We start from the raw sequence: 115,343 nt of genomic DNA, 5'->3' as shown, positions 1-115,343 counted from the left end.
GCACCTCGCCGTAGAGCGAGACCGACACCTCCTGGCGCACGTCGTCCTGGCGCAGGCCGATCAGCGGGTCCTGCTCGGCGAGCCGGGTGAGCGCGAGGTGCAGGGCGCCCCGGTCGGCGCGGCGGAGCGGGGCGACGACGGTCTCCAGGGTCGGCGGGGCGAAGAAGTGCCCACCGGGGTCGACGCCCGCGCGCGGGACGCCGATCACGTCGCCGATGCGGATGCCGCCGAGCCCCCAGAGCCTGCCGATCTGCCCGGCCCGCACCTCCGCGCGCCGCACGTCCGTGCCCCGCTCGAAGACGCTGATGCCGGTGACCTTGCCCTCGCGGACCGGACCGTCGGCGCCGCCCGCCGCCACGATCTCCACGCGGTCGCGCGTGCGGACCGTGCCCGAGAACACGCGGACGCAGGCGATCTGCTCCCCGGCCGCGCCGCGCTCGACCTTGAACACGGTCCCGGAGACGGGGCCCTGGTCGTCGCCGACGGCGGAGGGCAGCAACTCCCGGATGCCGTCCGTCAGTTCGCGGACGCCCTCGCCGGTCGCCGCCGAGCCGAAGAACACCGGGTGCACCAGCGCGCGGCGGGTCTGCCGGGCCAGTTCGGCGCGCAGACGGTCGTACGAGAGGGGGGCCGCGTCCTCGACGTACGCGGCGAGGACCGTGTCGTCGTGCCCGGCGAGCAGTTCGGTGAGACGGGCGGTGAAGCCGCCGTCGCGGGTGTTCTCCGCGGTGACGCGGGTGTTCTCCGCGGTGAAGGGCACGAAGCGCGCGTCGCGCGTGCCGATGCCGCGGACCGTGCCCATCGGGACGACGTCCGGGGTCAGCCGCTCGGCGATGTGCCGCAGCACGCCCTCGTACCGCGCGCCCCGCCGGTCGGTCTTGTTCACGAAGATCAGCGTGGGGATGCGCAGCCGGCGCAGCGTCCGCAGCAGGACGCGGGTCTGCGCCTGTACGCCCTCCACGGCGGAGACCACGAGCACGGCGCCGTCGAGCACGCTCAGGACCCGCTCCACCTCGGCGATGAAGTCCGGGTGGCCGGGCGTGTCGATGAGATTGACCGTGACGCCGCCGCTGTCGCCGTCGTCGGTGCCGCTCGCGGAGGCGCCGATGACGAAGGAGACGACCGCGGACTTGATGGTGATCCCGCGCTGCCGCTCCAGGGCGAGCGTGTCGGTCCGGGTGGTGCCGTCGTCGACGCGGCCGACCTCGTCGATGACCCCGGCGGCGTGCAGGAGCCGCTCGGTCAGGCTGGTCTTACCGGCGTCGATGTGGGCGAGGATGCCCAGGTTCAGTGTGTGCGGAGCAGATGAATGCACGTACCGTCATGTCCTTTGAAGAGGGGGGAAGTCCTTTCGCGTGGGACATGCACGAACGCCGCATTACCTTCTCCTTCGTCGACTCCGCCGGGCTCTCCCCGGCCCCGCCAGTGGAGCAGTCGGTGATCGGGCGCCGCAAGTGATTAAGACCGCCGAAGCGACCCTGGAGGACGGCACGGCGAAGAAGCCGCTGTGCGCGTACAGGCTGAAGCAGCGGGCGACGCGTGGGGCCGCGGGCCGGGGTGCGGTGGGCCGGGTGAGGTGGGTGCCGCCCGGCCCGGCCCGGTGAGCGCGCCCCTCCGCGATCAGCGGGAACGCCGCTCCGCGTACCGCGCCCAGAGGCCGAGACCCGCCGCGGCGGCCAGCAGCAGCCCGCTCGCGGCGGGCGTCGGCAGGTCGACGAGGGAGGTGCTCGCCGGACGCACCGCGCAGGCCCAGGCGACCGCGCTCACCGCCAGGGCCGCGGACTCCCCGGCGATCCACCGGGCCGCGCGGTCCTCCTTGCCGCGCAGGAGAGCGGCCCCGGTCACCCACACCGTGACCGTCACGAGCCCGGCGACCAGGCCGAGCGAACTCACCGGTGTCCGCTCCTCGCCGTGCACGAGCCACCGGAACAGCAGCAGCCACACGGCGACGCCGAGGAACACGTCGCGCACGCTCCGGCGGATGAGCGGGCGCCGTGGCCGGTCGTCGGCCGGCGTCTCGGCGCCGACCGTCTCCGTCGTCGGCACGGCGGCCACGTCGGTCTGCGCGGTCCGCGTGTCGTCGGAAGTCTCCAGGACCGTCACCGGGCCACCCCCGAAGCAGCCCCTGCCACAGAACCCGCCTCCGCGCCCGCCTCCGCCCCCGGCGACACCGCCGCGATCCGGCGGCGCCGCGCGAGCCACAGCACGAGAGCCGCGTAGCCGCAGAGCATGGCCACGTCGACGGCGACGGCCGGCGCGCCCATGTCCGCGGCCGTCTCCTCGGAGGCCAGCGCACCGGCGATCGCGGCCGAGAGGCCCATCGCCAGCAGGTTGTTGACGACGTGCAGGCCGATCGCGGCCTCCAGCCCGCCCGTACGGACCGTCAGCGCGCCCGCGACCAGGCCGAACACCGTCAGGTCCACGAAGCCCCACGGCGTGCCCCACCCGTGGGCGGCGGCGAACAGCAGGGCCTGGGGCAGGACCGCCACCCACGGCGAGCGGCACCAGGCGCCGACCGCCTGGACCAGCCAGCCCCGGAACACGTACTCCTCCGCCGAGGCCTGGAACGGCACGAGCACGCACACCATCGCGAGACCGAGCAGGAAGTTCGGCAGCCCCGCCCACACCAGCTCGTCCCGCGTGCCGCCGCCCGACGGCTCGGGGAGCAGCAGCATGATGCCCAGCGACGTGGCGACCAGCGGGAGCGCCACCACCAGACACCGCCCGAGCCAGCCCCACCGCAGCCGCCCGGTCACCGACGACACGGTCCCCGCCGGACGGCGCTGGGCCCAGCGCGCGGCCAGCAGCACCAGAGGAGTGAGCAGCGCGAGCGACAGCAGGGCGAGCCCGGTCTCCCCGATGCCGCCCCAGACGCGGAAGCCCTCCTTGTCGACGGGCCGGTTCAGGAACGCGCCCGCGATCTCCCCGCCGGCCATCACCGCGACCGCCGTGACGAGGGTCCCGCCGAGCACCAGAGCGGTCCCCGCCACCGGCCGCCACCAGCGGTGCCGCCCGGTGGCCAGGGCGAGGCGGTGGTAGGGGAGGGGCGGTGCGGTGTACGGGGGCCAGGGGGCGGGCGGGGCGTACGCGTGGGGGTACGCGGGGTACGGGGAGGGGGCCTGGTGGGGCGGCGTGGTCATGCCCACCAGCATTCCGGCGGCGCGGGGCCGAGGCGTCGGCCGTCCGTACGATCACGCTCTCCAACCAGAGATAGACGCGGACCCTCCGGCGGCAGGGACCGGGTGCCCCGGGCGCGGCAGGCGGGAACACGCACCTCCTCCGTATCATCGAGGCCGATATGGAGCGGATACGGAACTGGCTGCTGCCCGTCCTGCTGGCGATCCCGCAGCTCGCCTACTGGCCGGGGCGCGTGCTGCGGGAGGGCGAGCCGGTGGGCACCGCCCACCTCGTGGCGGCCCTCGCGATCGCGGTCGTGGTCACGGCCGGGCTCGGCGTGCGCCGCAGCCGTCCCGTCGCCGCCGCGCTCGCCGTCGAGGCCGGGATGCTCGCCGGGCTCCTCCTGCCCGAGGACGCGACGCTCCTGCACTCGCTGGGCCTGCTGATCGCGCTGTACTCGGTGGCGGTGCGCCGCCCCGGGCGGACGGCCGCCCTGGTCGGCGGGGCTCTGCTCGTCGTCGACACGGTCCGTTCGGTGCTGGTGCTCGACTCGGGTCTGGAGGCGGCCGGCGAGACCGCCGTGAACGGCGTGCTCTATCTGACCGTCGTGGGCCTGGGCCGCAGCCGCCGCCGCTGGCACGCCGGGCGCCGGGCCGCCGCGCGGGACCTGGCGCGGGCCGAGGCCGAACGCGGCCGGGCCGCCATCACCGAGCGCGGGCGCCTCGCCCGCGAGCTGCACGACGTCAGCGCCCACCACCTCACCTCGGTGGTGGTCACCGCGGACAGCGCGCTGCGGCTGGCCGGGCGCCGACCGGAACTGACCGAGCAGGCGCTGCGGTTCGCGGCGGAGACCGGCCGCGAGACCCAGGCGGCCCTGCACCGCCTGGTGGCGATGATGCGGACGTCTGCGGCGGACGAGGAGAGCGCCCTGGCGGAGCGCGTCGACGAACTGGCCGCCGGGTTCGCCCGGCTGGGGCTGCGGCCCGCCGTCGTCGTGGCGCCGGAGCTCGTGGCGCTGACCGGACCGGTGGCCGATGCGGTGTTCGGCATCGTGCGCGAGGCCCTCACGAACGCGCTGCGGTACGCCCCCGGGGCGGCGGTCCGCGTGCGGGTCCGCGTCATGGACGCGGACCCGGGGGCGGACGCGGACCTGGACGGCGCGGTGGAGCTGACGGTCGAGGACGACGGGGCGGCCGCGCGCACCGGGGCGGCCGAAGGCGGCGCGCCCGCGGGGCGGCAGCGGCTCGGCTCCGGGCGCGGCACGGCGGGCATGCGGGAGCGGGCGACCGCGCTCGACGGCACGCTGACGGCGGGGCCGCGCACGGACGGTCCCGGCTGGTGCGTACGGGCACGGCTGCCGCGCACCGGCGTGCTCCCCTCCGCCTCTCCGGCCCTGCGCACGCTGCGCCACCGGGTCGCGCGCCACCCGGCCCTGCGCTCCCTCGACCTGTCCGACGCGGCGATCACGCTGTCCGTCGCGGTGTTCCCGCTCTTCGTCGTCCTCGTCGAGAGCCCCGCCGAGACCGCCCTGGCCTGCGTCCCCGCCCTCGCGCACGGGCTGCCGCTGCTGTGGCGGCGGCGCGCGCCCTGGGCGGTCCTCACCGCGGTCCTCGCCGCGGCCTGGCTCGCCCCGCTCGCTCTCGCCTTCGGGCTCCTTTCGCCGACCGTGGCGCTGAGCCTGGCGGCGACGGGCGGCGTCGCGGAGTGCGTGGCGGTGTACGCGGTGGCGGCGTTCGCGGGGTGGCCGCGCGTCACCTGGCTCGCGATGCCGGCCGGTGCCGCCGGGCTGACGCTGTCCTCGCTCGCCCTCGCCGCGGCCTACGGGATCACGGAGCTGGAGGACGACGGCGGCTTCGGCCTGCTGCTCTTCCTCGCCGTGTTGCTCGGGACGGTCTTCCTGTTCCCGATGGCCGGGGCCTGGGGCCTGGGCGCGGCGGTGGGGACGCGGCGTGAGCGCGTCAGGGCCCGGGAGGACCACGCGCTCACGACGGCGGTCGGGTCGGCGGTGGCGGAGGCGTACGAGGAGCGCCGCCGCATCGCCGTGGAACTGCGGGGCGAGGTGCTCCGGCACGCGGGCGAGGTGGTCGCGCGGGCGGAGGCGGACGACCTCAAGGGCGTCGCGGCGGAGGCGCGGGCGGGCCTGGCCGCGATGCGGGAGCTGCTGGCCGCGCTGAGAGAGGTGACGGGCCCGGGCGACGTACGCGAGCCGCGGCGTCCGCCGGAGGAACGGCACCCGCCCGAGGAACGGCACCGGCAAGAAGCACCGCATCGGCCGCGGGAGCGGCCCCCGCACCCGACGTCCCACAAGAGCCCGAAAGAGGCACCGCCATCAGTACGGACACCGGCACCGGCGCCCACGGCCGCGACCCCGACCCCGGTACCGACCCCGGTACCGATCCCGGCACCGGCACCGGTACTGACTCCGGCACCGAGCCCGGGACCGGCACCGAGCCCGACTCCGGCCCCGGCGCCGATCCCGGCACCGGAGTGATCCGGGTGATGGTCGTCGACGACCAGGCCGTGGTCCGCGCGGGATTCGCGGCGATCGTCGACGCGGAGCCGGATCTCCAGGTGGTGGCCGAGGCGGCGGACGGGGCCCGCGCGGTGCAGCTGGCCTCCGCGCACGCCCCGGACGTCGTCCTGATGGACATCCGCATGCCCGGCATGGACGGCCTGACGGCGACGCGCCTGCTCACCGACCCGGGCGCGCGGGCCCAGGGCACCGTCCCGCGCGTGCTGGTCCTGACCACGTTCGACCAGGACGTCTACGTCCACGACGCCCTGCGCGCCGGGGCCTCCGGGTTCCTCCTCAAGGACGCGCAGCCCGAGGAACTCCTCGCCGGCATCCGCGTGGTGGCCTCCGGCGAGGCCATGCTCGCGCCCACCGTCACGCGCCGGCTCATCGACGCCTTCGCGGACACGGCCCCCGCTCCGGACCCCGCGCTCCTGGAATCCCTCACGCCCCGCGAGCGCGAGGTCCTTGCGCTGGTCGCGGCGGGCCACACGAACGCGGAGATCGGCGCGGCCCTCGGCGTCACCACGGGCACGGTCAAGTCCCATGTCAACGCGCTCCTGAGCAAGCTGGACCTGCGCGACCGCGTCCAGGCCACGATCCTCGCCTACGACCTGGGCCTGGCCCGTCCCCGGGGCACCCGCTAGCCCCGGTCCCGCACCGCGCTCTCGTGCGAGGCCGCCGTCGGCTGCGCGGGCACCCGGGGCTTGGCCCCGTCCGGCTCCCGCGAACGGCGTTCCTTGGCGGCCGGAGCCTGGGCGGGCGCGTGCGCCCCGTCGGCCCGCAGGACGTCGAGCTCCCGCTGGAGGGCGCACGTGCGCCGGTACGACTCGTACAGGTAGCGCACCTTGGTCCGCAGCATCCACGGGTCGACGGGCTTGAGGACCACGTCGGCCACGCCGAGGAGGAAGGCGGCGGCGGCCAGGTCGCGGTTCATGCCGAAGCCGGTCAGAAGCAGGATGGGGATGTGCTGCGTCTGCTCCAGGCGCCGCATGTAGCGCACCACGTCCAGTCCGCCGGAGCCGGGCATGCGGACGTCCAGCAGTACGAGGCCGACGTCGCCGCGGAGGATCTCCTTGAGGGCGTCGTCACCGTTGGTGACGCAGGTCAGCTCGTAGTTGAGGGCGGCCAGCGCGCTCTCCAGCGCGAACAAGGTGTCCTTGTGGTCGTCGACGATGAGGATCTTCGAATCCGGAGGCATGGTCTCAGGTCCTCTCACTCCCTCAACCAGCGTATGTCAGTGCGGAGTTGTGGACGCCCCTCGGGGCCGGAGACCATGGCCAGGACATGTCGAACGGACTCGGGCCGGAAGCCTCTTGCCGGCGGCCCAACTGATCTCGACCGGCTGGCAGGAGAAGGGCGCCTCGCTGACGCCGGTGACCGTGCCGACCGGACGGCGACCGTCGAAATAGGCCAGATTTCCCTCCGTCGTCCGGAGGCGGTGAAGTCGCCCATGGCTCTCTTGTGGTGACCCGGGAACCGTAGGAGAGTGAAGATCGACCTGCGAGAACGCACTTCTTGGTGACGGGGGACCAGATGGTGACCAAGCACGAGCTCAAGGACCTGCCCGAGGACGCGGATCTGCGGCGCGCGGACTCGCTGGCGCGGGAGATCTTCGCCGACGTCGCCAACAAGTGGGCGCTCCTGATCATCGAGGCGCTCGGCGAACGCACCCTGCGCTTCAGCGAACTGCGCGACGAGGTCGAGGGCGTCAGCCACAAGATGCTCACGCAGAACCTGCGCATGCTGGAGCGCAACGGCCTGGTCGACCGCGAGGTCCACCCCACCGTGCCGCCCCGCGTCGAGTACACCCTGACGCCCCCGGGCCGCGGCCTGCGCACGGCGGTCGACGCCCTCTGCGGCTGGACCCAGGAACACCTCGCCCACATCGAGGGCGCGCGCCGCGACTTCGACGCCTGAAGCGCTCGAAGGGGCCCGGCCGGGATGACCGGCCGAGCCCCTTCGGGATGCTCGCTGTGCTCGCCGACCTGCGGAGGTGCACCGTCCGCAGACCGTCGCGAAGAGAGCCTGGATCAGGCCTTCTTCGTCTCCAAGTAATGGGCCGGGTTCGTGACCTGCAGCGATCTCTGCTGTGGGTCGCTGACCTGGCCCTTTGGTGATTGCTAGCGACGGGTCGCGACGGTCTTGATCGGGTGTCTTGCGGACTGCTTGCGGACTGGTCTCGCCTCCAGAGCATGATCCTGCAGCAGCCCCCTCCCAGCGCCGAACGAGGCTGCGGCCACTTGCCGCCGATCGGGAGGGCAGGGCCTACTGCCTCCCAACAAGCACTGCGAGTCTGGGCAAACCGCAGCCGGGCAGACGTGAGTTGCCTATGCTGCTGGACTGGGCAATGGGAGGGCGATGACCACACCGGGGGAGACCAGTCCAGAAGCGACTTCGGTCCAGAACGAGTTCGCGTTGGAGCGGTATCGATATGTCTTGCAGCAGATCCACGCTGTTAACGAGAACACTCACCGCTTTCTCGCCCTGTACCAAACGCTCGCCACTGCACTAGTCAGTGCAGCCCTTGCTGTTTTCGTAGGTTACCGCGAGTGGGGATTGGAACCTGCCACCGCGCGAGGTGGAGTAATTGGGCTATTGGTTCTCGTCACTCTGGTAGCGGCTTTCACGAGTATGTTGATTGTGGTTGGTGCGCTGGCCTGGCTGGACTATCGAAACGAAGAGTGCGATATCACCGAAAAGCATGTTGGTCCTGGCTTCCGCGCACGCCCCCGGCCAGGCAATTTCATGCGTTGGTACGAGACGTACCTACTGCTATTTATCATTGTCTCAATGATCGTTATGTGGATGATCGCAGCCGTATTTCTTCTGCCGGCAATGAGGTGAGTATTTCCTGTGTCCGAGCATGACTACACAAGCACATCTCTGTGGCAGAACGCACTGGCTGTACGCTCAGATGATGACCCGCACCATGAACAACGCGAGAGGCTTCGAGTTTCGTACCTTGGACTCAGGAAGGCGGCTGCGGTGCTTCTCCAGGAGAACGCACGCAGCATGCCGGAATTTACTGTGCACGACATCACGCACGTAGACGCGTTATGGGAGACCGCGGACCTCGTATGTGGGAACGCAGTCACGCTGAATCCTGCGGAAGCCTATGTGTTGGGTTGTTCTTTCGTGCTACACGATGCTGCGATGGGGGAGGCGGCATATGGCACGAGTGTCCCTGAGACGCTAGGGGAACAACGGTGGCGCGATCTTCTGTCGGTGGCCTATTATCAAGAGCAGGGGTGTTGGCCAGAGCAAGATCAACTCGACTCGCCCCCGGCTGAGCTGGTCGCTGCTTGCCGAGCAAGCGCAATCCGTGAATCACATGCCGAGCAGGCGCGCCGGCTAGTCGATCACTCTTGGCAATCTGACACGGGCAACGAAATTCACCTCATTGGGGATGTCTTGCTGAGGGAGGCGTACGGTCCACTGATAGGTGACTTGGCTGCTAGTCACTGGTGGCCAGTGGACCAGCTCGCCGGCCAGTTCCGCCGTGAGGCGAACTCTTGGCCTTGGCAGCCGCGCGACTGGACGATTGATCCGCTCAAACTCTCCTGCATTCTGCGACTTGCAGACGCCACGCAAGTCGACGGGCGTCGCGCGCCGACGCTGCTATTTGCACTGCGTAATCCTCAAGGTGTCCCACGCGAGCATTGGCGGTTTCAAACTCACGTCAGTCGCCCTGACCTGACTGGAGATCGAGTCACCTATACAGCGCTGCGACCGTTTCTTGCCCAGGACGCACCCTCGTGGTGGCTAGCGCTCGACTACCTTCGTGGTATCGACCAGGAACTCAAGGCGGTCGATGCGCTTTTACATGACCTTGGTCGAGATCGGTTCGCAGCTCGGGCTGTCGCGGGAGTCGACTCGCCCGAGCGATTTGCTGAGCATTTTCGCGTGCAGGGTTGGAGGCCCATCGACGCGACCGTCACAGTCTCGGACGTGTCCGCCTTGGTCAGAGGGCTGGGTGGGGAGCAATTGTATGGCGACGAACCCGAAGTCGCCGTACGGGAACTCATTCAGAATGCTCAGGATGCCGTGCTTGCACGCCACGCGCTGCAGCCCGATTTTCCTGACGGCCGCATTGATGTGCTGCTCACCGAGGCTGATGGCTCCTGGTGCCTGGAGGTTCGCGACAACGGCGTCGGTATGGACGAGGAGACTCTGATCCATGGCTTGCTCGACTTTGGCAAGAGCGGATGGAGCTCTCCCAGTCTCCGGAATCGTCTTCCGGGCCTGGCTGGAGGCGGGTTCAAACCCAGCGGCCGGTTTGGCATCGGATTCTTCTCAGTTTTCCTCCTGGGTGACAAGGTCGAATTGACCACCCGACGCTACGACGCCGCAGTAAAGGATGCCCGACGCCTGAGCTTTGACGGGACGTCTCGCCGTCCCCTGCTCACACCCATCAGTTCGGAGGGCTGGGTGCCGGAGGGCACGACGGTTCGTGTATTTCTGAAGAAGAGCCCCAATGACATCCAGGGTGTCTTGTACCGTACTGAGGACGACCGGCTCAGTCAGTTGATTCAGCGCCTGGTGCTCGAAAACGCAATCCCGATTCAAACGCGTGAGCCAGCCGCCCCTGAGGGAAATGTGCTCGAGCCATTTTCCTTGGCTACAGGTTCGCCTGAAGCGGTGTTCGATCGCCTCTATCCGCCTGCTCTCGGAAACCTCCGCCTCGGCGATGAAAAGCAGCGCTTGCTGATGAGAGATGACTTCATCGCACGCGCGACAGAACTGCTCGATGATGAAGGTAGACGGATAGGGCTGGCGACACTCTGGGGAAATTCAGACATCATTGGTCGCAACCGATACGCCGGGATCGTGACGCTCAGTGGATTCTTCGCTGATGGATCGCGTAACTTTGTCGGGTACCTCTGCGGTCAGCCGAATCGTGCTTCACGGGACCGTGTCGCACTGTCCGCGACCCAGGAGCAGGTGAGAAAATGGCTTCGAGCTCAGGAACTCTATCTCCGCGACACGAGTCAGTTCGACGAGGGTTTGCAACTTGAACTGGCAGGGTCCCTCCATCAAGCCTTCAAAGCCCTTCCGGAAGACATGGCTTTTGCGCTGACGTCGCAGGGGCCAATGTGCCTGTCTCGGATCGCTGAATGGGCGGCCCAGCGCGACAGGATATTCTTGGCTTCGGGAGCCCCCTTGAGCTGGCATTCGAGCCCGCCGAGGGCCTATCATATATTCTCGCTTGAATCAGTGGAATTGCCTGATGACTGGGTCCTTATTTGTGAGAGGTGGGCGGGCCCACCGCTGTCAGATGTCTTTCCTTATGGGGGGAATCGTGACGCCGAGTACGAGTTCGCTCGTAACCACGCCACGGTAACTTGGGAAAAGGGATGGTGGCGCATTTCAAGCACGCTCACGGGATCTTTCATGCGCATGCTGTGCACCACCTGGTCCTGCACGCTTGAGTCGCTACTGCATCCAATTGCGCAGCGCGATTGGTCGGACGAGCTTCAACTGGGCGATGGCGGTTTGAGCTCGGTGTCGGGATATTTGCTTGTTCGGCCTCCAACATCAACGACTGCCTGATCGGGCATTGGTGTCGCGGTCGTCACGTTCCTTGGATTTCGATTGCAAGCGCACCTAGAGCCTCCTTCTCTGGTGGATAGATGGCGCGGATGCTGGCGAGCTGAACATCATGGGCGGCTGTCGGATTGACGTTTGCTGGTCCCTCGCCAGTGAGTAGGGCTTCGAAGTCGGAGTACTCAGTAACCCGTTTGACGTGGACCTCGCAGGCTTCGTCGGTGCCTTTGATCCGGAAGCGGATGATGTCGCCGGGGGCCAAGTCTTCGAGGTGCGGGTACTTCACCCGTACCTCGATTGTTTTGGCGCCCGTGGCAACCAGGTCGAAGTACTTGCGGTAGAGGTTGAGTTCGTGGACGCGGGCGGTGGTGTCGGTCATGGGGCGGGAACGCTCCTGGGTGCTGGTGTGGTCATCATGCGGCCGATCGCGGCGGCTGAGTACGAGCGGAAGAAGTGGCGGGGGTCGGACAGCAGAGTCTCGTTCAGGGCGAGCAGACGGTCTGCGTACTCGGGCAACGAGCCGGGCCACTGCCGGGTATCGAGCATCCAGTCGGCCGCACCGTGGGGCAAGGGCGAGTGACCCTCGCGTATCAGGGATTTGGACAGCTTGGCGCCGGTGTCCGTGACGATCTGGGGGCAGAACAGCCGGGCGGGAAGCTGGGCTCGGGTGAGGCCGACGGCTTGGAGGGCTTCGTCGACGAGATGGGAGCCGAAGACCCAGTCACCACCCTTGACCATGACGTGAAGCGCTCCGCGCGGGCCGGCCAGCGCGAGCTCCTTCACGAGGTTGCGGTAGAGGGTGGCGAGATCTAGATACGACCCTGCGGTGGGTGTTACGGCAGTCTCGTAGGGGCCGTGGTGGAGGCACACGGCGGTCACCGTGGCAGCCTCTGGACCGGTGAGGCGCACCCGAGTGCGGTCGGCGTATTTCTCGGCCCACCCGCAGTTGAAGCGGGGGCACGGAACCCGTACGTGAGGCGTACCAGTCGAGGGGGCGAGCCACCAGCGGGCGGCATCGATGCGCGGCAGGACCCGTAACCAGGTGCGGCGGAAGTGCTCGCCGGCCTGCTGCTGGGTGTACGTCTCGATCCGGTACGGGATGCCCAAGCGGCGAGACAGTGCGGTGAACAGCGGCTCGTAGAGCGCGGCAACGAGGTCTGACAGGGCCCGCGCGCCGAGAGCCTGGGCGTACGCACGCTGGTAGCGATGACCGGTCACCGGGTCGTTGGCCAGGTCGTACGGCGCGTTGTCGAGGGCGCTGAATAGGACCTCTGTGACCAGGCCGAAGCGGCTTCGGAGGCGGGCGGCCATGGCGAAGGCGAGGGACTGGACCAGGGAGGTGCCGAGGTGTGGGGCGCCGTTGATCTGGGTGCCGACGACGAGCACGATCCGTTCCGGTGGTTCGGCCAGGATGCGCGGAGTGAGGACGTCCTCGGCGTGGTGGAGGGCGTTGGCGAGCACGGTATTCGGTGAGACGGGGTGCATGGTCACGGCGGATTCCCTTGCGTTGGGGAGCAGTTCATTCGGCCTGGGTGCGGCCGAAGAAGAGCCGTTGCTGGAGCGTGGAGTGGTCGAGGTACGCGTCGATCTCGGCGGGTGAGGCGGCGCGTGAGAGGGCGTCGAGGCCCAGTACGAGGGCGGCCGGGGTGCGCTGCCGAAGCAGCAAGGTCCAGGGCCTGCCTGCGGGTATGCGCTTGCGGTACGCAGTTCCGTCGAAGCGCAGGGCGACGTTGGTCGGGCTGAGCGGGTGCAGGCGTGTCCCGATGTCGGGCGGTGGCGCGGTGGCGGGGCCGAGGCCCAGTGAGGTCGCGACGGCGCGCATGCGCTGCTCGATGATCACGGGTGTCTCGTACGAGCTTCGGGGTGGCTGTGGCACGAGGAGCAGGCAGCACAGGGTGGCGCCGGCCGGATCGGTGTCGATCCAGGTGGCGGTCGCGAGGGAGGCGATCAGGCTGGCGGACAGCGTGGGGTGAGCGGCGCGGGCAGGCGTCAGCATCGCGTCGCCTCCGTGTAGTGAAAGGCAGCCCACACACGTTTGCCAGGGCCTTGGCGGGTGGCCACGCCCCAGTCGTCGGCGATGGCTGCGACGAGGAATAGCCCACGACCGTCGTCGCTGGTGTCCGGCACCTTGTGTCGCTTCGGGATTCCGTCGCCGGCGTCGTGCACTTCCAGCAGCAGGTGGGTGGTGTGGAGCTCCAGGCGTACGAGGATCAGACTTCCGGCAGGGCCGCCGTGCAGCAGGGCGTTGGTCACCAACTCCGAGGCGCACAACCGGATGTCATCGAGGCGTCGGGTCATCGCCCACTGGGTAAGGGCCTCGGCGACGAACTCACGGGCGGCGTGCGCTGCGGGCCTGTGCCGGATGAGAAGTGTCGAGCGGTGCTCGCCGGCACCACCGCCCTCGGCGTCGTCCGGCGAAGGTGTCTCCGGCTTCTCGCGTGCTCTGCTGGCCATGCCAACAGCCAATCGGCATCGCTCGTTTGGGTCGGGAGCCAGCGCGGGGGCCAAGCGGGGGGCCACTATGGGGGCCAGGATCCACATGCTCCGAGGAGATGGGATGGGCGACACGGGTATCGGTGCCCTGCTCCTCCGCCTGCGCAAGGAGCGCGGCTGGACCCAGCAGAAGGTCGCCGACGAGTACAACGCCCGCGAGGGCCGCGCTGCCGTAACCGGCAAGGAGATCGGGCGCTACGAGCGTGAGGCGCGCATCCCGGTCCCCTACACCCGAAAGCACTTGGCTCAAGTCTTAGCGGTCGAGGTGGGTGTCCTCGACCGCGCAGTCGCGCTCACCCAGCGGCGCCGTGGCGATCAGGACGGGGCGGAGGGAGCGGATGGCCTGGCGGCAGTGCCAAGTCCGGCCGAGCGTTCCGTAGCCGCCGCCGTGTCGGCGGACGCCTCGTCGTCGGCCGAGTTCGCCCGGTTCATCACGCAGCGCAACGCCGACGAGCTGGTCGTCGAGCAGCTGGAGGCCGACGTGGCGCGGCTCGCGCGCTCGTACGTCAGCCACCCTCTGCTGGAGCTGTACGTCGAGATCAAGCAGTTGCGGGATGGTGTCTTCGACCTGCTTCGAGGGCGCCAACGGCCACGGCAGACGAGCGACTTGTATGTCTCGGCGTCGCGGCTGTGCGGGCTGTGCGCCCACGTCTGCCTGGATCTGGGGCACTACGAGTCGGCGGCCACCCATGCCCGTACTGCCCGTGCGTGCGCCGAGGCGGCCGGGCATGAGGGAATGCTGGCCTGGGTGCGGGCGGTGGAATCGCTGATCGCCTACTGGGCGGGGAACTACGAGCAGGCGGCCCAGCTCGCCCAAGCGGGGCGCCAGCATCGAGCGGGAGGAAGCATTGGCGCCCGCCTCGCGAGCCTGGAGGCGCGTTCACTGGCGATAGCAGGTGACAAGGCGGGCGCCGCAATCGCCCTTGCGGACGCGGAACGCTCCCGCGAGGGGATGCTCGGCCACGATGACGCTCCAGGAGTCTTCGCCTTCCCAGCCGCCAAGCAGTTCGCGTATGCCGGGACGACTCATCTGGCCATTGGCGGTCGCGGCCATGTGCAGCAGGCCATCGCCAGCGCGGACACGGCGATCCGGCTCTACCGTGGCGCCGAGGCAGATGACCAGTCGGTCGGTGACCTCTTTGCGGCCCACCTCGATCTTGCCCGTGGACACATGCTTCTGGGTGACCTCGATGGCACCGAGGCGATGGCCGGGTTCGTGCTCGAGGCGCCCGTGGAGCGTGTGTCGGCGAGCATTGTTCGGAGGCTCGTTGATCTCTGCCGGGAGCTGAGCGGGCGCCAGTACGGTGGAGCCGCGCAGGTGTCCCAACTGTGCGAGCGCATCCAGCACACAGCCGTCCTCGCGGCATCTCCCGCCGCCCGTCCTCCGGAGCTGCCGACGTGACAGACCTCTCCGCTGCCCACGACGCCGCTGTGACCGACCGCGACCGCCTCGCCGGAAGCGCCTACAACGGTGACCGAGACCTTGCCGCCCGTCAGTCGCTCTATCAATGGCAGACGCCGCGACACGACTTGCCCGGCATTGTCGCCGAGCAGCTGAGCGCCGTCCGCGGGCGGGTCGTTGATGTCGGCTGCGGGAACGGCAAGTTCATCAAGCGGCTGCGCCAGGGCCGATCTGATCTCAAACTGCTCGGCCTGGATATCGCGCCCGGCATCCTCGCCGACGTGCCCGGTGCGGTCGCGGTGGCGGATGTGGCGAGGCTCCCACTGGCCACGGCGAGCGTGGACGCCGCCTTGGCGCTGCACATGCTCTACCACGCCTCCGACATCGCCCAGGCTGTGCGAGAGCTCTCCCGAATCGTCACTGCGGACGGCCTGCTGATCACCTCCACCAACAGCGACCGCGACAAGGCCGAGCTGGACGAGCTGTGGGTCCGCGCGGCCGGCGAAGTCCTCGGCACCGGTCGTGGCCCGGCACGGATCTCGCTCAGCGCCCGGTTCTCCCTGGAGAAGGCGCCGGCCTTGCTCGGAGAGGAGTTCGGCCGAGTCGAGACGGTCGAACTGCCCGGCACCATCACGGTCCGCGATGCCGGACCTGTCGTTGCGCACATGGCCTCGTACCAGGCGTGGGCGGATCAGCATGAAGTGCCTTTCGAGGCCACGATCGAGCGGGCCCGCACCATTCTGGAGCAGCACATCGCCCGGCATGGGGCATTCGAGATCCACTGCCTGGGCGGCATCCTCGTCTGCCGCCGCTAGCGGGGCAGACGAGGATGCGCATGGTGTCCGAGTACGGGTCAGACCGATCCGCGCTCGGGGTGTTGTCAGAAGAGTTTCCGTACCTTGACGGCCTCGACCAGCCGCTTGATCTCCGCCTGGTCGGCATCGGTCATCACGTCGCAGATATCGCCGATGCTGAACGGGCCGGCGCCGGGGACCTGGTCGATGTACTTCGTGATCAGGGCGTCGACCGCCTTCTGCAGCGCGGGGAGTTCACTCACCCAGTCGTTTTCCAGACGTATCTGCGCGGCCGCGGCTTCCCTCTCGGCCTGCGTGGCGCTGGAGAGCAACTCCAGTTCGGCGGCGGTGAACGGGGCCCCGTCACGGTGCTTGTGGCGAACAGTGCCGTAGCGGGAGGCGTCCGAATCGGTGAGGAGGACGACCACGTCGGGGCGAATGGAGGTGTGGGGCATGCAGGGGGTTCCTTCCAGAGTGGGGTTGGGGATGTCAGCGCCGCCGCGCTGGGGGCTGCTGGTGGGGCGGGACGGTGGTCCTGGGGCGGACTGGGGTACCGGTGCGTTGTGTGGTGCTGCGGGTATGGGCTGCGTGGGCGCGCTTGTTCGACTGGGCGGTGATGTGCCAGTTGAGGACCTCGGCGGGGCGTTCGGCGGTGTCGAGCTCTCGCTGGGCGACGACTTCGGCGAGGAGGCGCCGGGCGTTGTGGCCGGCGGATTCCGCGCGGGCGAGGGTGGTGGCCAAGGCGGGCCAGGCGGCGTCGGCCAGGATGCGGTCGGCGTGGTCGGGTGCGGCCTGGCGTACGGCAACCTCGAAGCGTTGGACGGTCTGGGGACGTGGGGCACGCTGGGCGAGGTCCGCCAGGGCGGGCTCGGCGGTTTGGCGGTAGACCTCCTGGAGGTGGCGGAAGGCTTCCTCGGCCGCTGCGGCCTGCTGTTCGTGGCCGCGCTGCTCGTGCCACTTGGCGGCGGCGCGCGCCAAGTGCAGGGCGGCGAAGACGAGGGCGATGGCGAGGCCGCCCGGAACGTTGGCGGCGTAGGTGAGTTCCCTGGCGGCCTGGCGTAGTTCGCCAGCGGCCTCGTGGTCGGCCCGGATCGCGGAGCGGCGTGCACGATTGAACGCTGTTGCCGCTGCTCGTAGTTCGCCCTGGTACGGGCCGGGAGTGGCGCGGGCGAGGTTGTGCAGGGTGTCGGCGAACGCGTCAAGGTGGCCCTGGGCGCTGGCGTCGTCGCCAGAGTCGAGGAGCGTGCGCGCTGTACGCACGGCGGATTCCGTACGGCGCCACGAGTCGGCCGGGTCCGCCACCTGCTGGGGTCGGTCGGCCACATCCTGGGTGGGGAGGCGCTCAGCCAGGCGGTTGTACGACAGGTCGGGCGCGAGCGCGGAGCCGCCGAAGAAGATGGTTTCGCCGGGCGCGGCCAGGCTGTATCCGTCCACCTCGTTGGTCTTGGCGCTGACGCGCGGCCTGACCTGGATGCCCAGAGACGTGAGCACGGCGAAGTAGTCGTCGACGCTGTGTACAGCGGCGGCGACCGCGTACGCGCGCTCGCGCAGCCATTCCCGCGTGGTCTTGTCCTGGCCGAGGCGTTCGGCCTTGGCCCGCTCGGCGCCGGTGGGCGTCTTGGGCGCGGTCAGGTCACCGGACTTGAGCTGGCGCAGACCGAACTCGGCCTCGATCTTGCGGCATTCGCGCTGGGCCCGCCAACCGTCCCGGTTCGAACGCGGGCGGCGGCCGTCGGCGCGGACGGTGGTGGCGAGAATGTGGATGTGGTCGTCCGCGTGCCGTACGGCGATCCACCGGCACGCCTTGTCGTCGCCCTCGGGGGCGATGCCGGTGGCAGCCACGATGCGGCGGGCGACTTCGGCCCACTCGGTGTCGGTCAGGTAGGGGTCGCCGGGTGCGGTGCGTACCGGGCAGTGCCACACGTGCTTAGGTGGCGCCTTGCCGAGTTCGCGGGTGCGCAGGTCGACGTGGTGGTCGAGACGCTGGGCGAGCTGGGTGTAGGTGGCGGTGGGGTCGCGGCCGGGGTCGGGGGCGCCGGCCATGTCCCAGGCAGCCACGATGTGCGGGTCGGTGTGCTCATCCCGACGGCCCTTGCCGAAGAGGTAGTTGATCAGTCCTCGGGTGTCGGATCCGGTGGAGACGTCAGGAACCATGTGCGACGCCTTCCGCCAAGAGCTGGTCGAGTAGCTCGTAACTGGCTTGAGCGGCCTGCTCGATGTGGTCGAGGACGGTCTTGGTGCGCTCGGGTATCGCGCCGGAGTGGATGGCGCCCATGATCTGGTTGAGGTTGGTGCCGTTCCGGTTCAGCGCCTGGGTGTGTGCATCGATGGCCTCTACGAGCGGGCGGATGGGGTCGTCTTCCGGGCTGCCGGCCATGGTGGCCTTGCCGAGGGCGACGGCCAAGGCGGCGTCGCCGACGAACCCGGCGAACTTCTGACGTCGCCGCGCGGCTGCCTCGTCGATGATGCGGACGGCGGTCGGGGTGAAGCGGATCTTCTTCTCTTGGTCGCGGTTCTCGCCTGTGCGCTTGCGGTTCATCCGGGCGGGCAGCGTGGGGGCGTCGGGCTCACGCCACGAGGGCTGCTCAACGGGCAGCGGAGGATGGGCGGGAGGCTCGGGTTGCGAGGCAGCCGTGTCGGCGGGCAGCTCGTCGTGCGCGGCGGGAGCGGCGTTGGGCTGCTCGGCGCTGTAGGCGGCAGACGTGGCGCTGGGCTCGGCCACCCCCTCCTCCGGCTCGGGCGCCCGCTGGCGCCCGGCCTCTTCCTCCGCCACCCCAGGGGCGGGGGCAAGCGCGGACGTAGCCCCTTTAGGGGCTCGAACGCTCCAGCTTGCTGCTGTTCGTCGGGCCGGCCCGAACCATCCCCGACGGCGGTCAGCGGGATGGTGGTCGTCGGTGTCAGTGACATGCATGTGGGCGCTCCAAAGGCATGGGTGGGGTGGTGTCGCGTGCGTCGCATGCGTTGCATGCCTGGTCAGCGCAGGTACGGACGTCCGGGCAGGTACGGAGACGTGCGTCCCGGCGACGGAGTCCGTCCCCGCGCTGACCTGCGCGGGGACGGACGCGACGCAGTGATACGGACTACGACCGGATGGGGTCAGCGAGTCCGCTTGGCCCCGGTGGGACCGCTGGGCGGGCCGACGGGCAGCGCCCCCGTCGGCGCGGCGGGCTGCTTGCCTGGAGCCGGACGCGTGGGCTCAGTGCCGTGTGTCGGCTCGGGTGCGGTGCCCGCCTCGACGAGGTCGGGGCAGTGGCGGGCCCAGGCGTCCAGGAACCGGTTGCGGGCATAAGCCTTGGCCTGCCTGCCCTTGTCGAAGCGGTAGTTGGCCGGGCCGATCCCGAAGTCGCGCAGCAGGTTGCCCAGGTGGTAGGCGTTCAGCCCCTTGGCGCCGTGCTCCGCCCAAGGGGCGTCAGCGTCCTGGATGAGGGCGGCGACCAGGTCCTGGGTGGGCAGGGCGTCGGGGTTGTGTGCCTGGGCGAAGATGCGATGGATGTCGCGCAGCAGCCGTGTCTTGAGGCTGGTCTGCTCGTCCTGGACGGCCTCGTGCCGCGTCATCGCCAGGCAGGAGGCGCGAGCCTCGGCGGGCCAGTGACCGCCGGCCAGATCGGCGACGATCACCAGCGGCTCCCAGGTGTCCGCCGCCCGGTCCTCCACCGGCATCACCGGAACCATCCGGGCAGCGGTGCCACGCAGGGGGCCCAGCCAGGCGTTCAACCGGTCACGTAGCGCGTTGAGTTCCGGTGCCGCGTACCGCGTCCGGAACGGGGCGACCTTCTCACCGGGCTTGCGCTTCTGCATCCGCAGCACGACCGACCGGTCGGTGATGGTGTCCGGCAGGTCACCGATTCCCGCGATCGCGGCCATCGCGAAGGTAGGGAACGGGGTGGGCTTGTGCTCGGGGCCGGAGATTCGCCAGGCAGGCCGGTTGCGCTGATGGCCCGCGTTCAGCAGCCCGCGCAGAATCTCGCTGTCCCCACTGGCCTTGGGGCCGAAGATTGTGTCGGCCTCGTCCACCAGCAGGGTGGGCGGAATCTTGCCGATGGTGCGGAAGATGACCGCCGGCGAGGTGTTCACCGTCATCATCGGGTCGTGGACGGTCTCGTAGAGCACGTCCAGGACACGGGACTTGCCGCAGCCCTTCGTCGGGCTCATCACCGCAAGGCGGGGCGCGTGCTGCAGCACGGTCTGGATGTGGGTGGCCGCCACCCACAGCGTCACCGCGGTCAGCGCCTCGTCACTGGGGAGCACGACGTACTTGGCGATCGCCGCCCGCAGCTCGTCGAGCAGCACGGCCCCGTCACCGGCTGCGACGGGACTGACATCGGCGTGGACTCCAGCACCTGGCCCGTCATCGGGGACCGGCGCATCGTGCTGCACGGTCCCCTTCACCAAGCCGCCCGTCCCCGGTGACAGATGGGGACGGTCATCACCGTCCCCATTACGGTCCCCTGGCGCAACCTCGGAGCGTTGGGGACCGGTCCCCAATCGTGCGCCGGTGACCTGCGCGTTTCCACCGCTTGTGGATACCGGGACCGTGACGTGTGGGGGCTCGGGGACGGGCACCGCGAGGGGACCGTCTCCTGTTCCCGGATCAGCCGAGGGCTGGTCCCCGTTTCCCGGCAAGGCCAGTTGGCCGGGTATGGGGACAGGGGACGGGGTGTCCTGCCGGTCCCCGCGCTGCCAGGGGATGCCCTGACCGGGGACCGCCGCAGCAGGCCAGACGGTAGCGGGGGATGTGTTGGTGGTGTCGGGGGACGTAGAGTCCTCCATAGACGTTCCTCTCCGGGAGAGGCGGGGCGGGCAAGCCCCACCTCTCCCCAGCTCATTTATCAGCGATGGGCGATCAGTTGGGGAATCTCCGGCCCTCGGCGACAGCTCGCCGAGGGCCGTTCCCATGCCGGGGACAGTCGGTCCCTCATGAGGCCAGCCCCCACTCGCTCGACCCCTGCGCCAGCGCCTGCTCGTAGCGCTGCAGCTCGGCCTCGGCGTAGAGCACGCGCTTCCCGATCTTCATGCCGCGCGGCCCCTTCCCCATCTGGCGCCAGTAGCGGACGGTGCTCTCGGCCGTGCGGTAGCGCTCGGCGACCTCGGTGGTGGTGAGGTATCGACCCATGCAGTTTCCCAATCGACTAGGTGGCAAATCAATCTGCATAAGATGTACCTCGCGATCGCCGATTACCCAAATCGGCTAGCACATGTTTCAATTTGGATAGCGATGATGGCGAGAAGGAGGTTCGATGGCAGGCGGCAAGGCAGATGGCGGCGAGGTGCCACTGCTCTACAGCGAAGGGAACGTCGCGGCGCGCGTGGCGCTGGAGCGCGAGGTTCGGGGCTGGAGCACAACCGAGCTGGCGGAGCGGGTGACCAAGGCTGGCGTGAAGCTGAACCAGACCGCGGTCTGGCGCATCGAGAACGGCGAGCCCCGTCGCCGCATCAACCTCGACGAGGCACTCGCCTTCGCCCGGGTCTTCGAGCTCCCCCTCGAAGAGCTCATGTCCCCGCCCCTCGAAGGCATCGACATGGAAGGTCGGCGCCTCGTCCAGGAAACGGTCGAGGCGTTCTACGAGTCCCGCGACGCCCAGGACCGCCTCCACGACGCGGTGGTGGCGACCGCTGAATACATCGAGGCCCACTCGGAGAGCTCACGGGCCATCCACGAACAGTGCCTTCGCCTCACCGGCGAAGAGCGCGATGCCCGCGCCCTCACCGAGTACATCGAGGGTGGCGGCTACTACCACTGACCAGCCCAAAGGAGAACGAACTTGGCCAACATCCAGAAGCGCCCCAACGGTAAGTGGCGGGCCCGCTACCGAGACCTCGACGGCAAGGAGCACGCCCGCCACTTCGAGCGCAAGGTTGACGCCCAGCGGTGGCTCGACGAGGTCACGACCAGCATGGTCACCGGCCTGTACGTCGACCCGCGTGCCGGAAGGATCTCCTTCGAGAAGTACGCGGCGAAGTGGGAAGCCGAGCAGATCGCGGGTGAGGCCGGCACCCGGATCACGGACAACGCGCTGCGGGTGCACCTGACGCCCGCGCTCGGCTCGTACGCGATGGCATCCCTGCGACGGACCCATATCCAGGCCCTCTTCAAGAAGCTCTCCGAGCAACTGGGGCCGGGCAGCGTGCGCAACGTCTACGACGTCCTTGTCCGCGTCATGACGGCCGCCGTCGAGGACAAGGTGATACCTGCGAGCCCCTGCAAGCGGATCACCCTCCCGCCCATACCCGACGAGGAGGTCACTCCGCCCACGGTCGCGCAGGTCGAGGCGATGGCCACCGCCATGCCGCCGTACATTCGCGCGGCGATCATCGCCCTGGCCGGATCAGGCTTGCGCATAGGTGAGTTGCTCGGCCTGAAGGTCTCGGACGTCGACTTCAAGAACGGCGCGATCCGCGTCGAGCGGCAGCGCTTGCAGTCCGGCCTGATCGGTCCACCGAAGACCGGCAAGTCCAGGCGTACGGTGCCGGTCGGCGAGGTCGTCACCGACGCGCTCCTGGCGCACCTCGCCGCACGCCCCTCGAAAGAGTGGCTGTTCACGATGGAGGAGTGCGAGCCCCTCAACTACCGCCGCTGGAAGACCGAGTGGAACTGCGCTCGGAAAGCGCTACAGCAAGCGGAGAACAAGGCGGCCGAGCGCGAGGGCCGCAAGCCCGTCGAACTGCCGCACATGACGACCCACGACCTGCGGCACTTCTTCGCCTCCGCCCTCATCGCCGGCGGGGCAAGCGTCAAGCAGGTCCAGCTCGTTCTCGGCCACGCGTCCGCGGTCATCACCCTTCGGACGTACGCACACCTGTGGCCGGGCGAAGAAGACCGCACCCGGTCCGTCATGGACGCCGTTCTCGGCGGCCTGCGGACCGGGTGCGGACAGGTAGGCGATACGACCCGCGAAACCGCAGGTCAAACGGCCTAGCCAAAGATCAAGCCTTCTTCGTCTCCCAGAAGATCTTGTCGATCTGGGCGATGTAGTCGAGCGCCTTCTGGCCCGTGGCCGGGTCCGTGGACGCCTTCGCGGCCGAGAGGGCCTTGAGGGCGTCGTTCACCAGCTGGTGCAGCTCCGGGTACTTCTCGAAGTGCGGGGGCTTGAAGTAGTCGCTCCAGAGCACCGAGACGTGGTGCTTGGCCAGCTCGGCGCGCTGCTCCTTGATGACCACGGCGCGCGCCTGGAAGTGCGCGTCGTCGTTGGCGGCCATCTTCTCCTGCACGGCCTTGACCGACTCCGCCTCGATGCGGGCCTGGGCCGGGTCGTACACACCGCAGGGCAGGTCGCAGTGGGCGCTGACCTTCACCTTGGGGGCAAACAGGCGGGAAAGCATGGTGCTGTCCTCCTCGTGATCGTCTTCTCAGGTGGGACATTACTCCGTGAGAGACGGGTTTTCGCGAGGGCCCCCATGGGCTTAGGACAAAAGTCCAGGGTCAGACTGGGACTGGTGGAGGATGGAACCGGGGAGGTGCCGGTGATGCCGGAGCTGTCGCAGGAGTCCGAGCACGGAAGGGCCCTCGTGCCGTGGGGCGCGGCGGAGGTGACCGGTCCTTCGATGGTGCCCACGCTGTACCACGGGGACCGGCTGCTGGTGCGGTGGGGAGCGCGGGTGCGCCCGGGTGACGTGGTGGTTCTGCGCCATCCGTTCCAGCAGGACCTGTTGGTCGTCAAGCGGGCCAAGGAGCGCCGCGAGGGCGGCTGGTGGGTGCTCGGCGACAACGCGTTCGCGGGCGGGGACAGTACGGACTACGGCGTCGTTCCCGAGGAACTGGTCCTCGGGAAGGCGAGGTTCCGCTACCGTCCGCCCGCACCCGGCCGCCGCTCGCCGCTGGCGGTGGTGCGCTGGGCGCTGGCCGCGGTGCGTCCGGTGCTCGCCGAGCGCTCCGTCTCCAGGCGCTTGCGGGCGCGGTAGGCGGCGACGTTGGCGCGGGTCGCGCAGCGGTCCGAGCAGTAGCGCCGGGAGCGGTTCGTGGACGTGTCGAGGTAGGCGTTGCGGCACGGCGCCGCCTCGCACAGGCCGAAGCGCTCCACGCCGTGCTCGGTGAGGTGGAAGGCGAGGCCCATCGCGGCGATCGCGGCGTACCCGGCGGTCGCGTTCGACGAGTGGTCCGCCAGATGCATGTGCCACAGCGGCCGGCCGTCCTCGTCCCGGTGGTCGTGGCCCGAGATCTGCGGGCTGACGGGGAACTCCAGGAGCAGCGAGTTCAGCAGGTCGACCGCGAGCGTCTCGTCGCCCTCGTCGGCCGCCTCGAAGACCGCCCTGAGCCGGGCCCGTACCGAACGGAAGCGGGTGAGGTCGGACTCCGTGGCGCGCCGGGCCATCTGCGTGCTCGGCCCGAACAGCTCCCGGATCACCTCCACCGAGGTCAGCCTGTCCTTGTCACGGCCCGGCTCCTCGCTGTTGACCAGGCGTACGGCGAAGTCTGAGTAATGGGCCAGTTCCACTTGTAGTCCTTACGGGAGCGGGCTATCGTCGGGTCGTCGGCCGGTAATGGCCGCTTGCGGTACCAGGGTATTACGGAGTGGAGGGGTTCTGATGACGGAAACGGGGACGGGAGCCAAGACCGGGGACGGGCTCGGCACCGACTGGCGCGCCTGGCAGGAGAGCTGGGACCGGCAGCAGCAGTGGTACCTGCCCGACCGCGAGGAGCGCTTCCGCATCATGCTCGACATGGTCGAGGCCGTGGTCGGAACCGCGCCACGCGTGCTCGATCTGGCGTGCGGTACGGGAAGTATTACGGACCGGCTGCTCCAGAGGTTCCCGGACGCCACCAGCGTCGGCGTCGACCTGGACCCCGCGCTGCTCACGATCGCCGAGGGCACCTTCGCGGGCGACGACCGGGTCACCTTCGTCACCGCCGACCTGAAGGACCCCGACTGGACGGCCGCGCTGCCGCACGACGCGTACGACGCCGTGCTCACCGCCACCGCCCTGCACTGGCTGCACAGCGGTCCGCTCGCCACGCTCTACGGGCAGCTCGCCGGACTCGTCCGCGACGGCGGCGTCTTCATGAACGCCGACCACATGCCCGACCCGGGGACCCCGCGGCTGAACGCCGCGGAGAGCGCGCTGCGTCACCGCCGGATGGACCGGGAGAAGGCCGAGGGCGTCCTGGACTGGAAGGAGTGGTGGCAGCTGGCCGCGCAGGACCCGGTCCTCGCGGGGCCCACGGCCAAGCGGTTCGAGATCTACGGCGACCACGCGGACGGGGACATGCCGTCGGCCGAGTGGCACGCGCTGACCCTGCGGGAGGCGGGTTTCGCCGAGGCGCGCTCTGTGTGGGCCTCGCCCGCGGACGCGGTGGTGCTCGGCCTGAAGTAGGAGTCCCGGCTGCGGGTTCGTCGTGGCTGGTCGCGCAGTTCCCCGCGTCCCTTACGGGGCACGCCGAAAGGCCGGCACGGATCAGGGATCCGTGCCGGCCTTTCGTTCAACCCGGTGGCGTCAAAGGACCTTGGACAAGAACGACTGCGTCCGCTCGTGCCGCGGGTTCGTCAGGACCTCCCGCGGGTTGCCCGACTCGACCACCACGCCGCCGTCCATGAAGACGAGGCTGTCGCCGACCTCGCGTGCGAAGCCCATCTCGTGCGTGACGACGATCATCGTCATGCCGGACTCCGCGAGGTCGCGCATCACGTCGAGCACGTCGCCGACCAGCTCGGGGTCGAGCGCCGAGGTCGGCTCGTCGAAGAGCATCAGCTTCGGGTCCATCGCCAGCGCGCGGGCGATCGCCACGCGCTGCTGCTGGCCGCCGGAGAGCTGCGAGGGGTAGTTGCCCGCCTTGTCGGCGAGGCCCACCCGCTCCAGGAGCTGGCCGGCGCGCTCCCGGGCCTGGGCCTTGGGGATGCCCTTGACCTGGACCGGCGCCTCCATGACGTTTTCAAGCGCCGTCATGTGCGGGAAGAGGTTGAAGCGCTGGAAGACCATGCCGATGTCCCGGCGCTTCAGGGCGACCTCGCTGTCCCTGAGCTCGTAGAGCTTGTCGCCCTTCTGCCGGTAGCCCACCAGGTCGCCGTCGACGTACAGCCGGCCGGCGTTGATCTTCTCCAGGTGGTTGATGCAGCGCAGGAACGTCGACTTGCCGGAGCCGGACGGGCCGATCAGGCAGAACACCTCGCCCTGCTCGACCTGCAGGTCGATGCCCTTGAGGACCTCTACGTTGCCGAAGGACTTGTGGACGCCCTCGGCCTTCACCATGGCGGTCATCAGCGCACGCCTCCCGCTCGGTTGCTCAGGGACAGCAGGTTGGCCTTGATCTTCTGGAAGGGGGTGTCCGGCAGGGTGCGGGACGAGCCGCGCGCGTAGTACCGCTCCAGGTAGTACTGGCCGACGCTGAGGATCGACGTCATGATCAGGTACCAGCAGGCGGCGAGCAGCAGGGCCTCCACCGTCGCGCCCGACGAGGTGCCGATGTCCTGGGCGTACTTGAGGAGTTCGTAGTACTGGACGGCCGCGACCAGCGAGGTCGTCTTCAGCATGTTGATGAACTCGTTGCCGGTCGGCGGCACGACCACGCGCATCGCCTGCGGCAGCACCACGCGGCGCAGCGTCTTGCCGTGGCTCATGCCCAGCGCGTGCGACGCCTCGGTCTGGCCCTCGTCGACCGAGAGCAGACCGGCGCGGCAGATCTCCGCCATGTACGCGGCCTCGTTGAGGCCGAGGCCGAGCAGCGCCGTCAGGAACGGCGTCATGAAGTCCGACCACTCGTCCTTGTAGACGGGGCCGAGGTTCACGTAGTCGAAGACGAAGCCGAGGTTGAACCAGACGAAGAGCTGGACCAGGACCGGCGTGCCGCGGAAGAACCAGATGTAGAACCAGGCGATCGACGAGGTCACCGGGTTCTTCGACAGGCGCATCACGGAGAGGATCACACCGCCGACGACGCCGATGAGCATCGAGAGGAAGGTGAGGACCAGCGTCTCGCGGACGCCCTTGAGGATGCGCTCGTCGAAGAAGTTGTCGGGGATCGCGCCCCAGTTGATGTCGCCCTGCGAGAACGCGTAGACGATCGCGGCGAGGACGCCGATCGCGAGGACCGCGGCGAAGTACCGGCCGACGTGCCGGACCGGGATGGCCTTGATGGCCTCCGCGGGGCGGGCCGTCGGGACGTCGTCCTCGGGGCCCTTCTTGGAGATGTCGGGGGTCACGTGAGTGCCCTTTCAGCGACTAGGAGGGATGCGGTCACTTGCCGCCGTTGACCTTGGCTTCCTTGACCGCGCCGTCCTCGACGCCCCACTTCTTGATGATCTTCTCGTACTCGCCGTTCGCGATGATCGCGTCCAGCGCGGCCTTGATGGCGTCGCGCAGCTCGGGATTCTTCTTGGACACCGCGATGCCGTACGGAGCCGCCTCGACCTGCTCGCCGACCAGCTGGAAGTCCTTGCCGCCGCCCGAGGTCTTCACCGCGTACGCGGCGACCGGGAAGTCGGACGAACCCGCGTCCGCGCCGCCGGAGCGCAGCCGGGTCTGGGCCTGCTGGTCGTTGTCGAACTGCTCGATCGCGATCTTCTTGCCGTCCTTGCACTTCTTCGACTCGGCCTTGGCCAGGTCGTGCGAGACGGTGCCGCGCTGGACGACGATCTTCTTGCCGCAGAGGTCGGCCCAGGTCTTGATGCCCTGGTCGTCGCCCTTCTTGGTGTAGATCGAGACGCCCGCCGTGAAGTAGTCGACGAAGTCGACGCCGGTGCCGACCTTCTTGCCGGTGTCCTCGTCGACGCCCTCCTGGCGGTTCTTGGTGTCGGTCATGGCCGACATGGCGACCTGGTAGCGCTTGGAGCGCAGACCGCCGAGGAGGGTGTCGAAGGTGCCGTTCTCGAACTCGAACTTCACGCCGAGCTGCTTGCCCAGCGCCTCGCCGAGGTCGGGGTCGATGCCGACGGTGTTGCCGGACTTGTCCTTGAACTCCACCGGCGGGTAGGCGATGTCGGAGCCGACCTTGATGACGCCCTTGTCGCGGAACTCCTTGGGCAGCTTGTCGGCGAGCGGCGCGTTGCTGACCGAGTCGCTCTCCTTGTCGTTCGTCTGGTCGCCGCAGCCGGACAGCAGCAGCGAGCCGGCGACCGCGAGCGCGCCGACCGCGGCGATCCGGGACTTCGCGGACTTCGCTGCGGTCTTACGACAAAGGGGGCTTGCGGTCATGGTGGGTCCTCCGGCGGATGAGGGAGTTGCCGATGGGTCGGGCACACACCTTCGGGTGTCGCGACCTCGTGTGATGACGGCATCTTGCCATTCGGACCGTCCGATTCTGGGTGCCGGAGATGTCAAAATCGGATAACGGGAGCGCCTCGAATGCCGACAGCCCGGTACTGGCGGGGCAAAGCGGGGCGTGGGCGAATCGGCGCCAACCGATTGATATCCGTCGAATCTCGCGATGTGGACCTCCGAGGGTCACTATTCGGAGAATTCGGGCATTGTGCGCCGGGGGCTGTCGACGAGGTGTCGAAGGTTGCCGCGGGCTTCTTTTTCTTCGTGGGCGAGTGTCCCGATGTCGGAAATGCCGGTCGAAGAATTCTTGATCGCGTCGAAACGTCCCCGAGTGCGCTGAACCGCCCCTGAGTGCGCTGAACCGTCCTTGTTGGCGCCGAAAGCCTCTTGGTCGCCATGAAGCGCGCTTGATCATGCCGAACTGCCCTTGATCACGGCGAAGCCCCCTTGATCACGGCGAAGTGCTCCCGGTCGCGGCGGACCGTTCCCGGCCGCGCGGTGGCCCGGGACCTTCGGCAGTGGCGTCCTGCAACCAATGTCACTCGCCCGGGCGCACTCCCTTCGGGTAGAAAGAGTGGTTACACCCCTCATCCGGGGCCCAGGGCGCGTGTGCGGCGCGCCCGCGTGTCCGTACCTCCCTCCGCCGACAGGCGGGGAACGGACGCGGTGCCCGCCCACTTCTCAACCGGGAGTGGACACCCTCAACGAATGATTAAGACTTAAGGGGTAAGACAAGTGGCAGCGGAGATCGTCAATCCTCGCAGCGACAGCAGTACGGATCACGAAGGAGCAGACGAGCCCTTCGATCCCGCCTTCGCGCTGCACCGTGGCGGCAAGATGGCCGTGCAGGCCACCGTGCCCGTCCGCGACAAGGACGACCTGTCCCTGGCGTACACGCCCGGCGTCGCGAAAGTGTGCAGCGCGATCGCCGAGCAGCCGGAGCTCGTCCACGACTACACGTGGAAATCCAATGTCGTCGCCGTGGTGACCGACGGGACCGCCGTGCTCGGTCTCGGGGACATCGGCGCCGAGGCCTCCCTCCCGGTCATGGAGGGCAAGGCCATTCTGTTCAAGCAGTTCGGCGGCGTGGACGCGGTGCCGATCGCGCTCGCGACGACGGACGCCGACGAGATCGTCGAGACCGTGGTCCGGCTCGCCCCGTCCTTCGGCGGCGTGAACCTGGAGGACATCTCGGCGCCGCGGTGCTTCGAGATCGAGCGCAAGCTCCAGGAGCGGCTCGACATCCCCGTCTTCCACGACGACCAGCACGGCACGGCCGTGGTGACGCTCGCGGCGCTGCGCAACGCGGCGAAGCTGACCGGGCGCACGCTCGGTGACCTGCGCGCCGTCATCTCCGGCGCCGGCGCGGCCGGGGTCGCCATCGCCAAGTTCCTCCTCGAGGCGGGGCTCGGCGACGTGGCGGTCGCGGACCGCAAGGGCATCGTGAGCCGGGACCGCGACGACCTCACCCCGGTCAAGCGGGAGCTCGCCGAGCTCACCAACAAGGCCGGGCTGAGCGGCTCGCTGGAAGCGGCGCTGGCCGGTGCCGACGTGTTCATCGGCGTCTCCGGCGGCACCGTTCCCGAGCCGGCCGTCGCGTCCATGGCGCCGAACTCCTTCGTGTTCGCCATGGCCAACCCGAACCCCGAGGTCCACCCGGACGTCGCGCACAAGTACGCGGCCGTGGTGGCGACCGGTCGTTCGGACTACCCGAACCAGATCAACAACGTCCTCGCCTTCCCGGGCATCTTCGCGGGCGCGCTCCAGGTGCGGGCCTCCCGCATCACGGAGGGCATGAAGATCGCCGCCGCGGACGCGCTCGCGGACGTCGTCGGGGACGAGCTCTCCGCGGACTACGTGATCCCGTCGCCGTTCGACGAGCGGGTCGCCCCGGCCGTGACGGCCGCGGTGGCCGCCGCCGCCCGCGCGGAGGGCGTCGCGCGCCGCTGACGCCGGTCCCGTGGTGTGTGCCGCGCCCCCTGTCGTGCCTCGTCGGCGCGGCAGGGGGCGCGGCGCGTGTCACAGGCGTACGAGGTTCCGCCGGGGTGCGCCTCGCGCCTAGGGTCGGCTCATGTTCGCTGCCTACGCCGCCCGCATCAACCGTGACCAGCCGCTCGACGGCCTTGAGTTGGGGGAGCGCCCCGCCCCCGAGGCCCGCCCCGGCTGGTCGACCGTGAACGTCAGGGCCGCCTCCCTCAACCACCACGACCTGTGGTCCCTGCGCGGCGTCGGCCTCGCCGAGGACAAGCTGCCGATGATCCTCGGCTGTGACGCCGCCGGGATCGACGAGGACGGGAACGAGGTGGTCCTCCACTCCGTCATCGGGCAGTCCGGGCACGGCGTCGGGCCCCGTGAGGGCCGGTCCATCCTGACCGAGAAGTACCAGGGGACCTTCGCCGAGCGCGTGGCCGTCCCCACCTGGAACGTGCTGCCCAAGCCGAAGGGCCTGTCCTTCGCCGAGGCCGCCTGCCTGCCGACCGCGTGGCTGACCGCGTACCGCATGCTCTTCACCAACGCCGGTGTGCGCCCCGGGGACTCGGTCCTCGTGCAGGGCGCGGGCGGCGGTGTCGCCACGGCCGCGATCGTGCTCGGCAAGGCGGCGGGCCTGCGCGTCTTCGCCACGAGCCGGGACGAGGCCAAGCGGAAGCGGGCGCTGGAGCTGGGCGCCGTCGAGGTGTTCGAGGCGGGCGCGCGGCTGCCGGAGCGGGTGGACGCCGTCATGGAGACGGTCGGCGCGGCGACCTGGTCGCACTCGGTCAAGTCGCTGAAGCCGGGCGGCACGCTGGTCATCTCCGGAGCCACGAGCGGCGACCGCCCCTCGCACGCCGAGCTCACCCGGATCTTCTTCCTGGAGCTGAAGGTCGTCGGCTCGACCATGGGCACCAAGGACGAACTGGAGGACCTGCTGGCGTTCTGCGCGGCCACGGGGGTGCGCCCGGTGGTCGACGAGGTGCTCCCCCTGGACCGCGCCCGGGAGGGCTTCGAACGCCTGGAGTCGGGAGAGCAGTTCGGGAAGATCGTGCTGGAGGTCTGAGAGACCCGACGCGGAGCGGAGGGGGAGGGGCGGCCGTCACGGCCGCCCTTTTCTGTTGCCTTCCGCCTTCCGCCCTCTGTCTTCCGCCTTCTGCTGTTCACCTCTGCCTTGATGTCAACCATGGTTGACACCCTCGGGCGCGTCAACGTAAGTTGACAAGCATGACCGAAGCAACGGATCTCGCCGCGCGTGCGGGCGATCGTGACCCACGGATCGGGCTGCGGGCCGTCACCGCGTTGCGGAAGCTCGTGGAGCAGTTGGAGGCCGTGCAGGTGCGCAGTGCGCGTCGGCAGGGCTGGTCGTGGCAGGAGATCGCCGGGGAGCTCGGCGTGAGCAGGCAGGCCGTGCACAAGAAGTACGGGAGGCAGTGATGTTCGAGCGATTCACCGAGGACGCCCGAGATGTGGTCGTGGGCGCCGTCGAGCAGGCGCAGCGGGCGGGTGCCGCCTCGGTCGACGACGGCCATCTGCTGCTCGCGCTCCTGGCGCGGCTCGACGAGGGCGCCGGCAGCCGCGCCGCGTTCGCGCTGACGGCCCTGGGGGCCGCGGACCGGCGCGCGTCGATCGAGCGGGCCCTGGCCGAGGCGCGGCGCAGGGGAGGGCTCTCCCAGGCCGATGCCGAAGCGCTCGCCGACCTCGGCATCGACGTCGAGGAGATCGTCTCCCGGGTCGAAGAGGCCCATGGGGTCGGGGTGTTGGCGGGTGCTGGTGCTGGTGCTGGTGGTGGTGGCGCTGGACCGCGTGGTGGTGGTCGTAGGGGGCTGTTCGGGCGGATGGGGCATCTGCCCTTCACGCGCGATGCCAAGGAGGTCCTCGTGAAGTCGCTGCGCATCGCGAGCGCGCGCCGCGACCGGGCCATCGGGGGGCAGCATCTGCTCTTGGCGCTCACCGTCCGGCCCGGCGTGGTCTCGGAGGTCCTCGCGGATCACGGGGTGACGTACGCGGAGCTGGAACGGATCCTGTTCGCGGGGGCGACGCCCTCCTCCTGAGGTGCCCCGCGCGGTGACCGTGCCCCGGTCGTCCCGGGGGAGCGGAGGGGTGCGGTCACCGCGCCGTCGCGCGGATGTCAGGGCCTCGGTGTGCGCAGGGCGGCGCCGATGTGTGCCGCCGCCTGGGACAAGTGGCGCCGGGCGTCGCGCAGTTGGTCCTCCGACACGCCGTGGTCGCGGGCCGCGTCGCGGATGTCGTCCCGGAAGCGGTCCAGCAGGCGGTCCAGGTCGCGGGCGGGATCACCCGTCGAGTCCTCGCGGGCCCACTCGGGTGCGTACTCCACGGGGAGGTCCTCGCGGGCGGCGCTGAACTTCGGCCCGGCGCCGTCCGAGGGCTCCGCACCGGCTGAGGGCTCCGCACCGACTGAGGGCGCGGCTCCGGTCCCCGGCGCGGACTTGGCCTCAGGTGCGGACTCGGCCCCTGGTGCCGACCGGTCGCCCGCCGTCTGCGTGGCGGTCGGCCTCTTCGTCCCCGCGTCCGGCCCGGACTCGGTGTCCGCCTCGGTCCGGCCGCCGCCGAAGCCCTTCCCGAAGTCCTTGCCGAACTCGCCGAACTCCTTCGCCAGTTCGGTCAGACCCTCACGCACGCCCGTGGGCCAGTCGCCCCGCGCGAAGTGGTCCTGGACCTGCTCCTGCACGCGTCGCGCGATGCGCTGGACCTCCTCCTGCGCCTGCGCCCGCGCCTGCTCCTGCGCGTCCTTGGCCTGACGGCGGGCGCGCTGGGCCTCCTCGCGGGCCCGGCGGCTCTCGTCCTTCGCGCGCCGCGCCTGCTCCTTCCACTCCTGCTTGGCCCGCTTGAACTCCTCCTTCGCCTGGCGCCAGCTCTCCTTGTCGCCCCAGGTGCCCTCGAAGAAGTCGGCCGGGTCGGGGAAGCCCTTGCCCGTGCCGGGGCCGCCCGAGGAGCGCGCCTCCCTGGCGGCCGCCCGCATCTCGCGGCGCAGGTCGCCCGCCGCGCCCTGGACGCCGTCCCGGATCTCGGCCGCGAGTTCGGCGACCGACTCGCGGATCTCCAGCTCCAGGTCGGCCAGCTCGCCGCTGCGGTCGGCCAGCTCGGCACGGCCGGAGTCCGTGATGGCGTAGACCTTCCGGCCGCCCTCGGTGGTGTGCGTGACCAGGCCCTCGGCCTCCAGCTTGGCGAGGCGGGGGTAGACCGTCCCGGCGGAGGGCGCGTACAACCCCTGGAAGCGTTCTTCGAGGAGACGGATCACCTCATAGCCGTGGCGCGGGGCCTCGTCGAGCAGCTTGAGCAGATACAGGCGCAGGCGGCCGTGGGCGAACACGGGGGGCATCTCAGAGCACCTTCTTGTCGGTCGGGCCGTCGGTCGGGTCATCGATCGGGCCGTCGGTCGTGCTGTCGGTCGGTGTGGGGGTGGCGTCGGCGGGAGCGGCTTCGGCGGGAGGGGCCGTGGACGTCTCGCCGCTGTCCGTCGGGTCGATGTCCAGGGGGACGTCGTCCCGGGGATCCTCCTCCATCGGGGGCCTGCGCAGCAGCGCGATGGACCCGGAGACCGTCGTCGCCTTGAGCCTGCCGGCGCCCGATCCCAGCCGGCCCGTGATCCGCTTGGCGCCCCACTGGCCGCTCACCCGCAGATCCTCGAAGGCGTTCGACACCGCGCCGCTCGCGGTGTCCACCTCGACCTCCGCGTCCGCCGGGTGCGGCAGCCGGATCGCGATCTCGCCCGAGACGCTCGTCAGGGCGACGTCGGTGGGGCGGCCCGCCGGGTCGAGGTCCACGATCATCGAGCCGCTCACGGACTCGGCGCGGACGGAGGAGCCCGCCGCCTCGACGACCGTGAGGTTGCCGGACACCGAGTTGAACCTCAGGGTGCCGGTGACGCCCTGCGCCTCCACGTTCCCGGAGACCGTGTCCGCGCGGACCGGGCCCGCTATGCCGAGCAGCGTGGTGTCGCCGGATACGCCCCGCACGTCCACGCGCTCCTCGATGCCGGAGACCACGGCGCCGGCGCCGACCACGCCGACCTCGACATGTGTCCCCGCGGGCACCGCCAGGGAGACCACCGCGCTGCGGCGCCAGCCCTTGCGGTCGAACCACTTGAGGAAGCCCTTCCAGGGCAGGTCGTCATAGGCGACGGTGAGAGTGCCGCCCTCCTGGGTGACGGTCAGGGGAGGGCCCTCGATCGCGGAGACTTCCAGACGGGCGGAACTCTCGTCCGTACCCACCACGTTCACCGTGCCGTTGACCACGCGGACGTTGAGCGTGCTGACGGGGGCCTCGAAGGTGAGCTTCCGGGGCTCGGTGACGGACCACTCTGGCATGAGCTGACCTCCTTGGCCTGCGGGACGCGACGCGCCATATCGCGTCTCTGATATTCACGATATATCGCGGCCCTCGGAAGTCAAGGCAATTGCGGGACGAACCCCTCGAACGGGCTGCCGTGGGCTGCCGTGGGCTGTCGCAGGCTGCGGTGGGCTGCGGTGCCGTGGGCTGCCGCAGGCCCCGTCGGGCTTCCATGTGCCATCCCGTATGCGCCGATCCAGATGTTTTGTCCTAGCGTGGGGCCATGTCGTCCGATGCTTCTGAGCGTGCCGGGGCCGTCAGCGCCGCCAAGGCTCCCGGCGCGCTGCTCCTGTGCCGGGCCGAGCCCGAGTTCGTCGAGCCCGTGGCCCAACTGCTCCGTGAACGGATGCTGCTCGTGCCGGCCGGCCCCGGCTGGAGCGTGCTGGTGCCCGAGGGCAAGCCCTGGCTGCACGGCGAGGAGCCGGTCGACCGGGTGCTCACCGGGTGGGCGACCGCGCTCGCCGTCGGCTCCGGCTGGCCCGTGCTGGCCCTGTGGTGGGACGCCGACCGGTCCGGCTACACGCTCGCGGCGGGCTTCCGGCGCACCGTCGGCTACGTATGGCTGGCGAACGGCACGCCCGTGGGGGAGGACGAGGCGATGCGGACGTTCGCGGCGCGCCTCGGCCTCGACCCCGTACTGGACGTGCAGTCCCTGGAGGCACTCGCGCGGGACGACACGGAGGCCGACGCGCGCGCCAGGATGCGGGGGCTGCTCGCCGTCCTCACCCGCACGGGGCTCACCCTGCCGCCCGGCCTCGCCCCCGGCGAACCCGCCGACCGGCTGCGCGAGGTGGCCCGGGTCCAGAGCGGTGTGCGCCAGGTCGAGTGGTCCGGGTGGCGGGACGCGGTACGGGCGGAGTTCGGCGCGGTCGAGAAGGGCCCGCTCGGCCCCTGGGTGCGCGGACCGAAGGCGCGGGCGCTGGCCGTGGCCCAGGTGGCGGCCGGGCTTCCGCTCGCCGTCTGGGCGGTACGGCGGCGCAGCGGCGGATGGGCCACGGCGGCCGCGGTGCTGCTGGCGCAGGGAGCGTTGGGCCTCGCGTACGACCGGATGCGGGCGCGGGACTGAGCCGGCTTCTGGCGGGGCGCCTGGCTGGTGCCGCCGGGCGCCCGTCTGGTCCGGCGGGACCGGTCAGGCGCCCGGCCGATCTCGTGGCGGCGGTCTGAGGGGTGGTCCGAGGGGCGGTCTCGCGGAGGGGCTCGTGGCGGGTCTCGCGGAGGGTCTCGTCGTGACCCCGCCGAGTGGCCTGTGCGGACGGTCGGCGACTGGCTTGGCGGCCCGCCGGTGGGCCCGCGCTGCCGGTTCCCGGCGGCCCGTCAGGGCACGGCCGGACTCGCGGCGGCGGCCCGCAAGGTCGTGGCCGGACTCCCAGCGGCGGCCCGCCGAGCCGGTCCCGTGGCGGCCCGCCCTGGCCTCACCGCGCGGCGATCCCCGCCTCGTCGGCCTCGCCGCAAGGCGATCCACCCCGTCGGCCGCGTCGTCCGGCGATCCGCCCCCTCGGCCTCGCCGCCCGGTGATCCGTACGCCGTCGGCCTCGCCGCAAGACGATCCACCCCGTCGGCCTCGCCGCCCGGCGATCCGTACGCCGTCGGCCTCGCCACCCGGTGATCCACCCCCCCCGTTGACCCCGCCCCCCTCGGGGTGACCCGCCCCCTCACCTCCGCCGCACGGCGTCCAGGACCAGGGCGAGCAGGCGGTCCGGCTGGTTCGGGTCCGCGGTCGTGTGGGTCGTCGACAGGGCGATGCCGACGACCAGTTGGACCAGGTCGGCGGCCGTGAGGTCGGGGCGGGCCGTGCCGGAGTGCTGGGCGCGGGACAGGAGGAGCCCTGCCGTCTCGCCGATGCGCTGATGGCAGTCGAGGCCCGTGGCGTCCGGCTGCTCCAGCTCCTCTATCAGGAGCGTCCCGCCCAGGCCCTGGTTCACGCGCGCGTGGGCGAGGAGCGCGCGCAGCCACTCGGCCAGCGCCTCGTCGGGGGAGCCGGTCGCGACCAGTTCTTCCGCGCGCCCGCACAACGTGTCGATGCGGTCCTTGAGTACCGCGGTCAGCAGGGCGGGCCGGGTCGGGAAGTGGCGGTAGAGCGTGCCGGGGCCGACGCCCGCGCGGCGGGCGATCTCGTTGAGGGATGCCTCGGGCCCCGCCTCCGCGAACGTCTCGCGCGCCGCGGCGACGATGCGCTCCCGGTTGCGCCGGGCGTCCGCGCGGGGCTGCCGCCCGGCGGCCCCCTCGTCCGCGTCCCGTGACCGCTGGGAATTCGTCATCGGGCCATCCTCGCGTCCCCGGCCGCCCGGGGCTAGCTATCCGGAGAGCTTCTCCGTATCGTTCTCCGCAGATGAACCGGAGAGGTTCTCCGGAAAGTGGGGAGGGGTGTGCGCATGAGCGGGGCACGGGAGCGCGACGGGCTCGGACGGGTGGGCGTCTGGACGTTCGCCTTCGAGGGTCACCCGGCGGCGGGGGTGCGGGAGGCCGCCGCGGAGATCGAGGAGCTGGGGTACGGAGCCCTCTGGTACGGGGAGGCGTTCGGGCGGGACTCCGCGGGGCAGGCCTGGCTGTTGCTGTCCGCGACCCGCCGCATCGTCGTCGCGTCGGGCATCGCCAACATCGCGTACCGCCCGCCCGCCACCATGGCGGCGGCCGCGCGCACGCTGGGCGAGGCCTTTCCGGGGCGCTACCTGCTCGGCCTCGGCGGTCACCGGGTCGACGGCGTCCCCGTCGAACCCGGCGGCGTCCCCGTCGAGACCGGCGGCGCCACCGCGGAGGCCGACGGCGCGCCCGTCCCCGCGCGCGGGAAGGCACTTCCGACGATGCGCCGCTACCTGGACGCCATGGACGCCGCCCCGGCGCACGGCCCGCTCGCCGACGCCGCCCCGCCCCGGGTCCTGGCCGCGCTCGGTCCGAAGATGCTGGCACTGGCGGCCGAACGCACCTGGGGAGCCCATCCGTACTTCGTCCCCGTCGAGCACACCGCGCTCGCCCGCCGGATCATGGGGCCCGACGCGTTCCTCGGCGTCGAACAGGCCGTCGTCCTCGACACGGACGTCGACCGCGCCCGGGAGGTGGCCGCGCGGCACGTCGCGGGCTACGTCACCCAGGCGCCCCATCAGGCGGCGAACGTGCGCCGCATGGGGTTCGGTGACGCGGACCTCGCCGGCGGGCGGCCGAGCCGTCGGCTCGTCGACGCGATCGTCGCCTACGGAGACGTCGACGCGCTCCACGCGCGCGTGCGGGACCATCTCGACGCGGGGGCCGACCACGTCTGCGTACAAGTGCTCACCGACGATCCGGCCGCACTGCCGCTGCCGCAGTGGCGGGAGCTCGCCCCCGCCCTGGTGTGAGCCCCGCCCTGGAGGGGGCCCCGCCCTGGCGTGGGCCCCGCGGTGTGTGAGCCCCGCGACTACTCGTCGTCGTCCTCGTCGTCCAGCCGTGCCAGCCAGGTCGCCAGGCGTTCGACCGGGACCTCGAAGTCGGGGTTCAGGTCCACGAAGGTGCGGAGCTGCTCGGCGAGCCACTCGAAAGTGACCTCTTCCTCGCCGCGCCGCTTCTCCAGCTCCTCGATGCCACGGTCGGTGAAGTACAAGGCGTTCTCCGTCGGAATGCGGTGGATGTGCTCCGCCAGGTTAACCGGCGCAGCGGTCTCGCCCCTCGGGGGTCGGGCGCCCGATAATCACCCCTACGGTCAAGTGCCCTCGCCGGAGGGCGGGTTGGCCGCACACGGGGAGGCGGGCCGATGGCCGACGAAGTGATCCAGGTGGAACTGCCCGACGGCACCGTCGTCGACGCCCGGGTCTCCGACTCCGATCTGCTCCCGCAGGGGACGGGCGACTACACGGACACCGGCCTCGCGGAGTCGTTCACCGCCAGGGTCGAGGGGCTCACCGAACTCGTCAAAGGGATCGCGACGAACCTGCGGGAGGCCACCCTGGCCGCCGCTCCCGACGAGGTGACCGTCGCCTTCGGGGTGGAGCTGGCGGCGAAGCCCGGAAGGGTCGTCAGCGTGCTGGCGGACGGTGAGGCGAAGGCCTCGGTCACCGTCACCCTCACCTGGCGCGGCAACGGGGGCTGACGGGGCACCAGGGACCACGGAGTGGCTGCCGCCGACGAGATCCTGCGCGACCTGGTGTACGACGCCACGGTCTGGATCCACGGCGCACGGACCCCCGGCGCACGGACCCCCGGCGCAGGGGACCCCGGCGCACGGGACCCGGGCGGGGGCACGTCCCACGACCTGTGGGGCAGCGGCTTCTTCGTCGCTCCGGGCAAGGTGCTGACCTGCGCGCACATCTTCCAGCGCGGGAACAGGTGGGCGGGCGGCACCGAGTGCGGCGTCAGCTACCGGGCGGGCGGCCGGCTGCGGACGGCCGCGGCGCGGCTGAGGCACTGTCTGCCCGCCGCCGGGGAGAGGCCGCGCTCCCCAGGGGCCTCCTGGCCCCTGCCCGACCTCGCCGTCCTGGAGCTCACCGAGCCCGTCGACCACTCCTGCGCATGGCTCTCGGACCTGTCCTCCCGGCCGAACGGGGCGAGCGGCAGGCTGCTCCTCCAGGGGTTCGTGCCCGACGGCGACGGCGAGGTGGAGAGCTGGACGGGCGAGTGCACCGTCGCCGGTGTCGTCGGCGACCTCGCCTTCCGGCTCGGCGGCGAGGCCGGGCAGATCGAGCAGGGCGTGTCGGGCGGACCGGTCGTCGACCTGGAGAAGGGCGCCGTCATCGGCGTCATCAAGGCCCAGCGCAACAGGGCGGACGGCGGCAAGGCCGTGCAGCTCACCGCTCTCCGGAGGCTGTCGGGAGACGGGCGGGGGGCCGACGGCCCCGGCCCCGACCCCTACCAGGAGCTGGTCGCCGACCACGACCGATGGCACTGGGAGAGCCAGCGCCCCCACGAGGACGCGGGCCCCACCTGGGCCGACGTGCAGACCGAGCTCGCCCCGCCGCACCGGCTCTGGCTGCCCACCGACCGGGCCAGGGCGCTGGCCATGCTCGCCGAGCTGCCCCACGCGCCGGACGTGGGCACGGTCGAGCGGCTGGTGGCCGAGACGTGCGCGGACCAGCTGCCGCCCCGGGCGGCGCCGCCGCGCAGCTGGCGCGACGGCGCGGGGCTGCTGTACGACCCGCCCGCCAAGGACGAGCTGGGGGTGTTCCTCTCCTATCTGCTCCGGGTGGCCCGCAGCGTGCACGCCGAGCGGCCGCGGGCCGCCGAGGAGCTCCAGGCGTGGGCCGTCGAGCGGGGCCACGCGCTCCGGCCGGTCTGGCGCAGGGAGCTGTCGCGGCTGGCCACGGTGCCGGTGGTGGTACGCGCCACTCGGCCCCCGGCGGCTTCGGAGGCCACGTCCCCGGCGGCTTCCGAAGCCACGTCCCCAGCGGTTTCCGAGGCCTTGTCCCCGGCGGCTCCCGTAGCGACGCCCCCGGCGGGCCCCGCAGCCGCGCCCGCGCAGGCGCCCACAGCCGTACCGGCCACCGAGCCCGCCCTGGTACCGGTCACGGAACCCGCCCCGGTACCGGCCACCGATCTCGCCCCGGTACCGGCCACGGAACCCACCCCTCTACCCGCCACCGACCCCGCCCCGGTACCTACCGCCGATCCCGCCCCCACCCCCGCGCCCGCCGCCCAGCCCGCCGCCCCCGAACGCCCCGCCCGAGTCCCCCAGCCCGCCGCCCGCGTCCCCGAGCCCGCCGCCCCCACACGCACGGCTGCCGCGCCCGCACCACCCCCCGAACCTGACATCGAGGTGTTCGAGGTCGGTGAGCGCGGCGCGGCCGTACTCGAACTGCGTGCCGACTGGTGGGCCGAGCGGCGGTACGCGTGGAGCGTGCGCCTGGTCGACCAAGCGGGCGGCGTCGAGGTCACGGCCCTCGCGGAGGGCGCCGGGGCCCTCGACGTACGCGCGCTCGCCGAGCCTCCCGAGCGGCTGGCCAGGGCACTCGCCGGCGCCTTCCTGCGGGCCGACGCGGGCAGCCATGTGGCACCCCTGCACGTGCTGCTGCCCCAGGAGCTGTTCGACCTGCGCGTCGACCGGTGGCCGTCCGGCGGCCCGCGCGACCGCGGGACCCCGGTGCCGCTCGGGGAGGTCCGGAGCGTGATCGTGGTCGACCAGGCGTACGTGGACCGGCTCGCCTCGGGCGAGGAGCGGCCCGCGCCGTACCGTGCCACGTGGCGGGGCACACCCGGCGCCGAGCAGCCGACCGCCGTACCCCTGGGCGAGTTCGGCCGCCGCACGCCACCCGGCGCCGTGCTGATCCACTGCGGCCCCGTCGCCGCCGGACACGCGGCACGGCTGCTGCGCACGGCGCTCGACGCGGGTGCCACCACCGTGCTCTGGCGCAGGAGCGCGGGGACACCCGAGGAAGGCGCCGCCTTCGAGAACGCGGCCCGGGACTGGGTGGAGAGCAGCGGGGTCCTCGCCCGGCTTCCCCACCAAGTCGTCCAGTTGCGCGCCCGGGCCCGCGCCGGTGACCCGGCGGCCCGCTGGGCGAAGGACGTCGCGCTGCTGCACCACGACTCCGGCGAGCGCCTCTCCGGCGTTCTCGACCTCCTGAGCACACCATGACGACCGCGCCGACAGCCGAGGAGCGACAGTGACCGAATGGCTCATCTACCGGGGAGCGGGCGAGCCGCACGACGGCATCGACCGGCTGCCGCCCCCGCCGCCCTGGCGGGACTTCGACGGCGGGCCCCCGCTCCCGCCGGACGCCCCGCTCGACTCCGCGTCGTCGCGGCGCCTCGGCGCATGGCGGGGGATGGTCGAGGCCTTCCGCCCGCGCGCGGAGGAGGTGGAGGTCATCAACGCGGCGCTGTACCTCCGCCGCCCCCTCCTGGTCACCGGGCGCCCCGGCACGGGCAAGAGCACCATCCCGCACGCCGTGGCGTACGAACTGGGCCTGGGGCGCGTGCTGCGCTGGCCGATCACGAGCCGCAGCACGCTCCGGGACGGGCTGTACAACTACGACGCCATCGGCCGTCTCCAGGACGTGCAGCTCAGGAGCACGGCCCACGGGACGGGCGAGAGCTACATCGGCAACTATCTCCGGCTCGGCCCCATGGGCACGGCGCTGCTGCCGTACGCACGGCCGAGGGTGCTGCTCATCGACGAGATCGACAAGAGCGACGTCGACCTGCCCAATGACCTCCTCAGCGTCCTGGAGGAAGGCGAGTTCAGCATTCCGGAGCTGGAGCGCGTCGCCGACCAGGCGGGCCAGGAGTCGGTGGAGGTGATGACCGACGACGGCCGCCGGGCGCGGGTCGAAGGGGGACGGGTCCGCTGCCACGCGTTCCCGTTCGTCGTCCTGAGCAGCAACGGCGAGCGCGACTTCCCGGCGCCGCTGATGCGCCGGTGCCTGCACCTGGAACTCGCCCCGCCCGATCAGCACCGGCTCGCCGCCATGGTGCGGGCGCACCTGGGCCAGGAGGCCGAGCAGAGCGGACAGGACCTCATCGAACGCTTCCTCTCGCGCGACCCGGACGAGCTGCTGGCCGCCGACCAACTGCTCAACGCCCTGTACCTGACGGCCTTCACCGGCGACCGGCACGGCGGCAGGGAGCGCCTCGCCGAGATGCTGCTGCGCCCCCTGAACCAACCGAGGTAGTCACCCATGGAGCGGGCGACACTCACCGAACTCATCCGGCGGCTGCGCGGGCTCGGCCTCGACCCGGACGCCGAGTCGCTCGCCGACGCGCTCTGGCTGGCCCGTTGGGCGGCCCCCGGACCGGGACGGGCCCTCCCCGAGCCGTCCGAACAGCCCGTGCCCTTCGGTGAGCCGGGTGCCGGTCCCGCTCCCGCTCCCGAAGAGCCCGACCCCGAGAGCCTCCTCATACCGCTCCGCCCGCCGTCGGGGCGTCCCCACGAGCCCAGGACCCCGCTCCGCGCGGGCGGGGATCCGCCGCGCCCCGTGCCCTTCACGGCCGCCGAGGTGCCCAGCGCGCTGCCCGGACTCCTGTCCGCGCAGCGGGCCCTGCGTCCGCTGCAACGCCACCGGGGCGCCTCCCGGCCCTCCTGGCGGGTCCTGGACGAGGAGGCCACGGCCGAGGCGCAGGCCCGCACCGGTCTGCTCACCCCCGTCTTCCGGTCCAGCCGGCAGCGCAGGGCCGCGGCCATGCAGGTGATCCTCGACTCCTCGTCCTCCATGGTGGTCTGGTCCCGGATGGCGGAGGAGCTGCGGCAGGCCTGCGCCAGCACGGGGGCGTTCCAGGACGTACGGCTGTACCGACTGCACCTCGGTCCCGACGGCGGGCTGCTGGTGGGGGCGGGGCAGGGGAGGAACCAGGTGCTCGGCTCCGCCGACCAGCTCCGCGACCCCACCGGGAACACGTTCACCCTGCTCATCAGCGACTGTGCCGGGCCGGTGTGGCGCGCCGGCAGGGCGCAGAGGTTCCTGCACCGCCTGGCGGCGCTCGGCGCGCCCGTCGCCGTGTTGCAGCCACTGCCCCAGCGCCTGTGGTCGCGGACCGCCCTGCGGCCCTGCCCCGGCACCCTGCGCCTCGCCTCGACGGTCGGACTGGGGCTGCACTTCACCCCCGAGGGCCCCTCGCGGACGGCCGGTGGCGGGCTGCCCGTCCCCGTCCTGCCGCCCACGGTCGAGGCGCTCGGCGTCTGGGCACGGCTGCTCACCGGAAAGGCGCCCACCCGGGTCAGGGCCGCGGCGGCCTGGGTGCGCCCGGACCATCCGCCGGTCCCGGGCGCCGGGCAGGACCGGCCGTCCCTCTCCGCACCGGACCGCGTGGCCCGGTTCCGCGCCGGAGCCTCACCCGGGGCGCAGCACCTGGCCACCTGTCTGGCGGCCGTTCCCCTCGTCCTGCCGGTGATGCTGCTGGCGCAGCGGGTCATGCTGCCGGACACCGGCCCCGAGGCGATGGCCGAGGTCCTGCTGAGCGGGCTGCTCTCGCACTCCAACCCCGACGGCACGGACGGCGCCCAGTGGTACGAATTCGCCCCGGGCGTCCAGGAGGTGCTGCTGCGCAGGCTCCGCAGGGACGAGGCGGCGGCCCTCCTGAAGGCCTGTTCGTCCTACGTCGAGCGGGCGATGGGACGGGGCGCCCCGAACTTCCCGGCGCTGGCCGTGGCCCAGCTGACCGGCGCCGGGCCCGACGGCGACGCGCGGTGGCGCGGTGCGCCGTCGGACGAGGCCCCCCACGACCGGGCTCCGGCGCCGTTCGCGTGGGTCTCCGCTCGGGTGCTCCGCCGGTTCCTGCCGGCCCCCGGCGTTCCCGACGGGGCCCCGGACGACGGTCTGGCCCGTGCCCGTGAGCTGCTCGCCCGCCACAGCCGGGGCGAGGACCCCGGTGCCCTCTCCGAGGCGGTGGACGGCCTGCGCGCCCTGGTGGCCGACGCCACGGACGACGAGGAACGCGCGGAGGCCGCCACCGAACTCGCCGGAGCGCTGCTGGGTCTCTGGGCGCGGCAGGGCGGGGCGGCCCTGCTCGAAGAGGCGCAGGAGGCCGCGGCGAAGGGGGCCGGGCCGGACGCGGCCACGGAGGACTGCCGGGCCAGGGCGCGGCAGCTGACGGCCCGGCTGCTGCGGGCCAGGGCGCGGCACCGGCGGGACCTGGGTGACCTCCAGGGCGCCGAAGAGCTCCTGGAGTCCGCGATCAGGGAACTGGACCGGGCCGCCCGGCTGCCCGTGCCCGGTACGGAGGCCGCGCTGGAGTCCGTACTCGAAAGGGCCGATCTCCTCCGGGAGCTGTGGGAGCTGCGCCCCGACGACGTCCAGGCGCTGCACGAGGCGGTGGGCGGGCTGCGCGCCGTGGCCGTGGCCGGGGCGGTCTGGGCGCCGCGCATGGCGGACGTGCACCGCAGGCTGGGGCAGACGCTGCTCTCCCTGGCCCGCGCGGAGCGGCGCCCGGACCGCGCGGCCCGGTACGCGGCGGACGCCGTGGAGGAGCTGGCCCTCGCCAGGGACCTGCTCGCCGCCGAGCCGGACGGGCTGCGGCACAGCGCCGCCCTGCTGCTGGAACTGGCGCAGGCCCACGACCTGAGCGGTGGTCACGAAGCGCTGGCCCGGACGCTCGCCGAGGCCCTGCACGACGTGGCGTACGCCCGCCCGGACACCCGGGTGCCGCTCCTGCTGCGCATCGCGCGCCTCACGCGGGCCCCGTACCGACCCGGCACAGCGGACCTCGAACCGCTGCGGCGGGCTCTCGCCGTCTACGCGGCGGCGGGGGAGCAGGCGGCGGAGAACACCCCGGAGTCTGCGGACGTGGGGGAGCCCTGGGGCGAGACGCTGCTCGACCTGGCGGCCGGGGACGGCGCGGGCGACGGCACGGAGGCGCGGGACGCGGTGGCGCGGGCGGTGGTGGTCCTCAGGGAGTGCCTGCGCGCCACGCCGGACCGGGACCCGGCGGCCGCCCGGCGCCGCCTCCTGTTCGGCAGGGCGCTGCTGGCCCGGTACGACGGGCACGGCGACCGCGCCGATCTGGAGGAGGCGGACCAGCTCATGCAGGTCCTGGTGCGCGAGGCCCACGACCCGGGCGTGCTCGCCCGGGCGTGGCTGGTGCGGGCGTCGGTGATCCGCCGCCGCCCGGTGTGGCAGGGGCACGAGGTGGCTCCCGACGAGCTCGCGCACTGCTTCCGGAGGGCGGGCCGGCACGCGGTCGAGGCGGGCGAGCCGTTCCTGGCGGCCGGGGCGCTGCGGGAAAGGGCCGGGGTCCTCGATGACGCGGGGCTGCCGCGGGCGGCGGCCGACTCCCGCGAGGAGGCACTGGCCGTGCTGGTGGCCGCCGGGGAAGGGGCCTCGGAGACGGCCGCGGAACTGCGTGGGGAGATCGCCGTGACGGGCGGACCCGGGCACCCCTGAACATGCCGGTGGGCCCGGCCCCGAGTACGTGACTCGGGGCCGGGCCCACCGGCCGGGAAGCGTCGAGGCGACTGCTTACGCCTCGAAGACCTCGCTGATCAGCTGCTCCTGCTCGGCCTGGTGGCGCTTGGCCGAACCGACCGCCGGGGACGAGCTGTGCGGACGCGAGATGCGGCGCAGGCGCTCGTCGTGCGGGATGTCCGCGCCGACCGCCAGGTCGAGGTGGTCGATGAGGTTGAGGGCGATGAAGGGCCACGCGCCCTGGTTCGCCGGCTCCTCCTGCGCCCACAGGTACTTCTCGGCGTTCGGGAACTTGGCGATCTCCGCCTGGAGCTCGGCACCCGGCAGCGGGTACAGGCGCTCGATGCGGATGATCGCGGTGTCCGTGGCGCCGCGCTTCTGGCGCTCGGCCTCCAGGTCGTAGTACAGCTTGCCCGCGCAGAAGACGACCTTGCGGACCGCCGACGGGTCGACGTGGCTGTCACCGATGACCGGACGGAAGCCGCCCGTCGTGAACTCCTCCGTCTTCGAGGCAGCGGCCTTCAGGCGCAGCATCGACTTCGGGGTGAAGACCACCAGCGGCTTGTGGTGCGGGTTGTGCACCTGCCACCGCAGGAGGTGGAAGTAGTTCGACGGCAGGGTCGGCATGGCGACCGTCATGTTGTTCTGCGCGCAGAGCTGCAGGAACCGCTCGATGCGGGCCGAGGAGTGGTCCGGGCCCTGGCCCTCGTAACCGTGCGGCAGGAGCAGCGTGACACCGGAGTGCTGGTTCCACTTCTGCTCGGCGGCGGAGATGTACTCGTCCACCACCGTCTGCGCGCCGTTGACGAAGTCGCCGAACTGCGCCTCCCACATCACCAGGGACTCGGGGCGGGCCAGCGAGTAGCCGTACTCGAAGCCCATCACCGCGTACTCGGAGAGCAGCGAGTCGTAGACGTTGTAGCGCGCCTGCTCCTCGGAGAGGTACATCAGCGGCGTGTAGTCCTCGCCCGTCTGCCGGTCGATGAGGACCGCGTGGCGCTGGCCGAACGTGCCGCGGCGGGAGTCCTGGCCCGACAGGCGGACCGGGGTGCCCTCCAGGAGCAGCGAGCCGATGGCGAGGGTCTCGCCCATGCCCCAGTCGATCGTGCCGTCCTCGACCATGGTCGCGCGGCGCTGCAGCTGCGGCAGCAGACGCGGGTGGACCGTGACGCGGTCGGGGATGTTGACCTGGGACTCGGCGATCCGCTTGACGACCTCCTGGGAGATCGCGGTCTCGACGTGCACCGGGAACTCGGCCTGCGGCGAGGGCACCTCGGCCTGAGCGGGCTGCGAGACGGCCTCGCGGACCTCGGTGAAGACCTTCTCCAGCTGGCCCTGGAAGTCCTGGAGCGCCTGCTCGGCCTCTTCCAGGGTGATGTCGCCGCGACCGATGAGGGACTCGGTGTAGAGCTTGCGCACCGAGCGCTTCTTGTCGATCAGGTCGTACATCAGCGGCTGCGTGAACGCCGGGTTGTCCGACTCGTTGTGACCGCGGCGGCGGTAGCAGATGAGGTCGATCACGACGTCCTTGTTGAACGCCTGACGGAACTCGAAGGCGAGGCGCGCGACGCGCACCACGGCCTCCGGGTCGTCGCCGTTCACGTGGAAGATCGGCGCCTCGATCATGCGGGCCACGTCGGTCGCGTACATCGACGAACGCGACGACTCCGGGGCGGCGGTGAAGCCGACCTGGTTGTTGATGACGATGTGGACCGTGCCGCCCGTGCGGTAGCCGCGCAGCTGCGACATGTTGAGCGTCTCGGCGACCACACCCTGGCCCGCGAAGGCCGCGTCACCGTGCAGGGCGACGGGCAGGACCGTGAAGTCCGTGCCGCCCTTGTTGATGATGTCCTGCTTGGCGCGGACGATGCCCTCGATGACCGGGTCGACCGTCTCCAGGTGGGACGGGTTGGCGGCCAGCGAGACCTTGATCTGCTCGCCGTCCAGGCCGGTGAAGGTGCCCTCGGCGCCCAGGTGGTACTTCACGTCGCCGGAGCCGTGCATGGACTTGGGGTCCATGTTGCCCTCGAACTCGCGGAAGATCTGGGCGTACGACTTGCCGACGATGTTCGCCAGGACGTTCAGGCGGCCGCGGTGGGCCATGCCGATGACGACCTCGTCCAGGCGCGACTCGGCGGCGCTGTCGAGCACGGCGTCGAGCAGCGGGATGACGGACTCGCCGCCCTCCAGGGAGAAGCGCTTCTGGCCGACGTACTTCGTCTGCAGGAAGGTCTCGAAGGCCTCGGCGGAGTTCAGCCGGCGCAGGATGCGCAGCTGCTCCTCGCGCTCGGGCTTGGTGGCGTGCGTCCGCTCGATGCGGTCCTGGAGCCACTTGCGCTGCTTCGGGTCCTGGATGTGCATGAACTCGACGCCGGTGGTGCGGCAGTACGAGTCGCGCAGCACGCCGAGGACGTCGCGCAGCTTCATCATCGACTTGCCGGCGAAGCCGCCGACCGCGAACTCCCGCTCCAGGTCCCACAGGGTGAGGCCGTGCTCGGTGATGTCCAGGTCGGGGTGCTTGCGCTGCTTGTACTCCAGCGGGTCCGTGTCGGCCATGACGTGGCCGCGGACGCGGTAGGAGTGGATCAGCTCGAAGACGCGGGCGGCCTTCGTGACGTCGTCGTCGTGCGAGGCGTCGATGTCCTTGAGCCAGCGGACCGGCTCGTAGGGGATCCGCAGCGCCTTGAAGATCTCGTCGTAGAAGTCCTGGTCGCCCAGGAGCAGGTTCGCGACGATCCGCAGGAACTCGCCGGAGGCGGCGCCCTGGATGACCCGGTGGTCGTAGGTCGACGTGAGCGTCATGACCTTCGAGATGCCGAGCTTGTTCAGGGTGTCCTGGGAGGTGCCCTGGAACTCCGCGGGGTAGTCCATCGAGCCGACGCCCATGATGACCGACTGACCGGGCATCAGACGCGGGACCGAGTGGACGGTGCCGAGGCCGCCGGGGTTGGTCAGCGAGACCGTCACACCGGTGAAGTCGTCCATGCCCAGCTTGCCGTCACGGGCGCGGCGGACGATGTCCTCGTAGGCCTGCCAGAACTCGAAGAAGTTCAGGGTCTCGGCCTTCTTGATGCCCGCGACGACCAGCTGGCGGTCGCCGTTGGGCTTCACCAGGTCGATGGCGAGGCCGAAGTTGACGTGCTCCGGCTTGACCAGGGTGGGCTTGCCGTCCTTCTCCGCGAAGGAGTAGTTCATCGACGGCATGGCCTTGATGGCCTGCACCATCGCGTACCCGATGAGGTGCGTGAAGGAGATCTTCCCGCCGCGGGCGCGCTTGAGGTGGTTGTTGATGACGATGCGGTTGTCGAAGAGCAGCTTCACCGGGACCGCGCGGACCGACGTGGCCGTCGGGACCTCGATCGAGGCGTTCATGTTCTTCGCAACGGCGGCGGCGGGGCCGCGCAGCGTCACGAACTCGGGACCGGCCGGGGCTTCCGTCGCGGGCTCCGCCTTCGCGGCGGGCTTGGCGGCGGCGGGCTTCGCGGCGGGGGCCGGAGCGGCGGCCGCGGGCTTCGCGGCGGGCTTCGCGGCGGCCGGAGCTGCCGGGGCAGCCGGAGCGGCGGGCGCGGGAGCCTTGGCGGCGGGCGCGGCCGGGGCGGCGGGAGCACTGGTGGACGCGGCCCCCGCGGCCGCGTCACCCGCCGGCTTCACCGGGGCGGCGGCTGTGGAAGCGCCCACCCCCGGCTTGTAGTCGGCGAAGAAGTCCCACCAGGCTCGGTCGACCGAATTCGGGTCCTGGAGGTACTGCTGATAGATCTCGTCGACGAGCCACTCATTGGGACCGAAGGCGGCGGCAGGGTCCTTGCCCTGCCCGTCTTGGTCGGTCGAGACGCTCGAGTTACTGGGGGACTGTGGCGACACGGCGGTAACCGCCCTCTTCCGCTTCACAAGGTGATGGACAGCGGAAATAAAGGCTACGCCCCCATCGGCGCGAGGTGCAGGCCGGGCCCGGCATCCGTCGCGTAAGTCACACTGGATCAGGGGTTTCGGGGCGGTAAATGGCGGGAAACAAGCGAGGTTCCGCAACGCCAGATGGCCGCGTGGGTACGCCAAAGGGGCGTCTCCGCGCGGCGGCGGCCTCCGGGCGGGCCGAGCAGGTGCCCGTGAGTCGCTTCCGCTTCGAACCCTACGTCAAGTTCACGCTTCGGGCAGGCCCGGAAGAGTGACCTGGATCCGGCAGCCCCGAGGGGATTCGGCCACCCCGATGTGACCGCCGTGCAGATCGACCGCCCAGCGCGCGATGGCGAGGCCGAGGCCCGTGCCGCCGTCGCTGCCGGGGCCCTGCGCGGGGGCGCCCGCGTGGCTGCCGCGGTTGAAGCGCTCGAAGACGCGGTGCCGCTCCGACTCCGGGATGCCGGGTCCCTCGTCGAGCACTTCGAGGTCCAGGGACTCGGGGTAGGGGCCGCGCCGGGCCCGGACCGTCACGCGGCCGTGCGGCGGGCTGTGCTTGACCGCGTTGTCGATCAGGTTCGCCACCACCTGGTGCAGGCGCTCCGCGTCGGCGTGGGCCGTCAGCTCGGGCGGCGAGACGTCCAGGTGCAGATGGACGTCCGTACGGGTGTGGCTGCCGGAGCCCGACGCGATGCCCGCGCGCGCGGAGGCGACCATGTTGGCCTCCTTGAGGACGCCCGACAGATAGGGCCAGACCTCGAAGCGGCGGGCCTTGAGGGGGACGACGCCGTTGTCGAGGCGGGAGAGGTCGAGGAGCGTCTCGACGAGCCGGCCGAGCCGCTCGGTCTGCTTCAGGGCGGTGCGCATCGTCTCGGGGTCGGCGGCCGAGACGCCGTCGACGACGTTCTCCAGGACCGCGCGCAGGCCGGCGATGGGGGTGCGCAGCTCGTGCGAGACGTTGGCGACGAGCTCCTTGCGCTGGGTGTCCTGGGCCTCCAGGTCGTCGGCCATCGCGTTGATCGTGGAGGCCACGTCGCCCAGCTCGTCGCGCCGGTCGGCGCCGCGCACGCGGCGCGTGTAGTCGCCGTGCGAGACGGCGCGGGCCACCGCGTTCATCTCGTCCAGCGGCGCGGTGAGGCTGTGCGCCACGAACTGCGTGATGAGGAGCGTGGCGATCACCGAGAAGACGGTGATGAAGCGCAGCTCGGTCTCGGTCTTCATGGCCACCAGGAGCAGACCGGTGGTGATGAACACCGAGACGACCACGAGGGCGCCGAGCTTGGTCTTGATGGAGAACGGCCGCAGTCCTCCGAAGGGCCCGCTCATCCCGCGACCCGCCTCACGGGGTGGGGGTCTCCAGCGCGTACCCCACGCCGTGCACCGTGCGGATCCGCTCGGCGCCGATCTTCCGGCGCAGGGCCTTGATGTGGCTGTCGACGGTGCGGGTGCCGGACGCGTCGGCCCAGTCCCACACCTCGGCGAGCAGCTGCTCGCGGGAGAGGACGGCGCGCGGGGTGTTGGCCAGGCAGACCAGGAGGTCGAACTCCGTGGGCGTCAGGTGGACGTCCTCGCTGCGCACCCGCACCCGGCGCTGCGCGTGGTCGATCTCCAGCTCGCCCAGGCGCAGGATGCCGCTGCGGGGGGTGGTCGCGGCGAGCGCGGCCCGCTCGACGCGGCGCAGCAGGACGTGCACGCGGGCGGCGAGCTCGCGCATGGAGAACGGCTTGGTCATGTAGTCGTCGGCGCCGACGCCGAGCCCGACCAGCATGTCCGTCTCGTCGTCGCGCGCGGTGAGCATGAGGACCGGGACGGGGCGCTGGGCCTGCACCCGGCGGCACACCTCCAGGCCGTCGAAGCCCGGCAGCATGATGTCGAGGATCAGCAGGTCGGGCTGCCAGGCCTGGGCGGTGTCCACCGCCGAGGGGCCGTCTCCGGCCGTTTGCACGACGAAACCCTCGGCACGCAGCCGGGCGGCGATGGCGTCGACGATCGTCGGGTCGTCCTCGACCACCAGCACCCGGCGCTGGGCGCCCGGCGTCGCCGCCGTCGCGCCGTTGTGGGAGGTGTGTGTCTGCTCCATCGCCCGCCCCTGACACTGATCGCTTGTGTTCGGTCAGCAGAGTACGGGTCGCGAAGGCACCTCGGCTACGCAGCCCGGACGCCGAGGTGGACCACGTCGGGGACGCCTCGGGCAACGGGGATCTCTTCCGTCCGTACCCGCTGGAATCCGGCATTCCGTAGAGCGTCGTCGAAAGCGGACGAGGGCTGGGCGGACCACACGGCGAGCACTCCGCCGGGGTTCAGGCGGGCTTTGCAGGCGGCCAGACCCGCTGCGGAATAAAGGGAGTTGTTGTCCTCCGTCACCGTCCAGTCGGGGCCGTTGTCGATGTCCAGACAGAGGGCGTCGTACGTCTCCGGGGCCTCGGAGACGTACGCGACGAGGTCCGTGTGAAGAATCTGCGCACGTGGATCGGTGAGAGCGGCGCCGGACAGTTCGGCGAGGGGGCCCGCGCGGTGCCAGTCGATGATCGCCGGCTCGCGCTCGACGACGGCGATGCGTCCCCAACGGGGGTCCGCGGCGGCGTGCGCGAGGGAGAAGCCGACACCGAGACCGCCGATCAGCACCGCGGGGGCCGGCCGGTCGTCGAGGGCGTCGCGCGCGGCGTCGACGAGCAGGCGCTCGGAACGGCCGTCGGAGGTGTCCATCAGGAAGCAGCCATTGGCGATGATCTGCAGCAGCTCACCGTGGCGCCGCAGCACGACTTCGCCGTACGGTCCCTCGCGCCGGTCGAGGACGACGGGAGCGGTGGTGTGGGTGTGCATGGCCCTCAGGGTAGGGGCGCCGTAGGGCCCTTCGGGGGACGCGGAAGTCACCCGAGAGGTTGCTGTGAATCGGGCCTCACGTGGCGCCGGTCATAGACAGGGCCGGAAAAGAGGACAAAGGGTGGGCCGGGACGGAAGGAGCGCCTCACCCGTGAACCAGAGCGTGCGGCCCGCCGAGGTCGCGCCCGACGCCGAGACGCCGGGCACCCTGAACGCCATTCCGCGGCAGTCCCCGCCGGGGGAGGGCCGCGATCCGGACGCGGGGGAACGCGCCGGTCCGTCCGCGCGCGGTGCCCAGGCGCCGACGCGGGCGCCGGACCTCGTCCCCGGGGCCGCCGAGCGCACGCGGACCGACGGGTGCACGCGGGCCGACGAAGGGCGGACGTCCGACGCCGGGCGCGCGCCGTCCGGCGCCGTGTGCGCGGCACGGGCCGCCAAGGGCACGCGGGCCCGCGCCGCGAGCCGCGGGCCGCGGCCCTGGCGGCTGCTGCCCACCCCGCTCGGCACGCCCTTCACCTTCGGGTACGCCCTCGTGCTCGCCGCCACCTCGCTGCTCGCCGAGTACGCCGACCCGGACCTCGTCTCCGATCTGCTCCACGGATCGAGCACCGACGTCGCCCATCTCGCGCACAGCCCCGTCCTCGTCCTGGTCGCCAGCGCCCTGTGGATCGCGGGCGGCATCACCTCGCCGTACGCGATCGGCTTCCTCCTCGTGCTCACCGCGCTGGAGCGCCGCATCGGCGGCCTGCGCACCGCCGGTGTCTTCCTGCTGGGCCATGTGGTCGCCACGCTCGCGACGGAGGTGCCCGTCGGCCTGTCCGTCCTCGCGGGCCATCTGCCCGACACCTCGCTGCACCGACTCGACTACGGCATCAGCTTCGGCGTCGCCGCGAGCGTCGGCGCGCTCGCCGGTCTGCTCACGCCGTGGCTGCGCTGGGCGGTCCTGGCCGGTTTCGGCTGGATGCTGGTCGACGACCTGATCGCGTTCACCGACCCGATGACGAACTGGGGCCATCTGATGGCGCTCCTGATCGGCGTCGCCACCTGGCCCCTGCTGCGCCGCCGCCGGCGGACGCGGGCCCCGTCCGCCTAGCGGCGGTCGGGGGCGCCGGGGCAGGTCAGCGGAAGGCGGTGTCCGACCCGAGCTCCTCCACCGCGTCCAGCTCCTCGATCCGCGACCGGAAGTGGGCACGGATCCAGCCGAACGCCTCGGCGCCCAGCGGCAGCCGCAGCGGCGGCTCGGCCAGGCCGACCGCGGCGACGATCGCCTCGGCGGCACGGTCGGGGTCGCCGGGCTGGGAGCCGTGCGAGGCCTCCAGCGCCTTGCGGGCAGGGGCGATGATCTCCGTGTACTCCGCCATCGGCGTGCCCCAGCGCAGCGAGCGTCCGCCGAAGTCGGTGCGGAAGGGGCCCGGTTCCACGATCGTGACGCGGATGCCGAGGTGGGCGACCTCGGCGGCGAGGGCCGCGGAGATGCCCTCCAGGGCGTACTTCGTGCCGACGTACGCGGTGCCGCCGGGGCCCGGCACCACGCCGTTCACCGACGACATCTGGACGACGTGGCCCGAGCGCTGCCGCCGCATCAGCGGGAGCACGGCGCGGGTGACCGTCATGACGCCGAAGACGTTGGTCTCGAAGTTGTCGCGCAGCTGCTCCTCGCTCAGCTCCTCGAAGGCGCCGAGGAGTCCGTAGGCGGCGTTGTTCACGAGGACGTCGACGCGTCCGAAGGCCTCCTCGGCGGCGGCGACCGCCGCCCGTACCGACTCCGCGTCGGTCACGTCCAGGCGCAGCCCCCTGACCCGGTCCGGCGCGAGCGCCACCAGGTCGTCGACGGCCGCCGCGTCCCGGGCGGTGGCCACCACCCGGTCCCCGTGCGCGACGGCGGCCCGCGCCAGCGCCCGCCCAAGACCCGAACTGGTCCCGGTGATGAACCAGACCCGGCCGTCCCCGTCCTCCGCCGCCCCGGCGCGCTGCTCGGTCATCATGCTCCCCACCTGCGATGTCGTCGTGTTGCCGGGGGAACCGTAGGGCCCACCCCCAGGGGTGCGGCAACGGGTTTTCCGTGATCGCTCACAGCGAACACGCCCCGGGGAACATCCCGAAGCTCATAAGCATTGAGTCCATACAGCTCAACTTGAATGCCGAAGGGGAGATCATGGCTTCGACGTCCACACCGCTCACTCTGCCTGTGCTGCCGCTCGACGACGAGGTCGTCCTGCCCGGCATGGTGGTTCCGTTCGACCTGTCCGATGCCGATGTACGAGCCGCCGTGGAAGCGGCGCAGGCCGCCGCGCGGTCCAGTGGCGACAGCAAGCCGAAGGTGCTCCTTGTTCCGCGGATCGACGGGACGTACGCCGCGACCGGCGTCCTCGGCACCGTCGAGCAGGTCGGGCGGCTCTCCGACGGCGACCCCGGCGCCCTCATCCGCGGCCGGAGCCGGGTGCGGATCGGCGCGGGCACGACGGGGCCCGGCGCGGCCCTCTGGGTCGAGGGCCTGGCGATCGACGACTCCGTGCCCGAGCCGCTGCCCGGCGCGGTCACCGAGCTGGTCAAGGAGTACAAGGCGCTCGCCACCAGCTGGCTGAAGAAGCGCGGCGCCTGGCAGGTCGTCGACCGCGTCACGCAGATCGACGACGTCTCGGCGCTCGCCGACAACTCCGGCTACTCGCCGTTCCTCACCACCCAGCAGAAGATCGAGCTCCTGGAGACCGAGGACGCGGTCGCCCGCCTCAAGCTCGCCACGGCGCAGCTGCGCGAGCACCTCGCCGAGCAGGACGTCGCCGAGACCATCGCCAAGGACGTCCAGGAGGGCGTCGACAAGCAGCAGCGCGAGTTCCTGCTCCGCCGCCAGCTGGACGCCGTCCGCAAGGAACTGCGCGAGCTGAACGGCGAGCAGGAGGGGGAGGAGTCCGACGACTACCGCGCCCGCGTCGAGGCCGCCGACCTGCCCGAGAAGGTCCGCGAGGCCGCCCTCAAGGAGGTCGACAAGCTGGAGCGCGCCAGCGACCAGTCGCCCGAGGGCTCCTGGATCCGCACCTGGCTGGACACCGTCCTCGAACTGCCGTGGAACGAGCGCACCGAGGACGCGTACGACATCAAGGGCGCCCAGTCCGTGCTCGACGCCGAGCACGCGGGCCTGGAGGACGTGAAGGAGCGCATCACCGAGTACCTCGCGGTCCGCAAGCGCCGCGCCGACCGGGGCCTGGGTGTCGTCGGCGGCCGCCGCGGCGGCGCCGTGCTCGCCCTCGTCGGCCCGCCCGGCGTCGGCAAGACGTCGCTCGGCGAGTCCGTGGCGCACGCCATGGGCCGCAAGTTCGTGCGGGTCGCGCTCGGCGGCGTGCGCGACGAGGCGGAGATCCGCGGCCACCGCCGTACGTACGTGGGGGCGCTGCCCGGACGCGTCGTGCGGGCGATCAAGGAGGCCGGGTCCATGAACCCGGTCGTGCTCCTCGACGAGATCGACAAGGTGGGCTCCGACTTCCGGGGCGACCCGGCCGCCGCCCTCCTCGAAGTCCTCGACCCGGCGCAGAACCACACCTTCCGCGACCACTACCTGGAGGTCGAACTCGACCTGAGCGACGTCGTGTTCCTCGCGACGGCGAACGTCCTGGAGGCCATCCCGGAGGCCCTGCTCGACCGCATGGAGCTGGTCCGCCTGGACGGCTACACCGAGGACGAGAAGGTCGTCATCGCCCGCGACCACCTGCTCCCGCGCCAGCTGGAGCGGGCGGGTCTGGGCGCGGACGAGGTGGCCCTGGACGAGAGCGCGCTGCGCAAGCTCGCCGGCGAGTACACGCGCGAGGCGGGCGTGCGCAACCTGGAGCGGTCGGTCGCACGGCTGCTGCGCAAGGTCGCGGCCCAGCACGAACTGGGCACGCGGGAGCTGCCGTTCACCGTCACGGACGAGGACCTGCGCGGGCTGATCGGACGGCCGCACCACGTGCCCGAGTCCGCCCAGGACCCGGCCGAGCGCCGCACCGCGGTGCCGGGCGTGGCCACCGGGCTCGCGGTCACCGGGGCGGGCGGCGACGTCCTCTTCGTGGAGGCCTCGCTCGCCGACCCGGAGACCGGTGCCTCGGGGCTCACGCTCACCGGCCAGCTCGGCGACGTCATGAAGGAGTCGGCGCAGATCGCGCTGAGCTTCCTGCGCTCGCACGGTGCCGAACTGGAACTGCCCGTGGGCGACCTGAAGGAGCGGGGCGTGCACGTCCACTTCCCGGCGGGCGCGGTCCCCAAGGACGGTCCGAGCGCGGGCGTCACGCTCACCACGGCCCTCGCCTCGCTGCTCAGCGGGCGCCTGGTCCGCACGGACGTGGCGATGACCGGTGAGGTCTCGCTGACCGGCCGGGTGCTGCCGATCGGTGGCGTCAAGCAGAAGCTGCTGGCCGCGCACCGCGCCGGGATCACCACGGTGATCATCCCGAAGCGGAACGAGGCGGACCTCGACGACGTCCCCGCCGAGATCCTGGAGAAGCTGGACGTGCACCCGGTCACCGATGTGCGCCAGGTGCTCGAACTGGCGCTGACGGAGGCCGAGGTGAAGGTGCCGGCCGCCGCGTAGGGACAGCGCGAAGGGTGGCCGCCCCGGTGTCGGGGCGGCCACCCATCACGTGTTCGGCGGGTGAAGCGGCCAGTGGCTCAGCCGTTGGCGAGCGCGACGACCCGGTCGAGGGCGCCGTTGAACTTGTTGTGGTCACCGACCGTCGGCCCCGACGAGGTGTACTGCCACATCGTCTGGAAGCCCCAGCCGGCCGGGAGTTCGCCCGGCGAGGTGTTGTAGCGGGCGATCCACAGCGGGTTGCTGGCGCCGAAGCCGCTGTAGTTGCCGGTGCACTGCTTCCACCAGCTCGTCGCGGTGTAGATGACGGCGTCGCGCCCGGTGCGCGCCTTGTACGTGTTCAGGAAGTCACGGATCCAGCTGACCATGTCCGCCTGGGACTTGCCGAAGCAGGTCGCCCCGTAGGGGTTCCACTCGATGTCCAGCGCGCCCGGCAGCGTCCTGCCGTCGCGCGACCAGCCGCCGCCGTTGCTCGCGAAGTAGTTGGCCTGCGTCGCGCCGCTGGAGGTGTCGGGCGTGGCGAAGTGGTACGCGCCGCGGATCATGCCCACGTTGTAGGAGCCGTTGTACTGCTGGGTGAAGTAGGGGTTCTTGTACGAGGTGCTCTCGGTGGCCTTGACGTAGGCCCACTTCACTCCGCTGTTCCACAGCGTCTGCCAGGCGACGTTGCCCTGGTGGCTGCTGACGTCCACGCCCTCGGTCTGGGCGGCGTCACCGCCGGCGGGCCGGCCGCCCTGGCCGTCGTGTTCGACGACGCCCTGGCCGAGGCGGGCGGTGCCGCGCTGCGGGACGTCGTCCGCCTGGGCCGCTGTGGGGAGCGTCAGGAGGAGGGAGAGGGCGGACAGTACTGCGAGGACAACCCCCGCCGGCGACAAGCGCGAGCGGCGGGCCGGTCCGGGTCTGTGCACGGGCATCTGCGTGCCTCCGAAGGCCTCGGTGGTGCTCGGTGGGGACCTGTCGACATGCCATGGTGTGAACATGTCAGTTGAAAAGCTACGCACGTAGACCCGCGCTAGGGAAGAGGGCCAGGGTTCTGCCGTTGGTCCACTCCTGTGGCGGTGTCACTGCGGCGGCACCGTCGCGACCTTGCGAAATACTGGTCAGGCCGCTTCCGGTACGGCCGCGGCGCGAGGGCCTTCGGGCGATAACTTTCAGAAGCGGGAAAGCGGGACATGGGTGCTGCAGAAGAGGGTGTGACGTGCGGGGAGCACGGCGACGCGGACCAGGGGGCGGACCGTGAGTTCCTCGCCCTCGAACGGGAGTTGTCGCTCCTGATGCGCCGCGCGCGGGCCTCGTCGGGCGAGATGGCCCGCCAGGTCCACCCCGACCTGGAGCCCGCCGCGTACGGCCTGCTCGTCCGCCTGGACGACTCGGGGCCCCAGCGCGCCACCGACCTGGCCGCGTTCATCGGCGTCGGCAAGGCGACGATGAGCCGCCAGCTGCGCGCGATGGAACAACTCGGCCTGGTCGCCCGCGAGCCCGACCCGGCCGACGGGCGCGCCTGGCTCATCACGCTCACGCCCGAGGGAAGCACCCGCTTCCGCACGGTGCGCGCCGCACGGCGCGCCCAGTACGTGCGCCGCCTCGCGGGCTGGGACCGGGCCGAGGTCGCCGAACTGGCCCGGCTGCTCGGCCGGCTTAACGACAGCGCGGACGCCTGAGCCCCTCCCCAGGACCCGGCGCCCGCGCGTCACCCCCCCGTCCCCTGCGCCGCCCTACTTCGCGCCGAAGACGACCGCCAGCGGCTGCTTCTCCTTGTAGACCTCGGAGGGCTCGCTGACGTGGTCGGCGCCGAGGTAGAGCCGCTCACCGGCGAACAGCAGCCGCCGGTCCGTCTCGAAGCGCGCCTCCATCTCGTAGCTCCCGCCCGGGTTCCGCAGGACCATCGTCTTCTTGTACGTGGCCGGGTCGATCCGCCAGACCGCGCCGCCGGCCTCGCCGACGACGTCCGCCTCCTGGTACGCGACGACCTGGCCGTCCTCGTCCGTCCCGACCGGGATCAGCGAGCCCTCGGCGGTCCCCTCGGCGGTGCCCTTCTTCTTCCCGGTCCTCAGGTCGAAGGCGACGATGTCGTTGTCGCCCTCGGAGCCCGCGCCGGCCTCCCGCGTGCCGAGGAAGAGCGTGCCGGACTTCCTGTCGACGGCCAGCTGCGTGCAGTCCGTGACGTTCGTGGAGGGGCACTCGGCGTCGTACTTGCCGTACTTGCCGCCCTTCGTGCCGATCGTGCCGAGCAGCTTGCCCCGCGCCCCGGAGTCGTCGAGCGACAGGAACGCGGTGATGCCGGACCCGCCGGGGGAGTCCCCGTCGTCGGTGGCGACCAGCAGCGGGTCGACGGAGACCACGTGCGCGTACTCGGTGCCCCGCGCGAACGCGTACGACGACTTCACCGCGCGCGTCGCCGGGTCGACGGTCTGCACGGTGAGCCTCGGGGCGTCGGTCGTGCCGCAGTCGCGCACCACGGCCAGCTTCTCGCCCTCGCCGGCGAAGCCCTGCGCCGGGCACTTCTCGTCCTCGGTGGAGGCGGGCGACCACAGGGGCCTGCCGCCCGTCGTCCAGCCCGCGCTCGCCCCGGTGCCCGCCGCCGCGACGGTGCCGCCGCCGATGGTCACCTCGTCGAACATCTGGCGGTTGCCGTAACCGTCCAGGCCCTGCTTCTGCCAGAGCATCTTCCCCTTGTCCAGGTCGACGAGACCGACCTCGGTGCAGACCGCGGGGTCGTCCTCGTCGTTCTGGAAGAGGACGGCGACGAGTCCGTCCTTCGTGGCCTGCGGTGAGGACCAGCAGATTTCGCCGCCGAGCGGTATCTCCCACTCTGCTTTTCCGCCGGTGAGGGGATAGCCGGAAATCTTCTTCAAGCCGGATTTCACGAAGTGCTTTTCCGTGGTCCACATCCCCATGGCGCCCGCCAGCTCGCTCACCTCGGGCGTGGGCACCCGGCCGAGCACCTGCGCCTCGGCCGCGGTGGACGCGGTGCCACCGCCTCCGTCACCGCCGGTGTCCCCGCCATCGCTCGGTCCGCAACCGCCGACGACCAGCGCGGCCGCGAGCACGGCGCCGAAGACGGGCGCTCTGCGCGACATTCCGTTCTCCTCCTGTGCGTGGGCGCACGACCGGGCCCGGCCGTGCGTTCTCCTCGCATTCGATCCTTCCCTTTCGGAGAACGGGATTTCAACAGTGAATTCCTTATCTCTGCCTCAGTTGAAATGATCCGGAGATCATGAGGAGAGAGGGGGTGAAACCGGAGAGAGGGGAATTCGCTCCCCTTTTCCTCTCCGCCGCCCGCCGCGCCGAAACGCCGCTCACCACTGCGCGTACACGACCGCCGCGTCGTCGTGCCGCTTCCCGCGCGGGAAGGCCATGCGGTCGGGGTCGGCGAGCTCCAACTCCCGTACGCGGTCCACCAGGTGCTGCGGCCCCTCCTTGCGCAGCAGCGCGAAGCACTCCGCCCAGTCGCCCTCGCGGAACGTCTCCACCCAGCGTCCGGCGCCGTCGGTGAGCGCCGCCACCGCCGCGACGTCCGCCCGCGGGCGCTCGCCGGTGACCGCGCGCCCGGCCGAGGCGGGGTCGGCGGCGGCGGTGAAGAAGCCGTCCTCCGCGTTGCGCAGCGCCTCGACCGCCGCCGCGTACGCACGGCCCGCCACGTCCCGCTCGGCCGAGCCGCGCGGCAGGGCGCGCACCTGGTCGCGCAGGGCCCGCACGGCGGGCGGCAGTTCGGCCAGGCGCCGGTCGAGGACGGCGGTCACCTCGCCGTCCGGCGCCGCCATGAGGAGCGCCGAGTCGGACAGGACCAGATGCTCGACGCGCTCCGCGTCCCACCGCACGAGGACCACCGTCGCCTGAGGCGTACGCGGGTGAGAAAGGTCACAGGTTGAACGATGGGCGTCGGCGGTACGCGCGATGGCGGCCGCCAGAACCTCAGTGAGCGTCATATCCCGTCGTGAAACGGACAGTTCGCCCAGTGCTCCGCCGAGCCGCGCGGTGAACCAGGGGACGGAATGCAGACAGCCCACCGTCCCTTCCGGCGGGGTCACGCCGTCCAGGACGACGAGCGATCCGCCCTGTCCGGACGCGGGAAGCGCGACCGACGCGTAGTCCTCGTTGGGGCGTGCGGGGTCTCCGGGCTCGATGGCGAGTTCGATGCGCATCCGGCCAGTCTGCACGACCCCTTCACAAGGTCCACCAGAAGCCGCAAAGGGGTGGAGGGATGGCTTGTACGGGCGGGTGGCGCGCCGGAATTCGACCGGAATGATCACCTCCGGCGGGGGTGTGGCGGCGCATCCTGCCAAAGCCCGTCGGAGACGTCCAACCGGCGCACCGCATATGCCCCGTGGCCGTAACGTCGGGACTTGCCCGCCAACTCCCCGCCGATGTTCACTCCTTCGGGTGGCCGGGCAGGCGATGCGCGACCGCCACTCAACGGCACTGGAAGGGTCGGGAGCCGTACCGGGGGAGCGCTCGCGTTGACAGATCGTCACCCGGGCCCAAGGGCAGACGAAAACAAGAATGCGAGCACCGGTGCAGAAGATGCCGCCTCGGCGCAAAGGCAAGCAGTCGGCTCCGGAGGGGACCGCGCCGGGCGCGACCGCCCCGGCCGAGGGTGCGCCGGACCCCTCCGCGGGCACGGGTGCCACTCCCTCCGCGGACGCGGGCGCCTCCGTCGTTCCCGGGGCGTCGGACGCCTCTGGAGCCTCCGTCGATTCCGGTGCGGCCGGCGGGTCCGGGGCGGCCGCGACGACGCCCCCCGTGCCCAAACCCACCGTCGTCAACAAGCCACCCACCGCCCGGGTCCGCAATCGGCTGATTCTCGCCGTGACGGTCGTGGCCGCCGCCGTGGCCGGCGCGGGCGCCCCCGCCATCGTGGCCGCCTCCGGGCAGCTGAAGGACGCACAGAGTCTGGTGACCCTCGCCGGACAGACCCAGCAGGCGGTCTCCCTCGGTCACTCCCTGGCCGACGAGCGCGACGAGGTCACCTCGTACATCGCCTCGGGGCGCCCCCGGGGCAAGGGGCTGTCGGAGAGCCGCAGCGCCCGCGTGGACCGGCAGATCGAGGAGATCCGCGCCGCCGACGCGCCCGCCGGTCTGCGCAGCGACCTCGCCGAGATCGCCGCCGTGCGCAGAGCCGCGCTCACCGGCAAGAGCACCGCTCTGGAAGCCCATGAGGCGTACACGAAGGTCATCGCCGAACTCCACGGCCTCACCCGCGACCTGGCCGCGCAGCTGCCCCCCGAGGCCAACCAGGGCGCCCTCGCCCTCGCCGACCTCGACCACGCCGTCGAACAGGCCGCCGCCGCCCGCGGCCTCCTCCTCGCCGCCCTCGCCGTGCCCCGCGCCCCCTCGACCACCACCGTCGACCCGGTCACCGGCCTGCCGGCCACCACCGAGGAGTCCCCGGCCGACGCCAAGCGCCGCGACGAGCTCAGCACCGCCGCCCAGCAGGCCCACCTCCGCGAGCTCGCCGCCCTCGCCGACTTCCGCGACGCCGCCAACGACCCCGCCCGCGCCGCGTTCGAGTCGACCGTCACGGGCCCCGAGGTCGCCACCGCGGAGAAGTACCTCGCGCGCCTCACCGACGAGCCCAAGCTCTCCGCCGCCGAGCGGCGCTACGACCCCAAGAAGGTCGACGCCGCGCTCTCCGCCCGCATCGAGACGATGCGCGGCGCCGAGTCCGCGCTCGGCGTCGAGCGCACCAAGCGGCTCGCCCAGCTGCGCGACGACGACGTCACGGCCCTGGAGATCCGCGTCGCCCTCGTCGGCGCCTGCCTGCTGCTCGCCGTCGGCTTCGCCATGGCGACGGCCCGTTCGCTGACCCGGCCGCTCGCCGTGCTGCGCCTCGGCTCGGCCCGCCTGGCCGCCGAGCCCGAGCCCCAGGAGCCGATCCGCTTCACGGGCCGCGACGACGAGTTCGCCCAGGTCGTCCGCTCCGTCAACGCGCTGCACGGCCACGCGGCCGCGCTCACCGAGCGGCTCGGCACCCTCGAATCGGACCGCAAGCACCTCATCGGGCAGCGCCGCTCCATGGCCGAGGAGCGCGAGGCCCTGCGCGCCGAGCTGGCCGAGGCCTCCGCCCACCTGGACCGCGTGCGCCAGTCCATCCACGGCACCTTCGTCAATCTGGCCCTGCGCACGCTGGGTCTGGTGGAGCGCCAGCTCGCGGTCATCGAGAACCTGGAGGACCGCGAGCAGGACCCCGACCGGCTCGCCACGCTCTTCAAGCTCGACCACCTCGCCACGGTCATGCGCCGCCACAGCGAGAACCTCCTGGTCCTCGCCGGTGCCGACCACGGTCATCAGCACCCCGGCGCCGTGCCGCTCGTCGACGTCGTGCGGGCCGCCGTCTCCGAGATCGAGCGGTACGAACGCGTCCGCATCGCCACGCTGCCGCCGCACGCGCACGTGGCGGGCTTCGCCGCGGACGACATCAGCCACCTCACCGCCGAGCTCCTGGAGAACGCCACCTCCTTCTCGCCGCCGGACGCCTCCGTCGAGGTCTCCGGCTGGCTCCTGGAGAACGGCGAGGTCATGCTCTCCGTCCAGGACGAGGGCATCGGTGTCACCCAGGACCGGATGCGGGAGCTCAACGCCCGGCTCGCGGACTTCGACCCCGACGACGCGTACGACCAGGAGAGCGGGGACGGGCTCGGGCTCGGCCTCTACGTCGTGGCGCGGCTCGCCGCGCGGCACGGGGCGCGGGTGCGGCTGCGGGAGCAGAAGCAGGGCGGGGTGGCGGCCGTCGTCGTGCTGCCCACGGGAATCCTGGCGGAGGCTCCGGCGCCCGCTGTCGTCGCGCCTCCTCGGGGCGGGGAGCCCCTCGTCCACCTTCCCGGCTCCGAGGCCGAGGCGAACTCCAATGTCATTCCGGGGCGGTCGGGCGGTGGGGCCGGCGAGGACCCGGACCCCTTGATCGCCGCCGCGGAGCGGACCATGGAGCTCGCCGCGCCGTCGGCCCCGCCCGCCCCGGCACCGCGGGCACCGCGGGACGACGCCCCGGAGCCGGAGCCGGAGCCGGAGCCGAAGCCGGAGCCGGAGTCGGCCCCCGAGCCCGAACCCGAGCACGAAGCCGCTCCGGAGGCCGACTCCGAGGCCGCTCCCGCCAAGTGGGAGCGCGTCACCGACAAGGGCCTGCCCAAGCGGACCCCGAAGATCAGCGCGCCCACGGGGGGCGCGCCGGCGCCGCGGAGCGGGGCCGTGGACGCCGAGGCGCTCCGGCGCCGCCTCGGCGGGTTCCATCAGGGCGCGCAGAGCGGCCGACGGGACGTGGAGGCCGAGCTCGCCACGGGGACGGATCCGGCGAACCCGTCGGAACGTAACGAAAAGAACGCACAAGACGCAGAAGTAATGGGGGACTCAGTCGAGGAGGCAAGCAGTTGACTGCGCCCATGCGCACGCCCGGTTCTTCCGTCGAAACCGCCGCATCCGCCGAAGCCGCAGCACCCGTCGCATTCGGCCTGAGCAGCGAGGCCCGCAACCTGCACTGGCTGCTGACCAACCTCGTGGAGGAGGTGCCGGGGCTGCTCTCCGTCGCGGTGGTCTCCTCCGACGGGCTCCTGCTGCTCTCCTCCGACCCCGGGCGGAACGCCGAGCGGCCCGTGGCCAACCCCGCGGGCCCCAGGGGCTCCAGCGCCGACCTCGCGACCATCGTGTCCGGGCTCGCCTCCCTGACCATCGGCGCCGCCAAGCTGATGGACGGCGGGGCGGTCAAGCAGACCGTGGTCGCGATGGAGGAGGGCAGCCTCTTCGTCATGTCGATCAGCGACGGCTCGCTGCTCGGCGTGCACGCCACGCCGGACTGCGACATGAGCGTCGTCGCGTACCACATGGCGCTCTTCGTGGGCCGCGCCGGACACGTCCTCACCCCCGAACTCCGCAGCGAGCTGCGCCAGTCGATGGAGAGCGCCCGATGAGCAGCAGCAGCCGTACGACGCCGAAGCTGCCGCAGCGGGGCGGGGACCGAAAACCCGCCCGCGTGCGCCCCTACTCGCTGACCGGCGGCCGGACCCGGTTCGGGCACGTGCTGCTCGTCGAGACCTTCGTGGCCGCGCTCGAAGCGCCCGAGGAGCGCCTCGAACTGCCCAAGGGCTCGCTCGCGAAGGTGATGCCGGAGATGCGGGCGATCGTCGAGATCTGCCGCCGCATGCGCACCGTGGCGGAGATCGCCGCGCTCCTGAAGATGCCGCTCGGCGTGGTCCGCGTACTGCTCAGCGACCTCGCCGACCAGGGAAAGATCCGCGTGTACGGAACGGGCCACGGCCCGGGACAGCCTGACCGCGCACTGCTGGAAAGGGTGCTGAGTGGACTCCGCCGTCTCTGAACTCCTCGACAACGAGGATCAGTTGCAGGCCTGGCAGACGGACAGGTCACGTGCCCCGATCGCCACGAAGATCGTGGTGGCGGGCGGTTTCGGCGTCGGCAAGACGACGCTGGTGACCGCCGTCTCCGAGATCACGCCCCTCCAGACGGAGGCGCTGATGACGCAGGCGAGCGCCGACACCGACGACCTGAGCGGGACCCCGGAGAAGACGACCACGACGGTCGCCATGGACTTCGGCCGCATCACGCTCGACGACGACCTGGTCCTGTACCTCTTCGGCACGCCCGGCCAGCAGCGCTTCTGGTTCATGTGGGACGACCTGGTGCGCGGCGCGATCGGTGCCGTCGTGCTCGCCGACACCCGCCGCCTCGCCGACTGCTTCCCCGCGCTCGACTACTTCGAGAGCTGCGGCCTGCCCTACGTCGTCGCGGTCAACCACTTCGACGGCAGCGAGGAGTTCGAGGCGGCGGACGTGCGCGAGGCGCTCACGGTGCCGCCGCACATACCCGTGCTGATCATGGACGCGCGGCGGCGGATCTCGGTCATCGAGTCCCTGCTCGCGCTGGTCGGCCACGCGCTCGACGTCACCCCCGAGTAGAAGGACCCCCATGCGCAGAATTCTTGTCGTCGGAGCCGGCCAGTCCGGGCTCCAGATAGCCCTCGGACTCCAGGCGCAGGGGTACGAGGTCACCCTGATGTCGAACCGCACGGCGGACGAGATCCGGTCCGGCCGGGTCATGTCGACGCAGTGCATGTTCGACACGGCGCTGCAGAACGAGCGCGACATCAAGGCCAACTTCTGGGAGTCGCAGGCCCCCAGGATCGAGGGCGTCGGCGTCTCGGTCGCGGGCCCCGACTCCTCCCGCGTCATCGACTGGGTCGGCAAGCTCGACGGGTACGCCCAGTCCGTCGACCAGCGAGTGAAGATGGCGGGCTGGATGGAGACGTTCGCGCAGCGCGGCGGCCAGCTGGTCATCCACGGCGCGGCGGTCTCCGACCTCGACTACTTCTCGCGCACCTACGACCTCGTGCTCGTCTCGGCGGGCAAGGGCGAGCTGGTCTCGATGTTCGAGCGCGACGCGGCCCGCTCCCCGTTCACCGAGCCGCAGCGCGCCCTGTCGGTGGCGTACGTCCACGGTCTGGGCCCGCGCCCCGAGCACCCCGAGTTCGACGCGGTCCGCTGCAACCTGGTGCCCGGCGTCGGCGAGCTGTTCGTCATGCCGACGCTCACCACCTCCGGCCGCGCCGACATCCTCTTCTGGGAGGGCGTCCCCGGCGGCCCCCTCGACGCCTTCCAGGGCATCAAGGACCCCAGCGAGCACCTGGCGCTGACCCTCGAACTCCTGGAGAAGTTCCTGCCCTGGGAGTACGCGCGCGCCACGAAGGTCGAACTGACCGACGCGGGCGGCACGCTGGCCGGGCGCTACGCCCCCACCGTCCGCAAGCCGATCGGCCGCCTTCCCGGCGGCGGTCTGGTCCTCGGCGTCGCCGACGTGGTCGTCGCCAACGACCCGATCACCGGCCAGGGCTCCAACTCCGCGTCCAAGTGCGCCGCTTCGTACCTCTCCTCCATCGTCGAGCACGGCGACAAGCCGTTCGACGAGGCGTGGATGCAGTCCGCCTTCGACCGCTACTGGGACACCGCGCAGTGGGTCACCAAGTGGACGAACGCGATGCTGGGCGCCCCGCCGGAGCACGTCCTGAACATCCTCGGCGCGGCGGGCCAGTTGCAGCCGGTGGCGGACCGGTTCGCCAACGGCTTCAACGACCCGGCCGACTTCGAGAACTACTTCTACGACCCGGAGAAGGCCGCCGCCTACCTGGAGTCGGTCGCCCCCGGCGCCTGATCGCCGCCGAATCCGAGGTCGCTGCCGTCGGTGGCGCCCTCGGGCAGCTTCGGCGGGACGTACCCCTGCACGGCCCGGCCCCCGGGGTCGGGCCGCACCGCCCCGAGGACCGGGTTCGCCGCGATCGGCGACACCTTCACGCGGGAGCCGGGGCGGGGCGCCTGGACGACCTTGCCGTCGCCCAGGTACAGCGCCACGTGCGTGGCCTTGGGGAAGTAGACGACGAGGTCGCCGGGGCGCAGCTCGGAGAGCGGGATGCGGCGCAGCCCGGCCCACTGCTCCTGGCTGGTGCGGGGGATGGTCCGGCCGGCGTGCGCCCAGGCCCGCGAGGTGAGCCCCGAGCAGTCGAACGCGTCCGGGCCCTCCGCGCCCCACTCGTACGGCCGCCCGATCTGCCGCACCGCGTAGTCGAGGGCCGCGCCGCCCTGGCGTGACGGGGCCCGCGTGCCGGGGGCGCCGCCGAGCGCGCCGGAGTCCATGAACTGCCGCTGGGCCTCGGCGGCCCCGGCCTCCTCGGCCTGCCGCAGCGCGACGAGCTGGTCGACGGTGAGCGAGGAGAGCAGCTCCTCGACCTCCTTGAGCTGTCCGTCGACCGTGTCGCGCTGCTTCTTCTGGCGGGCGGCGAGGGCGACGTGGGCGTCCAGTGCCTTCTTCGCCGCCCCGGCCAGTTCGTCGGCCTTCTTCTCGCCGCCGACCAGCCGTTCGACGGTGGCGGCGCGCCCGGCGGCCACCCGCCGGATCACGTGTCCCTGGTCGGCGGCGTGCTGCGGATCGCGGGCGAGCAGCAGCCGTACGTAGGGGGAGAGCTCGGAGGTGCCCTGGTACTGCTGGCGGGCGAAGCGGCCCGCGTCGCCGCGGCTCTCGCGCACGGACGCGCGCGCCTTCGCCAGCTTCCGGCCCAGGTCCGCGGCCGTGGCGCGCTGCTTCGTCAGCTTCTCCTCGGTCGCGTTGTACGTCTCCGCCGCCTCTTCGGCCGACTGGTAGAGGCGCCGCAGATCGGTGAGCAGCTCGGAGACGGGGCGCTCGCCGGGTGCGGGTGGTGCGGGGGCGGGTCCGGCACCGGCCGGGGGAGCGGCGCCGAGCAGTGAACCGACCACGGCCCCCGTGCACACCCACCGCAGCAGCGTTCCTGACACCTCATCACCTCCGGTGCGGGGTGGGCCCTCCACCTCGCACCGCGAGCATCCGGCCGGGGCGCGGGCCCCGCCTCCGGGCGCTGGGCGGTTGGCGCAATGGGGTCACTCGTCCAGGGCGCGACGGGCGCGGTGAGTTGCGGCCGCGCCCGCGGGTGCTCTCCCGCGGGTGCCGCGTGGTTGCCCGCGCGGTTCCCCGTGCCACTACGGGGCACTGGCCGGAGCGCTCAGGCCTTGTCCGGCTTCGACCACGGCCACTTCAGGCCGCTGCCCTTGTCGCCCGTCTCGTCGTACTCGTACCGCCACTTCGGGCTGAGCGACAGGCGCCTGGTGGGGTCCGCCGCCACCCGGCGGTAGACCAGGACCGTCGGCTCGCCGCCCGCGTCGTCGGGGACGGGGACGCGGTACACCTTCGGCGGGTGCCCGGTCGGGCCGAGCAGGACCGGGAGCACACGGCCGTCCAGGGGGCCGCCGACAAAGGGGGTGTCTTCGCTCTTCACGCCCCCAGTGTCACACCCGCGCCGACCGCGCCCCGCGCGTCACAGCAGATGGGCCGCGTCGCTCACCACGGGCAGCACCCGGCGCGCCAGATCGCCGACGGGCCCGTCCGGCGTCTCCAGGGTCAGCGCCCACCGCACGACGTCCGCCGTCTGCGGATCGCGCCCCGCCGTCGCCACGAGCACCGCCATGAACTGCTCCACGAGCATGTCCCGCAGCTCGTCCAGGGGCGGCTGCTTGTCCTCGTCGAGCCAGATCAGCGAGGCCGCCTCGACCGCCGTGATCCACATCCGCACGGTCATCCGGAGCCGGGGGCCGGGCTCCGGCACGTCGAGGTGGCTGAGGATGTGCTGGGCGGCGGCCCGGCGCACGCCGTCCACGATGGCGGTCGTCCGCGAGGTCTCCACCACGCTGCCGCCCTGGAGCAGCGCGCTGAACCCCGTGTCGTGCTCGTCGACGAAGGCCAGATAGCGGTCGAGGGCCCGCGAGAGCCGCCGGGTGAGCGGGCCGTCCGGCGGCTCGGCGAAGCACTGCTCCAGCTCGTCGGCGGCGGACCGCAGCGCGGCCTCGTACAACTGCTGCTTCCCGCCGGGGAAGTAGCGGTACACGAGGGGCCGCGAGACCCCGGCGGCCTCCGCGACGTCGTCGAGGTTGACCTCCTCGGGCGCGCGGTGCGCGAAGAGGGTCAGCGCGGACTCCAGGAGCTGCCGCCGCCGCGCCTCGACGCTGAGGCGGCGGTACGCGGGCGTGGTGGCGGGCGAGGTCATGCTCGCAGCGTAACTCGGGGTGCGTCCCCTCAGGGGCGGGAGGAACCGCGCGATCAGCCACATGCGGCCCCCGCCGCGCGGCTCAGGCCAGCAGCCCCGAGGACCGCCAGAGCCGTCGTCCGACCCCTCGCATCACGCCGATGTCGTCCAGGAAGTCCGTCAGCCGCTTCGCCCCGGTCTGCATGACCTCCCTGCGGTGCCCGCTCGCCTTCACCTGCGCCACCGCCTCCCGGCGGTCGAGGCCGACGTTCGTGTAGACCTCGGGGTTCACGAAGGCGATGGAGAAGACGCGCGCGGCCTCCCCGCAGCTGAGGCGGGTGAGCTGCCGCTCCCAGGCCGGCGCGGTCACCATCTGGCGCCGCAACTCCTCGCGGGCGTACCGGACATGGCGCGCCTCCTCGACCACGTGGATGCGGGTCACCCCGCGGACGAGGGTCTGGACGCGCTCGTCCGGGAAGGTCAGCCGCTGCATCCAGTCGAGGATCTCCTCGCCGAGCAGCGTGCAGGCGAAGGAGCCGGGGGTGGTGGAGACGGTCTTCAGGACGCGCGCGAGGTTGTGGTTGAGGCGCGTGACGGGGTACGTCGGCGCCCCGCCCTTCTGGATCATCCGCGCGAACATCATCGAGTGCCGGCACTCGTCGGCGATCTCGGTGAGCGCGTAGCGCACATGGGCGCTGGTCACCGACTTGTCGTAGATGTGCCGGACGAGGAGCTGCATCAGGATGATCTCGAACCAGATGCCGAGCGAGGCGAGCGAGGCGGCTTCGTGCCGGGCGAGGTCGAACCTCTGCTCCTCCGACATCCGCTTCCACATCGGGGTGTCGTAGAGGGAGACGAGCTCCGGCGGCCAGAACCACTTGCCCTCCTCGACCGGGGCCTCCCAGTCGAGCTCCTCGTCGGGGTCGAAGGAGTGCTTGGCGGAGGATTCCAGGAGCCGCAGGGCCACCTGCTCGCGGTCCTTGAGCAGACCGAGCGCGTCCCGCAGGCCGTCGAGCGAAGCGTCGTGCGTCACGGTCGTCATGGCTGTCCCTGCCTCGTCGCGGGTTACCGGCGGTCACCACTTATGAGACTGCTTGTCAGCAAGGCCGTCAATCCCTTGCGCACGACTTGTTGACCCCTTGTCCAACGCCGTGTGAGCCTGCCGTCATGTCGACTCAGGAGCTCTACACCAGTCCACCCGGAGATCCCAACTGGCAGGTGCCGTCGACCGGTTCGGCCCGTTTCAGCTGGGAGTACGACGAAGGGCGCGAGCGTCTCCTCGCCCTCTACCAGAAGGGCAAGGACAAGCAGTGGGACGGTGCCACGCGCATCGACTGGGACCTGGAGGTCGACCCGCTCGACCCCCTGGGCACCCCCGACGAGTCGCTGTCGCTGTACGGCACGCCCCACTGGGCGAAGATGACCGGGAAGGACAAGGGGGAGCTGCGCAAGCACTACGCGTCCTGGCAGTTCAGCCAGTTCCTCCACGGCGAGCAGGGCGCGATGGTGTGCGCCGCCCGCATCGTCGAGTCCGTCCCCGACCTGGACGCCAAGTTCTACTCCGCGACCCAGACCATGGACGAGGCGCGCCACGCGGAGATCTACGGCCGCTTCCTGCACGACAAGATCGGGATGCTCTACCCGATCAACGACAACCTCCAGGCGCTGCTCGGCGACACGCTGCGCGACTCCCGCTGGGACATGCCCTACCTCGGCATGCAGGTCCTCATCGAGGGCCTCGCGCTCGCCGCCTTCGGCATGATCCGCGACACCACGGACAAGCCGCTGCCCAAGCAGATCCTCGCCTACGTCATGCAGGACGAGGCCCGGCACGTGGCCTTCGGCCGGATGGCGCTGCGCGACTACTACAAGCAGCTCACGGACGCCGAACTGCGCGAGCGCGAGGAGTTCGTCATCGAGGGCTGCTACCTGATGCGCGACCGGCTGCGCGGGGTGGAGGTCCTGGAGAACTTCGGCATCCCCAAGAAGCAGGCCGAGGAGTACAGCGAGCAGTCCGAGTTCCTCGCCCTCTTCCGGCAGCTGCTCTTCTCCCGCATCGTCCCGTGCGTCAAGGACATCGGCCTGTGGGGCAAGCGCCTCCAGGAGGCCTACGTCGACATGGGCGTCTTCGAGATGGGCAACGCCAACCTCGACCAGCTCATGGCCCAGGACGAGGAGATCGCCGAGAAGCTGGACGCGGAGCGCTTCGCGGCCGAGGAGCAGGAGCGCGTGGCGGAGGTGAGGGACGCGATCGCGTCCGGCGGCTCGGACTGACGCCGCCGGTCAACGGGTGCTGATCGCCGCCTCCATCACGGCCTTCGCGATCGGCGCCGCGCTGCCGCCGCCGCTGATGTCGCCGCGGTCCGCCGCCGCGTCCTCCACCACCACCGCGACGGCCACCGAGGGCTCCGGGTCGCCCTCGGCCTGCGCCCAGGAGATGAACCAGGCGTACGGCGTGCCGGTGTTGTCGACGCCGTGCTGGGCGGTGCCCGTCTTGCCGCCGACCGTGACGCCGGGGATCGCCGCGTTCGTGCCGGTGCCCTCCTCGACGACGTCCGTCATCATCTCCCGCAGCTGCACCGCCGTGCCCGGGTTCATCGCCTGGCGCAGGGACCTGGACCCGGTGGTGTCGACCACGTCGCCGTCGTCCGTGGTCGTCCGGTCCACCAGGTAGGGGGACTTGACCGAGCCGCCGCCCGCGACGGCCGCCGAGACCATCGCCATCTGCAGCGGCGTCGCCCGCGTGTCGTACTGCCCGATGGCGGAGAGCGCGAGCTGCGCCTTGTCCATGGACGTGTCGAAGTTGCTGGCGGAGACGGACGAGGGGATCCGCAGGCCGCTGTCGTTGAAGCCGAAGTTCCCGGCCGTGTCCACCATGCCGCTCAGGCCCGTGTCGACGCCGAGCTTGGCGAAGAAGGTGTTGCAGGACCACTCGAAGGCGTAGCGCAGGCTCGCGTTCGTGCAGCCGTCGACCTCGTTGGTCAGCTGCGTGGTCGTGCCGGGGAGCGTGTACGGGCTGGGCGACCTGGTCGGCGCGTCGAGGTCCGTCACCACGCCTTCGTCCAGCGCCGCGGCGGCCGTGACCACCTTGAACGTCGAACCGGGCGGGTACGTCTGGCGGATCGCGCGGTTCAGCATCGGCTTGGCGGCGCTGCCGTTGAGCTCCGCCCAGGAGTCCGCGACCGCCCGGCCGGTGCCGGAGAGCCGTTCCGGGTCGTACGAAGGGGTGCTGACCAGCGCGAGGATCTTCCCGGTCGACGGTTCGATCGCGGCGACCGCGCCCTTCTTGCCGCCGAGGCCCGTGTACGCGGCCTGCTGCACCGGCGCCTTGATGGTGGTCTCGACCTTTCCGCCGGGGTTCTGAGCGCGGGTGATGTCGTTCCACAGGGGGAGCGGGGCGAGCATCGGGTCGGTGCCGGAGAGGATGTCGTCCTCGGCGTTCTCCAGGAAGGTCGTGCCGTACACCTGCGAGGCGAAGCCCGTCACGGGCGCGTACAACGGCCCGTTCTTGTACGTGCGTTCGTAGCGGAGCTGCTCACCGGTGTCCTTGGAGCCGGTGACCGCGCGGCCGTCGACCATGATGTCGCCGCGCGGCTGGTCGAAGCGGACGATGGCCTTGCGGCGGTTGGCCGGGTTGTCGTCGAGGGAGTCGGACTGGACGACCTGGACGCGGGTGGCGTTGACCAGCAGGGCCAGCAGCAGCAGCGCGCAGAACGCGGCGGCGTGCCGGATGTACCGCGTCACGCGATCCCCTCCTCGGCCGGCCCCGGCTGGCTGCGCGCCGAGTCGCTGATCCGGATCAGCAGCGCCACGATGATCCAGTTGGTGACGACGGACGAGCCGCCCTGCGCGAGGAACGGCATCGCCATGCCGGTCAGCGGGATGAGCCCCATGACGCCGCCGGCGATCACGAAGACCTGGAGGGCGACGATCGAGGCGAGCCCGATCGCGAGGAGCCGCCCGAAGGGGTCGCGCAGGGCGAGACCGGCGCGGTAGCCGCGCTCCACGAGCAGCGCGTAGAGCAGGAAGATCGCGCAGAGCCCGGTGAGCCCCAGCTCCTCGCCCGCCGTCGCCAGGATGAAGTCGGACTTCGCGGCGAAGCCGATGAGGATGGAGTGCCCGAGCCCGAGCCCGGTGCCGAGCATCCCGCCGGCCGCGAACGCGAAGAGGGACTGGGCGAGTTGGTTGGGTCCCCGGCCCGCCTCGATGGACGCGAAGGGGTGCAGCCAGTCCTCCACCCGGCTGTGCACGTGCGGTTCCAGCGAGCCGACCGCGAACGCGCCGAGCCCGGCGAGCAGCAGGCCGACCGCGATCCAGCCGGTGCGGCCCGTGGCGACGTACAGCAGGATCACGAACAGCCCGAAGAAGAGCAGCGAGGTGCCGAGGTCGCGCTCCAGGACGAGCACGCCGACGCTCAGCAGCCAGATCGCCACCAGGGGGCCGAGGACGCGGCCGGTGGGCAGTTGGAGGCGCTTGACGCGCCACAGGGTGCGGCCGGTGTACGCGAGCGCGGTGCGGTTGGCCGCGAGGTAGCTGGCGAAGAAGACCGCCAGCAGGATCTTCGCGAACTCGCCGGGCTGGATGGAGAAGCCGCCGATCCTGATCCAGATCCGGGCGCCGTTCACGGCGGGGAAGAAGATCGGCACGATCATCAGGACGAGCGCGGCGACGACGGAGAGGTACGCGTAGCGCTGGAGCACGCGGTGGTCGCGCAGGAAGAGGACGACGGCGATGAACAGGCCCACGCCGATGGTCGACCAGATCAGCTGGGTGGGCGCGGCCTCGTCGCTCGGGGTCTCCAGGTCGAGCCGGTAGATGAGCACCAGGCCCAGGCCGTTGAGGAGGACCGCGATGGGCAGGAGCAGCGGATCGGCGTACGGCGCCCGGAAGCGGACGACCAGGTGCGCGACGAGCGCGAGCACGCCGAGCCCGGCGCCGTATCCGGCGGCGCCGGGCGGAACGGTGCCGTTCTTGGCGAGCCCGACGTCGCAGTAGCCGTACACGGAGAGCAGCACGGCCACGACGAGCAGGGCGAGTTCGGTGCCACGGCGCCGGGGGACGCGGACCGCGGGGATCGCCGGGCGTGCGGGGCCCGCGGGGGGTGCGGGGCCCGCGCTTGTTCCGGTCATGCCGGGAACGTAGCAAGCGACCGGCCCTAAAGTCCGCTTATGTCGTCTATGTCGGTGCTCAGCACCAGCGCGGGGCGGGCCCGATGTTGGCGATGTAGTGCGCGGCGCCCCAGGCCCAGGTCCCGTCGGTGAGCAGGTACCAGAGGTTGTTGCCGCCCACGTGGTCGCCCGTGGTCTTGCAGTAGATGGTGACGACCTTGCCGTAGGGCTCGCTGCGGATCACCTTGCTGCCGCGGGTCGGTGCGTCGCGGAGCAGGAGTCCGGTCTTGGCGGTGACGCGGCCCTTGTAGACGGGCGGGTGGTTGTTGGCGTCGTCCAGGGCGGCGGCGGGACCGGCGGCGGCGAGCGCGGTGAGGGCGCCGCCGGCGGCGAGTATGCCGAGCCGGGTGACGGTGGTCCGCGGGGACATGGGGCCTCCTCGGGGGAAGGGCGGGTCGAGCGGCTTCTGGCGGATGCTCAAAAGCCGCACCTCACACTAAAAGCGGCATGATGCGCGCGCAAAGGCGCCCCGAAAGGGCGCGGGGAACCGCGCGAGCCACCACGAGGCATCCGCGGACGGCCACGCGGCCTAGCGCGGCTCGCCCCCGTCGCCGCCCTCCGCGGCCTCCTCGAAGGGCAGTTCCAGCGTCGCCACGGCCCCGCCGTCCCCCGCGTTGGCGAACGTCAGCCGCGCCCCCAGAACAGCCGCCTGCCCCAGGGCGATGGTCAGCCCGAGACCGTGCCCCTTGGTCGTGCCCTCCGTGCGGAACCGCTGGGGCCCGTGCTCCACGAGGTAGTCGGGGTACCCGTCCCCGTGGTCCCGCACGGTGACCACGGGCCCGTCGACGGTCACGAGCACCGGCACCCGCCCGTGCTTGTGCGCGTTGGCGACGAGATTGCCCAGCACCCGCTCCAGGCGGCGCCGGTCCGTCTCCACGCACACGTCGCGCACGACGGCGAGCTCCGTGCCCGCCCCGGAAGAACGCACGACGCGCTCCGCCAGTGGAGCGAGGTGGTGGGCGTCGAGGTCCACCCGCTCGCTCTTCGCGTCGAGCCGGGAGATCTCCAGGAGGTCCTCGGTCAGCGTGCGCAGCGCGGCGACCCGGTCGCGCACCAGCTCGGTCGGCCGGCCCGGCGGCAGCAGCTCGGCCGCCGCGTGCAGCCCGGTCAGCGGGGTGCGCAGCTCGTGCGCCACGTCCGCGGTGAACCGCTGCTCGCTCAGCAGCTTGCCCTGGAGCGTCGACGCCATGGTGTCCAGGGCGCCGGCGACCGCCGCGACCTCGTCCTGATGGCGCGGCGTACCCTTGGCGGACGGCCCCGAGTGCGGGTCGTCGACGCGGGCGTCCAGGTCGCCCGCGCTGATCTTCCGCGCCACCTGCGCCGTGGTGTGCAGGCGCCGGGTCACGCGCGTCACGGCGAACGCGCCGACCAGCAGCGTCGCCCCGATCGCGAGCACCGAGGAGCCGAGGATCGCCCGGTCGAGCCCGTCGATGGTGCGGGCGCCCTGGGCGTAGTCGACCCGCACGGCGATGGCCTTGCCCCCGTCGGCGGGGCCCGCCGCCCACATCGTCGGCCGGGACTCGTGGTTCGCGACCATCGTGCCGCGCTGCCCGTTCGCCGCGAGGTCCCGCAGGCCCGACGGCAGGCCCGCCGGGTCGACGCCCGCGTCGGGGCCGAGCCGGTCGCCCGCCTCGTACCGCTCGGTGACCTCCTCCAGGTGGGACAGGGCGCGCTCGCGCGCCTGGCCCACGGTCTGGTTGGTCACCGAGACGTGCACGAGCGCGCCGAGCAGCGCGGCGAGCGCACAGCACATGACGGTGATGAAGACGGCCGCCTTCCAGGTGAGCGTGGCCGTCCAGGCGGGCAGCCGCGGCCCGCGCGGCCCCCGGCGGCTCATCGCCCGCCGCCCGACGAGGAGGGGGCGGGCGAGGGGTGCGGCGACGTGGGACGGGACTTCTTCGCGGAGCGAATGATCTCGTCGCTGGTCGGCAGCATCGCCTTCTGGTGCGCGTCCCAGGACCAGACCGTGTGGTACTCGTACCCGGGCAGGCTGGAGACGGCGCGGATGATCAGGTCGCGCCCGGCCAGCTCGACGCCGAGCACGGCGTCGCTCATCTCCATGATCTGCGTCAGCTGCCGGTCCTCCTCGGCATAGACGCGGATGTCGAGGTTGTCGTCGGGCGTGGAGACGCCGACGATCAGGTCGTCCCTGCCGTCGCCGGTCAGATCGCGGTAGTACGCCTGGAGGACCGGGCAGGTCCCCTTCTTGCCGGAGTCGTCGCCCGCGCAGTCCTTCAGTCGCTCGACGGTCTTCTGGTACGCCGAGTCAGAGGGCTCGTACGTCCCCGGGTTCTCCTCGAAGTCCGCGCGCACGACGTCGACCGGGTCCACCTTGTGCAGATCGCCGCCGGGCACGGCCACGCCCGTGACCTTCACGGCCTCTATGGCGCCGTAGTCCTCGGCGGGCGCGGACGGCGGCGGCCGGTCGGGCCACAGCCGCGTCGGCCCCTCGGCGGTCGGCGTCGCGCCGGCGCTCCGCAGGCCGCCGGGGTCGCCGCAGCCGCCCGCCAGCAGTGCGGCGAAGGCGACGAAGGCAGCGGCGAGCGCGAGGCGGCTGCGGTTCACTGCACTCCTGCCTGCCGCGGGGCGCGGCCTGTCGTGGCACCAGGCCTGCTGTTACGACACCAGGTCGGCGAAAAGGATGATGTTGTCCGAGCGGTGACCGTCCACGATCGGCCCGCCGCAGGTCAGCAGGCGCAGTTCGGGTCGGTCGGTCGCCCCGTACACCTTATTGGTGGGGAAGTCCTTCTTGTCGACCTGCTGGATCTCGCGCACCTTGAACGTCGCCGTGCTCCCGTCCGCGCGCGGTACCTCGATGGTGCCACCGACCTTGATCTTCGCGACGTTCCTCATCAGCGCCGGGCCGTTCGCGGTGTCGTAGTGCGCGACGAGCACGGCGGGTCCCTTCTCGCCGGGCGTGACCCCGCCGGTCCACCAGCCGGGCTCGTCGGCCTTGTCCGCCGGCGGCACCTGGAGCTCCTGGTCCGCGCCCACGCTCAGGTGGAGCATCGACCGGGCGTCGACGCCCGCCGAGGGAATGCGCAGACCGGTCGGCTCGGACGCCTTCAGCGGGGCGACGGCCTGCTTGGCCTGCGCGGTGGCGGCGTTGTGCACCTTCACGTCGGGGGCCGGGTCGCCCTTGCCGCCCTGGCCGCAGGCGATCAGGCCGATGCCCAGGGTCGCGAGGAGGGCCGCGGACGCGGCGATGCGGGTGGTGTGGCGGCGCCGGGCGGCGGGGGTCTCGACGGGCTCGTAGTCGGTGGGGGTGCTCACGAGGACTCCTGGGAGAGAAGGGACGGCAGGGGGTGGCCGCCGGACGGAGGGGGAGCCGTCCGGCGGCCTGGGGGAGGGGGACGGGGGTCAGGAGTCCGTGCGGCCGCGGCGCAGCATCGCGAAGCCGAGCCCCGCGGCACCGGCCGCCGCCATGCCGCCGCCGGCCACCAGGAACGCCGGGTCGCCGGCGCCGTGCACGTCCTCGGCGCCGGCCTTGACGCCGCCCTTGGGCGTGACGGTCTTGTCGCCGGTGCGGTGCTGCTGCTTCTGGTCGTTCTTCGGCTGCGGGGTGACCTTCTGGTCCTGCTTGCCGGTGTCCTTCTTGTCCTTGCCGTTCAGGTACGTGATGCCGATGTGCCCGTTGGAGGAGTACAGCTCGTAGCGCACGCCGTCCGCGGTGACCGTCGGGTGCGTGGAGGAGAGAGTGGCGATCTGCTTGCCCTTGACGGAGATCGTCGCGACGTACGCGCCACCGCGGTTCTGGATCTTGGCCTTCGCGCCGTTGCCGAGGGTGACCTCGTAGACCTCGGCCTGCTGCGTCGGCTTCTGCGACGGGGTGCCGGTGGTGTCCGGGGTCTGGGTCCGTGAGGCCGTCGGCTCGGGCGCCGGTGAGTCGGCGAAGGCGCCCGCGGCCGGTATGAGCAGGGCTCCGCCGACGAGGGTGGAGACGGCGGCGGTGCGGAGGAGGGTGTGGCGGCGGTGGGTGCTCACGGGACGTTCCTTACCTTCGGTCGGCTGGTCACTCCGGTGGGATCGGGTGGACAGCTACGAAGTTAGATGTCCGCCGTTGCGGCAATTCGGCAGCTATGTAACAGCGCGCCATAGCTGTGCAGGCGGTGCCGTTACGGGACCGGAGGGACGTCACGGCCGGACCGTCCGGAGTCGGCGCAAAGACGCCCCAACTTCCGCCCGGCGCGGACGGGTTCTTGCCCCGGGCGCACAGGGGCTGTTCCCATGGTCGGGGGGTGATGCGGCATGACCGGACTGCGCGTCGTACCGGCTTGGCGGCACGGGCAGGAGCGGTTGTACGTGTATCAGGCCGACGGCAGGAGCGTGGCCTGGTACGACCGTGAGTCGTCCCGCGTCAATCTGCTCAGCGAGGACCGCGAGGCGGATGTCCTCGACGTCCTCGCGCCCTTCCTGACCGGCCAGGTCGCGGTGGGTCCGCCGCCGGTGCCCACCCCCGCCGAGCTGGCCCGCCTCGCGCTGCACCCGGACGACGACCTCGCCCCGAACCGCCCCGGCGAGGCCCTGCACATCGCCCTGGAGCGCGACCCCGTGCCCGCCCGCAGGCTGCGCTCCGATCCCCGGCACCGGGCCCTCGCCGCCGAGCAGACGGTCGGCGACGCCCTGGACGCCCTGGAGGGCGCGGGCTGGCGCGTGCTGCACTCCGTGCCGCTGCCCGGCGAGGCCCGCATCCACCATCTGCTGATCGGCCCCGGCGGGCTGTTCTGCGTGGGCACCCTCGCCGTCCGCAAGCAGCGGGTGCGCATCGCCGACCCGATGGTCACCGTCGGCCGGGGCGAGCCGGTGCCGCTGCTGCGCACGATCCGCTCCGACGCGGGCCGCGCCTCCTTCGCGCTGACCGCCGAGGTCCGTCCCGTCCTGGTCCTGGTGGGGACGGGGGCGGCGGACCTGGACGTGGCGGCGCCGCCACGCGACGTGCGGGTGCTGCGCGAGGGCGAACTGCCGGCGCTGGCCCGCCTCGGCGGCGTACTGAAACCGGCCGATGTGGAGGCCCTGCACGCCCTGGCGAGGGACCGTCACACCTGGCGCAGGGTCTGACGGCGGGCCGCAACCGGGGCCGGGGGCGGCCCGCCGTCGGACCGGCCGGGGCTACAGGTTGTCGCCCCAGCCGCCCTGGATCATGGTCTGGAAGGCCCAGGAGCCGCCGCGCCTGATCAGGATGTCGGCGTAGCGCAGCTGCTGCGTCTCGCCGTTCGCCGTCATCACCGAGTCGGTGAAGACGACGGCCATGGCGGGGGAGAGGAAGACGGGCGTCCGCGTGGACTCGAAGGTGATGTCCTCGCTCCCGTCGCCCATCACGTGGGTCATGGTCCCCACGTACTGCTCCCGGTCCCACTGGGCCGCCCGCCCGTCGCCCGCGGAGTCGTCGCTGACCAGGTTGAGCGGGAAGACGGCCAGGTCGGCCATGCGCTCCACGTCGCGCTTCGCGCTGTGGGCGTCGTACGCGGCGAACCAGGCGTCCAGGCTCGCGCGGTCCTCGTCGGTCGGGACGTATCCGGTCTCGGGAAGAAGGGTCACGCGGTCTCCTCTGCGGTGCTGCGGTTAATCAAGTTTGACTACTAATGGAGAAGGTATGCCGCGAAGTCCGGCTAGTCAAACTTGATTAACGGTGATGCCGGTCACAGGGCCACGCGGACCGGCGCGTCGCCGGCCGGGGTGAACGCTTGTGCCCGCCCGTGCTCAGTGAGGAGCGGTGTCGCCCGGAGGCTCTGCTTCCAGGAGGGCGAGCAGCCCGGGGAATCTCTGCTCGATGTCCGTGCGTCGCAGGCGGACGCCCTTGCGGTTGCCGTAGTCGATCTCGTCGATGAGGCCTGCCTCGCGCAGGACGCGGAAGTGGTGGGTCTGCGTCTGCTTCGAGATCGGAAGATCGAACGAGTTGCAGCCCCGCTCGCTGTCGCCACGGTCGGCGGCCAGCTGCGTCAGCACCGAACGGCGGTGCTCGTCGGCGAGGGCGCGGAACACCGCACCCAGATCGAGCGCGTCGGCCTCCGGCCCTGCCAGGTTCTTCCCGGTCACGCGGCACCCCCTTCAGGTACGACTTGAATCGTACCTGAGCGATGTGCTCCACTGAGGTACGAAAATTTTCGTACCTGGGTCGATGGCGCTGCCCCGTGCCGCCGCGCCCTGGGGCCCGGCCCCGGCACTCGCCGGGGACCCGGCCATCGACACTCCAAGAGGTCATCGTCATGAAGAAGCCCGAGGTGCTGATCGTCGGTGCCGGAATCGCGGGGCCCGCACTCGCGTACTGGCTCTCCCGGAACGGCTACCGGCCGACGGTCGTCGAACATGCCCGGCAACTGCGCTCCGGTGGCAGCGCGATCGTCGTGAAGGGGCCCGCGATCCCGGTCGCCGACCGCATGGGGATCCTCCCGCGGCTCCGCGGGCTCGCCACCCGCAATCGGTCACTGACCCTGCTCGACCCCGACGGCAGGCGCATCCTGCAGCGCCCGCTCACCTCGGACAAGGCGCCGACGGTCGAGGTGACCCGAGCCGACCTGTCCGAGGTGCTCCACCGGTCGGCGCGGACCGAGGCGGAGTTCTTGTTCGACGACACGGTCACCGCTCTCGACCAGGACGGAGGCGGGGTCGACGTCACCTTCCGGCGGTCCGCGCCACGGCGCTTCGACCTGGTGGTCGGTGCCGACGGGATGCACTCCACCGTGCGGCGCCTGGTCTTCGGGCCCGAGCGGCAGTTCGCGGGCGACCTGGGCCTGTACGGCGCGACCGTGCCGCTGGAACCCGACGCCGTCGAGGACCCGAGCGAGATGACGATGCTGACGGTGCCGAACCGGATGCTGGTCGTCCACCCCTCGCGGACCACTCCGCTCGCGATCTTCACCTTCCGCGCCGCACGGGCGGCGCCCCACGACCGCAAGAACATCGCCCTGCACAAGCAGACCGTGGCCGACGCCTACGCCGACGTGCGGTGGCGGGCACCGGAACTCGTGGCGGCGTACCTCGACCACCCGGCTCCGTACTTCGACCCCCTGACCACCATCCGGGTGCCCTCGTGGTCCCGCGGGCGGGTCGTCCTGCTCGGGGACGCGGCGGCGGCGACAGCCCTACTGGGGGACGGGTCCAGCATGGCGATGGCGGGCGCGTACGCCCTCGCGGAAGAGCTCGCCGCCCATCCCGGTGACCACGCCCGCGCCTTCGCCGCCTACGAGTCGCGGCTCCGCCGTGAGGTGGGTCCGCGGCAGCGGCGCGTCGGTCCGCTCTCCAGGCTCATGGTGCCCCGCACCCGGTCGGGCCTCGCGGTGCGCAACGCGGTGGGCCGCGCGGTCGGCCGCACGAGCCGGACCGCCTCGCGCGAAACCGCGAACCGGTAGAGCGGGGCTGCCCCGTCCGACGAGCCCGGCCCGCACCGGCCGGGGCAGGCTCACCGGCCGGCCCGGGAGGGCAGGGGCCGGGCGCGGTTGAGGTTGATGAGGGGGCCCAGCAGGTCGCCGTGGCGCCGCAGCCGGGGCGCGATGTCGGCGGCCGTGAAGACCAGCTGCTCCGGCTCCGCGCAGGCCTCGACCTCCGCCCAGGTCACGGGCGTGGAGACGGTCGGCTCGGGGCGGGCGCGCAGGGTGTAGGGGGTGGCCGTGGTCTTCGCGGCGGCGTTCTGGCTGAAGTCGACGAAGACCTTGCCGGGGCGCAGGCTGCGCGTCATGCGGTGCACGACGAGGTCGGGCCGCTCCCGCTCGGCCTCGACGGCCAGCTCCTTGGCGTACGCCGTGACCCGTTCGGAGGGGGTCGGCTCCAGCGGTACGAGCAGGTGCAGCCCCTTGCTCCCCGACGTCTTGGCGTACACGTGCAGCCCGTCGGCCGTCAGCCGCTCCCGCAGCCACAGCGCCGCCAGGCAGCACTCCACGACGGTGGCGGGCTCGCCCGGGTCCAGGTCGAGCACGAGGCGGTCGGCCTGCCCCGGCGCGTCCGCCTGCCACTGCGGCGTGTGGAACTCGGTGACCAGGTTGGCCGCCCACATCAGCGTGGACAGGTCCTCCACGAGGATCTGGCGGGCGTTCCCCTCGGAGCGCGGCACCTCGGCGGTCCGCACCCACGAGGGTGTGCCCGGCAGCACGTTCTTGGTGAAGAACCGCTGGCCGCCGGGCCCGTCGGGGTAGCGCAGGAAGGAGACGGGCCGGTTGTGGAGGTGGGCGAGGAGGGCGCCGGCCGTGCTCGCGTAGTAGTGCAGCAGCTCGCCCTTGGTGAAGCCGGCCGCCGGGTACAGGACCTTCTCCAGATTGCTGAGCGCGAGCCGCCGCCCCTCCACCTCCGTGATCGGCGTCATACGATGAGAGTCCCACAAATCACCACGAACCGACCGTCCCCCCATCCCAGTGAGAGGTGCCGGACGTGCGATCCATATGGAACGGTGCGATCTCCTTCGGCCTGGTCAGCATCCCGATCAAGCTCGTGAACGCCACCGAGAGCCACTCCATCTCCTTCCGCCAGATCCACACGGAGGACGGCGGCCGCATCCGCTACCGCAAGGTGTGCGAGCTGGAGGACCGCGAGGTGACGTCCGCGGAGATCGGCAAGGGGTACGAGGACGCGGACGGCTCGATCATCCCGATCACGGACGAGGACCTGGCCGCGCTGCCGATCCCGACCGCCAGGACCATCGAGATCGTCGCCTTCGTCCCCGCGGACCGCATCGACCCGCTCCAGATGGACGCCGCCTACTACCTCTCGGCGAACGGCGTCCCCGCCGCCAAGCCGTACACGCTGCTGCGCGAGGCGCTCAAGCGGAGCAAGAAGGTGGCCATCGCCAAGTTCGCGCTGCGGGGCAAGGAGCGGCTCGGGATGCTGCGGGTGGTCGATGACGTCATCGCCATGCACGGGCTGCTGTGGCCGGACGAGATCCGGGCGCCCGAGGGGGTGGCCCCCGACTCCCACGTCACCGTCCGCGACGCCGAACTCGACCTGGCGGACGCCCTGATGGACACCCTGGGCGAGGTCGACATCGCCACCCTCCACGACGACTACCGCGAGGCCGTCGAGGAGATGGTCGCCGCGAAGGTCGCGGGCACCGCCCCGGCGGAGCAGACGCCCGCGGCCGAGGCCGGCGGCGGCAAGCTGATCGACCTGATGGCCGCCCTGGAGAACAGCGTCCGCGCGGCCCGCACGGCGCGCGGCGAGGCTCCCGAGGGCGACGCGGCACAGGACGGGAAGGTGGCGGAGGTGACGCCGCTCCCGGCGCGCGGCGGCCGCGCCAAGAAGGCGTCGGCGCCCGCGCGGAAGTCGGCGCCCGCGCGGAAGTCCGCCCCGGCGACGCCCAAGCAGGTCGGTGGCAAGAAATCGACGTCGTCGGCTTCGTCGTCGGCGTCGTCCGGAACGAAGAAGAAGGCGGCCTCCGCCAAGAAGACGGCGACGAAGACGACCGCGCGGAAGACGGCGGCCAAAAAGACGACGACGCAGAAGAAGACGGCGACCGCCAAGAAGACCACGGCCAAGCGGCGGGCGTCGGCGTGAGCTCCGCGGCGTCCGCCTGAGCCCGGGGGAGGGCGTTCTACACGCCCGGGATTGACACGGAACGGCAAATTGCAAAGCGCGGATGCCGAGGGGCTGGGGATGGTTCCCGGCATGCCCTGGGGCTGGCTTGATAAGACCTCCGAAAGAATTCGGTCAAACCGCACTCTCTCAGCCTTTTGCGCCCTGTGATCAATGTCACAGTCGCTTGATGGAATTAGTCCTTCCGCGCAATGATCCCTGCGGACGCAATGGGATTCTTTGGAATTTCCGGGGGGTTAAAGGTAAATGGCCGGTAATCCATTCGAAGATGATGGTGCGCAGTACCTGGTGCTCGTGAACGAAGAGAATCAGCACTCGCTCTGGCCCGCCGGGACCGACGTCCCGTCCGGCTGGACCGTGGCTCAAGAGGCGAGTTCACGGGCCGATTCCCTGGCTTTTGTCGAACAGAACTGGACGGATCTGCGTCCCGCGAGCCTGATATCAGGCTCCTGACGTGGCCGATCGTCACAGCCGAAAAGAAAATTCCGAGCCACGGGGCGGGGCGGGGATGGAGAGCGGCGAAAGAGTGCGGCCGGGGCGCTTCGAGGGCACCGGTCCTTTGATGCTCGTCTGGTCGGGGCAGGCCATCTCACTGGTTGGAAGCGCCGTTCTCAGATTCGCTTTCATCATCGAGGTCTGGTCCACCGGTGAGCAGGCGACCGCCGTCACCGCGCTGTCCCTGTGCGCCCTGCTTCCGCAGGCGCTCTTCAGCCCCTTCGCGGGCGCGATAATCGACCGGATGCGCAAACGGTCGGCGTTGCAGATCGCGGACGTCATCGGCCTGGTCACCATCGGCGCGCTCACCCTCATCCACTTCTTCGGCGGCGGCCTCGAACCGTGGCAGGTCTACCCCGCCACCGTGCTGCTCGGCATCGGCGCCGCCTTCCAGCTGCCCGCGCTCACCGCCGCCATCCCCCTGCTGGTGCGCAAGGACCAACTGGGCCGCGCGAACGGCCTGTTGGCGGGCGCCCGCAGCGCCGCCGGCATCTGCGGCCCGGCGCTCGGCGGCATCATGGTCGCCCTGTCCGGGATCGGCGCCGTTCTCGTCGTCGACCTGGTCAGCTACGCCTTCGCGCTCATCGGCATCCGCGTCGTGCGGATGACGGGCGACAAGGTCCCCGAGGGGGCGGGCGCCCCGCGCACGAAGATCGTCGCCGAGGCCGTCGAGGGCCTGCGCTTCCTCTTCCGGCAGGCGAGCCTGCGCGACATGACCGTGAACTTCTGCACGGTCAACCTCGTCATGGTCTTCGGCTTCGCGGTCATCCAGCCGATGGTCCTGCTCAAGTCCGGCAACGGCGCGCTCGCCGCCGTGAACAGCGCGATCGGCGTCGGCGGAGTCGTCGGCGGCCTGCTGATGGCGGCCTGGGGCGGGCCGAAGAACCGGGGCCGGGGCATGATGCTCGGCATCGTCGGCATGTGCGTGTCCGCCCAGATCGGCATGTCCCTGGTCGGCGGCGTCGCCGGCTGGTGCGTGGCCATGCTGCTCGGCTCGCTGCTCATGACGGTCGTCAACGCCTCGATGCAGGCCATCGTGCAGACCAAGGTGCCCCAGGACTGGCAGGGCCGGGCCTTCGGCGCGGTCATGTTCCTCTCGCAGATCTCCGTGCCGCTCGCCACGGCCGTCTCCGGCCCGCTCGCCGACCAGGTCTTCGAGCCCCAGGCCGCCGAAGGCAGCGGCGTCTTCGCCCTGCTCGGCCCGCTCTTCGGCGACGAACCGGGCAGCGGCATGGCGGGCATGCTCTTCCTCGCCGGCGTCGCGGGCCTCGTGGTCGCGCTCTGGGGCCTGGCGAGCCGCTCCATCAGGCACATCGACGTACTCCTGCCCGACATCGACGAGGAGTCCGAGCGCAAGGGCGGTGAGAAGGATGACGCGGTCCGTGCCTGAGCCGGACGTGAGCGAGTCGCGTGTGCCCGAGCCGGACGTGAGCGAGTCGCGCGTGCCCGGGCCGCGCGAGGACCGCTGCGTGCACGAGCTCTTCGAGGAGCAGGCCGCACGCACGCCCGGCGCGACCGCCCTCGTGTACGCGGACGAACGGCTGACCTACGCCGAACTCGACGCGCGCGCCGACCGGTTGGCCGCCCTGCTCGCGGCGCGCGGCGTGCTGCGCGGCGCCACCGTCGGCGTGTACCTGGAGCGCTCCACCGAGCTGGTGGTGGCGGTCCTCGGCACGCTGAAGGCCGGTGCGGGCTACGTGATGCTCGACCCGGGCTTCCCGGCCGGACGGCTGCGCGGCATGGCCGCGGACGCGGGCATCACCGCGCTGCTGACCCTGAAGGAGGCGGCGCCCCCGCCGCTGGACGCCGGCGCGGTGGCCGCGGTGCACATCGAGGACGCCGTGGACGCACGGCCATGGGCCCGCGGGACGGTGCGGGCCGCGCCCGACGACACCGCGTGCGTGATGTTCACGTCCGGGTCGACCGGGCGTCCCAAGGGCATCGTCGCCCCGCACCGCGCCGTCACCGCCACGCTGACCGGCCAGGACTTCGCCTCCTTCGGGCCCGGCGCGGTGTGGTTGCAGTGCGCGCCCGTGTCCTGGGACGCGTTCGCGCTGGAGCTGTGGGGGCCGCTCATGAGCGGCGGCACGTGCGTGCTGCACCCCGGGCGCCGCCCCGACCCGGTGGTGATCGCCCGCCTCGTCGCCGCGCACGGCGTCACGTCCCTGTATCTGTCCGGCTCCCTGTTCAACGTCGTCGTCGACGAGTACCCGCGCGCTCTCGACGGACTGCGCGAACTGATCGTCGGCGGCGAGGCGCTGTCGCCCCCGCACGTGGCGCGCGCCCTGGAGCGGCACCCCGCGCTGTGCCTGAGCAACGGCTACGGCCCCGTCGAGTGCATGGTCTTCCTCACCACGCACCGGATCACGCCCGAGGACGTGCGGGGCGGCGGTCCTGTCCCCATCGGCCGCCCGCTCGCGGGCAAGCGGCTGTACGTCCTCGACGAGCGGCTCGCGCCGGTCCCGGACGGCGGGATCGGCGAGCTGTACGCCGCCGGGGCGGGCGTCGCGCGTGGCTACTGCGGGGCGGTGGCGACGGCGGAACGGTTCGTCGCCGACCCCTGCGGCGCGCCGGGCGACCGCGTGTACCGCACCGGCGACCTCGCGCTGCGGCGGCCCGACGGGACCTTCGCGTACCACGGCAGGGCCGACGCACAGGTGAAGATCCGCGGCTTCCGGGTGGAGCCGGGCGAGGTCGAGAACGTCCTGGCCCGCCACCCCGGAGTCGACCGCGCCGCCGTCCTCGCCACCCCCGCGGGACCGGACGGGGAGCGGCGGCTCGTCGCGTACGTCGTACCGGCACCCGGTAGCGAAGAGCCGCCCACCGCGCAGGAGTTGCGCGCCCACGCGGCCGGCCTCCTGGCCGACTTCCTGGTGCCCGCCGCCTTCGTGCCGCTGGCCGCGCTGCCGCTGACCGCCAGCGGCAAGCTGGACCGGGCGGCCCTGCCCGCGCCGGACGCCGTGGCGGCCGGGGACCCGCGGCGCGCCGCCGAGGCCGAGGGGGCGCCCCGGAGCGCGACCGAGCACGCGCTGTGCGAGCTGTTCGCCGACGTGCTCGGCGTCGACTCCGTCGGCGCGCACGACGACTTCTTCGCGCGGGGCGGGCACTCCCTGCTCGCCGCACGCGTCCTGGGCCGCGTGCACGCGCGGCTCGGCGCCGAGCTCGACCTGCGGACGCTCTTCGAGGCGCCCACCCCGGCCCGGCTCGCGCCGCACGTCGACGCCGCCCCCGCGTCCGCGGCGGCTCCGGCGGAGCAGGCGCGTGCGGGCTCGGCTCCGCTGCCCGTCTCGCCCGCCCAGCACCGCCTGTGGTTCCTTGACCGGCTGGGCTCGGGCGCCGCGTACAACCTGCCGATGCTGGTACGGCTGCGGGGCGCCGTCGACCCGGACGCGCTGGCCGACGCGCTCGGGGACGTCGTCGAGCGGCACGAGGTGCTCCGCACCGTCTTCGACGAGGCCGACGGGGCGCCGGTGCGGCGCGTGCTGCACGGGGTCGACTCGCGGCCGCCGTTCCGTCATCTCACGCTCTCCGAGGACGAGATGGCGGCGGAGGTCGAGGAGGCCGCCCGGCAGCCGTTCGACCTGCGCGGTGAACTGCCCGTGCGCGGGGCGCTGTTCAGCGTCCGCGAGCGGCCGGGGGAGCACGCGCTGCTCGTACTCGTCCACCACGTCGCCGGTGACGGCTGGTCGCTCGCGCCGCTCTTCCGCGACCTGTCCCGGGCGTACGCCGCCCGGGTCCGGGCCGACGGCCGGGCCGTCCCCGCACTGCCGCCGCTGCCGATGCCCTACGCCGAGCACGCCCGCCGCCAGGCCGAGCGCCTCGGCGCGCCCGCCGACCCCGACTCGCTCCTCTCCCGCCAAGTCGCCTACTGGAAGGAGCGGTTGGCGGGACTCGCGCCCGGCGGGCCGCTGCTGCCCAGGAGCCCGGAGCGGCCCACCGTACCGGGCCCCGGCGCCGCGACGGTCGTGCGCCGCCTCGACGCGGCGGCCCACACCCGGATCGTCGACGCCGCCCGCGCCCAGGGCGCGACCCTCTTCATGGCCCTGCACGTCGCGCTCGCCGCCGCCCTGGTGCGGGCCGGCGCGGACGAGGACCTCGCGATCGGCGCGCCCATCGCCGGGCGCGCGGCCGACGGGGGAGTCGAGGACGTCGTCGGGTTCTTCGTGAACATGCTCGTGCTGCGCACCGACGTCTCCGGCGACCCGAGTGCGCGGCAGCTCCTGGCCCGGGTCCGCGACACCGACCTCGGCGCCTTCGCCCACCAGGACGTGCCGTTCGAGCACGTGGTGGGCGAGCTGGGTCCCGTACGGGCGCGGGGCAGACAGCCCTTCACCGACGTCGTCCTCGCCCTCCAGAACAACGCCCGCGCCGAAGTGGACCTGCCCGGCGCCGACACGGGCGTCGAGGTGGTCCGCACCGGCTCCGCCCGCTTCGAACTGCTCGTCGACGTCACCGACGCCACGGGTCCCGGCGGCGCCCCGGAAGGCCTCACCCTCACCTTCGAGTACCGCGCCGACAGCCTGGAGGAACGCTTCGTCACCTGGCTCGCGGACGCGCTGCCCGAGGCCCTGGAGACCGCGGCCGCCGCGCCCGGCACCCCGCTCTCGCGGCTCGTCGCCGCCGGGCCGCCGCGCCGCGCGGACGACGGCGACCGGATCGCGCTCCCGGCGCCCGCCGCGCCGACGGCGGGCGGCGGCGGAGCGGCCACCCCACTGGAGCGGGAGATCGCCGCCGTCTGGCGCGACGTCCTCGCGGGATCCGGGTCCGGACCCCAGGACGGCCCCGCCATCGGCAGGGACGACGACTTCTTCGCCCTCGGCGGCAACTCGCTGCGCGCGGTGCGCGTCGCGGCCCGTCTGACCACCGACGCACGGCCGGTGACGGCGGCCCAGCTCTTCGAGTCGCCCACCGTCGCCGCGCTCGCCGCCGCGCTGGAGCGGACCCCCGCCGCCCCCGCGCGGCCGGGCCCCGCCGCCATCACCCGGCGCCCGCGCGTGCCCCGCCAGCAGGATCAGCAGCGCCACCTCGGCAGCCAACAGGAGGAGAGGCCGTGGACCTCAGCGTGATGTTCTTCGGCGCGGACAGCAGCGCCACCGCGACGGGGACCGGAGCCCGGCACTCGGACACCTACGAGGACATCCTCACCGTCGCCCGCACCGCCGACCGCCTCGGCTTCCACGCCCTGTGGACGCCCGAGCGCCACTTCCAGCAGGTGGGCCAGGTCTTCCCCAGCCCGCCCGTGCTCTCCGCCGCGCTCGCCGTCGCCACCGAGCGCATCGGCCTGCGCGCGGGCAGCGTCGTCCTGCCCCTGCACCACCCGCTGAAGGTCGCCGAGGACTGGGCGGTCGTCGACAACCTCTCGCACGGCCGCGTCGGCCTCTCCGTCGCCACCGGCTGGCACTCCGCCGACTTCACCCTGGCCCCCGGCCACTACGAGGACCGCAGGGCCCGCACCCTGGAGACCATTCCCGAACTGCGCAGGCTCTGGGCGGGCGAGGCCGTGGAGTACCCCGACGGCACCGGACAGCCCGTCGCCGTCGTGCCGCAACCGCGCCCGGTGCAGAGCGAGTTGCCGCTGTGGATCACCACGTCCGGCAACCCGGAGACCTGGGAGGCGGCCGGCCGGCTGCGCGCCGGAGTGCTCGGCGCGACCGTCGGCCAGAGCAGGGACGAGCTGGCCGAGAAGATCGCCCGCTACCGCGCCGCGTGCGCCGCCGCCCCCGACCAGGCGGGCACCGACGCGCACGGCCGCGTGACGCTGATGGCGCACACCTACGTCGGCGCGGACGACGCCGAGGTGCGCCGCCTGGCCGCCGCGCCCCTGAAGACGTACCTCTCCTCGTATCTGCGCCAGACCGCCGCCAACCGGGGCGGCGGGGGCGAGGAGCTGACCGAGGAACAGACCGCGATGCTCGCCGAGTTCGCGTTCCAGCGCTATCTGAACTGGGGCAGCCTCCTGGGCTCGCCGGGCACCTGCGCCAAGATGCTCGCCGACCTGCGCGACCTGGGCTGCGACGAGGTCGCCTGCTTCATCGACTTCGGCATCGGACGGGACGAGGTCCTCGCGGGGCTGCACCGCCTCGCCGAACTGAGAGAGGCCGCACTGTGACCCCGAACTCCCCTTCCGCCGCCGACCGCTTCAGCGCGCTCAGCGGCGAGCAGCGGGTGCGGCTCATGCGCCGCCTCGTCGAGGCGGGCCGGGCCCGGGAGATCCCCGCGGTCGTGCCGCCCCGCGACACGGCCGGGCCGGTGCCGCTCAGCCCCGCCCAGCGGGACCTGTGGGTGTACGAGTCGCTGTATCCCGGCACCCCGGACCTGAACCTGTGCTGCGCCTACCACTTCGACGCGCGGGACGGCACCGTCGACCCGGCCCACCTGGAGGCCGCGCTCACCCTCATCCAGCGCCACCACGACATCCTGCGCACCCGCATCTCCGGCACGGCGGACGACCTGCGCGTCGACTTCCCCGACGAGGGACCCTTCGTCCTGGAACGCGAGGACCTGCGCGGCACCGGCACCACCATCGAGGAGGCCTTCCGCGCCTTCCGCAGGCGGCCGTTCCGCCTCGGCGCGGGCAGCGACGGCGACCACGGCGGCGAGGCGGGCGGCGAGCGGCTGATCCGGGGCCGCTTCGTGCGCGTCGACGACACCCGTACGACGCTGATGCTGAGCCTGCACCACATCATCACCGACTGGTGGTCCTTCGACGTCCTGCAGACCGAGTTCGCCGAGGCCTACCGCGCCGTGCGCGAGGGCACCGAGCCGACGCTGACCCGCCCCGCGGTCCAGTACGCCGACTTCGCCTCCTGGCAGGCCGAGCTGGAGGAGGCCGGGGTCTTCGGCGAGCGCCTGGACTTCTGGCGCCGCTACCTCGCCGACCCGCCGGGACCGCTGACCGTCCCCGGCCACGGCAGCCCGGACGCCGGAGAGGACGGCATCGTCCAGATCCGCTTCCGCGTCGACGCGCCCACCGCGCGGGCCGTCCGCGCGCTGGCCCGCGAACGCGGCGCCTCCGTGTACGTCGTCCTCATGACGGCCTTCGCGATCCTCGCCCACCGGGTGTCCGGCGCCGACGACCTGGTGCTCGGCACCCCCGTCGCCAACCGCTCGGCCAAGGGCCTCGAACGGGTCATCGGATACGTGATGAACGCCGTGCCCACCCGCTGGCGCGTCGCCCCGGACGACTCCTTCGCCGACGTCCTGGCCCGCTTCGGCACGGACTTCCCCGCGCTGATGGCGGGCGCCGACCTGCCGGTGGGCCGCATCGTCTCCGCCGCCGCCCCGGAGCGCAGCGCGGGCCGCTCCCCGCTGTTCCAGTGGGTGTTCATGCACCTGACGGAGCAGCCGAGCGTGTCGGCCGTACGGGAGTTCGCCGAGCCCGAGCGCATCCACACCGGCGGCGAGCACGACCTCGTCGGCGTCGTGCGGGACAACGGCGACGGCATGGACGGCAGCTTCGAGATCCGCACCGAGCTGTTCACGCCCGAGGCCGTGACGCGCTGGGCGGACAGCTATCTGACCCTGCTCCGGCAGGTCACCGCCGACCCGTCCGCGCTCCTGCGCGACCTCGACGTGCTGCCCGCCGACGAGCGCGACCGCCTCCTCGGCCTCGCGTCCGGCCCCGCCGCGCCGGAGCCCGAGACGCTGCCCGGCACGGTGGCCCGGCACGCCGCCCGCACCCCGGACGCGCCCGCCGTCGAGGCGGACGGCCTGTCCCTCACGTACGCGCAGCTGAACGACCGCGTCGAGCGGCTGGCCGGACTGCTCGTCCGGCACGGCGCGGGCCCCGAGCGGACCGTCGCGCTCGCGCTCGGGCGCGGCGCCGAGCAGGCGGTCGCCGCGCTCGCCGTGCAGCGGGCGGGCGCCGCCCACCTTCCCGTCGACCCCGACTACCCGGCGGACCGCGTGCGCCGCACGCTCGACGACGCCGCGCCGGTGCTGCTCGTCACCGACGCGCGCACCGCCGACGCGGGCGTGCTGCCGCCGACCGACGTGCCGGTGCTCCTGCTGGACGAGGACGCGTACGCGGGCGAGCCGCTGCGCGCCGCCGGACCCGGGGCGGGCCGCCCCGCCTACGTCATCCACACCTCCGGCTCCACCGGCACCCCCAAGGGCGTCGTCGTCACCCACGCCGGCGTCGCCGCGCTCACCCGCAGCCTCGTGGACCGCTTCGCCCTGGACGCGGACACCCGTGTCCTGCAACTGGGTTCACCGGCCTTCGACATCTCCGTCGCCGAGCTGTGCATGGCCTTCGGGCCCGGCGGCACCCTCGTCGTGCCGCCCCCGGGGCCGCTCGCGGGCGACGCGCTCGGCCGGGTCCTGACCGAGCGCCGGATCTCCTGCACGATGGTGCCGCCCTCCGTCCTGGCGACGGTGCCCGAAGGAACGTATCCGCACCTGCGCGCCCTCGCGGTCGGCGCGGAGGCCTGCCCGCCCGCCCTGGTGGCGCGCTGGGCCGTCGGCGGCCGCCGCTTCCACAACGCCTACGGGCCCACCGAGTCCACCGTCGCCGCCACCCTCTCGGAGCCGCTGGCGGGCGACGGCGCGGCGGTGCCCATCGGCACGCCCGTCGCGGGCACCACCGCCCACGTCCTGGACGCCCGGCTGCGCCCGGTGCCCGTCGGGGTCGCCGGCGAGCTGTACCTGTCCTCGGCCGGTCTGGCGCGCGGCTATCTCAACCGGCCCGCCGCGACCGCCGAACGCTTCGTCGCCGACCCGTACGGCGCACCCGGCTCGCGCATGTACCGCACGGGCGACCTGGTGTACCGCGACGACGACGGCACCCTGCACTACCTGGGCCGCACCGACGAGCAGGTCAAGCTGCGCGGCCTGCGCATCGAACCGGGCGAGGTCGCCGCCGCCCTGACCGGCCACCCGGCGGTGGCGCAGGCCGCCGCCGTCGTCCGCGACGACGCGGCGGGCCGCCCCCAGCTGATCGGCTACGCGGTACCCGCCCCCGGACACGCCCTCGACCCGAACGCGCTCCTCGCGCACGCCGCCACCCGGCTGCCCGCGCACATGGTGCCCTCGGACGTCGTGGAGCTCGCCGAACTGCCGCTGACCCGCAGCGGAAAGCTCGACCGCGCGGCCCTGCCCGCCCCGCGCGCCGCCACCGCGACCCGCGCGCCCGCCTCCGCCCGCGAGAAGGAACTCTGCGACCTCTTCGCACAGGTCCTCGGCGTCCCCGAGGCCGGGGCCGACGACGACTTCTTCCGGCTCGGCGGCGACAGCATCATGGCCATCCAGCTGGCCGGGCACGCCGCCGCGGCCGGGCTCGCGCTGGCCCCGCGCGACGTCTTCACGCTGCGCACCCCCGCCCAACTGGCCCTCCACGTCAAGGCGTCGACCGACGAGCCGGACGGCCCGGCAGGCCCCGAGACGGGACGCTTCCCGCTCACTCCGGTCATGCGGTGGTGGCTCGAACAGGGCGGCGACCCCTGGGCGTTCACGCAGTCGATGGTGTTCCCCGTGCCGGCAGGCACCGGCGGCGCGCGCGTCGGGGCCGCCGTGCGCGCGCTCGCCGAGCGGCACGGCGCGCTGCGGATGCGGCTGCTGCGCGACGACCTGGAGGTCGAGGTCACCGAGGCGCCCCCGGTGGGGGCCGAGGTGGTGCGCGTCGCGGTCGACGACACGGCCGAGGCCCGCTCGCGCGCCCGGGAGACGGCGGCATCGACCCGCCTCGCCCCCGAGGACGGCGAGATGCTGCGGGCCGTCTGGTTCGACGCCGGACCGGAGCGCCAGGGGCTGCTGCTCCTGACCCTGCACCACCTGGCCGTCGACGGCGTCTCCTGGCGCGTCATCGGACCGGAGCTCGCCGCCGCGCTCGCGGGGGAGGGCGGCGCGCCGACGCGTCCCGGCACCTCCTTCCCGCGGTGGGCCGCGCTGCTCGCCGAGGAGGCGGGAAGGGACGAACTCGTCCTGACCGAACTGCCCTGGTGGCGCGGTCAGTTCAAGGGTGCGGACGACGCCCGCATCGCCGGGGGGAAGGGAGCGGGCGCCCGCCGGGCCACCGTCACCGTCGACCTGCCCGCCGACCTCACCGAGGCCGCGCTCACCACGCTGCCCGCGGCCTTCAACTGCGGCCCCGACGCCGTCCTGCTCTCCGCGCTGACCGTCGCCGCCGTACGCCAACGGGGCCACGGCACCGGCCTCCTCGTCCACCTGGAGGGCCACGGCAGGGAGACGCTGTCCCGGCCCGCGGACGTGTCCCGCACCGTCGGCTGGTTCACGACGCAGTACCCCGTGCTCCTGGACGTCGGGCAGCCGGGCGACGGCACGGCGGGCGAGGCGCTCAAGGCCGTCAAGGAGCGGCTGAGGGCGGTGCCCGGCGGCGGCATCGGCTGGGGCCTGCTGCGCCACCTCAACCCGCACACCGCGCCCGGCCTCGCCGAACTCCCCGTGCCCGACGTGCGGTTCAACTACCTGGGCCGTCTCGCCTCCGGCGACGCGGCGGGCGGCGAACTGCTCGACGGCGCCCCCGGCGCGGTGCCGCTCGGGCACGCCGTCGAGATCGACGCCCTCGCCAAGGAGGGCCCGCACGGACTGGCCCTGGAGGCGACCTTCTCGTACGCCGAAGGGGTCGTCGCCGAGGACGACGTACGGGAACTCGCCCGGCTGTGGCGCGCGGCCCTCGCCGCCCTCGCGGACGAGACGGAGCGGGGCGGCCCGGTCGGCGCGACGCCCTCCGACTTCCCGCTGGTGAGCCTCTCCTCCGACCAACTGGCCATGCTGGAGGGCGACATGGCGGACTTCCTCGACGACGGCGACGAGCCGTGGACGGAGGGGGACCGGTGAGCGGGCGCATCGCGGACGTCCTGCCGCTCACCCCCGGCCAGGAAGGCATCCTCTTCCACGCCGTGCGCGACACGGAGGGTCCCGACCCGTACCTGGTCCAGCTCCGTCTGGGCATCGGCCCCGCGACCGGCGCGGACGCGGTGCGCACCGCGCTGGCCGCCCTCATGGACCGCCACCCCCACCTGCGCGCCTGCTTCCGGCACGAGCGCCTCGACCGCCCCGTGCAGGTGGTCCCGCACGCCGTCAGGGTGCCGTGGACCGAGGTCGACCTGACGGGACGCACCCCGGACCAGGTGGAGTCCGGCACGGCGGAGTTCCTCGCGCGCGACCGCGGGATCCGCTTCGACCCGGCGCGCCCGCCCCTCGTCCGCGCCGCGCTCATCCGGCACGACAGGGGCCGGGAACTCGTCCTGACCTGCCACCACATCCTCATCGACGGCTGGTCGGTGCCGATCCTGGAGCGCGACCTCGCGGCGCTGGTCACCGGCGCGCCCCTGCCGCCCGCCGTGCCCTACCGGCAGTACGCGCTCTGGCTGAGCCGCCAGGACCAGGGCCTGGCCAGGGAGGCCTGGCGCGAGGCCCTCGCCGGCCTGGAGCGCCCCGCCCCCCTCGTGCCCGACCGCGCGGCGGACACCACGGCGCTGACCGACACGCTCAGACTGCCCCTCACCGCCGGGCTGACCACCGCCCTCGTGCGCCGCGCCGCCGAGGCGGGCGTCACCCTCAACACCCTCACCCAGGCCGCGTGGGCCCTGGTGCTCGCCCGGCTGACCGGCGCGCGGGACGTCGTCTTCGGCGGCGTCGTGGCGGGCCGCCCGCACGACCTGCCCGGAGCCGGCGAGATGGTCGGCATGTTCATCAACACGCTGCCCGTACGGGTCCGGCTGCGCGACGAGGAGACCGTCGCCGCGCTGCTCACCCGCGTCCAGGACGAGCAGTCGCGCCTCGGCGCCCACCACCACGCCCGCCTCGCCGAGGTGCAGCGGCTCGCCGGGGGCGGGACGGGCGAACTCTTCGACTCCGTCCTCGCGTTCGAGAACTTCCCGCGCGGCGCCGAGGACGCGGAGGACGCCCCGGACGGCGTGCGCGTCCTGGACGTACAGGACGCCACGCACTACCCGGTGACGCTCGCCGTCGTCGCCGGAGAGCGGATGCTCCTCGCCGTGGGCTGCCGCCACGGCATCCGCGCCGACACGGTCGCCGCCCGCATGGTGCGGGCCTTCGAGCAACTGACGGGCGACCTCGACACGCCGGTCGGCCGGATCGACGTGCTCCCCGAGGCCGAGCACCGCGCGCTGCTCGCCCGGTCCGCGGGCGCCCCGGCGGACCGCACCGCCGAACCGGCCACCGTACCGGTCCTGTTCGCCGCCCAGGCGGCCCGCACCCCCGACGCCCCCGCCGTCGAGGCCGACGGCGAGACCCTCACGTACGCGCGTCTCGACGCCGAGTCGGACCGGCTCGCCCGGCGCCTCGCGGGGGCGGGGGTGGGACACGGCGCCACCGTGGGCCTGCTGCTCCGCCGCTCGCCCGCCCTGGTCGTCGCCCAGCTCGCGGTCGCCAAGGCGGGCGCGTGCTGGCTGCCGCTCGATCCCGCGCAGCCGGGGGACCGGCTGTCCCGGCTCGTCGAGAAGGCGTCGACGGACCTGGTCCTGACGGACGGCGAGGAACCGGGGCAACTCCTGCCCGCGATACGTCACTTGTCCGTACGCGGGGACTCGCCGGAGGCCCCGATCGGCGCCCCCGCGCGACCCGGGTCCGCCGCCTGCGTGATGTACACCTCCGGGTCCAGCGGCGAGCCCAAGGGCGTCGTCGTCCCGCACCGGGCCGTCGTCGCGCTCGCCGCCGACCGCCGCTTCGGGAACGGCGCGCACCGCCGCGTCCTGCTGCACAGCCCGCACACCTTCGACGCCGCCACCTACGAGACGTGGGTCCCGCTCCTGAACGGCGGCACCGTCGTGGTCTGCCCCGACGAGCCCGTCACGCCCGCCCTGCTGGCACGGGTGCTGCCCGAGCGGCGCGTCAGCGCCCTGTGGCTCACCGCCGAACTCTTCCGTACGGTCGCGGAGCTGGCGCCCGAGGTCCTGCGCGGGCCGCGCGAGGTGTGGACCGGCGGCGACGTCGTGGACCCCGAGGCGGTGCGCCGCGTCCGGGAGCACTGCCCCGGTCTGGCCGTCGTGAACGGCTACGGCCCCACCGAGACCACCGTGTTCGCCACCGCCCACCGCGTCACGGAGAGTGCCCCGGGCGCGCCCGTGCCGATCGGCGGCCCGCTCGACGGCACCCGCGTCCATGTCCTGGACGCCGCTCTGCGCCCCGTCCCCGACGGCGGCGTGGGCGAGGTGTACGTCGCCGGGACCGGGCTCGCCCACGGCTACCTCGGCCTCCCCGGCGCCACCGCCGAACGCTTCGTCGCCGACCCGTACGGCGACCCCGGGACCCGCATGTACCGCACGGGCGACCTGGCCCGCCGCGCCCCCGACGGCGCCCTGGAGTTCGCGGGCCGCGCCGACGACCAGCTGAAGATCCGCGGCTTCCGCGTCGAACCGGCCGAGATCGAGGCGGCCCTCGCCACCTGCCCCGGCGTGACCCGCGCGGTCGTCGCCGCCCGGCCCGCCCCGGACGGCGGCAAGCGGCTGGTGGCGTGGGTGGTGCTGGCGGACGGGGACGGCGCGGGTCCGGTGGGGGACGGTCCTGAGGCGGTGTGGCACGGTTCTGAGCTGGTCGGGCGCGGTCCTGGTCCGGTGGGGCACGGTCCGGAGCCGGTCGGGCGCGGTCCTGGTCCGGTGGGGCGCGGTCCTGAGGCGGTCGGGCACGGTCCCGGCCCGGCAGGTCCCGGTCCGGCGGGGGACGGTCCGGAGCCGGTCGGGCACGGTCCCGGTTCCGCGGGGCACGGTCCCGACCCCCTGGAGCGCGTCCGCGAGGCCGCCGCCCTGATCCTGCCGAGGCATCTGCTGCCCACCGCCTGGGCCCGCGTCGACGCCGTGCCGCTGACCCCGCACGGCAAGGCCGACCGGGCCGCCCTCCCGCAGCCCCGCACCGCGCCCGCCCCTTCGCGGGTGCCGCGCACCGCACGCGAGAAGGAACTGTGCGAGCTGTTCGGCGGGGTGCTCGGCCTCCCGGACGTCGGGCCCGACACCGACTTCTTCGCGGCCGGCGGGCACTCGCTCAGCGCGCTGCGCCTGGTGGGGCGGATCGAGAAGGCCTGGGGCGAACGCGTCCCGGTCGCCACGCTCTTCGCGGCGCCCACGCCCGCCGCCCTCATCGCCCGCCTCGACACGCCGGACGCGGACCTGGCAGGCAGCCTCGCCCCGCTGATCACCCTGCGCGCACAGGGCGCGGACACCCCGCTGTTCTGCGTGCACCCGGGACTCGGCGTGAGCTGGGCCTTCACCGCGCTGCTGCCCCACCTGGCCCCCGGCCGCCCGGTCCACGCCCTTCAGGCCGCGGTCCTGAGCGAGGACACCCCCCGGTTCCACCACAGCGTCGCCGACCTCGCCGAGGAGTACGTCGGGCGCGTCCGCGCCGTCCGGCCGCACGGCCCCTACCTCCTGCTCGGCAGGTCCTTCGGCGGGCCCGTCGCCCACGAGATGGCGGTACGGCTGCGGGCGGCGGGCGAGGAGGTCGCGCTGCTCGCCGTGGTGGACGCCATGCCCAAGCCGCCGGAGATCGCCCGCACCCCGCTGGAGCCCGCCGTCGCCGACGAGGAGGCGCGACGGATCCTGCGGGAGGAGGGCGCCGTCCTGGACGGGATCGGCGAGCACCGCCTCGCCGCCCTGACCGAGTCCGTCGCCCACCACCTGGCCCTGGCCCGGCGGTGGATCCCGTCCCCCTACGACGGCACCGTGACCCTCTTCGCCGCGTCCCGCGACGCCGAGGCCGTCCCCACCGAGGTCAAGGCCGCGGCCTGGCGGCGCTTCGCCGCCGGCGTCGACGTGCACGAACTGGCCTGCGCACACGTCGAGGTGCTCGACCCGGACCAGGCCGCCCGCATCGGCGCGGTCCTCGAACAGACCCTTCAGGGAGAGTGACCCAGTGGACGACACACTGGACCCGGCGGCCCCCGTGGCCGTCGAGGAGTACGAGTTCCCCGTCTCCGACGCCCAGAGCCGGCTCCTGGTCCTCGACCGGCTGAACCCCGGCACCGCCCAGTACAACGTGCCCGCGGCCTTCGCCGTGCACGGCCCCTTCGACCTCGGCGCGTTCACCCGCGCGCTGGACGCCCTCGTGGCCCGCCACGAGTCGCTGCGCACCGTCTTCCGCACCGCGCCCGACGGCACGCAGACCCAGCTCGTGGCCGCCACCGGCCGCGCGCACCTGGCCGTCGAGAAGGACGTGCCGGCGCACGAGGTGCCCCGGCGGCTGCGGGCCGACGCCGCCCGCCCCTTCGACCCGGCGGCCGGGCCGCTGCTGCGGTGCGCGGTGTACGCCGTCGACGACGGCAGCCACCGCGTGCTGCTCGTCGCCCACCACCTGGTCTGCGACGGCTGGTCCCTCGGCATCATCCTGCGCGACCTGTCCGCCGCGTACGCCGCCGAGGCCCGGGGCCTGCCCCACAGCCCGCCCGAACTGCCCATCCAGTACCCGGACTTCGCCGTCTGGCAGCGCGAGCGGCAGGCCGCGGGCGGCTACGCCGACGCCGTGGCCCACTGGGCCGGGGCGCTGCGCGGGGCGCCCGAGGTCGTCTCGCCGCCGCTGGACCGGCCGCGCCCCGCGGTGCGCACCGCCGACGGCGGCGCCGAGCGGTTCCTGCTGGCCGACGCGGTCCGCGCGCGGCTCGCCGAGGCCGCGCGGACCCGGGCCGGCACGCCGTTCATGGCGCTGTTCGCCGCGTACGCCGCCTACCTCGGCCGGCTCAGCGGACGCGACGACCTGGTCATCGGCTACCCGGTGTCCGGCCGCGACCGGCCCGAACTCCAGGACCTGGTCGGCATGCTGACCAACACCCTGGCCCTGCGCGTCGACCTCTGCGACGACCCGTCCTACGGCGAGCTGATCGGCCGCATCCGCGCCGCGCTGCTCGCCGGGCAGCCCCACCAGGACGCGCCGTTCGAGTCCGTCGTGGACGCCGTCGCCCCGGCCCGCGAGACCAGCCACGACCCGCTCGTGCAGCTGGTCTTCTCGTACGACGACGACACCGAACTGTCCCTGCCGCTCGCGGGCGCCGACGTCGAGCGCGTCGAACTCGCCCTGGAAACCTCGAAGTTCGACTTCCACCTGCACGTCGAGCGGTGGGGCGACGACGCCCTCGCCGCGCAGTTCATCTACCGCGGCGACCTCTTCGAGGCCGCCACCGTCCGGCGTTGGGTGCACGGCTTCGAGACGTTCCTCGACGCCGCCCTCGCCCGCCCCGACGCGCCGCTGTCCACGCTGGACGCCGTCCCCGCCGAGGAGCGCGCCCGCGCGATCGCGTCCGCCGACCGCACCGACGAGGCCGCGCCCACCGGCCGCCTGGTCCCCGACCTCATCGCGGACGTCGCCACCGCACGGCCCGATGCCACCGCCCTGGTCTGCGGCGACGTCCGGCTCAGCTACCGCGAACTCCTCGCCCGGGCCGACGCGCTGGCCCTGCGGCTGCGCGCGGCCGGGGTGCGGCCCGGCATCCCCGTCGGCCTGCTCCTGCCCCGCTCGCCCGAGATGGGCATCGCGGCCCTCGCGGTGCTCCGCGCGGGCGGCGCGTACGTCCCCCTGGACCAGGCCCACCCGCACGCCCGCCTCGCGCACATGGTCGAGGCCTCCGGGACCCGGCTGCTCATCACGGCCGAGGAGACCGCGCCGAAGGGAGAGGCCCTCGGCGTGCCCTGCCTGCGGGCCGACGCGACGGCGGCCGACGCGCCCGGCCCGCTGCCCGCGGGCGAGCGGCCCACCGCGCAGGACCTCGCGTACATCCTGTTCACCTCCGGCTCCACCGGGGTGCCCAAGGGCGTCGCCGTCGAGCACCGCGCGCTGCTCAACCTCACCCTGGCGGTGCGGCCCGCGTTCCCGGTCACGGCGGGCGACCGCGTGCTGCAATTCGTGTCGTTCGGCTTCGACGTCGCCGTCTCCGACCTGTTCTTCCCCTGGGTCGTGGGCGCCGAGCTGCACATCGCGCGGGACGACGAGCGGCTCGGCGACGCGCTGTTCGCCCGGCTGCGGGACTCGCGCATCTCGTACGTGTTCCTGCCGCCGTCCGCCGCGATGCTGCTGCCCGACGTGGCCGGGCGCCTGCCCGACCTCGTCACGCTCGCCGTCGGCGGCGAGGCCTGCCCCGCCGAACTCGTCGAGCGCCTCGCCGAGCCGGGCCGCCGGATCGTCAACGCGTACGGCCCCAGCGAGGCCACCGTCTACGCCACCACCGCCGACCTCGTCCCCACCGAACCCGTCGTCATCGGCCGGCCGGTGCCGGGCTCGCGCGTGCACGTCCTCGACGACCGCCTGCGCATCGTCCCCACCGGCGTCACCGGCGAGGTCTACATCGCGGGCGCCTCGCTGGCCCGCGGCTACGTCGCCCGGCCCGGCCTGACCGCCGAACGCTTCGTCGCCGACCCCTACGGCCCGCCCGGCGCCCGGATGTACCGCACCGGCGACCTCGCCCGCATCGACGCCCGCGGCCGCATCCACTACCTCGGCCGCTCCGACTCCCAGGTCAAACTGCGCGGCATCCGCATCGAACTCGGCGAGATCGAGGCCCTGTTGGCGGGCTCCCCGGACGTGGCCGTCGCCGCGGCGGCCGTGCGCGGCGACGGCGCCGACCAGCGCCTGGTCGCCTACGTCGTGCACCGCGAGGGCGCGGCCCCCTCGGACGACGACCTGCGCGCCCACCTCGCCGAGCGCCTGCCCGGCTACATGCTGCCCGAGGTCTACGTCCACCTCGACGAACTGCCCCTCAACCGCTCCGGCAAGATCGACCGGGCCCGGCTGCCCGAACCCTCGGGGGAGCGGCACGACCAGGGCCGTGCCCACGTCGCCGCGCGCACCGCCACCGAACGGCGCGTCGCCGAGGTGTGGGCCCGCGCGCTCGCCCGGGACCAGGTCGGCGTCCACGACAACTTCTTCGACCTGGGCGGCAATTCGGTGCGGATGCTCGGCGTCCTCGCCGCCCTCCGCGAGGCGACGGGCGACGCGGAGCTCTCCCTGGTCGACCTGTTCCGCCACCCCACCGTCGCCTCGGTCGCGGCCCACCTCGACCGGACCTCAGGGCAGGCCCCCGACCCCGGGGCCGACACCCCCGCCGCCACCGCGGCCCAGCGCAGGGGCAGTGACCGCCGCGCACGCCAGACCGCCGCCGCACAACGGCTCCGCTCCAGAAAGGGCACGCCACGATGACCGAGCCAGCCACCTGGGACCCGGCCGCGGACGCCGGATCCGCCCTCGACCCCGCCCTCGACTCGGCCCTCGCCGTCGTCGGGATGAGCGGACGGTTCCCCGGCGCCCCCGACCTGGACGCCTACTGGACGAACCTGCGCGACGGCGTCTGCTCCATCGCGGACTTCACCGAGGCCGAACTCCTGGCCGACGGAGCCGAGTTGGGCGAGGTGCGCGGACCCGACCACGTGCCCGCCAAGGGATACCTCGCCGACGCCGACCGCTTCGACGCCGACCTCTTCGGCTTCCACCGCACCGAGGCCACCGCCCTCGACCCGCAGCACCGGCTCCTGCTCCAGACCGCCTGGGCCGCCCTGGAGGACGCGGGCCACGACCCGCTCGCCGCTCCCACCCGCACCGGCGTCTACGTCGGCGGCAGCCCGACCGAGCACATGCTGGCCGCCCACACCGACCGGCGGCTGGCCGCGTCGATCGGTGCGATGCAGATCCGCATCCTCACCGACCGCGAGTTCCTCGCCCCCTGGATCTCCTACCGCCTCGGCCTCGAAGGCCCCAGCCTCACCGTGCAGACGGCCTGCTCGACCTCGCTCACGGCGGTGCACCTCGCCGCGCAGGCGCTGCTCCTCGGGGAGTGCGACACGGCGCTCGCGGGGGGCGTCAGCGTCGACACCGTACGCAGGCAGGGATACGTCCACTACGAGGGCGGCATCTTCTCGTCCGACGGCCGCTGCCGGCCCTTCGACGAGCGCGCCGGCGGCACGGTGCCGGGCAGCGGCGTCGGCGTCGTCGTGCTGCGCCGCCTCGCGGACGCGCTCGCCGACGGCGACCCGATCCGCGCGGTCGTCCGGGGCAGCGCCCTGACCAACGACGGCGCCACGAAGGTCGGTTTCACCGCGCCCGGCGTCGAGCAGCAGACGGCGGCCATCGTCGAGGCGTGGTCGGCCGCGGGCCTCGCGCCGTCCGCCGCGCAGTACGTGGAGACGCACGGCACGGCGACGTCGCTCGGTGACCGGATCGAACTGGCGGCGGCGACGGAGGCGTTCAGGAGCGACGGCCAGGGGCTCGACGCCGGTACCGGCGAGCGCGTCGGCATCGGCTCCGTGAAGTCCAACATCGGGCACCTGGACGCGGCCGCGGGCGTCGCCTCGTTCATCAAGGCGGTGCTCATGCTGGAGCACGCCACGCTGGCGCCCACCGTCAACGTCACCGGCCCGCACCCCGAACTCGCCCTGGACGCCTCGCCGTTCCGTGTCGTGGACCGTGCCGCGCCCTGGCCGAGCCCCGCCGCGGGGCCGCGCCGCGCGGGCGTGAGCTCGCTCGGCATCGGCGGCACGAACGTCCACGTCGTCCTGGAGGAGGCGCCGCCCCGCCCCGGGACCACCGAGGCCGCCGCGCCCCGGCGCACCGAGATCCTGCCCCTCTCCGCCCGCACGGAGACCGCCCTCACCGCGCTCGCGGCCCGCCTCGCGGCCGCCCTGCGCGCCCCCGGCGCCCCGTCCCTCGCCGACACCGCGCACACCCTGCGCACGGGCCGCACCCCCATGGACGTCCGCGCGTACGTCCTGGCCTCGGACACCGAAGAGGCCGCCGAGCGGCTGACGGCGCTCGCCGAGGGCCGCTCCCCGTACGCCGAGGACGGCGGGCCCGACGAGGCCGGGCTGCGCGGGCTCGGCGAGCTGTGGCTGAAGGGCGGCACGGTCCTGTGGCCGGGCGGGCCCGCGGGGGCGCGCCGGGTGAGCCTGCCGACGTACCCGTTCGCGGGGGAGAGCTTCGGCGCGCTCACGCTGGCCCGTTCCGTGGAGGTGCCGCAGGACCCGGCGCCCGCCGCGCCCGGCGACGACCTGACCCGGGCCGTCTCCGCGCTCCTCGCCGAGGCGCTCGGCCTCGACGGTCCGGCGGGCCCGGAGACGACCTACTTCGCGGCCGGCGGCGACTCGCTGACCGCCGTGCACCTGGTCGGCAGGCTCCGGGACGACTTCGACATCGACGTGCCCATCACGCTGTTCCTGGAGGAGCTGACCCTCCACGAACTGGCCGACCGCATCGTCGAGTCGAAGGAGCAGGGCGCGGGGGAGGACTCGCTGGACGCGCTGCTGTCGGAGTTCGAGGCGGAGTAACGGGGCGGGGCGCCTGCCGGGTGGCGGGGTGCCTCCCCGGCAGGGGCGGGGTGCCGGGGAGGCACCCCGTCCCCGTCACGGTGTGGCCGCGCTCCGGTCCGGCAGCGCGGAGGCGATGACGTCGGCGACGTACGGAAGGTGGTCGTCGAGGAAGAAGTGCCCGCCCGCCAGCACGTGGTAGGAGAAGGCGCCCCGCGTCTCGCGCTGCCAGTCCTGCGCGGCCTCGACCGTGACGCGCGGGTCGTCGTCGCCGGTCAGGGCAATGACGGGGCAGTCGAGGAGGGGCCCCTCGCGGTACTCGTACTCGTCGACGATCCGGTAGTCCGCCCGCACCGGCGGCAGGAAGAGCGGCAGGAGCTCGGGGGAGGAGAGGACTTCGTTGTCCGTGCCGGACAACCCCCGCATGTCCTCGATGAGTTCGGCGTCGGACATCTCGCGCACCGGGCGCCGCCCCGCGGGCCGCCAGGGCAGCGAGGGCCCCCGCCGGCCGGAGACGAACAGGGCTGCGGGCGGCCGTCCCTCGGCCGTCAGACGCCGCGCGGTCTCGAACGCCAGCAGCGCGCCCATGCTGTGCCCGAACAGGACCACCGGCCTGCCGTCGTCCCACTGGGACCGCACGCCGAGCACCGCGTCGACGACGTCGTCCGCCCGCTCGGCGAACGGCTCGCCGTACCGGTCCTGGCGGCCCGGGTACTGCACCAGCCGCGGGTCGACGACGCCCGTGACGGCGGCCGACAGGGCGTGGTAGGCGCTGACCGAACCGCCCGCGTGCGGGAAGCAGAGCAGGCGGGTCCCGGCGGCGGGTGCGGGGTGGAAGCAACGTATCCAGTCGCCCACGAGCGCGCCCTCCTTTCGTGTTCTCGGGGCCGTGTCCGATACACGGCGGCCCCGGTCAGCATGCCGGAGATGCGCCCGCCGTGGTGATCCTTTCCGCGGAGCGCGGCGCAGATCACGGTCCGAGCTCCGGGCGGGCCCCGGCGCGCACCCGCCTAGACTTGGCCGGGCCCCAGGACGACGGAACACCGAGGACGGAACACCGACGACGGAACACCGAGGACGGAGCACCGAGGACGGAGCACCGAGAACGGCGCACCGACGACGGAACTCCTGGGCGCGACGTAATCAGGCGGCGCGACCGATGCGGCAGCGCGGAATCCGAGACGAAGGACGAAGGACGACGGTGGGCGGAACGGGAGGCCGGCAGGCGGTCACGGGCGTCGGCGGTCACGACGACCCGCCCGCCGAACTGCTCACGGAGGCGGCGGCCGCCTTCGGGCTGCTCGCCTCGTCCGCGCGGCTGCACATCGTGTGGGCGCTCGCGCAGGGCGAGAGCGACGTCAGCGGTCTCGCCGAGCGGGTGGGCGGCGCGCTGCCCGCCGTCAGCCAGCACCTGACCAAGCTGAAGCTCGCCGGGCTCGTGGGCGCGCGCCGCGAGGGCCGCAGGATGGTCTACTTCGTCGCCGACCCCGACGTGGTCACCGTCGTACGCCTGATGGTCACCCAGCTCGCGTCCCGCGCCGAGGAGGCCGGGACCCCGGCCCGCCGCTTCCGTGGAACCGGTGCCTGAGCCCCCTGCGGCCGCGGTCGAGGCGACCCCGCTCACGGTCCTGCGCTCTCTGGACACCGGACCGCGCGGCCTCACCGAGGAGGAGGCCGAGGCCCGGCTGGCCCGCCACGGCGAGAACACCGCGCCGGTCCGCGCGGGCGCGGCGTGGCCCGGCCGTTTCCTGCGCGGCCTGCGTGACCCCTTCACCGCCGTCCTGCTCTGCCTCGGCCTGGTCTCCGCGACCGTGGCCGCGTGGGGCACGGCGTGCGTGATCACCGTCCTGGTGGTGGTCAGCTGCGCGCTGCGCGCTGCGGGCGAGCACCGCGCCGACCGCGCGATGAGCGCGCTGCGCGAGCTGGTGGCGACGACGGCGACGGTGGTACGCCGCCCGCACGACGACGCGCCGGCGGTACCCCGTGAACTCCCCGTGGACCAGCTCGTCCCGGGCGACGTCGTCCGCCTCGCCGCGGGCGACCTCGTCCCGGCCGACGTCCACCTGCTCCGGTCGCAGGGCCTGCACGTGAACGAGGCGCCCCTGACGGGGGAGTCGGCGCCGGTGCGGAAGAGTCCCGGGCCCGCGGGCCCCGGCTCGGCGCCCGCCTCGCACCTCTGCTTCCAGGGAAGCAGTGTGACGTCCGGGAGTGGGACGGCGGTGGTGGTGGCGACGGGGGCGCGTACGCGGTTCGCGGCGGCGTACGAGGGAGTGGGGCCGCGCCCGCCCAACGCCTTCGACCGCGACGTGCGGGGCATCTCCTGGATCCTCGTCCGCTTCATGCTCCTGACGCCCCCGCTGGTGCTCATGGCGGACGCTGCGCTGCGCGGCCGCGGCCTGGAGACGCTGCCGTTCGCCGTCGCGGTCGCGGTCGGGCTCACGCCGGAGATGCTGCCGGTCGTCGTCACCACGTGCCTGGCGCGGGGCGCCGCCCGCCTCGCCCGCGTCCACGGAGTGATCGTCAGACGGCTGCCCGCCCTGCACGACCTCGGCGCCATGGACGTCCTGTGCGTGGACAAGACCGGCACCCTCACCCAGGACCGTCCCGTCGTCGAGCAGAGCCTCGACGCGGACGGCCGCGCCGCGCCCGAGGTCCTGGAGTGGGCGGCCGTGAACGCCTGGTGGACGCTGCAACTCGCCGACCTGCCGGCGCCGGACGCGCTGGACGAGGCGATTCTGGAGGCGGCTTTCGGGGGCGGGGCGGGCGGTACGGGGGGTACGGGTGCTCCGAGCGGCTCGGACGGCTGGGAGGACTCGGCCGGTGAGGGGGACGCCGTCACCTCGGGACGCGCCGTCGACGCGGACGCCGTCCTGCGCCACGACGGCATCGCGGCGCTCCCCTTCGACCCGCTGCGCCGCCTCGCCACCGCCGTCGTGACGCGCCCCGGCGCCGCCCTCGGCGTCCACACGCTCGTGGTCAAGGGAGCCGTGGAGGACGTACTGGACCACTGCGCCCTGCCGGACGACGAGCGCGCCCGACTCCGCGCCCGCGCCGCGCACCACGCGGACCAGGGCCTGCGCGTCCTGGCCGTCGCCACCGCCGACCGCCCCGCCCGCCACCGCGACTGGACCCCGGCGGACGTACGGGGCCTGACCTTCCGCGGCTACGTCACCCTGCGCGACGCGCTCGCACCGGCCGCGGGACCCGCCCTGCGCACGCTCGCCGAGCGGGGCGTCACCGTGAAGGTCCTCACCGGCGACCACCCGGGCACGGCGGCGCGCGCCTGCCGCGACCTGGGCCTGCCCCTCGCCGAGGACGCGGTCCGCACGGCCGCCGACATCGAGGACCTCACGCCGTCCGAACTCTCCGCGCTGGCCCACCGCACCACGGTGTTCGCCCGCTGCACCCCCGAGCACAAGGCCCGCATCGTCACGGCCCTGCGCGCCCACGGCCACACCACGGGCTTCCTGGGCGACGGCGTCAACGACCTGCCGGCGCTCCGGTCCGCCGACGTGGGCGTGGCCCCGCACGACGCGGTGCCGGTGGCCCGTGAGGCGGCGGACGTGGTGCTGCCGAGGAGCGGGGCGGGGGAGTGGACCGACGAGGAAGGCCACCGGTCGACCGGTCCTGCCGACCTGACGGCCATCGACCACGCCATCGCCACCGGCCGCGGCAGCAGCGCGAACATCGCGACGTATCTGCGCAGCACCCTCTCCTCGAACCTCGGCAACGTCATAGCGATGCTGACGGCGGGCCTCCTGCTGCCCTTCCTGCCGATGCTCCCGGCCCAGGTCCTCGCGCAGAACCTCTGCTTCGACGCGGCGCAGCTCGCCTTCGCCTACGAACGCCCGGCCCCGGCCGCCCTGCGCCGCCCGTCGGCGCTGCGCCCCCGCGCCCTGCTCCGCTTCATCACGGGATTCGGCGTGCTCAACGCGGCGGCGGACCTGACGACCTTCGCGATCCTCGCCGCCGCGGTGCCGGGCCCGACGGGCACGGAGGACGAGTCGGTCTTCCACTCGGGCTGGTTCACCGAGAACCTCCTCACGCAGGCGCTGGTGATGCTGCTCCTGCGGACGACGCGCGCGAAGGCCACGCCGGTCACCTGGGCGGCGGCGGCCCTGGCGACGACCGGCCTCCTGCTCCCGCTCTCCCCCCTGGGCCCGCCGCTGGGCATGACACCGCTGCCGCCGCTGTACTACGCCCTCCTGACGGCGGTCCTCGCGCTCTACGCGACGGCGCTGCGCGTGCTGCGGGGCCGCTTCGCCAGGAGGGACGCCGACGCGTACGCGCAGGATCACCCGTAGGAGAGATCGGAACAGGGATCGTCATCGGCGGACCGGGCCTTTGACTCCGCGGCACCGGAGCCGACACCGGAGTCGGCACCAGATTCGGCACCAGCGGGTGCCTGGGATGCCGAACCGGCCGAACCGGCCGAACCGGAGGGCCGCTCGGCGAACGCCCGCCCGAGAACAACACGGATCTCTCCCGAACCGACGCCTCCCCCCTCATCGCCCCCGGCTCGTACGCGCGCCCCGGGAAGCACCCCGGCAACGGCCTCGGCCCGAGCCTTCTGCCCCGCACCGGAGCCGTACTCGACGACGGTGGTGGCGTGGTCCTGACGGTCGGCGGTGGCGGTACGGGTGACGGTGAACCCATGGGAGGTCAGCGCGTCGGCGGCCTCGGCGGCGAGCCCGTCGACAGAGGTCCCGTTGTAGACGCCGACGGAAATCCCCCGCCCAACGGAATCCCCACTCTCCCCGCTCCCGCCCCCCTTTCCCCGCCCGGTAGGCGAACCCTCCAGGGGCCGATCCTCCTTGAGAGCGGCCCACAATTCACTGGCGTCGGGTTCGACGACGTCGACGCGCGGACCGTCGTAACGCCAGGGCAGGGTCACGAACTTGGTGTTGCCGAGATCGATGTCCTTCAAGGACATGGCGAAGGAGATCAGTTTGTCGGCGGAACCGAGCCCGGGGTCGACGGTCATGGACTGAACGGCGGCATCGGCGAGCGGAAGAAGCTTCCCGGGACTGAGCCCCTCACCTTTGATCTTCTTCAACAACGCGCCGACGAAGGCCTGTTGCCGCTTGATGCGTCCGATGTCGGACCCGTCGCCGATGCCGTGCCGAATCCGTACGTAGTCCAGGGCGCGCTGCCCGGAGACCTCCTGCACCCCTTTGCTGAAGATCCGCTTCCCGCGATCACCGCGGTTCGGGTTGAGATCCTTCTGGTACACGTCCTTGGGCAGGCAGACCTGAACACCCCCCACCACATCGGTGAGTTCGGAGAAGCCCTTGAAATCGACGACAACGGTGTGATCGACGCGCAGCCCGCTCAACTTCTCGACGGTGTTCTGGGTACAAGCGGGATTCCCTTGGGCGGTCTCGCCGACGGAGTAGGCGGAATTGAACATGACGTGACGCTGAGGCTCGGTCCACTTGCCGTCGGGGAGCTTGCAGGGCGGTATGTCGACGAGGGCGTCGCGGGGTATGGAGACGGCGACGGCGTGACGCTGATCGGCGTACACATGGAGCAAGAAGGCGGTGTCGGACCGCCCGACGTCCCCGGGATCCCCGCCCCCGAGATCCTCGTTGCCACCGGTCCGGGCGTCGGACCCGATGACGAGAACGTTCTGCGCCCCGGACCCCCCGGCGGCAGGCCGATCACCGGAAACACCGTCGGCACTGAAGGTCTGAATGCTCCCGTTCAACTTCACATAGACCCACCCGCCCGCACCTACCGCGAGAGCGACCACACCTCCCACCAGGGCAAGCCCCACGCGCCCCCGCCCCCGCTTTCGCCTCTGCCTCCGCTGACGCCGGACCCCAGCCATAGCCACACCTCACTGCCCGAACCGCGACCAACAGTTGTACAGTTGCGCAATGTAGCAAGTGTTGAAGAGGCGGAAGCCCAAGGAACCTCCCCCGAGGCACCACAGCGAGAAGGTGAGCCCCCCCCATGATCCGCAACGCCCTGGAACCCTGGCACCTACTGATCGTCGCGATAGTGGTCCTGGCCGTCTTCGGCTCCAAACGCCTCCCGGACACGGCCCGCTCGCTGGGCAAGTCGCTGCGCATCCTCAAGAGCGAGACGAGGGCGCTGAAGGAAGAGGATGCGCGACACGAGCAGCCGCCCCAGGAGACACCCCGAACCCCATAGAGGAAGGGGCCGGGTCCTACTCCACGGACCGAATGGCAGAAATGTCGAACTGCAGCCGCACCTTCTCGCTCACCATGGTGCCGCCGGCGGCGAGCCGCTGGTTGTAGACGAGCCCCCAGTCGGTGCGGTCGATGGTGGTGGTGCCGTCGAAGCCGGCTCGCTCGAACCCGAAGGGATCGAGGACGGAGCCGAGATAGTCGAGCTGCAACTCGACGGGCCGGGTGACGTCACGGATGGTCAGATCCCCGGCCATGCGGAACGTCTCCCCACCTTCATGGACGGTGGAAGTGCTCCGGAACACCATCTCGGGATAACGCGCGGCGTCAAAGAAATCGGCACCGACGAGATGGGCGTCCCGCTGCTCCACGCCGGTGTCGACGCTGCCGACACGAATGACGAGCTCGGCCCGAGAGGCGGAGGGCCACTCCCCGTCGAAGTACAGGGAACTCTCGTACTCACCGAAAGCGCCGCGCACGGTGGTGACCATGGCATGCCGCACGGAGAACCCGATGCGGCTGTGGGGCCGGTCGATGGTCCACTGCCCGGTCAAGCCCCGAAGCGCAGGATCAAGCGCGACCCCCGACGCACCGGCCCCTACCCCCACCGCACCGGCCCCGCCGACGGACGTCGACTCGACGGTGGCGCCCTGCCGACGACTGAAGATACCCACGAACTCGTACCCTTCTCCGAAAATCGATCACACCGTGTTACCACGCCCCTCGCACGCACTCCCCGGCAAGATGACCCCGCTCGTCCGCCTTCCATCTGCCCGACGGCAAAGATGCACAGAATCCCCCACATGTGAAACCCCACCCAACCCACCCCACCCTCACCCAGAGTCACCCCACGCCACCTGCTGTCTCGCGCCGATCCTCATATGCGAACGACGGGCTCCATATCCCTGAATCACTGCCAAACTGCACATGTGGTGATGACCAAGGAGTTCGCGGCAACTGCGGCAGTCGTAGTTCCTGTCATCCTTCTTGCGGCAGGCGCTGCGGCCAGAGAGTTCGAAAAAGCGACCCGCACCAGCAGAATGCGACCGAGCGCACAGCGGGTTCGCGCCCTGCAGGTCCTCGAATATCTTCAACGGCTTCCGGACCTGGAGAAATCAAAAGAGAACGTACGTGATCGGAGAATTCGCGCACTCGTCGATCTGGCCGAGATCCTGAACACGCCGCCGAGCAAGGCGGAAACTCGCGCCGAGGGCAAGGCTTTCGCGCAGGCGTTGATCGGCCTGCTGTGGATCGGGGCGCTCGTGGTCCTCGGCGTCGTGCAGGTGTTGACGCTCCAGTGGCTGGCGGAAGAACATCCGTCACCGGACAGCGGCCTTGTCTACACGTCGCTGTGTGGCATCGCCTTCGGCCTGCTCATGCTGCTCGTGACCCCCATGGCATACCTCTGGTGGTCTTCCTGGAGGAGAGAACTTCCGCCGATTCCCACGTACTTCTCAATCTGGAGGGAAGCGCGCCGAGCGAAGGTACGAATCTTCTCCCCGACCCGCACCCGGGGGCGCAACGCCACCCCAAGCGATGAGGACGAGGCGCCCGGAGAGGACTGACGCGGCAGAAACCGGACCGACCACTACACCGGCCGCCACAGGGAGACCTCACGAGCAAGGCGGCCCACGGACGACATCGGGTGGCGCGCGGCGCGCAGGACCACAGATACGCGAAGACCCCGGCCTCAGCGTTTCCGCTGGTGACGGGGTCTTGGGCACCCAATACAAGGTGCCCCCGGCAGGATTCGAACCTGCGCACACGGCTCCGGAGGCCGTTGCTCTATCCCCTGAGCTACGGGGGCGTGTCGTTCGCGGGTGGCGCGGCGACGGGTAGAACCCTACCAGCTCTTCGGGGCTGTCCATGAACAGGTATTTCCCTGCTCCGGAGCGGGGGAGGGGAGCGGTTCCGTCGCCCCTGGAGAGGGCGTGCGTCACTGTCGGCACCCCCGCACAGGGCGGAAGTGGGGAAAACCGGGACGCGGCGGTGGGCGCGGACCTACTCTCGAGTTGTGTCAGGCGTGCCCGGCCGCGTGCTTGTTGTGGACGACAACAAGGTCATCCGGCAACTGATCAGGGTCAACCTCGAGCTGGAGGGCTTCGAGGTCGTGACCGCGGCCGATGGTGCCGAATGCCTGGACGTCGTCCAGCAGGTCCAGCCCGACGTGATCACCCTCGACGTCGTCATGCCCCGCCTCGACGGTCTGCGTACCGCCGCCCGGCTGCGGTCCGACCCGCGGACCCGGAATCTGCCGATCATCATCGTCAGCGCCTGTACGCAGTACGAGGTCGAGAGCGGCCTCGAAGTCGGCGTCGACGCCTTCCTCGCCAAGCCCTTCGAGCCGAGTGAACTCGTCCAGATCGTGCGCCAGTTGATGGATCGTGCGGGGCGTGGTGAGGGGCAGGGTGAGCCGCGCGGCGGGGGGCGCCGTGAGGGGGGCGGGGGTGGCGGCGGCCTCGGGGCAGGACTCGGGCACGGGCATGGACACGGACATGGGCATGCGCATGGGAACGGGCACGGTCTCGAACCCGGTAACGGCCACAGCCTCGATGCCGGTCACGAGCCCGGCCACGGACGCAGTCACGGGAGCAGCCAGGGGAGCCACGGCAGTCACGGCAGCCACGGCAGTCATCAATCCGGCCACGGCCGCGACCGTGGCCCCGACGCGGACCGCGCCGCCGACGCCGAGCGCGCCACCCAAGCCGGCGGCTGACCCGGTCGGCGGCTGACCCCGTCGGCACCTGCATCCCGGTCGACCCCGGATGCACCGGTACACACCGGCACCGGTACACACCGGCACCGGTACACACCGGCATCGACAAACAGCCGCCACCGGTAGGCCCCGGCACTGCTAGGCACCCAGCGCCCCCCGTCCACATCCCGGACCATCCGCCAAACCGAGTCGCCTACCCACCCCCCTCCTCCCATACGCTTGACCCGTGACCCCCGTCGAGCTCTCCCGCACCGTGCTGCGCGCCATGCGCCATGCCGTCGATGCGGGGGAGCTGCGCGTGGTCGTGCCCGACGGGGTCGAGGGGGTCGAGAGCGTGCGGGTCGAGCGGCCGCGGCCCGGGGGGTGCGGGGACTACGCCACCGGTGTCGCCCTGCGGATCGCCCGCGCCGCCGGAGACACCCCGCGGCACGTCGCCGAGGTGCTGTCCCCGCGGCTGGCCGCCGAGCCCGGCATCGCCGGTGTCGACATCACCGGGCCCGGGTTCCTCAACATCACCCTCGCGGGCGCCCGCGCCGAGGGACTCGTGGGCGAGGTCCTGCGGCAGGGGCGCTGCTACGGGCACGTCCACCCCGACACGGGGCAGCTCGCCCAGATCCACGTGCCCGGTGAGCTCCGCGCCCTCGTCCTCGCCGACGCCGCCCGCCGCATCCTCCGCTCCCAGGGCACCCTCGTCCGCGTCACCTGTGACGAAGCCGTGGTTCCCGCGGACCTCCTGGAGGCCCTGGACGTACGTGTGGACGCGTATGGGCGGCCTCCCCAGCCCCTCCGCACCCTCCGCCCCGTCCCCGTGAAGGACGGCGGTACGAACACCAGCGGTGCGTACGGAGAGCTCGGACCCGACGCCACCCGTTGGGCCCTCCTGCATCCCGCCCCCCACGACCGCGCCCGCGTCACCCCGGACCAGGGCGGCGACGCGCACCTCGTGCAGCGCGAGAGCAATCCCCTGTTCCGCGTGCGGTACGCACACGCCCGCTCGTGCGCCCTGAGGCGCAATGCCGCCGCGCTCGGGTTCGACCCCGTCCCCGGAGAGGTGGCGGGAGCCGAGGCCGAGGGGCTGCTCGACCAGCTCGACGCGTACCCCGCCGTCCTCGCCGCCGCGGCCCGGCACCGCGCCCCGGACCGCCTCGCGCGCCACCTCGTCGGCATCGCCGACGCCTTCCTCGTCTTCCAGACCGTCACCCGCAGCCCCGTGCTGCCCCGCGGTGACGAGAAACCCTCGGCCGCCCACCGTGCCCGGCTCGCCCTCGCCGAAGCCGCCGGGACGGTGCTCGCCGGTGGCCTGTCCCTGCTCGGCATCAGCGCCCCCGCCTACCTGTGACACCCGCCGAGAGCCGAGTGCCACCCGTGAGAGAGACGACCGAGTCATGAGCCGTTCCGCACACCCCGCCGGGCCCCGCCACGCCGACGTGCTGCCCGAGGGGCACTACTCCGCGCCGCCCACCGACCTCAACGCCCTGGACGCCAAGGTCTGGTCCCGCACCGTCACCCGCGGCGCCGACGGCGTCGTCAGCAGCGGCGGCATCGCGGTGACGCGCCTGGCCGAGGAGTTCGGCACCCCGGCGTACTTCATCGACGAGGCCGACTTCCGGGCCCGCTGCCAGGCCTGGCGCGACGCCTTCGGCCCCGACGCCGACGTGTTCTACGCCGGGAAGGCCTTCCTCTCGCGGGCCGTCGTGCGGTGGCTGCACGAGGAGGGGCTCAACCTCGACGTGTGCAGCGGCGGCGAGCTCGCCACCGCCCTGGACGCGGGCATGCCCGCCGAGCGCATCGCCTTCCACGGCAACAACAAGACGCCGGAGGAGATCGAGCGGGCCGTCGAGGCCGGCGTCGGGCGCATCGTGCTCGACTCCTTCCAGGAGATCGCGCGCGTCTCGCACATCGCCGAGCGGCTCGGCAGGCGCCAGCGCGTGCAGATCCGCGTGACCGTGGGCGTCGAGGCGCACACCCACGAGTTCATCGCCACCGCGCACGAGGACCAGAAGTTCGGCATCGCGCTCGCGGGCGGCCAGGCCGCCGAGGCCGTGCGGCGCGCGCTCAAGCTCGACGGGCTCGAACTCATCGGGATCCACTCCCACATCGGCTCGCAGATCTTCGACATGGCC

95 protein-coding genes, 1 tRNA gene and 1 pseudogene (2 of these 97 only partly in view) are annotated in these 115,343 nt (G+C 72.4%); 49 read left to right on the top strand and 48 right to left on the bottom strand.

What is annotated here, in order from left to right:
* On the bottom strand, positions 1-1,315 hold the 5' portion of the coding sequence (locus AB0L89_RS09685; protein WP_365136994.1) for a translation factor GTPase family protein. Its footprint begins 815 nt before the window's first position; 1,315 of the gene's 2,130 nt are visible here — the first part of the coding sequence; its start codon is at positions 1,313-1,315; its stop codon lies off the left edge, out of view.
* Between the two features lie 139 nt (positions 1,316-1,454).
* On the opposite strand from AB0L89_RS09685, the gene AB0L89_RS09680 reads away from it, so the two are divergent.
* On the top strand, positions 1,455-1,604 hold the full coding sequence (locus tag AB0L89_RS09680) for a hypothetical protein (protein WP_365136991.1): 150 nt from the start codon (positions 1,455-1,457) through the stop codon (positions 1,602-1,604).
* Between the two features lie 16 nt (positions 1,605-1,620).
* Here the strand turns inward: AB0L89_RS09680 and AB0L89_RS09675 are convergent, their stop codons facing one another.
* The gene (locus tag AB0L89_RS09675; protein WP_365136988.1) at positions 1,621-2,103 is read right to left on the bottom strand and encodes a hypothetical protein; all 483 of its coding nucleotides are present in this window, start codon (positions 2,101-2,103) and stop codon (positions 1,621-1,623) included.
* Entirely contained in the window at positions 2,100-3,140 is a 1,041-nt protein-coding gene (locus tag AB0L89_RS09670) for a CPBP family intramembrane glutamic endopeptidase (RefSeq protein ID WP_365136985.1), read from the bottom strand. The genes AB0L89_RS09675 and AB0L89_RS09670 overlap by 4 nt, the downstream gene beginning before the upstream one ends.
* A 158-nt stretch (positions 3,141-3,298) precedes the next feature.
* Between AB0L89_RS09670 and AB0L89_RS09665 the strand changes: the two genes are divergently transcribed.
* Together AB0L89_RS09665 and AB0L89_RS09660 are read left to right on the top strand one after the other, a co-directional pair.
* Positions 3,299-5,608 carry a histidine kinase gene (locus tag AB0L89_RS09665; RefSeq protein ID WP_365136982.1) on the top strand — a complete coding sequence of 770 codons (2,310 nt, stop codon included), beginning with the start codon at positions 3,299-3,301 and terminating at the stop codon, positions 5,606-5,608.
* Between the two features lie 8 nt (positions 5,609-5,616).
* The gene (locus AB0L89_RS09660; RefSeq protein WP_365136979.1) at positions 5,617-6,276 is read left to right on the top strand and encodes a response regulator transcription factor; all 660 of its coding nucleotides are present in this window, start codon (positions 5,617-5,619) and stop codon (positions 6,274-6,276) included.
* Here AB0L89_RS09660 and AB0L89_RS09655 read toward each other — a convergent pair.
* Positions 6,273-6,830 carry a response regulator gene (locus AB0L89_RS09655; RefSeq protein ID WP_365136976.1) on the bottom strand — a complete coding sequence of 186 codons (558 nt, stop codon included), beginning with the start codon at positions 6,828-6,830 and terminating at the stop codon, positions 6,273-6,275. The genes AB0L89_RS09660 and AB0L89_RS09655 overlap by 4 nt on opposite strands.
* Positions 6,831-7,165: 335 nt before the next feature.
* On the opposite strand from AB0L89_RS09655, the gene AB0L89_RS09650 reads away from it, so the two are divergent.
* The 3 genes from AB0L89_RS09650 to AB0L89_RS09640 all read left to right on the top strand — a co-directional run bounded on the left by AB0L89_RS09650 (position 7,166) and on the right by AB0L89_RS09640 (position 11,182).
* Complete coding sequence (locus AB0L89_RS09650; RefSeq protein WP_365136973.1) at positions 7,166-7,549, top strand: helix-turn-helix domain-containing protein; 384 nt, start codon at positions 7,166-7,168, stop codon at positions 7,547-7,549.
* Positions 7,550-8,068: 519 nt separating this feature from the next.
* Positions 8,069-8,476: a hypothetical protein gene (locus AB0L89_RS09645; RefSeq protein WP_365136970.1), complete on the top strand. Its 408-nt coding sequence runs from the start codon at positions 8,069-8,071 to the stop codon at positions 8,474-8,476.
* 141 nt (positions 8,477-8,617) lie between these two features.
* Positions 8,618-11,182, top strand: a complete 2,565-nt coding sequence (locus AB0L89_RS09640; protein ID WP_365136967.1) for an ATP-binding protein — start codon at positions 8,618-8,620, stop codon at positions 11,180-11,182.
* A 22-nt stretch (positions 11,183-11,204) separates the two neighbouring features.
* Here the strand turns inward: AB0L89_RS09640 and AB0L89_RS09635 are convergent, their stop codons facing one another.
* The 4 genes from AB0L89_RS09635 to AB0L89_RS09620 are packed head-to-tail and all read right to left on the bottom strand — an operon-like array spanning position 11,205 to position 13,630.
* Positions 11,205-11,555, bottom strand: a complete 351-nt coding sequence (locus AB0L89_RS09635) for an ASCH domain-containing protein (RefSeq protein WP_365136964.1) — start codon at positions 11,553-11,555, stop codon at positions 11,205-11,207.
* Positions 11,552-12,667, bottom strand: coding sequence for a hypothetical protein (locus tag AB0L89_RS09630; RefSeq protein WP_365136961.1), 1,116 nt, complete (start codon positions 12,665-12,667; stop codon positions 11,552-11,554). Before AB0L89_RS09630 ends, AB0L89_RS09635 begins: the two co-directional genes overlap by 4 nt.
* Positions 12,668-12,695: 28 nt before the next feature.
* The gene (locus tag AB0L89_RS09625; protein WP_365136958.1) at positions 12,696-13,172 is read right to left on the bottom strand and encodes a hypothetical protein; all 477 of its coding nucleotides are present in this window, start codon (positions 13,170-13,172) and stop codon (positions 12,696-12,698) included.
* The gene (locus AB0L89_RS09620) at positions 13,166-13,630 is read right to left on the bottom strand and encodes an ATP-binding protein (protein WP_365136955.1); all 465 of its coding nucleotides are present in this window, start codon (positions 13,628-13,630) and stop codon (positions 13,166-13,168) included. Before AB0L89_RS09620 ends, AB0L89_RS09625 begins: the two co-directional genes overlap by 7 nt.
* 103 nt (positions 13,631-13,733) lie before the next feature.
* Here AB0L89_RS09620 and AB0L89_RS09615 point away from each other — a divergent pair, with 103 nt between their 5' ends.
* Complete coding sequence (locus AB0L89_RS09615) at positions 13,734-15,071, top strand: helix-turn-helix transcriptional regulator (RefSeq protein WP_365136952.1); 1,338 nt, start codon at positions 13,734-13,736, stop codon at positions 15,069-15,071.
* A complete protein-coding gene (locus tag AB0L89_RS09610) occupies positions 15,068-15,886 on the top strand; it encodes a class I SAM-dependent methyltransferase (RefSeq protein ID WP_365136949.1) in 819 nt (272 codons plus the stop codon). Before AB0L89_RS09615 ends, AB0L89_RS09610 begins: the two co-directional genes overlap by 4 nt.
* Before the next feature lie 65 nt (positions 15,887-15,951).
* Here AB0L89_RS09610 and AB0L89_RS09605 read toward each other — a convergent pair whose 3' ends face one another.
* From AB0L89_RS09605 to AB0L89_RS09585, 5 genes are all read right to left on the bottom strand, one after another.
* On the bottom strand, positions 15,952-16,320 hold the full coding sequence (locus tag AB0L89_RS09605) for a hypothetical protein (RefSeq protein WP_365136946.1): 369 nt from the start codon (positions 16,318-16,320) through the stop codon (positions 15,952-15,954).
* A gap of 34 nt (positions 16,321-16,354) precedes the next feature.
* Complete coding sequence (locus AB0L89_RS09600; RefSeq protein WP_365136943.1) at positions 16,355-18,019, bottom strand: mobilization protein; 1,665 nt, start codon at positions 18,017-18,019, stop codon at positions 16,355-16,357.
* Positions 18,009-18,638 carry a hypothetical protein gene (locus AB0L89_RS09595; protein ID WP_365136940.1) on the bottom strand — a complete coding sequence of 210 codons (630 nt, stop codon included), beginning with the start codon at positions 18,636-18,638 and terminating at the stop codon, positions 18,009-18,011. The genes AB0L89_RS09600 and AB0L89_RS09595 overlap by 11 nt, the downstream gene beginning before the upstream one ends.
* 323 nt (positions 18,639-18,961) lie before the next feature.
* Complete coding sequence (locus AB0L89_RS09590; protein ID WP_365136937.1) at positions 18,962-20,155, bottom strand: DUF3631 domain-containing protein; 1,194 nt, start codon at positions 20,153-20,155, stop codon at positions 18,962-18,964.
* Between the two features lie 625 nt (positions 20,156-20,780).
* Entirely contained in the window at positions 20,781-20,978 is a 198-nt protein-coding gene (locus tag AB0L89_RS09585) for a helix-turn-helix domain-containing protein (protein ID WP_365136934.1), read from the bottom strand.
* A 124-nt stretch (positions 20,979-21,102) separates the two neighbouring features.
* Between AB0L89_RS09585 and AB0L89_RS09580 the strand changes: the two genes are divergently transcribed.
* Positions 21,103-21,606, top strand: coding sequence for a helix-turn-helix transcriptional regulator (locus tag AB0L89_RS09580; RefSeq protein ID WP_365136931.1), 504 nt, complete (start codon positions 21,103-21,105; stop codon positions 21,604-21,606).
* A 21-nt stretch (positions 21,607-21,627) separates the two neighbouring features.
* Positions 21,628-22,782 carry a site-specific integrase gene (locus AB0L89_RS09575; RefSeq protein WP_365136928.1) on the top strand — a complete coding sequence of 385 codons (1,155 nt, stop codon included), beginning with the start codon at positions 21,628-21,630 and terminating at the stop codon, positions 22,780-22,782.
* Between the two features lie 7 nt (positions 22,783-22,789).
* On the opposite strand, the gene sodN is transcribed toward AB0L89_RS09575, so the two are convergent.
* Complete coding sequence (gene sodN, locus AB0L89_RS09570) at positions 22,790-23,185, bottom strand: superoxide dismutase, Ni (RefSeq protein ID WP_365136925.1); 396 nt, start codon at positions 23,183-23,185, stop codon at positions 22,790-22,792.
* A 144-nt stretch (positions 23,186-23,329) separates the two neighbouring features.
* Here sodN and sodX point away from each other — a divergent pair, with 144 nt between their 5' ends.
* Complete coding sequence (sodX, locus tag AB0L89_RS09565) at positions 23,330-23,764, top strand: nickel-type superoxide dismutase maturation protease (protein WP_365137225.1); 435 nt, start codon at positions 23,330-23,332, stop codon at positions 23,762-23,764.
* On the opposite strand, the gene AB0L89_RS09560 is transcribed toward sodX, so the two are convergent.
* Positions 23,647-24,297: a CGNR zinc finger domain-containing protein gene (locus tag AB0L89_RS09560; protein WP_365136922.1), complete on the bottom strand. Its 651-nt coding sequence runs from the start codon at positions 24,295-24,297 to the stop codon at positions 23,647-23,649. The two genes, sodX and AB0L89_RS09560, sit on opposite strands and share 118 nt — an antisense overlap.
* Positions 24,298-24,388: 91 nt before the next feature.
* Here AB0L89_RS09560 and AB0L89_RS09555 point away from each other — a divergent pair, with 91 nt between their 5' ends.
* Positions 24,389-25,174 carry a class I SAM-dependent methyltransferase gene (locus AB0L89_RS09555; protein ID WP_365136919.1) on the top strand — a complete coding sequence of 262 codons (786 nt, stop codon included), beginning with the start codon at positions 24,389-24,391 and terminating at the stop codon, positions 25,172-25,174.
* A 120-nt stretch (positions 25,175-25,294) separates the two neighbouring features.
* Here AB0L89_RS09555 and AB0L89_RS09550 read toward each other — a convergent pair whose 3' ends face one another.
* The 3 genes from AB0L89_RS09550 to AB0L89_RS09540 are packed head-to-tail and all read right to left on the bottom strand — an operon-like array spanning position 25,295 to position 27,988.
* On the bottom strand, positions 25,295-26,056 hold the full coding sequence (locus AB0L89_RS09550) for an amino acid ABC transporter ATP-binding protein (protein WP_365136916.1): 762 nt from the start codon (positions 26,054-26,056) through the stop codon (positions 25,295-25,297).
* Positions 26,056-26,997 (bottom strand): amino acid ABC transporter permease, encoded by a 942-nt coding sequence (locus AB0L89_RS09545; protein WP_365136913.1) that lies wholly within the window; start codon positions 26,995-26,997, stop codon positions 26,056-26,058. The genes AB0L89_RS09550 and AB0L89_RS09545 overlap by 1 nt, the downstream gene beginning before the upstream one ends.
* A 34-nt stretch (positions 26,998-27,031) precedes the next feature.
* Positions 27,032-27,988: an ABC transporter substrate-binding protein gene (locus AB0L89_RS09540; protein ID WP_365136910.1), complete on the bottom strand. Its 957-nt coding sequence runs from the start codon at positions 27,986-27,988 to the stop codon at positions 27,032-27,034.
* Between the two features lie 801 nt (positions 27,989-28,789).
* Between AB0L89_RS09540 and AB0L89_RS09535 the strand changes: the two genes are divergently transcribed.
* The 4 genes from AB0L89_RS09535 to AB0L89_RS09520 all read left to right on the top strand — a co-directional run bounded on the left by AB0L89_RS09535 (position 28,790) and on the right by AB0L89_RS09520 (position 32,076).
* Positions 28,790-30,004, top strand: coding sequence for an NADP-dependent malic enzyme (locus tag AB0L89_RS09535; protein ID WP_365136907.1), 1,215 nt, complete (start codon positions 28,790-28,792; stop codon positions 30,002-30,004).
* Between the two features lie 121 nt (positions 30,005-30,125).
* A complete protein-coding gene (locus tag AB0L89_RS09530; RefSeq protein WP_365136904.1) occupies positions 30,126-31,088 on the top strand; it encodes a zinc-binding dehydrogenase in 963 nt (320 codons plus the stop codon).
* Between the two features lie 161 nt (positions 31,089-31,249).
* Complete coding sequence (locus AB0L89_RS09525) at positions 31,250-31,459, top strand: HTH domain-containing protein (RefSeq protein ID WP_365136901.1); 210 nt, start codon at positions 31,250-31,252, stop codon at positions 31,457-31,459.
* Positions 31,459-32,076, top strand: coding sequence for a Clp protease N-terminal domain-containing protein (locus AB0L89_RS09520; protein WP_365136898.1), 618 nt, complete (start codon positions 31,459-31,461; stop codon positions 32,074-32,076). The genes AB0L89_RS09525 and AB0L89_RS09520 overlap by 1 nt, the downstream gene beginning before the upstream one ends.
* 77 nt (positions 32,077-32,153) lie before the next feature.
* Here AB0L89_RS09520 and AB0L89_RS09515 read toward each other — a convergent pair whose 3' ends face one another.
* Both AB0L89_RS09515 and AB0L89_RS09510 read right to left on the bottom strand, forming a co-directional pair.
* Positions 32,154-33,365, bottom strand: coding sequence for a helix-turn-helix transcriptional regulator (locus tag AB0L89_RS09515; RefSeq protein ID WP_365136895.1), 1,212 nt, complete (start codon positions 33,363-33,365; stop codon positions 32,154-32,156).
* Between the two features lies 1 nt (position 33,366).
* A complete protein-coding gene (locus AB0L89_RS09510; RefSeq protein ID WP_365136892.1) occupies positions 33,367-34,353 on the bottom strand; it encodes a DUF4097 family beta strand repeat-containing protein in 987 nt (328 codons plus the stop codon).
* A 245-nt stretch (positions 34,354-34,598) separates the two neighbouring features.
* Between AB0L89_RS09510 and AB0L89_RS09505 the strand changes: the two genes are divergently transcribed.
* Positions 34,599-35,441, top strand: coding sequence for a hypothetical protein (locus AB0L89_RS09505; protein WP_365136889.1), 843 nt, complete (start codon positions 34,599-34,601; stop codon positions 35,439-35,441).
* Positions 35,442-36,027: 586 nt separating this feature from the next.
* Here the strand turns inward: AB0L89_RS09505 and AB0L89_RS09500 are convergent.
* Positions 36,028-36,633, bottom strand: a complete 606-nt coding sequence (locus AB0L89_RS09500) for a TetR/AcrR family transcriptional regulator (protein WP_365136886.1) — start codon at positions 36,631-36,633, stop codon at positions 36,028-36,030.
* 114 nt (positions 36,634-36,747) lie between these two features.
* Between AB0L89_RS09500 and AB0L89_RS09495 the strand changes: the two genes are divergently transcribed.
* A complete protein-coding gene (locus AB0L89_RS09495; RefSeq protein WP_365136883.1) occupies positions 36,748-37,707 on the top strand; it encodes a TIGR03620 family F420-dependent LLM class oxidoreductase in 960 nt (319 codons plus the stop codon).
* A gap of 59 nt (positions 37,708-37,766) precedes the next feature.
* Here the strand turns inward: AB0L89_RS09495 and AB0L89_RS09490 are convergent, their stop codons facing one another.
* Positions 37,767-37,949, bottom strand: a complete 183-nt coding sequence (locus AB0L89_RS09490) for a DUF6104 family protein (RefSeq protein ID WP_019075209.1) — start codon at positions 37,947-37,949, stop codon at positions 37,767-37,769.
* A 150-nt stretch (positions 37,950-38,099) separates the two neighbouring features.
* Between AB0L89_RS09490 and AB0L89_RS09485 the strand changes: the two genes are divergently transcribed.
* The 4 genes from AB0L89_RS09485 to AB0L89_RS09470 are packed head-to-tail and all read left to right on the top strand — an operon-like array spanning position 38,100 to position 45,153.
* Positions 38,100-38,435 (top strand): CU044_2847 family protein, encoded by a 336-nt coding sequence (locus AB0L89_RS09485; RefSeq protein WP_365136879.1) that lies wholly within the window; start codon positions 38,100-38,102, stop codon positions 38,433-38,435.
* A 21-nt stretch (positions 38,436-38,456) separates the two neighbouring features.
* Positions 38,457-40,913 (top strand): trypsin-like peptidase domain-containing protein, encoded by a 2,457-nt coding sequence (locus AB0L89_RS09480; RefSeq protein ID WP_365136876.1) that lies wholly within the window; start codon positions 38,457-38,459, stop codon positions 40,911-40,913.
* A 28-nt stretch (positions 40,914-40,941) separates the two neighbouring features.
* On the top strand, positions 40,942-41,949 hold the full coding sequence (locus AB0L89_RS09475) for a MoxR family ATPase (RefSeq protein WP_365136873.1): 1,008 nt from the start codon (positions 40,942-40,944) through the stop codon (positions 41,947-41,949).
* Between the two features lie 6 nt (positions 41,950-41,955).
* The gene (locus tag AB0L89_RS09470) at positions 41,956-45,153 is read left to right on the top strand and encodes an SAV_2336 N-terminal domain-related protein (RefSeq protein WP_365136870.1); all 3,198 of its coding nucleotides are present in this window, start codon (positions 41,956-41,958) and stop codon (positions 45,151-45,153) included.
* A gap of 75 nt (positions 45,154-45,228) precedes the next feature.
* On the opposite strand, the gene AB0L89_RS09465 is transcribed toward AB0L89_RS09470, so the two are convergent.
* The 4 genes from AB0L89_RS09465 to AB0L89_RS09450 form a co-directional block, all read right to left on the bottom strand.
* Entirely contained in the window at positions 45,229-49,035 is a 3,807-nt protein-coding gene (locus tag AB0L89_RS09465) for a multifunctional oxoglutarate decarboxylase/oxoglutarate dehydrogenase thiamine pyrophosphate-binding subunit/dihydrolipoyllysine-residue succinyltransferase subunit (RefSeq protein ID WP_365136867.1), read from the bottom strand.
* A 276-nt stretch (positions 49,036-49,311) separates the two neighbouring features.
* Entirely contained in the window at positions 49,312-50,391 is a 1,080-nt protein-coding gene (locus AB0L89_RS09460; protein ID WP_365136864.1) for an ATP-binding protein, read from the bottom strand.
* A 13-nt stretch (positions 50,392-50,404) separates the two neighbouring features.
* Positions 50,405-51,145, bottom strand: coding sequence for a response regulator transcription factor (locus AB0L89_RS09455; RefSeq protein WP_055701842.1), 741 nt, complete (start codon positions 51,143-51,145; stop codon positions 50,405-50,407).
* Positions 51,146-51,210: 65 nt separating this feature from the next.
* Positions 51,211-51,888: a spermidine synthase gene (locus AB0L89_RS09450; RefSeq protein WP_365136861.1), complete on the bottom strand. Its 678-nt coding sequence runs from the start codon at positions 51,886-51,888 to the stop codon at positions 51,211-51,213.
* A gap of 415 nt (positions 51,889-52,303) precedes the next feature.
* Here AB0L89_RS09450 and AB0L89_RS09445 point away from each other — a divergent pair, with 415 nt between their 5' ends.
* Positions 52,304-52,981 carry a rhomboid-like protein gene (locus tag AB0L89_RS09445; protein ID WP_365137222.1) on the top strand — a complete coding sequence of 226 codons (678 nt, stop codon included), beginning with the start codon at positions 52,304-52,306 and terminating at the stop codon, positions 52,979-52,981.
* 25 nt (positions 52,982-53,006) lie between these two features.
* Here the strand turns inward: AB0L89_RS09445 and AB0L89_RS09440 are convergent, their stop codons facing one another.
* Positions 53,007-53,873 (bottom strand): oxidoreductase, encoded by an 867-nt coding sequence (locus AB0L89_RS09440; protein ID WP_365136858.1) that lies wholly within the window; start codon positions 53,871-53,873, stop codon positions 53,007-53,009.
* Positions 53,874-54,043: 170 nt separating this feature from the next.
* Between AB0L89_RS09440 and lon the strand changes: the two genes are divergently transcribed.
* Positions 54,044-56,449, top strand: coding sequence for an endopeptidase La (gene lon, locus AB0L89_RS09435; RefSeq protein WP_365136855.1), 2,406 nt, complete (start codon positions 54,044-54,046; stop codon positions 56,447-56,449).
* 77 nt (positions 56,450-56,526) lie between these two features.
* Here the strand turns inward: lon and AB0L89_RS09430 are convergent, their stop codons facing one another.
* Positions 56,527-57,360, bottom strand: a complete 834-nt coding sequence (locus tag AB0L89_RS09430; protein ID WP_365136852.1) for a lysozyme — start codon at positions 57,358-57,360, stop codon at positions 56,527-56,529.
* A 258-nt stretch (positions 57,361-57,618) separates the two neighbouring features.
* Between AB0L89_RS09430 and AB0L89_RS09425 the strand changes: the two genes are divergently transcribed.
* On the top strand, positions 57,619-58,107 hold the full coding sequence (locus tag AB0L89_RS09425) for a MarR family transcriptional regulator (protein WP_365136849.1): 489 nt from the start codon (positions 57,619-57,621) through the stop codon (positions 58,105-58,107).
* A 54-nt stretch (positions 58,108-58,161) separates the two neighbouring features.
* Here AB0L89_RS09425 and AB0L89_RS09420 read toward each other — a convergent pair whose 3' ends face one another.
* Positions 58,162-59,526 (bottom strand): hypothetical protein, encoded by a 1,365-nt coding sequence (locus AB0L89_RS09420; protein WP_365136846.1) that lies wholly within the window; start codon positions 59,524-59,526, stop codon positions 58,162-58,164.
* A 219-nt stretch (positions 59,527-59,745) separates the two neighbouring features.
* Positions 59,746-60,591 (bottom strand): protein phosphatase 2C domain-containing protein, encoded by an 846-nt coding sequence (locus AB0L89_RS09415; protein WP_365136843.1) that lies wholly within the window; start codon positions 60,589-60,591, stop codon positions 59,746-59,748.
* 358 nt (positions 60,592-60,949) lie between these two features.
* Between AB0L89_RS09415 and AB0L89_RS09410 the strand changes: the two genes are divergently transcribed.
* Genes AB0L89_RS09410 through AB0L89_RS09390 form a run of 5 tightly spaced genes read left to right on the top strand, consistent with a single transcriptional unit; the run spans position 60,950 to position 66,601 of the window.
* Positions 60,950-63,814 (top strand): nitrate- and nitrite sensing domain-containing protein, encoded by a 2,865-nt coding sequence (locus AB0L89_RS09410; RefSeq protein WP_365136840.1) that lies wholly within the window; start codon positions 60,950-60,952, stop codon positions 63,812-63,814.
* Between the two features lie 8 nt (positions 63,815-63,822).
* Positions 63,823-64,347: a roadblock/LC7 domain-containing protein gene (locus AB0L89_RS09405; RefSeq protein WP_365136837.1), complete on the top strand. Its 525-nt coding sequence runs from the start codon at positions 63,823-63,825 to the stop codon at positions 64,345-64,347.
* The gene (locus tag AB0L89_RS09400) at positions 64,344-64,754 is read left to right on the top strand and encodes a DUF742 domain-containing protein (protein ID WP_069885446.1); all 411 of its coding nucleotides are present in this window, start codon (positions 64,344-64,346) and stop codon (positions 64,752-64,754) included. Before AB0L89_RS09405 ends, AB0L89_RS09400 begins: the two co-directional genes overlap by 4 nt.
* Positions 64,735-65,352 carry an ATP/GTP-binding protein gene (locus AB0L89_RS09395; protein WP_365136834.1) on the top strand — a complete coding sequence of 206 codons (618 nt, stop codon included), beginning with the start codon at positions 64,735-64,737 and terminating at the stop codon, positions 65,350-65,352. Before AB0L89_RS09400 ends, AB0L89_RS09395 begins: the two co-directional genes overlap by 20 nt.
* Before the next feature lie 10 nt (positions 65,353-65,362).
* Positions 65,363-66,601, top strand: a complete 1,239-nt coding sequence (locus AB0L89_RS09390) for a styrene monooxygenase/indole monooxygenase family protein (RefSeq protein WP_365136831.1) — start codon at positions 65,363-65,365, stop codon at positions 66,599-66,601.
* Here AB0L89_RS09390 and AB0L89_RS09385 read toward each other — a convergent pair.
* From AB0L89_RS09385 to AB0L89_RS09370, 4 genes are all read right to left on the bottom strand, one after another.
* Positions 66,571-67,737, bottom strand: a complete 1,167-nt coding sequence (locus AB0L89_RS09385; RefSeq protein ID WP_365136828.1) for a C40 family peptidase — start codon at positions 67,735-67,737, stop codon at positions 66,571-66,573. The two genes, AB0L89_RS09390 and AB0L89_RS09385, sit on opposite strands and share 31 nt — an antisense overlap.
* A 224-nt stretch (positions 67,738-67,961) precedes the next feature.
* Positions 67,962-68,234, bottom strand: coding sequence for a hypothetical protein (locus tag AB0L89_RS09380; RefSeq protein ID WP_365136825.1), 273 nt, complete (start codon positions 68,232-68,234; stop codon positions 67,962-67,964).
* 39 nt (positions 68,235-68,273) lie between these two features.
* A complete protein-coding gene (locus tag AB0L89_RS09375; RefSeq protein WP_365136822.1) occupies positions 68,274-68,999 on the bottom strand; it encodes a TetR/AcrR family transcriptional regulator in 726 nt (241 codons plus the stop codon).
* Between the two features lie 82 nt (positions 69,000-69,081).
* Positions 69,082-70,020: a diiron oxygenase gene (locus AB0L89_RS09370; RefSeq protein ID WP_365136819.1), complete on the bottom strand. Its 939-nt coding sequence runs from the start codon at positions 70,018-70,020 to the stop codon at positions 69,082-69,084.
* 125 nt (positions 70,021-70,145) lie between these two features.
* Here AB0L89_RS09370 and AB0L89_RS09365 point away from each other — a divergent pair, with 125 nt between their 5' ends.
* On the top strand, positions 70,146-71,252 hold the full coding sequence (locus tag AB0L89_RS09365; protein ID WP_365136816.1) for a ferritin-like domain-containing protein: 1,107 nt from the start codon (positions 70,146-70,148) through the stop codon (positions 71,250-71,252).
* 9 nt (positions 71,253-71,261) lie between these two features.
* Here AB0L89_RS09365 and AB0L89_RS09360 read toward each other — a convergent pair whose 3' ends face one another.
* From AB0L89_RS09360 to AB0L89_RS09330, 7 genes are all read right to left on the bottom strand, one after another.
* Positions 71,262-72,722 carry a penicillin-binding transpeptidase domain-containing protein gene (locus AB0L89_RS09360; protein ID WP_365136813.1) on the bottom strand — a complete coding sequence of 487 codons (1,461 nt, stop codon included), beginning with the start codon at positions 72,720-72,722 and terminating at the stop codon, positions 71,262-71,264.
* Entirely contained in the window at positions 72,719-74,107 is a 1,389-nt protein-coding gene (locus AB0L89_RS09355) for an FtsW/RodA/SpoVE family cell cycle protein (RefSeq protein WP_365136810.1), read from the bottom strand. The genes AB0L89_RS09360 and AB0L89_RS09355 overlap by 4 nt, the downstream gene beginning before the upstream one ends.
* 58 nt (positions 74,108-74,165) lie before the next feature.
* Positions 74,166-74,516 carry an SH3 domain-containing protein gene (locus AB0L89_RS09350; RefSeq protein ID WP_365136807.1) on the bottom strand — a complete coding sequence of 117 codons (351 nt, stop codon included), beginning with the start codon at positions 74,514-74,516 and terminating at the stop codon, positions 74,166-74,168.
* Positions 74,517-74,675: 159 nt separating this feature from the next.
* A complete protein-coding gene (locus tag AB0L89_RS09345; RefSeq protein WP_365136804.1) occupies positions 74,676-75,983 on the bottom strand; it encodes an ATP-binding protein in 1,308 nt (435 codons plus the stop codon).
* Positions 75,980-76,711, bottom strand: coding sequence for a hypothetical protein (locus AB0L89_RS09340; protein WP_365136801.1), 732 nt, complete (start codon positions 76,709-76,711; stop codon positions 75,980-75,982). The genes AB0L89_RS09345 and AB0L89_RS09340 overlap by 4 nt, the downstream gene beginning before the upstream one ends.
* A 51-nt stretch (positions 76,712-76,762) precedes the next feature.
* Complete coding sequence (locus AB0L89_RS09335) at positions 76,763-77,419, bottom strand: class F sortase (protein WP_365136798.1); 657 nt, start codon at positions 77,417-77,419, stop codon at positions 76,763-76,765.
* Between the two features lie 87 nt (positions 77,420-77,506).
* Entirely contained in the window at positions 77,507-78,130 is a 624-nt protein-coding gene (locus tag AB0L89_RS09330) for a hypothetical protein (protein ID WP_365136795.1), read from the bottom strand.
* Positions 78,131-78,394: 264 nt separating this feature from the next.
* On the opposite strand from AB0L89_RS09330, the gene AB0L89_RS09325 reads away from it, so the two are divergent.
* Positions 78,395-79,204 carry a nuclease-related domain-containing protein gene (locus AB0L89_RS09325; protein ID WP_365136792.1) on the top strand — a complete coding sequence of 270 codons (810 nt, stop codon included), beginning with the start codon at positions 78,395-78,397 and terminating at the stop codon, positions 79,202-79,204.
* A gap of 51 nt (positions 79,205-79,255) precedes the next feature.
* Here AB0L89_RS09325 and AB0L89_RS09320 read toward each other — a convergent pair whose 3' ends face one another.
* Together AB0L89_RS09320 and AB0L89_RS09315 are read right to left on the bottom strand one after the other, a co-directional pair.
* A complete protein-coding gene (locus AB0L89_RS09320; RefSeq protein ID WP_365136789.1) occupies positions 79,256-79,684 on the bottom strand; it encodes a nuclear transport factor 2 family protein in 429 nt (142 codons plus the stop codon).
* 162 nt (positions 79,685-79,846) lie between these two features.
* Positions 79,847-80,182, bottom strand: coding sequence for an ArsR family transcriptional regulator (locus AB0L89_RS09315; RefSeq protein WP_365136786.1), 336 nt, complete (start codon positions 80,180-80,182; stop codon positions 79,847-79,849).
* A 170-nt stretch (positions 80,183-80,352) separates the two neighbouring features.
* Here AB0L89_RS09315 and AB0L89_RS09310 point away from each other — a divergent pair, with 170 nt between their 5' ends.
* Entirely contained in the window at positions 80,353-81,495 is a 1,143-nt protein-coding gene (locus tag AB0L89_RS09310) for an FAD-dependent monooxygenase (protein WP_365136783.1), read from the top strand.
* Positions 81,496-81,545: 50 nt separating this feature from the next.
* Here AB0L89_RS09310 and ligD read toward each other — a convergent pair whose 3' ends face one another.
* Complete coding sequence (gene ligD / locus AB0L89_RS09305; RefSeq protein WP_365136780.1) at positions 81,546-82,442, bottom strand: non-homologous end-joining DNA ligase; 897 nt, start codon at positions 82,440-82,442, stop codon at positions 81,546-81,548.
* A gap of 65 nt (positions 82,443-82,507) precedes the next feature.
* On the opposite strand from ligD, the gene AB0L89_RS09300 reads away from it, so the two are divergent.
* The 9 genes from AB0L89_RS09300 to AB0L89_RS09260 all read left to right on the top strand — a co-directional run bounded on the left by AB0L89_RS09300 (position 82,508) and on the right by AB0L89_RS09260 (position 104,373).
* The gene (locus tag AB0L89_RS09300; protein ID WP_365136777.1) at positions 82,508-83,626 is read left to right on the top strand and encodes a Ku protein; all 1,119 of its coding nucleotides are present in this window, start codon (positions 82,508-82,510) and stop codon (positions 83,624-83,626) included.
* Between the two features lie 285 nt (positions 83,627-83,911).
* Positions 83,912-84,118 carry an MbtH family protein gene (locus AB0L89_RS09295; protein WP_365136774.1) on the top strand — a complete coding sequence of 69 codons (207 nt, stop codon included), beginning with the start codon at positions 83,912-83,914 and terminating at the stop codon, positions 84,116-84,118.
* A gap of 55 nt (positions 84,119-84,173) precedes the next feature.
* Entirely contained in the window at positions 84,174-85,550 is a 1,377-nt protein-coding gene (locus AB0L89_RS09290; RefSeq protein WP_365136771.1) for an MFS transporter, read from the top strand.
* Complete coding sequence (locus tag AB0L89_RS09285) at positions 85,543-89,226, top strand: amino acid adenylation domain-containing protein (protein ID WP_365136768.1); 3,684 nt, start codon at positions 85,543-85,545, stop codon at positions 89,224-89,226. Before AB0L89_RS09290 ends, AB0L89_RS09285 begins: the two co-directional genes overlap by 8 nt.
* Complete coding sequence (locus AB0L89_RS09280; RefSeq protein ID WP_365136765.1) at positions 89,211-90,269, top strand: MupA/Atu3671 family FMN-dependent luciferase-like monooxygenase; 1,059 nt, start codon at positions 89,211-89,213, stop codon at positions 90,267-90,269. The genes AB0L89_RS09285 and AB0L89_RS09280 overlap by 16 nt, the downstream gene beginning before the upstream one ends.
* Positions 90,266-94,954 (top strand): amino acid adenylation domain-containing protein, encoded by a 4,689-nt coding sequence (locus AB0L89_RS09275; protein ID WP_365136762.1) that lies wholly within the window; start codon positions 90,266-90,268, stop codon positions 94,952-94,954. Before AB0L89_RS09280 ends, AB0L89_RS09275 begins: the two co-directional genes overlap by 4 nt.
* Positions 94,951-98,982: an amino acid adenylation domain-containing protein gene (locus tag AB0L89_RS09270; RefSeq protein WP_365136759.1), complete on the top strand. Its 4,032-nt coding sequence runs from the start codon at positions 94,951-94,953 to the stop codon at positions 98,980-98,982. The genes AB0L89_RS09275 and AB0L89_RS09270 overlap by 4 nt, the downstream gene beginning before the upstream one ends.
* 4 nt (positions 98,983-98,986) lie before the next feature.
* Positions 98,987-102,256, top strand: a complete 3,270-nt coding sequence (locus AB0L89_RS09265) for an amino acid adenylation domain-containing protein (protein ID WP_365136756.1) — start codon at positions 98,987-98,989, stop codon at positions 102,254-102,256.
* Positions 102,253-104,373 (top strand): beta-ketoacyl synthase N-terminal-like domain-containing protein, encoded by a 2,121-nt coding sequence (locus tag AB0L89_RS09260; protein ID WP_365136753.1) that lies wholly within the window; start codon positions 102,253-102,255, stop codon positions 104,371-104,373. Before AB0L89_RS09265 ends, AB0L89_RS09260 begins: the two co-directional genes overlap by 4 nt.
* A 75-nt stretch (positions 104,374-104,448) precedes the next feature.
* Here AB0L89_RS09260 and AB0L89_RS09255 read toward each other — a convergent pair whose 3' ends face one another.
* Positions 104,449-105,210 carry an alpha/beta fold hydrolase gene (locus tag AB0L89_RS09255; protein WP_365136750.1) on the bottom strand — a complete coding sequence of 254 codons (762 nt, stop codon included), beginning with the start codon at positions 105,208-105,210 and terminating at the stop codon, positions 104,449-104,451.
* Positions 105,211-105,553: 343 nt separating this feature from the next.
* Here AB0L89_RS09255 and AB0L89_RS09250 point away from each other — a divergent pair, with 343 nt between their 5' ends.
* Positions 105,554-105,940, top strand: coding sequence for a metalloregulator ArsR/SmtB family transcription factor (locus tag AB0L89_RS09250; protein WP_365136747.1), 387 nt, complete (start codon positions 105,554-105,556; stop codon positions 105,938-105,940).
* On the top strand, positions 105,933-108,656 hold the full coding sequence (locus tag AB0L89_RS09245; protein ID WP_365136744.1) for an HAD-IC family P-type ATPase: 2,724 nt from the start codon (positions 105,933-105,935) through the stop codon (positions 108,654-108,656). The genes AB0L89_RS09250 and AB0L89_RS09245 overlap by 8 nt, the downstream gene beginning before the upstream one ends.
* On the opposite strand, the gene AB0L89_RS09240 is transcribed toward AB0L89_RS09245, so the two are convergent.
* On the bottom strand, positions 108,647-110,182 hold the full coding sequence (locus AB0L89_RS09240; RefSeq protein ID WP_365136741.1) for an LCP family protein: 1,536 nt from the start codon (positions 110,180-110,182) through the stop codon (positions 108,647-108,649). The two genes, AB0L89_RS09245 and AB0L89_RS09240, sit on opposite strands and share 10 nt — an antisense overlap.
* Before the next feature lie 125 nt (positions 110,183-110,307).
* On the opposite strand from AB0L89_RS09240, the gene tatA reads away from it, so the two are divergent.
* Complete coding sequence (gene tatA, locus AB0L89_RS09235) at positions 110,308-110,508, top strand: Sec-independent protein translocase subunit TatA (RefSeq protein WP_365136739.1); 201 nt, start codon at positions 110,308-110,310, stop codon at positions 110,506-110,508.
* Positions 110,509-110,524: 16 nt separating this feature from the next.
* Here the strand turns inward: tatA and AB0L89_RS09230 are convergent, their stop codons facing one another.
* Positions 110,525-111,112 (bottom strand): YceI family protein, encoded by a 588-nt coding sequence (locus AB0L89_RS09230; RefSeq protein WP_365137219.1) that lies wholly within the window; start codon positions 111,110-111,112, stop codon positions 110,525-110,527.
* Between the two features lie 321 nt (positions 111,113-111,433).
* Here AB0L89_RS09230 and AB0L89_RS09225 point away from each other — a divergent pair, with 321 nt between their 5' ends.
* Positions 111,434-112,069: a hypothetical protein gene (locus AB0L89_RS09225; RefSeq protein ID WP_365136736.1), complete on the top strand. Its 636-nt coding sequence runs from the start codon at positions 111,434-111,436 to the stop codon at positions 112,067-112,069.
* A gap of 170 nt (positions 112,070-112,239) precedes the next feature.
* Here the strand turns inward: AB0L89_RS09225 and AB0L89_RS09220 are convergent.
* Positions 112,240-112,311 (bottom strand) — tRNA-Arg (locus AB0L89_RS09220).
* Between the two features lie 207 nt (positions 112,312-112,518).
* Between AB0L89_RS09220 and AB0L89_RS09215 the strand changes: the two are divergent.
* The 3 genes and pseudogenes from AB0L89_RS09215 to lysA all read left to right on the top strand — a co-directional run.
* Positions 112,519-112,890: pseudogene (locus AB0L89_RS09215) on the top strand (response regulator); the annotation flags it as partial.
* A gap of 556 nt (positions 112,891-113,446) precedes the next feature.
* Positions 113,447-114,559 (top strand): ArgS-related anticodon-binding protein NrtL, encoded by a 1,113-nt coding sequence (gene nrtL, locus AB0L89_RS09210; protein ID WP_365136733.1) that lies wholly within the window; start codon positions 113,447-113,449, stop codon positions 114,557-114,559.
* Positions 114,560-114,605: 46 nt separating this feature from the next.
* Positions 114,606-115,343: the 5' portion of a diaminopimelate decarboxylase gene (gene lysA / locus AB0L89_RS09205; protein ID WP_365136730.1), read on the top strand. 654 nt of this gene lie beyond the right edge of the window; the window shows 738 of its 1,392 coding nt (coding positions 1-738); the start codon lies at positions 114,606-114,608; the stop codon falls past the right edge of the window.

The sequence above is a fragment of the Streptomyces sp. NPDC052114 genome (assembly GCF_040680155.1).
Classification (GTDB): domain Bacteria; phylum Actinomycetota; class Actinomycetes; order Streptomycetales; family Streptomycetaceae; genus Streptomyces.
This window is presented reverse-complemented; position numbering and strand designations above follow the sequence as displayed.

Coding starts and splice junctions, on each gene's coding strand:
- AB0L89_RS09670 (WP_365136985.1), bottom strand. CDS start 3,140: ATGACCACGCCGCCCCACCAGGCCCCCTCCCCGTACCCCGCGTACCCC.
- AB0L89_RS09665 (WP_365136982.1), top strand. CDS start 3,299: ATGGAGCGGATACGGAACTGGCTGCTGCCCGTCCTGCTGGCGATCCCG.
- AB0L89_RS09660 (WP_365136979.1), top strand. CDS start 5,617: ATGGTCGTCGACGACCAGGCCGTGGTCCGCGCGGGATTCGCGGCGATC.
- AB0L89_RS09655 (WP_365136976.1), bottom strand. CDS start 6,830: ATGCCTCCGGATTCGAAGATCCTCATCGTCGACGACCACAAGGACACC.
- AB0L89_RS09650 (WP_365136973.1), top strand. CDS start 7,166: ATGGTGACCAAGCACGAGCTCAAGGACCTGCCCGAGGACGCGGATCTG.
- AB0L89_RS09635 (WP_365136964.1), bottom strand. CDS start 11,555: ATGACCGACACCACCGCCCGCGTCCACGAACTCAACCTCTACCGCAAG.
- AB0L89_RS09625 (WP_365136958.1), bottom strand. CDS start 13,172: ATGCTGACGCCTGCCCGCGCCGCTCACCCCACGCTGTCCGCCAGCCTG.
- AB0L89_RS09620 (WP_365136955.1), bottom strand. CDS start 13,630: ATGGCCAGCAGAGCACGCGAGAAGCCGGAGACACCTTCGCCGGACGAC.
- AB0L89_RS09615 (WP_365136952.1), top strand. CDS start 13,734: ATGGGCGACACGGGTATCGGTGCCCTGCTCCTCCGCCTGCGCAAGGAG.
- AB0L89_RS09605 (WP_365136946.1), bottom strand. CDS start 16,320: ATGCCCCACACCTCCATTCGCCCCGACGTGGTCGTCCTCCTCACCGAT.
- AB0L89_RS09600 (WP_365136943.1), bottom strand. CDS start 18,019: ATGGTTCCTGACGTCTCCACCGGATCCGACACCCGAGGACTGATCAAC.
- AB0L89_RS09585 (WP_365136934.1), bottom strand. CDS start 20,978: ATGGGTCGATACCTCACCACCACCGAGGTCGCCGAGCGCTACCGCACG.
- AB0L89_RS09580 (WP_365136931.1), top strand. CDS start 21,103: ATGGCAGGCGGCAAGGCAGATGGCGGCGAGGTGCCACTGCTCTACAGC.
- sodN (WP_365136925.1), bottom strand. CDS start 23,185: ATGCTTTCCCGCCTGTTTGCCCCCAAGGTGAAGGTCAGCGCCCACTGC.
- sodX (WP_365137225.1), top strand. CDS start 23,330: ATGCCGGAGCTGTCGCAGGAGTCCGAGCACGGAAGGGCCCTCGTGCCG.
- AB0L89_RS09555 (WP_365136919.1), top strand. CDS start 24,389: ATGACGGAAACGGGGACGGGAGCCAAGACCGGGGACGGGCTCGGCACC.
- AB0L89_RS09550 (WP_365136916.1), bottom strand. CDS start 26,056: ATGACCGCCATGGTGAAGGCCGAGGGCGTCCACAAGTCCTTCGGCAAC.
- AB0L89_RS09540 (WP_365136910.1), bottom strand. CDS start 27,988: ATGACCGCAAGCCCCCTTTGTCGTAAGACCGCAGCGAAGTCCGCGAAG.
- AB0L89_RS09530 (WP_365136904.1), top strand. CDS start 30,126: ATGTTCGCTGCCTACGCCGCCCGCATCAACCGTGACCAGCCGCTCGAC.
- AB0L89_RS09525 (WP_365136901.1), top strand. CDS start 31,250: ATGACCGAAGCAACGGATCTCGCCGCGCGTGCGGGCGATCGTGACCCA.
- AB0L89_RS09520 (WP_365136898.1), top strand. CDS start 31,459: ATGTTCGAGCGATTCACCGAGGACGCCCGAGATGTGGTCGTGGGCGCC.
- AB0L89_RS09515 (WP_365136895.1), bottom strand. CDS start 33,365: ATGCCCCCCGTGTTCGCCCACGGCCGCCTGCGCCTGTATCTGCTCAAG.
- AB0L89_RS09510 (WP_365136892.1), bottom strand. CDS start 34,353: ATGCCAGAGTGGTCCGTCACCGAGCCCCGGAAGCTCACCTTCGAGGCC.
- AB0L89_RS09505 (WP_365136889.1), top strand. CDS start 34,599: ATGTCGTCCGATGCTTCTGAGCGTGCCGGGGCCGTCAGCGCCGCCAAG.
- AB0L89_RS09500 (WP_365136886.1), bottom strand. CDS start 36,633: ATGACGAATTCCCAGCGGTCACGGGACGCGGACGAGGGGGCCGCCGGG.
- AB0L89_RS09495 (WP_365136883.1), top strand. CDS start 36,748: ATGAGCGGGGCACGGGAGCGCGACGGGCTCGGACGGGTGGGCGTCTGG.
- AB0L89_RS09485 (WP_365136879.1), top strand. CDS start 38,100: ATGGCCGACGAAGTGATCCAGGTGGAACTGCCCGACGGCACCGTCGTC.
- AB0L89_RS09470 (WP_365136870.1), top strand. CDS start 41,956: ATGGAGCGGGCGACACTCACCGAACTCATCCGGCGGCTGCGCGGGCTC.
- AB0L89_RS09460 (WP_365136864.1), bottom strand. CDS start 50,391: ATGAGCGGGCCCTTCGGAGGACTGCGGCCGTTCTCCATCAAGACCAAG.
- AB0L89_RS09455 (WP_055701842.1), bottom strand. CDS start 51,145: ATGGAGCAGACACACACCTCCCACAACGGCGCGACGGCGGCGACGCCG.
- AB0L89_RS09450 (WP_365136861.1), bottom strand. CDS start 51,888: ATGCACACCCACACCACCGCTCCCGTCGTCCTCGACCGGCGCGAGGGA.
- AB0L89_RS09440 (WP_365136858.1), bottom strand. CDS start 53,873: ATGATGACCGAGCAGCGCGCCGGGGCGGCGGAGGACGGGGACGGCCGG.
- lon (WP_365136855.1), top strand. CDS start 54,044: ATGGCTTCGACGTCCACACCGCTCACTCTGCCTGTGCTGCCGCTCGAC.
- AB0L89_RS09430 (WP_365136852.1), bottom strand. CDS start 57,360: ATGCCCGTGCACAGACCCGGACCGGCCCGCCGCTCGCGCTTGTCGCCG.
- AB0L89_RS09425 (WP_365136849.1), top strand. CDS start 57,619: ATGGGTGCTGCAGAAGAGGGTGTGACGTGCGGGGAGCACGGCGACGCG.
- AB0L89_RS09420 (WP_365136846.1), bottom strand. CDS start 59,526: ATGTCGCGCAGAGCGCCCGTCTTCGGCGCCGTGCTCGCGGCCGCGCTG.
- AB0L89_RS09415 (WP_365136843.1), bottom strand. CDS start 60,591: ATGCGCATCGAACTCGCCATCGAGCCCGGAGACCCCGCACGCCCCAAC.
- AB0L89_RS09410 (WP_365136840.1), top strand. CDS start 60,950: ATGCGAGCACCGGTGCAGAAGATGCCGCCTCGGCGCAAAGGCAAGCAG.
- AB0L89_RS09405 (WP_365136837.1), top strand. CDS start 63,823: ATGCGCACGCCCGGTTCTTCCGTCGAAACCGCCGCATCCGCCGAAGCC.
- AB0L89_RS09400 (WP_069885446.1), top strand. CDS start 64,344: ATGAGCAGCAGCAGCCGTACGACGCCGAAGCTGCCGCAGCGGGGCGGG.
- AB0L89_RS09390 (WP_365136831.1), top strand. CDS start 65,363: ATGCGCAGAATTCTTGTCGTCGGAGCCGGCCAGTCCGGGCTCCAGATA.
- AB0L89_RS09375 (WP_365136822.1), bottom strand. CDS start 68,999: ATGACCTCGCCCGCCACCACGCCCGCGTACCGCCGCCTCAGCGTCGAG.
- AB0L89_RS09370 (WP_365136819.1), bottom strand. CDS start 70,020: ATGACGACCGTGACGCACGACGCTTCGCTCGACGGCCTGCGGGACGCG.
- AB0L89_RS09365 (WP_365136816.1), top strand. CDS start 70,146: ATGTCGACTCAGGAGCTCTACACCAGTCCACCCGGAGATCCCAACTGG.
- AB0L89_RS09355 (WP_365136810.1), bottom strand. CDS start 74,107: ATGACCGGAACAAGCGCGGGCCCCGCACCCCCCGCGGGCCCCGCACGC.
- AB0L89_RS09350 (WP_365136807.1), bottom strand. CDS start 74,516: ATGTCCCCGCGGACCACCGTCACCCGGCTCGGCATACTCGCCGCCGGC.
- AB0L89_RS09345 (WP_365136804.1), bottom strand. CDS start 75,983: ATGAGCCGCCGGGGGCCGCGCGGGCCGCGGCTGCCCGCCTGGACGGCC.
- AB0L89_RS09325 (WP_365136792.1), top strand. CDS start 78,395: ATGACCGGACTGCGCGTCGTACCGGCTTGGCGGCACGGGCAGGAGCGG.
- AB0L89_RS09310 (WP_365136783.1), top strand. CDS start 80,353: ATGAAGAAGCCCGAGGTGCTGATCGTCGGTGCCGGAATCGCGGGGCCC.
- ligD (WP_365136780.1), bottom strand. CDS start 82,442: ATGACGCCGATCACGGAGGTGGAGGGGCGGCGGCTCGCGCTCAGCAAT.
- AB0L89_RS09295 (WP_365136774.1), top strand. CDS start 83,912: ATGGCCGGTAATCCATTCGAAGATGATGGTGCGCAGTACCTGGTGCTC.
- AB0L89_RS09290 (WP_365136771.1), top strand. CDS start 84,174: ATGGAGAGCGGCGAAAGAGTGCGGCCGGGGCGCTTCGAGGGCACCGGT.
- AB0L89_RS09260 (WP_365136753.1), top strand. CDS start 102,253: ATGACCGAGCCAGCCACCTGGGACCCGGCCGCGGACGCCGGATCCGCC.
- AB0L89_RS09240 (WP_365136741.1), bottom strand. CDS start 110,182: ATGGCTGGGGTCCGGCGTCAGCGGAGGCAGAGGCGAAAGCGGGGGCGG.
- tatA (WP_365136739.1), top strand. CDS start 110,308: ATGATCCGCAACGCCCTGGAACCCTGGCACCTACTGATCGTCGCGATA.